We start from the raw sequence: 85,386 nt of genomic DNA on the forward strand, positions 1-85,386 counted from the left end.
ATTTTCGCCGACCGTATCCGCGACAACGCGCGAGCAATCGTCACTCAATGCGCCAAACACGGCGTTCAGGTCGCAGCAGTCACCAAGGTGTTACATGCCCACCCAGTGCTCCTCCAGGCTCTGGAGGACACCGGCATCACGATGCTTGCTGATTCTCGACTTCAAAACCTGCGTCAGATCGCCGAATGTGGCACCTCGCTGCCAACCATGCTGTTGCGAGCCCCCGGGCGTCACGACATTGACGACACTGTTCAGCTCGCCGACATTTCTCTCAACTCCTCCCTCACGACGATGACCGCCTTATCGGAGGCTGCTGTTCGGGCCGGAACCCGCCACGGAGTCATCGTCATGGTCGATGTCGGCGATCTGCGTGAGGGAGTGTGGCCCGACCATCTCGTCGATGTTGTCTCCTCGGCAGCCGCCCTGCCCGGCATCGACGTTAAGGGGGTCGGTACCAACCTGGCCTGCTACGGTGGAGTCCAACCGAGCGTCGAAAATATGACTCGCCTAGTCCAGCTACGCGACATGGCGCGCGCGGCCACCGGCCTTGAGCTGGGTCTTATCTCAGGCGGGAACTCGGCAAATCTTCCGCTCATGATGAGTGGTGCCATGCCGTCCGAAATCAACAATCTGCGCATTGGTGAAGCCATCATTCTGGGGCGCAACACCTTGGATCGGTCACCATGGCCGCAAACTCGTCAAGACACCGTCGAGGTCGTCGCCGAGATCATCGAACTCGAGCGCAAGCCGTCAATTCCGCTGGGACGCACCGGCGAGGACGCGTTCGGTCAACATGTCACCTTCACTGATCGCGGCATTCGACTGCGTGCCATCTGTAATCTCGGTCGTCAGGACGTCAATCCGTCCGATCTGGCGCCCGTCGACCCCGGCAACATCGTGCTGGGAGCCAGTTCGGATCACCTCATCGTTGATATGACTGATTCTTCCGAGTCCGTCGAGATCGGCACCGAAGTGAGATTCTGGCCTACCTATGCCGGTTTACTCGCCACCGCCACCTCCTCTGCTGTGTGGAAGGCAGCGGCCACTCCCCATCGCCTATGAGGCGACCATCATCACCTTCACCGAACAAAGGAGTTCTTGTGAGTGCACGAGAAACGCAATCCGTCGACACACCGCGCCGCAGCGCCTTGGCCAGACCCGTGAAGAAACCGCCAGCCACTCTCGACCTGGAAAGCCCCACAGAGGAGCGCGAGCTACAACGCGGGCTGACCAACCGTCACCTACAGCTCATTGCTTTGGGCGGTGCCATCGGCACCGGAATGTTCATGGGATCCAGCAGCACCATCCACCTTGCTGGCCCATCTAGTGCTCTCGTCTACGCTCTCATTGGGTTTTTCCTCTATTTCATGATGCGAGCCCTCGGTGAGATGCTGCTGTCCAATCTCAACTACAAGTCTTTCCGAGATATCGCTGAGGACCTACTTGGCCCAGCTGGTGGTTTTATCGCCGGCTGGACGTATTGGTTCTCGTGGATCGTGGCCGCCATGGGCGACATGGCCGCTATTACCGCCTACTTCCAATATTGGTGGCCGAATATCCCAAAGTGGCTACCCGCAACCGCCCTGGCCGCTGTCCTCCCCGCCCTCAACATCATTGCCGTGCAGTTCTTTGGTGAAGCCGAATTCTGGTTCGCCCTCATCAAGCTCATCGCGGTCGGCGCGCTGGTCATTGTCGCCATCGCGCTGTTGGCAAGCCGCTTCGTCTCCCCTGACGGTGACCCCGCTACTATCGCCAACCTGTGGAATGATGGCGGTTTCTTCCCCAACGGCCTGATGGGCTTCCTTGGTGGCTTCCAAATCGCGTTCTTCGCCTTCGTCGGCATCGAACTCGTTGGTACTGCTGCCGCTGAAACTAAGGATCCTTGCACCACTCTCCCAAAGGCGATCAATGCCATCCCGGTGCGGCTTGCCCTGTTCTACGTGTTCGCCCTGCTTGCTATTACCGCTGTCATTCCGTGGCGCAAAGTCGTGCCCGGGGTAAGCCCCTTCGTGTCGCTGTTCGGCTTGGCGGGCTTCGGCGCAGCTGCCAGTGTGATGAACTTCGTCCTGCTTACCGCTGCGGCGTCCTCGGATAACTCTGGTCTGTATTCGACCTCACGAATGATGTACGGCTTAGCTCTCGACGGTCAGGCTCCCTCGCGGTTCCGAAAACTGTCGAGTAACAACGTGCCACGCAACGCACTCGTCGCTTCGTGCCTGCTGCTGCTAAGCGGCATCACTTTCCTCTACACCTCGGATTCGATCATGCAGGCCTTCGCCCTGGTGACGACAGTTGCCGCCCTGCTGTTCCTTTTCACCTGGTCACTCATCGTTGTGTGCTACATCGTGTACCGCCGCAAGCGCCCACAGCTCCACGAAGAGTCCATCTACAAGATGCCTGGTGGCGTCCCCATGTGCTGGGTTGTGCTGGCCTTCTTCACCATCAGCCTGGTCATTCTTACCTTGGACCCAACCACTCGGATCGCAGTGCTCATCACCCCGATCTGGTTCGCGTTCATCGGATCGATGTACTTCGTGCACCACCGCCACGAACAGCGTAAAGAGGCGCTGCGCTAATTTTTACCGTCACCCCAGCGCCGCAGGCACGCCACATGCTCGCCAGGCCGGGGCTCGGGGATTTTTACGTGAACCGAGGTGACGCGGTTGACTGCGCACTGCAACATGCTGGCTCGACCACCTCAGTGCCCCGTTACACATCGGCCAACACCTGCGCGAAAATTTCATGGGCATGTTCGCACAGACAGCCGTGAATCCTCCTTGGATTACCATTATCCTGCCCTGACCATATATCAAATCCGTCGCACGTAAACCCACCGGTGTTACACTGCAATAAATCGCGTCGCGGCAAGTTGAGTCATCGTCGATTCAGCCTCATCGCGCGCCCCTGATCTTGGTGATCGTTTTTAGGAGACGATTGATATGACTGGTTTTAACCAGATTCCAGATAGGGAGCGGTACCCGCACGCATTGGCGTCAAACGAGCACCGCGGCTTGACTGCACAGGAACCTGAATCGTCGCCATCCAGCCCCCACCCAGAGGCCCATCTGCATCGCAACCTGAACAACCGTCACATTCAGCTCATCGCCATCGGTGGGGCTATCGGAACCGGACTGTTCCTAGGCTCTGGCAAAGCCATCCGCGCCGCCGGCCCTAGCATCATCGTGTCGTACCTCATCATCGGTACCATGCTTTATTTCGTCGTCAGGGCTATGGGCGAGTTGCTCATGTATAACCTCGACTACAAGAGTTTCCAAGACTTCGCAGCTGACCTGATCGGCCCTTGGGCTGGATTCTTTCTGGGGTGGACGTATTGGCTTTGTTGGATCGTCACCGGTATGGCTGAGCTCATTGGAATTACAACCTATTGGGACTTCTGGGTTAAGAATAGAGGGACTGCAGCTCTGCTCGCAGCCGCCACATTGTTTCTCCTACTCTGTTTAAATCTGCTCACCGTAAGGATGTTTGGAGAGTTAGAATTCTGGTTTGCGCTCATCAAGATCATCGCGATTATTTCCCTCATCGTCCTCGCCATCGTGCTGGCGGTCATGAAGTTCCAGTTTCCGTCGGGAAGCATGGCATCCGTGGCCAACCTGTGGAACCGTGGCGGCTTCATGCCCAACGGCTGGAGTGGGTTCTTCGCTGGTTTTCAGATGGCAGCATTCGCGTTTGTGGGAATCGAGCTCATCGGGACCACCGCCGCCGAGACACGGGATCCCGAGAAGACCCTGCCTCGGGCTATCAGCGCCGTCCCCGCTCGAATCCTCATCTTTTATGTCGGTGCCCTGCTCGCGATCATGACTGCCGTTCCGTGGGACGAGGTCCGGGCAGATTCCTCCCCGTTCGTGCAGGTTCTCGGGCTAGTTGGATTCGCTGGTGCAGCTAGCGTGATGAATTTCGTCGTCCTGACATCGGCAGCCTCGTCGTCTAACTCTGGGATTTACTCCATCTCAAGAATGCTTTTCGGACTCGCTCACAAGCGCATGGCGCCGAAGGTGTTCGGCGGACTCAGTAAGAACGGCGTCCCCCGCTGGGGCCTCGTCATCACTGTCCTGGTCCTGAGCACGGCACTACTCCTAGCCGCATCAGAGTCGTTTGTCGAGGCATTCACCCTCGTGACGACAATTTCGTCGGTACTATTCATCTTCGTCTGGAGCATGATCGTCATCAGCTACATGAAATACCGCAGGGTTGCTCCCGCAGCCCATGCTGCATCGAAGTACCCCATGCCTGGAGGTCGCGGCATGTGCTGGGCCGTGTTGGTGTTCTTCGTGTTCGTCCTCGTGTTGCTGGCCCAGGAAGCCGACACTGCGCGAGCTCTGGCCCTCACACCAATATGGTTTGTCATCCTCGGCGTCGGCTGGTTCTTCGACCGCCACCACGCTACCCATGACGACGTAGGCACCGACGAGGCCCATCCGAAGGGAGATAGCTAAGTGACGATAATCGTCAGGCACGGTTCCACCTGAACGCCGTGCCTGCGCCGCAGTTCTCTACTACCGACCCTCAATCCTCAGGTTTTACTTTTCTATCCCCTACTCGCCGCTTCTCAGCCAATGTCCCCAGCCTTTCTCCGAAGCGACCCGACCCTACTCAACCCGGCCCCGCACCGGGCCAACCCGGTGCTTCGCTATTTCTGACAGTTCACAGGAGTTATGACACATGCCACGTTGTCCATCGCCTTCTCACGCCATTATTGATCTGTCTGCCATCGCTGCGAACCTCGCCGTCGTGAGGAAACGCGCAGGCGACCGAAAGGTCCTCTTTGCCGTCAAGGCCGACGCCTATGGGCATGGGGCAGTGGAAGTCTCGCGCTATGTCGAAAAACACCGGTATGCCGACTGGCTCGCCGTCGCCACGGTCGCTGAAGGCCAAGAGCTGGTTGAAGCCGGCATCACCCTGCCCATACTCAAACTCTCCCCCGCCGATCCTTGGGACATGGATGCAGCCATTACGTCCGGGATTCGTCTCACCGTGGTGGATTTCGACACCCTGGAGGCGGTAAGCAAAGCCGCTGTACGACTAGGAATCACTGCCAAGATTCATATCGCTGTTGATAGCGGCATGGGACGCATCGGGCTGCGTCCTGAATGCCTTGCTGAACTCACTGCTGCCGCTGACCGCGCCAAAGGCGTCGAAGTCGAAGGCGTCTTCACTCACCTGCCCATTAGCGATGTGCCGGAGGGGGCGGAGTTCACCCGCCGCGAGATCGACACTTTCATGACTGCTGTCTCGCTGATAGAAACACATCGTGGGCCGTTCCCCCTTGTGCACCTGGCCAATTCCGGCGCCATCCTCGGGCACGATCTGGGGAAAACCTCCATGGTGCGCGCCGGCATCGTTGGGTACGGATACGATCCCAACCCTCACGCCGACCGTGCCGACCTACACCCTGCCCTGTCCTGGATCAGCCACGTCACCTTCGTTAAAACTGTCAGTGTGGGGGATACCATCGGCTACGGCAGAACATGGACAGCCAGCGAAACGACAAAAATCGCCACCGTCCCAGTCGGTTACGCCGACGGACTGTCCCGAGGACTGTCAAATAAAGGACACGTTCTCATTAGAGGGTCCGTTCATCCCATCGTCGGTCGGATCTGCATGGACCAATTCATGGTCGATCTTGGCCCCGATTCGAACGTCACGGTGGGAGATGAGGTGGTGCTCATTGGAACCCAGGAGGACGAAACTCTGACCGCTGATGACATGGCCGAACTCCTCGGAACCATTAGCTACGAGATCACTTGCGCCATTTCCAAACGCGTGGATCGGTACTGGGTCGGGCAGTGACGAGCCCAAGCTCGTCATCGCGCAATGGCTGGAAGAGAGTATTGCCCAACCTCGTATTACTAAATTCCCCGATTCGGTTGGGAACCGATCACGTGAGGGCCCGGACCATGCTCCGATCGGGAGAAATCGTCACCGGGTTGCTGCTCTCCCGAACCGGACAGGACGTGTGAGGAGAGCAGCGCTGGTTACTCACTCGAAGTGGTAGTGCTTCACGACCTTGTCGATGCATTCGCGAGCCATCTGCGCGACAGGCATCTCGCAAAAGACCCGCAGGAGAGGCTCGGTGCCAGAAAACCGAACAATGATCCACCCACCGTTGGCGAAATAGACCTTCACCCCGTCCATGTCGCTGATGTGATCGACCTCTAGGCCGAAGTCGGGCAGATCCTTGTCCTGGTAGATACGCCTCTTGAGGTACTCCTTGTCCTCAGGGGCGAAGGAGAAGTCGTCCTCCACCATCTCTAGCCGACCGTAACGCTCCTCGATGTCGGCGTAGATCTGCGAAAGCTTCTTACCCCGCTTGGCGATCATTTCCACCAGCAGGGTGCCAGCATAGACACCATCCTTGCCTGCAATATGCCCCTGGACGGTCAAACCACCGGAGGACTCACCACCGATGACGGCGTTGGTCTCGGCCATCTTGGACGACACCCACTTAAATCCGACCGGTACCTCGTAACAGGTCTGCCCGTGGGCCTCGGCGACACGGTCAAGCAGGTGGGTCGTCGCGAGGTTACGCACGCAGGGCCCCTGCCATCCCTTGTCCTCCAGAAGGTAGGTGTACAGCAATACGAGGATCTGGTTGGGATGCAAGAAATGCCCCTGGTCATCAATGATACCGAGGCGGTCTGCGTCACCATCAGTGGCAATGCCGATATCGGCTCCACGCTCGACAACCTCCTGGGCCAGAGTCTGGAGGGTTCGCGAATTCGGAGAAGGAAGGCGCCCACCAAAGAGGGTGTCGCGACGCTCGTGAATGGTATCGACGTCGCAACGGGCCGTCATAAGGATGGTCTGGAGGCAGGTGCGGGAAACGCCAAACATGGGGTCGAGGACGACCTTGAGGTGGGCGTGGCGGATGGCCTCCAGATCGACATGATCAAGGATCGCGTCGATGTACCAGTTCATTGATGTCTGCACCTCAATTACACCGTCACGAAGGGCATCAGTGCGGTGCACGCGCCTAATGTCCTTTGGGCTGATGGAATTGGCGCGGTGCTGAATGGGTTCAGTGATCTCGACCTTGGCATCACGGCCACCCTCCGTGAACACCTTGAGACCGTTATAAGTGGCAGGGTTGTGGGAGGCGGTCACCGCCATACCGTAGGCACAGCCGAGGTCCCGAACGGTCCACATGATCATCGGGGTCGGAGCAGGCCGGTCGATGATTCTCACGACGATGTCGTTACCGGCGAGTACCTCCGCTGCCCACCAAGCGAATTCCGGGGAAAGGAAGCGCTGGTCGTATCCGATGACGACAGGGCGATGTTCCTGATTTTCGTCGTGTATACGGTCGGCAAGCGCCTGAGCGACCCGCTCAACATTTAAGCGAGTAAACGTGTCCGCGATGATGGCTCGCCAGCCGCCGGTGCCAAATTCAATTTCGTCCGCCATGGCTCACAGGTTAGGTCGAAAAAGCCTTCATGGTTCGTAAAACCCAGCCCCATGGCAACTGCGCTCATCGCTCCTGCGCGATAGCAGGAATACGATGAGCGGGCTGCCGAACGGAATCAGTCCAGGCGCCGGGCGGAGGGCCCCGGACGTGTGACCACGGTAACGGCCTGTCCAGCCTCCTCCGAGTACTCGTCGCGGTACTTACCGAGCCACGTACTAGCGAACTCCGGAGCCTCGGCATTAGGCACGAGAGCCCACACCGAGCCACCGAAACCTGCCCCGAACGAGGTGGCCCCAGTCGCTCCAAGTTCGCGAGCGATGCGCGCGAGAGCCGATGTCTGTGGCACTTGATTGCCAAGAAGGTCCTCGGCCGCGCGTTGCGACTCGTCAGCCATTCGACCGAATCTTTCAAGGTCACCACACGCCAGTGCTTTCGACGCCTCAGGAATGATGCTTTCAGACTCGGTAAGGAAGTGATCGAGGCGCCGAGTGAGATCGGCGCGATCGCTCACCACCTCGTGCAACTTCTCAGCATTAGGGTCGGCCACTAGGGCATCCCCGAGGACAGCGTCCTCACGACCTGTGGTCGAATTCCACCGTTCGATGATCTCGCGCGTCGCCAACGATGCCGCGTTGTAAAGATCACGAGCAGCTCCGGTCTTCTCGGCCGCGACCCCGGAAACGATGACGACAAAGGACATGTCTTCAGGGAATGGGACCCGTTGCTGCAATCGAATCGGGCAGAAGCGAAATTGACCGAGCTGCCCGTCCTTACTGCACACCATTGCGGTGTGGTCCTCTGAACCGCCAAAAGTGCCCACACCTGCGGCCCCTACCAGGTTCTTGAAAGTCATACCGTTCTCATGACAGGCCAGATACCCAGCCAGATCGGCATCGTCGGTGATGTTGTCCTGCCAGGTGCGGGTATCAGGCAGCCCATTGAAATCAGCCAGGCCCAACACGATCGCGCTGACGAGGGCAGAGGAAGAACTCATCCCACTGGCTAACGGCAGGTCAGAAGTGAGCCGAATCCTGGCGGGGGCCAAATCACCGAAATTTGCCGCCAAACGGTCAACAACGGCTTGTGCGTACCTACCCCAGTGACCAGCCGGCAATTTTGGATCATGACCCGCGGCTAAGGACAGCTCACCGGGAGCGGCGTCCGTCGACACCGTTATCCCACTGTCACCCGGCTCGATTGAAATCGTCACCCCGCGATCCACGGCGGCCACCAGTGTGGACCCGCCAGCGTAGTCAGTGTGCTTGCCGAGAACCTCTATCCGTCCCGGAACGAACCAGCGTGTCACAGTTTCACCTCACGGCTGCTGAGAGCCTCCACTACAGACGTAATGTCGCCGCGGTTCGACATGTCGAGAACTCCCGACTCGACCGGAACGACATCAAAATGCTCGCCATGCTCCACCATCCAGCGCACTGCATCGACAATCTCGTATTCCCCGCGCTCCGACTTGTCGATCGAGCGGCACGCCTCGAAGATTCTCGGGGTAAGAAGGAAACAGTTCATCGATACCAGCGCAGTCTCTCCGGCAGCATCAACGATGTGGGGGTCCGGCTTCTCGATGATATCCGTAAGTTGACCTGAATCATCAGAATCCAGCAGGGCGAAGGCACGAATGCGCTCAGGATCGATGTTGGACTGCGCGATCATGGCGCGCTTCGTGAAACCTAGGGTTCCTGAGGCGGGAACCTCGCGAAGTCTGGCGACCGCGTCCTCCGGGTAAAAATTGTCAGAGTTCACAACCAGCACACGGTCATCACCGGCAAATTCCTCGGCGGCTGCGACGGCGTCCGCAGTACCCAGAGGATGCTCCTGGACCGCATAGACAATCGATAACCGCGATTTTTCGCATGCGTCGTAGTAGTCCCGGATTACGTTGTGTTCAGGGCCGATCACCAGACAAAATTCGTCAAAGCCAGCGTCGGCTAGCGCTGAGATGACGTAGTCGAGAAATGGACGATCATCAAGACTGATCATTGCCTTGACGCCGGCTGAAGCAGCAGCTGCTTGGTCTGCTGTAAGGGAGACTCCCTCGACAGATTTGCGCATCCGCGTTCCCAAACCACGCGCCATGATGACGACCTTGTGAGGAGCCGTTTGTGCCACGGGATCGTGTGTCATGTGGGTAATCCTAGGAATCAGTTCGAGTCCGCGCGCAGATAGGGCAACATCCGGTCACCTAAGATGATCCTTTTCCATTTCTACCCGTCCGTCAGGGGACACATCAATCACGTATCCTAGCGACATGGTCACCGGTAGTAACGGCACCTCAGGCAAGAAATCGCAAGCTAGCACGCACACCTGGGCAATCCTCTTCTTCCTCGCCCTCATCGTCGTTATGCGGCATAGCGCCTTGGGTGCGCTCCTCAGCTTGGTGGTGGTCATGACGATCATCATGTGGGTCGTTCAAAGACAGAAGGCTCAGGCCAAACGAGTCAAAAACGGTGGGCACCACGAGTCCACCTCGGACAAGCAAAATCTGGGGAACCTGAACCCCAACCCCACAGACGACAAGAAGGTCATTGAACGCAGACCTCGATCATCAGCAAACAGGGCCGACAGCTTCTCCGCCTCTCCGGACAAGGGCCTGTTCGGTGGCTCCTTCGCTGCTCTGACCGATGCGTTGCCCGGCAACGTTGATGAGCCCGGTAAGCACATTGAACCCGCGCAACCTCAGCAACATCACCCAGCCCCGGAACGAGGGTCTTCGCAGCATCATGCTTATGCACCGCGCCCCTCCCATCAGCCTCCGGATTCCGTGAGTTTTCACGACCCCGAATCCCTTCGGCCTGAGATCTCTCGGCCCGGAGTCGAGCCAGCGACCAAGCCTGCCTCCCGTGTTCTGGCACCCGCCCCACCGATAAAAACCACAGCCCCGGCTCCTGCTGTCACTCAGAAAGCCGCCTCAACCGCTGCCCCGGCAAAAATCGCCCGCGGCAGCCGATTCGACGACAACCGAGGCGGATCGGCAGCTATTTCCATGACCCGTGAATCAGCTACGACAAGCCTGCACGAGGTCCCCGAATACAACGGTTCGTGCCTATCCACGTCTTCCCTCTTCGCGCAGCAATGACTGAATTAGCACAGCGGTAATCGGAAAACCCGCTCATTCGCGGTCCCGTCACGAGGAACAGCAAAATAAGTCTGACCTCCGGCGGACCGGGCATGATCCAGCCCCAACCCCCAGCGTGCTGACATTTTTCGCACTCGTGCAACGACCGGATCCGACAAGAAGACGGACCCCAACACAAGCAGCATGCACCTGGTCACAGACCCGACTTGCCGCTTCGTGCCGCTGCAACCACACCCCTATGGCGGCCCCAGAGCGCTGACCTGACGGTGTCGAGTACCAGCTCCGGGTTATCCCGAATCATATTCGGCGTGACCCGAATGACACGCAATCCAGCTCCAACCAACAGCGCATGGCGCCTGGCCGTCGCCTCGTAATCTGCCGGTCTCCCGTGAAAGGCGTAGCTATCGATCTCGACGACCACGTTCTCCTTCTTAAACCAGAGGTCCGGGAAGACGGCGTTCCCGTCAATCCACAACCTCTCGTTTGCCTTCCATCCACTGACCCGGTGGCGGCGGAACAACGCATGAATCTCCCGTTCAGCAACAGACCATGGACGGTCTAACAACTGCCGCAACACTCTTCTGACAACGCTGGATGGGGCCTTCCTTGCCAACTTAGGGCGAACTCCGCGAAGGTCTTCGGTAGCCACGTAGCCTTTCCGAAGGCATTCCGTGGCGGCCTCCCAGTCCCCACGCAACGCCAACCAAAAGCACGTGTAGGCACAGGTAGTACGCACACCGTACCGGTCCTCAATGACGGGCTCGCTCCCAGCGCGATGGAACCTTAACCATGGCCGACGCGAGCACCGGGGCATCGAATGTGGAACGATGACGTCAATCTCGGTCATCTTGAGGTCTCTCATCCCCGCCAGGTACAAAGCAGCTCTGCCAGTGAAGATCGCGCTCGGGCGCCACAACCTGACGGCTCGCATCCACGCCTCTGGGTGCCTAGCGGCCATAGCAGTCATGACGATTCTGGGCAGAGGTCTAATAACGTAACCTTCCCGTGCTGCCCGCCGCGCCTGCCGAGCGACTCGTCCCACTGAACTGATTTTGGCCACACCACCGTTGGCCTCCAGAATGTCAACTAACTCCATATCTTCAGTTGTCGTTTGAAGCCGGGTATTTTCGTCACCCAATTCGACATCTGTGGATAACTACCGCGGAAAATATTGGAGTTGTCCACAGGTTCCTTGAGGCGCCGCCCGCATCTCGCAAGCCCAAGCTCCCAGCCTCATAGACCGAATCCCTGGCCGCACCCTCCCCCTATGTGTCCGCGACCTCCCTGACCAAAAATCCCACCACCCCGCCACCTGTGACATCCCCGTGCAAAGTAGGCTTGCGACATGGCAGAGATGCGCATTGAGAAAGACAGCATGGGCGAGGTCGAAGTACCCGCCGAGCATTACTGGGGAGCCCAGACACAGCGTTCCCTCCACAACTTCGAGATCGGCCGTGACACCTTCGTTTGGGGCCGAGACATGATCCGTGCTCTCGGAACTCTCAAGAAGTCCGCGGCACTAGCCAACAAGGAACTGGGTGAGTTGCCGGGCGACGTTGCCGACCTCATCGTCCAGGCCGCCGACGAGGTCATCGCCGGAAAACTCGATGACGAGTTCCCGCTGGTGGTCTTCCAGACCGGTTCGGGCACCCAGTCCAACATGAACACCAACGAGGTCATCAGCAACCGTGCGATTGAGTTGGCCGGTGGCGAACGCGGGTCGAAGAAACCCGTCCACCCCAACGACCACGTCAACCGTGGCCAATCTTCCAACGATACCTTCCCGACGGCCATGCACATCGCCGTTGTGTGTGCCCTCAATAAGCGCCTCTACCCCGCCGTCCAGCAGCTTCGCGACACTCTCGACGAGAAGGCCAAAAAGTACGACGACGTCGTGATGGTCGGCCGCACCCACCTGCAGGACGCAACGCCGATCCGCCTCGGCCAGGTCATTAGTAGCTGGGTCGCCCAAATCGATTTCGCCCTCGACGGCATCCGCTACGCCGATTCACGCGCCCGTGAACTAGCCATCGGCGGCACCGCCGTCGGCACCGGCCTCAACGCCCACCCTGATTTCGGCCCGACCGTCGCTAAGCACGCGACCGAGGAGACTGGCATTGAGTTCAAGCAGGCCGACAACCTTTTCGCCGCGCTGAGCGCCCACGACGCCCTAGTACAAGTTTCGGGGTCGCTGCGTGTCCTCGCCGACGCCCTCATGAAGATTGCCAATGACGTCCGCTGGTACGCGTCTGGCCCCCGCAACGGTATCGGCGAACTCCTGATCCCCGAAAACGAGCCCGGCTCTTCGATCATGCCTGGCAAAGTCAATCCGACCCAGTGCGAGGCCATGACGATGGTCGCCACCCGCGTGTTCGGTAACGACGCGACAGTCGGCTTTGCCGGTTCTCAAGGCAACTTCCAGCTCAACGTGTTCAAGCCCGTCATGGCCCATGCCTGCCTGGAGTCGATCCGCCTTATCGCCGATTCGTGCATCAGCTTCGACAAACATTGCGCCTACGGCATCGAGCCAAACCCCGACAAAATCAAGGAGAACCTCGACAAGAACCTCATGCAGGTCACGGCTCTCAACCGTCACATCGGTTACGACCTGGCTTCGAAGATCGCTAAGAACGCTCACCATAAGGGCATCAGCCTGCGGGAGTCCGCTCTGACGGTCGGCGGCATGAGCGAGGAGGATTTCGACAAGTGGGTCGTCCCCGCCGACATGACTCACCCCAGCGCCGCTGAATGATTTTCATCGCCACGACGACACGTCGGGCCGGTCACTGCATCGACAGTGACCGGCCCGACGTTTTTGTGCACAGAGAGGAGGAAAACCCGGGACACGGACCGTTTCGAGGGCACGATGTTCCGTCGGAATTGCACACCGAGCGCGACCACCGAAAATGGGGAAACCCGCCCCGACAAGGACCTACGTAGCGTGAGTCCATGCACACCTGATGTGTGGGGCATCACCCCTTGACAGCTCCAGCAGCAAGTCCGGACTGCCAGTAACGCTGGAGGACGAGGAACAAAATCACCAATGGGACCACTCCGATGACGGAAGCGAGCATCACGGCGCCCTTGTCCGGAGCGAAATAGGCCATCATGCCGTACAGTCCCTGAGTCACCGGCTGCAAGTTCTCATCAGTGATCATCATCAGCGGTAGCAAGAAGTTGTTCCACGTCGCAACAAAAATGAACAGAAAGATCGTCACCATGGCCGGGGCCAGCAGACGCAGCACCATAGTGGAGAAGATCCGGAGCTCTCCCGCCCCGTCAATACGGGCGGCTTCGAGGAGCTCCATTGGCACCGACGAATCGGCGTAGACATTGCCGAGGAACACCCCAAACGGGCTGACCATCGATGGGATGATCATTGCCCACATGGTGTTGACCAGGTGCATCTTGATAAATAGCAAGTACAACGGAACGGTAAGCAACGCCACCGGCATGAGCAGGCCAACCATGATGACGACGAGCAGCACTCGGCGCCCCGGGAACCGGAATTTTGATATCACATATCCACAGGAGACAGAAATAAGCGTCCCAACGACTCCAGACACCGTTGAGTACAGCAATGAGTTGAGCACCCATCTCGGAAACATCCCCTTGGTCCAGGCCATGAGAGAGTGCCAGTTGGCGGCCCAGTTGAACTCGCCGAAGGCGAACCCAGAAGTGCTCACCAGATCGGTGTTGTTCTTGGTAGACGCGATGACCAGCCAGATGATAGGCAGCAAAAAGTAGCAAGCTACAACGGCCAAGATCACCCATGTGATTGTCCGGGCCGCCTTGGAGGGGGCAATCGATCGAGGCGGGAGACCATCCAATGAGGGGCGGTAAGGGATGCCATCCTTGGTGACGGCGGTCTTGCCGTGTGCCATGTCAGTCCGCCTTCCTCTGGACCAGGGCGTAGATCATTGCGAGCACCCCGGCGACCAAAGCCATCATGATGGACACCGCCGAGGCCGGACCGGCCCCGCTCGGGCTAATATTTCCGTTCATAGTGTTGTAAGCCATCATCATGGGCGTGTAATCACGCGGCATCCAAGTCGCAACGGTGGCCAAAACGGTCGGCTCGTTGAACAATTGCACAGTACCGATGATGGACAGCAGGACTGCCAACATAGCCGCGCCTCGAACCATTGGGATCTTAATTTTCGTCATGATCTCCCAACCGGAGGCGCCGTCGATACGTGCGGCCTCGTAGAGATCCGAGGGAATCGCCTGTAGGGCAGCTAAGAAGATCAACATGTTGTAGCCGGTAAAGGTCCACGTCGTCATATTGGCCATTGATGCGAGGATGACGTGAGAACTTAAGAGACTGAAGTTCAAATGTCCCGCGAAAGGGGAAATCTCGGGCACGTAGAGGTAGGCCCACATAATCGCGGCCACAAGCCCTGGGATCGCGTAGGGCAAGAAGTACGAAAGGCGCCAGAACCCGAGATGGCGCACCAAGTACGAGTCGATAACTAGAGCGAGGAACAGTGCAGCAAGGATCATGATCGGGATTTGGAAGACACCAAATAGCATGACGCGACCGATGCCGTGCCAGAAGGCTGGATTCGTGCATACGTCCTGGAAGTTCTCTAGACCGACAAATTTCTCCACTGTCCGGCCTCCGCCATAAAGGCCGCCTCCCTCGGCAACCTGCTTGTGGAACCCAGCCCGGATGCTCTCAATGATGGGAGCAACGAACACGATGATGAAGACGATGGTGAATGGCAGTGCGAATAACCAGCCAGTTAGCGCCTCGTGTCTGGCCTTGCGACTAGCCATCGTGGATGAGGACATGCCGACTCCTGTGAAGAATTGTCACGGTGCGGATCTTCCCGCACCGTTCGGCGACCATGGCGATCGCCGCGGACTGCGTCAATGACAGATCAAAACTGTCAGTCGAGGTGGGGTTTGGGGCCTCCTGAGCCATAGGAGACCCCAAACCGGCAAAAATGATCGGTCCGGACTGCGCACGCCGCTACCCTCGCCCAACCCGGAGCCGACCACCTTGCGTGAAAATCACCCGTTCACGGGGAGTCCAGCGTCCTTAAGCGCCTGGACCGAGGTGTCTTGCGCAGTCTGGAAGATGTCACCGACCTTGGCCTTGCCGGCAGCGGCACCAGCACCTTTCTCGTTCATCTTCGTGCCCACGACAGTGAAGCCAGGGATATACCCGAACTTCGGGGCGAGCCTCTCATTTGCCTTAGCAAGCTCGGCCATGACGTCTTGGCCACCAAACTGCTTCTTCATCTTCTCAGGAGTAGTCACCTGCCCCTTAGCGGCGGGGACCAAACCTTGGGTAGCGAGGTCGTTGACTTGAGTGTTGAACCAGTCGTTGAACTGCATCGCCTGAGCGGGGTACTTGCAGCCCTTGACGACGGCGACACCGGAGCCGCCGTCAGGTCCAGTCATGTCTGATCCTCCGAAAGATGGCAGCTGGACGACGCGCCACTGACCGTTGTAGCTGGTCTTATCGAGGGCGTCCAGCATGAAGCCAGTCTCCCAAGCAGCAACGATATTGCCGATGAGTTTCCCGCTGACAAGGTCTTTCGTGTACGCGTCGCTCCAACGGGCGTCAGTGACAGCGCTCTTGTCGTCGAGGGCTTTCTGCCAGAAATCGGCAACAACTTTGCTCTTGTCACCGTTGGTATCGACCTTCCACTTATCGCCTTCGGCGGAGTACCACACGGCGCCCGCAGCAGCAGCCTGAGCGGATAGCCAATTCTGGGCTTCATCGGGCTCAAATCCGAGGATGTACTTGCCCTTGGCGGCAGCCTTCTTGGCGGAGGAAAGCAACTCAGAAGAGGTCTTCGGAACCCCAATGCCAAGCTTCTTGAACTCGGCCTCGTTGTATACGTACACCAGTGGGCCAGTGTCTTGGGGCAGACCAACGACCTTGCCGCCAACAGACATCTGCCCGTAGGCACCCGAGAAATGGCCTTTATATTTCTCAGCCTCGTTGGTGACGTCCTGCACCAAGCCCTTGACGTACATGTCTGGGACCTCGGAATATCCCGACTGGACCAGACAGGGGGCAGTCCCAGCCTTCACGTCAGCCTCCAGCTTGGGCATGAGCTCATTGGCCTTGCCCGGGAATTTCGTGGCTTCAACCTTGATGTCAGGATGCTCCGAGTTCCACTTTTTGACGATGCCAGCGACCTTCGTCATCCCCTCCCCGTCGGGCAAACGGTGCAGGTACTTGATGGTGACCGGGCCGGAAGCTGCCGCGGACTGCGACGCAGCCTTACCGGGCGACCCGGATCCCCCCGAGGAACTGCCACAGGCGCCGAGCACGAGTGTTCCGGCGACGATCGCAGCAACAGAGGCCATCCGACGAGTACGGCGTGTGATCATGTCAACCCTCTTCCTTGAGTAAATGGGCCACGAGTGGACCCGTAGCCTGCCGACCGGCGTGTATTGGATACCGCCCTAGAATCCACCACATCGCTGTGTACACGTGTACATTACGACTCGTGGCCCACCTCCGACAAGTGGGGTCGCACAACCGAGCGTCACCGATGGTGGACCGGAATAATGAGGAGGATTGTCGATGAGTGCGGAAACAGGCCGACCCACTATGCACGAGGTAGCTCGGGTCGCCGGTGTCTCCCATGCCACAGTGTCACGGGTCCTCAACGGCCACACCAACGTTGCCCCCGCAACCGCACGAGCTGTCGCCGACGCGATCATTACCACCGGTTATGTACCCAATCGAGCAGCACGGTCGCTACGAGTCCAGTCCACCGACACTGTGGTCCTCGTAGCCCGCGAAAAAGCCGACGTTTTCTACAGTGAGCCAACTCTGTCGCCGATGGCATCGGGAGCGAATCTTCGCCTCTCTGAGCACGGGTACCAGATGCTGCTAGCCCTCGTCGATTCTTCCCGATCCGCTGAGCGGGTCGGGTCATTGATTGCCGGGGGATCTTTCGACGCGGCAATTTTGGTAGCGATGAGCAACGACGACCCGCTGATCGCGCGTCTTATGGCCACAAATACTCCCCTCGTAACCTCATCCACGCCGTTTCCGGGCTTTGACATCCCTTCAGCTGACACCGACAACGTCGGAGGTTCCCGGGCTATCACCGCGCGACTCGTAGCCACTGGTCGGTCAAAATTAGTCGCTATCGGAGGGCCATCGTGGGCCCCGGTCACCCAGCTGCGTCTCGACGGGTTCCACCAAGGTGCGAAAAATGCCGCCTTAGGGCACACCACAGTCAATGAATGGACCCTCACCGCCGGCAAGCGGGCAATGAGGGAACTCCTTGAGCTTCACCCGGACCTCGACGGTGTTGTCGCGGCCTCAGATCTGCTGGCGGCGGGAGCAACCCGAGCCCTCAACGAGGTCGGTCGGCGGGTCCCACAGGACGTCGGCGTCGTCGGGTTCGACGATGCACCAATCGCGGCTCTCAACGATCCTCCGCTGTCGACGGTGCGCAGCGATGCCAGGGCAACGGGAATTGCCTTAGCCGACATGGCTATCGCGCAGATTCGCGGCCAGGAGCTCCCCCAACCCCACCTCCTACTACCCAACGAAGTAGTTTGGCGAGAGTCGGCCTGACCGGTCCGTCAGACCACCGACGGGCGTTGCAGGTCGGTGTAGTTAACGGCCTTGGCATCAAGAAGTTCGACAAAAGCGTCGAACCCGTTGGCCTCCAGCCACTGACGCTCGGCCTCGGTGATCGGTACGCCAAGTAACCAGTGGACCTTCATGTCGCCAATGTCCACCTGGTCTAGCTGGGGGGTGGTGAAGGGATGGCACCACATGAGATGCGGGGTAGTGGAATTCGGCGCGTACATCGACACAACATCGCCGAAGACGATCCCGGGAGCCATCGACCAGTGATCACGGAGCACCGCGAAGGCGCACGATCCCAGGACCTTGCCCATGACGTCAGAACCGGGAGCGCCCACCACCATAAGCTCCGCGCGAATATCGCTGCTGGTGCCGTCAACGAGGGCGACGGCATTGGGTTCAGCGTGCAGACTCACCGTCGACCAGGTCGACCAACCCGGCGCGGGCGCATCAGCAAAAGCCAGAACATCGATGCGCACCTCTTCGGCGGCGTCTACCATGCCATCCGCACGGGGTGTACCACCGACCGCCTCGACTACGGCCTGAGCAACCTGAGGGCCGGTTGAAGGCATCTGCGTTGGCTCGGCCAGATGCTCAGGCAGGTCTTGTGGGTCCAGCGGTCGCTCAGCCGTTAGCTCATCACCGTCAGGAAGGCGTGCTGCTGGGGAGACGTTTTCGTCGCTCATACATCGATCCTGTCACGTTGATGGCTCTAGCGTGTCCGGGGCGGGGGTTTTCTTGCCCGACGTGGGAAGGTGGAAGTGTTACTGAGAGCACATCCACCGCCTGAACCCGACCGCGAAGGGAGACCATGCCTCCGCTGAAATCCGACGTGTGGACATGGGACACACTCATCCACATCGCCATCATCATCGCTGTAGCGATCATCGCCCGTTGGCTGCTCCGCAAGGGCGTTGATTGGACGATTCATCTCATGGTGTCGCGCTCCGAGAAACGCGAAGCGACGATGCCAGGCCGCACGCGTCGTATCCTCGCAGAGGCGACCGGCGCGAGCATCGATCGACAAAATCAGCGCACCGCAACCGTTGGCGGGCTTCTTTCGAATGTCGGTGTGACGATCATCATCATCGTCGCCCTGCTTTCGGGATTCAGCACCATCGGCTTCAAGATCACCCCCATCCTCACCTCCGCCGGAATTGTTGGCGTGGCGCTAGCCTTTGGCGCACAGACGCTCGTCAAAGACGTCCTGGCGGGACTTTTCATCATCTTCGAGGACCAGTACGGCGTCGGTGACGCGGTGAAAATCAATGAAGTGGAGGGGCTCGTTGAAGATGTCGGCCTACGTGTGACGCGGATCCGGGATTGGAATGGCGCAGCCTGGTATCTACGCAACGGTGAGATCACCAAGGTGGGCAATGTCACTCAGGGCTGGACGACCTCGTTTACTGACATCAACGTGCACGCCTTGGAAGATCCCAACCAGGTGATCCGCGTCATCCGTAAGGTTCTCGACAACCTCGAAGTCGAATTTGAAGGAACCCTACTCGACAAGCCGCTGGTGCTGGGCGTCGGCGACATCACCGGCGACACGATGACCTTCCAGGTCATGACGAAATGCATCGCCAACCAGCACAATAATGTTCTGCGCGCCCTGCGCCGCGAGTGTAAGGACGCCTTCGACGCGGCTCGGATCCGCAGGGTTTTCTGATCGACAGTCCGGTCTTCCTTTTCACCACGATCCCAAGTTTCCTCGGCCCCGGCCATCGCCAGATACCACGTGGTACACCTTTCGTGGGCAGAGAACTCGCCTCTCCCCCCACGACGTGACAGTTTTCGACGTCGCAGACGTCGGACGCTTTTCCGGCAGGTTCACCGGGTCAGCGACCGAGCTCCTCCCGCACTGCCTGCTCCACCGCCCGACTCAACAGCGGCCCAGCTTGGGCCATCGATGCCTCAACATCGGGCTCAATGTCGGACAAGCAGATGATGCGCTCGAAGACACGACGCTTCTCCTCAGGCAGGTCGCACCTCCCGCACACCGCCCATACCGGCACTCCTGCGTCGAGAGCAATCTTGCGGATCGTGTCAGGAAGCTTGCCTAGCAAGGTTTGCCTGTCAAGTCGACCCTCGCCAGTGACAACAAGTCCAGCCCCAGAGATTTTTGACACTGCTTTGGCCCATCCGAGCATTGCAGCTGCCCCCGGGCGGTATTTTGCTCCCAGACAGCGAAGCGCCCAACCAACTCCGCCGGCGGCACCGGATCCCGGATCGTCCCGGTAAGTACTACCGATGGCTGGTTCCATCAGGTCGGCAAGCCTGGTCAGACCGGCCTCAGCAATCGCGATGCCTTCGTGGTCCAAACCCTTCTGAGGACCAAACACGGCAGCCGCACCTTCTGGTCCGAGCAACGGCGAAGTGACGTCACACGCGACTGTCAGCTCTACCCCCGACAATTTTCGATTGAGTCCGGACAGGTCGAGGCGTGTGAGTTCCGTCAACCCTGCTGCCCCGGGAGAAATTGGCGCGAGATTTTTGTCGAGCAGACGCACACCTAAGGCTTCCAACATTCCTGCGCCGCCATCAGTGGATGCTGACCCACCGACCCCAACGGTGATGTCGGTCGCTCCTTTACGCAGGGCAGCTGCGATAACCTCACCAAGACCGCGGCTGGATGCCACGAGGCCACGCCGGGGCGTCGGCCGCCCGGATACCCGGTCGGCCCTCTCTAGACCACAACAGGTAGCCATTTCAATGACAGCATGGCGGTCACGCATTGCGTAGTCGACTTCCGCGAGGTCTCCTGTGGCGCCGTGACACTTGACGGTGACAGCATGACAACCGGCCGCTAGAACTGCCTCAACAGTCCCCTCCCCGCCATCAGCAACCGGGATCGTGATGACCTCACGATCCGGATCAGCCGCAGAAAACCCCCGCCGGACTGCTCGACAAGCCTTCCCAGAGCTCAGTGAGCCTTTAAACGAGTCAACGGCTACGACGACCGGCGCATTCGGATCGGGACGCATGGTCTCAGCATGGCACGCCACCATGTCGTGGCTCGAGACCGGCTCTCCCATCTTGATGACCATTTCTCCCGCCTCGAGTCCTGTATCCTCACTCCTTCGCCCCGACATGCATAATGTCGGCACTTTTCGTCACAACCCGTAAACTCGGGGTCATGGTAAATCGCGCCTACCTGTCCCTGAGCGTTCTTGCCCTCGTGCTGTGGGTGGCCGCGTACCGTCATTTACCCGGCTGGGCAGCTGGGATAACGCTGGCGTGCATCGTGCTGTTCTCACTGTTCTGCGAGTGGTCGCGGGTGCGTACCCTGGCACGCATCGGCAAATCTCGCGGTACCGCTGCCCAGAGCTCGCGCGGTCGTAAGCTGTCCTGATCAGGCCCTCAGCAGCCTTCATGACACGACCGATCCGAACAAGCCCTGTAGTGTTCCTACCGCCCACCAGCCTCGACGCCAATGTCGCGTAGGCTATTTGCCGCCATGCCTGAGAAAAACATCAACAGCACCACCATGCTGCCCGCCGCCCTGCGTCCTACCCCCGACGAATCCGGGATGACCGTGCCGCAGTTGCTCGAGCATCGCATCAATGCGCTCTTCGAGCAGATCCCGTTGGTGGCCGAACTAGGTGAGGCCTTCGCACAGGCTAGTCACGATTTGTATCTCGTTGGTGGATCTGTTCGCGACGCCCTTATGGGCCGACTGGGTCACGACCTCGACTTCACGACCGATGCCCGCCCTGACGACACTGAAGCGATCCTGCGCCAACACACCCACGCGACCTGGGATATCGGCCGAGCTTTCGGAACGATCGGCGCCCAGATTGACGATTGGGTGGTTGAGGTCACAACCTACCGCGCGGATGCTTACCATCCGGACTCACGCAAGCCCGAGATCGTCTACGGCGAGACCCTCAAGGACGACCTTATTCGCCGCGACTTCACTGTCAATGCGATGGCCCTTCATGCCGCTACCCGAACCTTCTCGGATCCTTACGCAGGCCTGACCGACATCGTGTCGGGAATTTTGCGCACCCCCTTCCCTCCGGAGCGGTCTTTCAGTGACGATCCTCTCCGGATGATGCGAGCGGCACGTTTCACCTCTCAGCTGGGTTTTACCGTCACGAACGAGGTACGTGCCGCCATGACCGACATGGCCTCTCGCATCGAGATCATCTCAGCCGAGCGTGTTCGCGATGAGCTCTCCAAGACTCTCCTCACTGACCACCCCCGTGAGGGACTGGACCTCCTCGTGACTACGAGGATTGCCGACTATGTACTTCCCGAACTCCCCGCACTGCGTCTCGAGCGCGACGAGCACCATCGTCACAAGGATGTCTATGAACACTCCTTAACGGTTTTGGACCAGTCGATCGACCTAGAGAAACGTCGCGGCCACGACCCGGACCTCACGGGTCGTCTGGCGGCCCTGCTGCACGACATCGGCAAGCCCTCGACGCGCAAGTTCGAGCCCGGCGGCAAGGTGAGCTTCCATCACCACGACATCGTCGGGGCGAAGATGGCACGCAAACGCCTTAAAGCCCTCACCTACCCCAGCCAGGTCGTCAAGGAGGTATCCAAGCTCGTCGAATTACACCTGCGCTTCCACGGCTACGGTGATCAAGGTTGGACTGACTCGGCGGTTCGTCGTTATGTTCGAGACGCCGGCGACCAACTGGAGCGCCTCCATATCCTCACCCGATCTGACTGCACGACTCGCAATCGGCGCAAAGCCGAGCGGCTGGAATTCGCCTATGACGATCTTGAGGCGCGCATCGCCAATTTGACCGCTAAGGAGGAGCTCGCCGCCATTCGACCCGACCTCGACGGCCAGCAAATTATGGCGATCTTAGGTATCAAGCCGGGACCGGAGGTTGGCAAGGCGTACAAATTCCTGCTCAACCTTCGCCTGGATGAAGGCCCGCATACTCCCGACGAGGCGAAAAACGCACTGCTGGCCTGGTGGGCCACGCAGGATCGCTAAACCTTTCTGATGGTCACAGCTGAAGCAGGTCGGCCAACTACCATGACAGACGTGCCTTCTCCTTCCCGCCTTCGCCCAGCCGCCTGGCTACTAGGCCTGTTGATGGTTTTGGCGACCGTTGTGACGGGATCATCCCCTGCCCAGGCGCGCACCGCTTCCGGGTTAGTCAAGGTGGCGATTACCTCCGTCACGCCACCGACGGGTGATCCCAAAACTCCCATCACAATTAAAGGGACGGTCACGAACACCTCCTCGGTGTCCATGACGTGGGTACAGGCGTCTTTTTGGCGTTCCCAGGACGAGATCAACGACACTCGGGACCTCTCTGACCTCCTCGCTTCCCCGGCTACCGTGCCAGTGGGGATGCGCTGGTTCCGCGAGCCGAAAGAGGCGTCAATTTTTAACATCACGGACCCCGAGGCCAACCAGACCTTTAAGCCAGGAGACACCGGGTCGTTCACCGTCACCGGTACACCCGCTCAGATGGGTCTGACGACGCCAAATGCTGTCTATGCAGTCGGGGTTCATGTACAGGCATCCCCGGGAAATCAACCGCGGAGAACCGTCGGACGAGCACGGGTACTCACGGTGCTCTCGGACGCTCACACCAGCGCGAATCTGGCCCCCGTTATCGTGCTGTCTGCCCCACCGTCGCGACGCATTGACGGTACCTTCACCGACGAATCCCTATCCGATGACATCACCCGCCGGTTGAAACCCCTCGCCGAGGCAGCACATACCCGCAATGCCACCGTGCTCGTTGATCCGAGTCTTATCGACGAAGTTCGTGCCATGGCGTCGGGTTATCTGGTAGCTGGCAAGGGCTCACACACTGTCGCCGGAACTGGCCAAGAGCAAGCCAAGGAGTGGCTCAATCTCGTCGAGCCTCTCTTATCGTCAGGCCGGGCGTATCGCCTGCCCTACGGAAATGCTGACGTCATCGGGACCGCCCGGCAGGGACGCTCCAGTCTTTTACTGACGGTCAAGCACGCCGTCGACCCTTCCAACCCCGCGGCGCATTTGCCCTTGGCTATCATCGATCCCGCCGCTGAACTCGACAATTCGTCGTTCAAAACCTTGGCTAAAGAGCTCTCCCCCTCCGTCATACTGACTTGCGCAGCATCAGTTCGTAAGGGGGTTCGCGAGGACTTTGGGGTGAAGATCGTCGGGTTGGCCGACACGGTCCGGACCAGCGGCCATCCCCAATCAAACAGTGATTCTCAGCGACGCGGAATGCTGCTGTCCCAAGCCCTCCTCATGACTCGTGAGTCGATCCCTGCTGTCACCCTCGTGACCACCGTGAACGACGTCCAGGCCACTGCTCCCGTCAGCTGGCTCCATCTGCAGAACCTGTCGACAATTCTCAACGGGGCTAAACCGGGGCTACACCTGCCGGAAAGTCATGCCGGAAACACGATCCTCAAAGATTCGTGGTGGCAAATCCAGCACGACGTGGGCGTTGATGCTGACGGCTGGTCAGATTTGGTCGGGGCCTCGCCAGAGACGGCTTCTTTGACCTCGGCGAAATTTGTCAGCCGGACGCTGTCGGCGTCACTCAAGGATCGGGAGGCGTGGGCTACCGACGTTATGCGCCCGGCGTCGGAGGTCATTGCCGGTAACGGCTTGGTCCTGCACTCGGCTTCCCATTTTGTGATGTCGTCGTCACGTAACGAGTTCCCGCTCACGATCACGAACTCGCTAGCGCAGACGGTTCGTGTCAAGGTCGTAGTCACTTCAGAAAACCCGCAACGCATTGACATCCCGGACACCCAGGTTGTTGCGATACAGCCCAAAGAGACGCAAACCATCAAGTTTGCTCCGAAAGCGAGTTCAAACGGCGTCGTTGAGATGCAGGCTCACCTGTCGACTCCGTCGGGACGGCTCCTGGGTTCTCAGTCAACTTTCGTCGTCAAAGCTACCCAAATGGATGATGTGGGCTGGATCATCATCGTCGTGTCGGCATTGGTGCTCATCATCGCGACGGTGCTGAGAATCCGACAAGTGACGGCAAATTCCCAGCGCGACACCGAGACCGCAGCCCGAGATGCTAAGCAACCTGCAACGAAGCTTGATGACATTTCTGACAGCACGCCAGCCACCCCAGCACAACAGGATCAGGAAGCAGCCTCGAGTGACGATTCTGCACGGAGCTCTCACACCGACACTGGCGACCTCACCGCGTGACAATCCCAGAGTTCCGGGCCCGGATCGGTATCGTTGAGGATGCACAGTCGGATCGATCGGGTAGGAGGTGGCAGTGTCTTTCGAAGACCCCGCCGACCGCTACCGCGATCCATATGACTCGGGCTCCTATGAGATGGACAATCTTCCTCACCTCTCCGCGGGGTCCTTTTTGGGCGGGCGTTACCGTCTCGACCAAGAGATTTCACGTCCGGAGCCTTCGCTTGCGTGGCGGGCCTTCGACACTAAGCTGCACCGCCCGGTTCTTATCTACGCCCTGGCCCCACATGGTCGTCGCACCCCTGCTGTCCTTGACGCTGCTAGGCGCGCCGCTGTCGCTACCGATTCGCGCTTCTTACGGGTCCTTGACGCTGTCGTCGCCGGGCCGGGAGAACCAGCTTCGTGGGTCGTCAGTGAATACGCACCTGGCAAGTCGATCGAAGAGCTGCTAGAAACCGGCCCGCTGTCAGCGCTGGAAGCGGCGTGGATCGCCCATGAGATCGCTGATGCTATGGCCCCGTTACACGCCCAGGGGGTCTTCCATGAACGCATCAGCCCCGGGACCGTCCTGGTCACCTCAACAGGGAATCTCAAGATCAGTGGTCTCCTCATTGAGGCCGCATTGCATCCCCGGCCGGGGGATATTTCTCGCTCTTGGCCGGACCGCGAAGTCGTTGACGTGACGGATATTGGTCGCGTTCTCTACGCCTGCCTAGTATCTCGATGGCCCAACGGACAGGGGCACCGACCTTTCGTGGAACCGGCGACGGCCATGTCGTGGGGGCTGCCACCGGCACCTACAGATGCTCATGGCTGGCTCACCCCGCGTGAGGTGCGGGCCGGGGTCTCCCCCACCCTCGACGTCCTTTGCGACCAAATCCTCTCGCGAGTTCCTCACTATGACGAGGTCCCATTGCGCACAGCCAACGAGATCGCACAGTCTCTGGGACGGACCCTAGGATCCGCCGATGCCGCCGCTGACTTGGAGCGCCGCATCCGTTTCCCCGTAGATCAAACGTCTCAGGCCGAAAAAGACCCGTGGTGGTCAGACGAATCCTCGGCGTCGGTGGCACCGCAGGACCCCGATGAACCTGAGCGAGCTAAAGAATACGGTCCCGATGAAGAAGGTTACTGGTCTCCGGAAGCTGCTGCCGGCGAATGGGGTCGTCGCTCAGGACCCTTACCATGGTCAGGTCGTAACGACCCTCACATCACTCAGCTACCCCCTCAGGACTGGCCCAACGACGCTGAAGACGAGCCGGTATTCACGAAGGCCCGTCCACATAACCGGCGCTGGCCACCGATCCTCGTGGCTGTAACGGCCGTGGTCATGGTTGTATGTCTTATCGCTGTCGGGATGCGCCACTCCGACAGTGGCGCCTCACAAACGTCCAGTAATCCGACAACTGTCAAGCTGACGCATGTCCAGGAGTTTGATCCTTCCGAGGACGGTGGCGACGCCAAGGAGAACCATAACCAGGTGAAGTTCGCTATCGACGGTAACCCATCGACAGCGTGGCACACCGTCGTTTATCGCAACTCGGCGAAGCTCGGGAATCTTAAACCCGGGGTCGGACTCGTCGTCGACTTGGGCCGGGTCACGAAGGTCACCTCAGTCAAGGTACGGCTGGTGGATTCCGGTACGGACATCTCGCTATGGGAGCCGACGCATGACGTGTCCTCGGATCAGCCGCCGATGAAGACGATCAAGGAGTGGACGCGCGTCGCGGCGGTGACGGGGGCTGGGAAGATCGTGACGTTGAAACCGTCGGAGAATACAAAGACCAGGCACCTTTTGGTGTACCTGACCGAGCTTCCTGCGAAATCAGCTACCCGGTTCCAGGGCGGGATCGCTGATATTACGGTCGTCGGCTCCTCATGAGGTAAGGCGTCCCGCCCCGGCTGACGCATCACGACGCGGCCACGTAGCCACAGCCGCGCCGGCCCATGCACTGGTCTGCAACACTGACTGCCTGTCGCCGCGTGCAAAAATTCCCACCTCACGAATACGTCCGGCTCAGGATTTCCCGACTCCTACCCGAATCGGCATTTTTCGTCACAGGTAGCTGCCATGCTCGACTCATGACACAACGGGGCTCATGACGCAACCGATCGACACAGCGGGGCGGCCCAAGCGCCCGGCAATGGCACGAGGAACTGGACGCAGTGGTGCCCCGCGCTGGAAGGCACGGGGCACCACCTGTCAACAGTTCATCAGGATCAGAGCAAGATCACTCCTTGACGTCGTCGTCCACCCAGTCGAAGGTCTTAGTGACAGCCTTCTTCCAGTTGCGGAACAGACGTTCGCGCTCATTCTTGTCCATCTTGGGTTCCCAGCGCTTGTCCTCGGCCTGGTTGTCGGTGACGTCATTCTCGCCTTCCCAGAAACCGACAGCGATGCCAGCGGCGTAGGCGGCGCCCAGAGCGGTGGTTTCGGCGACCACGGGGCGAACCACCGGCACATTGACCTGGTCGGCCTGGAACTGCATGAGGGTTTCGTTGGCGGTCATGCCACCGTCGACGCGCAGCTCCGTCAGCGGCACACCGGAGTCGGCGTTCATAGCCTCAAGAACCTCGCGAGTCTGGAAGGCGGTTGACTCGAGCACGGCGCGGGCAATGTGGCCACGGTTGACGTAGCGGGTCAAGCCCACGAGGGCACCACGGGCGTCTGGACGCCAGTACGGCGCGAACAGGCCAGAGAAGGCCGGCACAAAGTAGGCGCCACCATTGTCCTCGACGGTGTTAGCGAGAGCTTCGATTTGCGGGGCGGTCTCGAACATCTTGAGGTTGTCGCGCAGCCACTGTACCAGCGATCCAGCGACGGCAATCGAACCTTCCAGGGCATAGACGGTGGGCTGGTCACCGATCTTGTAGCAGACGGTGGTCAGCAGACCGTTCTCGGAGAAGATGGCCTCCTCACCTGTGTTCATGAGCATGAAGCAGCCGGTGCCGTACGTGTTCTTCGCCATGCCCTTTTGGAAGCAAGCCTGGCCAAAAGTGGCGGCCTGCTGATCGCCAAGAATGCCGGAGATCGGGGTATCGATCAGCAGGCCGTTCTTGCGACCATAGCCGTAGATCTCGGAGGAGGACTTGATCTCAGGAAGCATGGACTTCGGAATCCCCATGACCTCGCACATCGAGTCGTCCCACTGCAGCTTTCGGACGTCCATGAGCATGGTTCGGGACGCGTTGGTCGGATCGGTGATGTGCACGCCACCGTTAGTACCGCCAGTCAGGTTCCACAGCACCCAAGTGTCCATGTTACCGAAGAGCAGATCGCCGGCCTCGGCCCTCGCACGGGCTCCCTCAACGTTGTCGAGAATCCATTTGACCTTCGGGCCAGAGAAATAGGTCGACAGGCCCAGACCACAGATCTCCTTGTAGCGGTCGGCGCCCTTGTCACCAGCTAGTTCGTTACAGATCTTTTGAGTGCGCGTGTCCTGCCACACGATGGCGTTATAAACCGGCTCACCGGTGTTCTTGTCCCACACCACTGCGGTCTCGCGCTGGTTGGTGATACCAGCAGCAGCCAGCTGGTGGCGGTTGATGTTGGCCTTGGTCAGGGCGAGCCCAACGACGTCGCGAACGGCCTCCCAGATCTCGATCGGGTCATGCTCAACCCATCCAGCACGCGGGAAGATCTGCTCGAACTCCTGCTGGCCAACGGCCATGATCTGGCCGGCGTGGTTAAAGATGATGGCACGGGCGGAAGTAGTGCCCTCGTCAATGGCGAGTACAAACTTCTCATCGCTCATGTTGGTTGCCTTTCTTATCTGCATTGACGTGTCTGACACATTACGGCTGACGCGCAATCAGTGTGTCACGAGAGGTATTCCCACTCACCAGAAAATGGAGTAGGTGAGAGCGGCCAGGACAGCACCGATCATCGGCCAACGACCGGGACCCAGGCATATCCCCAATCGCTGTCACCCTTGCCCTTGATTGGCAAAACGGCGTGGGCGATACGGGGAGAGAGGTCACGGGCCGGGTTGATGGCATATCCGGTGGGGCCACCGAGGGAGGCACCGATGGAGACAATGAGCAAACCGACAGCCAGGGGGCCAATTTTCACTCCCTGGGTGAAGCCGGAGAGGATGACCCACAGCACAAGGACCCAGGTGCCGATGGCCTCAGTTATGGTGTTCCACAGCGGATTGCGAACCTCAGGACCGGTAGCGAAAGTGCCGAGCTTGAGGGCGGGGTCGCAATCCTCGTCATAGTGCTGTTTGTACGCCAGCCAGCACAGCACCGCACCGACAAAGGCACCGGCGAACTGGGCGAGGATGTAGATCGTGATGTTGCCAGCCGTAGCAGGGATACCAGGGGCCAGATCCTTGCCGGCGATGGCCAGACCGACGGTCACAGCCGGATTCAGATGCCCACCGGTCTTGTAAGCGGCGTAAACCCCGAACATCACGCCGAAGCCCCATCCCCAGTTAATCTGGAGGGAACCGGGGGCGTTAGCGTGGCCCTTGCTCTTGGGAAGGAGGTTATTGGCGACGACGCCACAACCCAGGAGAATGAGGATCAAGGTGCCCAAGAACTCCGACCCGAAGATCGTTGCACCGGGCACCGCGGTTTCGAGAAGCATGAAGACTCCTTCGTCGTGGTGTCATCCGTTGACACCGGTTTACTCGCCGGTGGCAGTCGATCCCGTAGAATTTAGGAACGGGGACCGTCGTCCCGCCCCCCATCGGGGTCGGACGTAGCTCACAGTCAAACATCAAGGGCCCCACGGATTCGCGATTCTGCACTCATGTGCATGGCAAGGGGGGAGGCATGAACGAATTGTCCAATGATGTATGGACAGCTGCGTCCATGTATTACATGCAGGGCGAGACAATGGATGCCATCGCCAGCCATCTCGGTACATCTCGCTCGACCGTATCTCGACTTCTCAAGCAGGCACGTCTGTCCGGAGTTGTGCGCATCACTTTGTCCGAGCCAACGGGGCTACGAAGTGGACTGGATTCCACCCTGACGAGGATGTTCGGGGTAAATACCACGGTTGTGCCCGTGAAATCAGGAACCACCGAGATCCACCGCCTCGATCAAGTCGCCAGGATCGCGGGACAGATGGTGACAGATATGGTCGAGGACAATTCCGCCGTCGGTATCGCCTGGGGCACAACCCTTGATGCCATCACCCACTACGTAGTGCCTAAAGACGTCAAAGGGGTCAGCGTCGTCCAGATGAATGGGTCGGCAAACCCCGCTAGTTCGGGAATCCCCTACGTCGGATCGATCCTGTCAAGAATGGCTGCTGCATTTGGTGGCGAGGTTATCCATTTCCCGGTCCCAACCTTCTTCGACAGTGCGTCAACAAAGGCCGCAATGTGGCAAGAACGTTCCGTTCAGGCCGTCCTTAAAGCACATCGAGAGCTCGATCTTGCTGTTTTTAGCGTCGGAGCCCTTGACAGCCCGGTCCCCTCCCACGTCTATTCAGCGGGTTACATGACCGATGAGGAAAAGGCGAATTTGGTACATGCTGGAGTCGTCGGTGACGTCAACACCGTCTTCCTCAAGGCTGACGGTGCTTACGACGTCGAGTTCAACAAGAGAGCAACCGGATTAGCCCCCTTCCAATTACAGCGCATACCGCGTCGGCTCTGCGTCGTCGCTGGGCGCGCCAAGGCCGTCGGACTGCTGGCTGCCCTGCGCGCCAGAGTTGCAACTGACCTCGTCGTTGATGACGCCACTGCCCGAGCGGTCCTCGACCTCATGTGAGAGCGCAGGTAGAAATTCGAACTCTCCGCAGCACATCGGCTGCGGAGAGTTGGCTGTGTTACTGCCAAAATCAAGCCTTCGCCGTGCCCATTGTCACGTCAACCGTCCCCTCCTGGGAACCACGGATATAACTGATTTTCGCCTTCTGCCCAGCTTTGAACGAACGAATAAGACCTACTAAAGACTCCCCCGAGGCGATATCAGTGTCGTCAATCCTGGTGATGACGTCGCCTCGGCGCAAACCGGCCTTGCCGGCAGCCGAACTCGGAATGACCGTCGCGATTCCGGCACCCCGAACCTTGACACCAGCCTTAACTGCAGCCGCGTCACGAACCGAGATGCCTAGGAAAGCGTGAGTGACCTTGCCGGTCCGGATGATCTGGTCGGCAACCGACTTGGCCAAATTCGATGGGATGGCGAACCCGATGCCGATATTGCCCGACTGGGAGCGGTCCGCCGACGGCAAACTGGCGATTGAGGAGTTGATGCCGACGAGTTCACCATTGGCATTGACCAGCGCACCCCCGGAATTGCCTGGGTTAATCGCGGCGCTGGTCTGGATGGCATTGGTGACGACGACCCCCGACGAGGAATCATATGACCCCAACACGTCATCTGACTCATCGCGGCTCATGGTCGTGACCGGGCGGTTAAGAGCGCTAATGATGCCGGTCGTCACCGATCCGGACAGTCCTAGCGGGTTACCAACAGCCATGACCGGGGCACCGACGGTCAGCTTGCTGGAATTGGCGAACCTCATCGGCTTCATGGATTCGGGCGGATTCGTTACCCGGATGACAGCCAGGTCAGTTGATGGATCACTACCCACCACCTTGGCGTCATACGTCTTGTTGCCCATAGATACCGTCAGTTGACCGCCGGATGCGGCGTCAGAGACGACGTGATTGTTGGTGACGATGTCGCCGTTGGAATCGACGACGACACCGGACCCCTCGCCGCCCCCATTGCCGGTCGTCACGGTGATAGAGACCACCGAGTTCGAGATGGCGGAGGCAGTGGCCGTCCAGTCCGGAGCAGATGACGATCCCTGAACAACCTTGGTAACGGTATTCGGGGCGGCAGACTTTGTGGCCACGGCAGGAGTGTCATTTTTTGTCAAGGAACGATCGACAAGACCACCTGAGACTCCACCCACGGCCGCGGCTAGCAGCGCAGCAAGGACAATAGTCCCGCCTCGGAAACCCTTGCGGCCCGATCGAGACGAGGGCTGCGGCGAGCCGGCATTTTTGTTACCAAGGTTCGGATCAATAGCAGTGGGCTGTTCAGATGATTCCCACGGCTGCCGTTGGGTAGTCGGCGAATCTCCCGAACTAGACCGGGTATCGTCACTGTGCGACCAATATGACTCCTGTGCCCAGCCCTGACGGGCATCCTCAGAGTGCGAGGAATATCCGCCCTCGGCGCTAGCACGCGGGAAAGAATTAGGTTCACGAGGCTCTTGGGGACCATTCGTCGACTCACTCATGACTTCCAGTGTCCACGATCCCATCAAGTGTTCACCCGATCGCCGAGGGAAACATGCTGTCGGCGGAGAGGGAACGACGCTGTAGTGGCACGCGACCGGCCAACCCCATCCGACCATGGTCAGGTAACTAACAGGAGAGATTAGTCCGGGGGTCCGAATCCCGGTGCACGACGATGCGGGTCCTGCCGACAGCAACCACGCCGAGACGGATGAAATCATCGTCGATCGGATTCGTAGTGGGCGTGGCCGACACCAGGTCCAGGCTGTCGAATGCGGCATCGGCGACGACGCGCTCCCGGCGCCCGAAGATGGGCATGGAGCGTCCCGAGGAACCACAGGTAGCCACAATGGGATTGTCGTCGAAGCGGTGGAAGGTGTTGGCCACCTCGGTCACGGCCCGGGCGTATTCCTCAGGTGTCTTGTGGCCCATCTGCCACGGCCCGTCCATCTCATTGCCGAGGCCCCATTGCTGACGCGCCAGGGATCCTCCCAACCGTAGCTTCTTGCAACGTTGCCATAGGTTATAACAACGATATAAAGAGAGGTGCAAAGCCCTCACAAGTCGTTCCCCTGACATTGCTGAACCCCCGTTGGAGATCATAAGATCCTGGCCATGACAGCGCGCCTTGTGGATGTTGCCAAAGCAGCCGGGGTGCCCGTCAACACTGTTTCTAACGTTGTACATGAGAGTCCCCACGTACACCCTGACACTCGTGCACGGGTAGAGCACCTCATCAAGATCGGCTGCCATCGAATTGCGGCAATCGGGGGCGGACCAACCAGGAATCGACGTCCCCATACCGTGGCACCTCGTCATGGGGGGAGAGCACTGGAAGCCCCACGCCGGGCGTAAAACCCTCCGGGAATGCCGTAACAGCTTCATGCGCTAAATAGGTTGATCCCCGAACCAGTCACTAACCAGGAGACGCCATGACCACTCAGGCCCTTACACCCAACACCATCCTCGGCAACATTTCGCTGTCCGATCCCTCGGAAATCGACACCACCCAGCCCTTCCCTGAGACCGTCGGCGCCGACGTCCACGGTAATGACGAGCCGCGCGACGTCATCATCGTAGGGTCTGGGCCAGCCGGATACACCGCCGCTGTCTACACCGCCCGCGCCGGACTGAAGCCGCTGGTATTTGAAGGGTCAATGGATGCCGGCGGCGCCCTCATGCAGACCACCGAGGTCGAAAACTACCCGGGCTTCTCCGAAGGGATCATGGGCCCCGACCTCATGGCGCAGATGCGTGCCCAGGCCGAACGGTTCGGAGCCGAGCTCATCGCCGACGACGTCACCGATATCGACCTCACCGGTGAGATCAAGAAGCTCGTCGACACCGACGGAAACACCTACAAGGCGCACGTTGTTATCCTCGCCATGGGATCGGCCTACCGCAAACTCGGGCTTGAGGATGAGCCGCGGTTGTCCGGGCGCGGCGTGTCGTGGTGCGCCACCTGTGACGGGTTCTTCTTCACCGGCAAAGACATCGCCGTCGTTGGTGGCGGTGACTCCGCGGTTGAGGAAGCCACTTTCCTTACCCGGTTCGCCAACTCGGTGACCCTCGTGCATCGCCGCGACCAATTGCGCGCCTCTCAGATCATGGCCGACCGTGCCGCAGCCGACCCCAAGATCACCTTCGCGTGGAATAGTGAGGTCGTCGCCATGCAGGGCGAGTCGAAGCTCGAGTCGATCACCCTGCGGGACACCAAAACCGGCGAGGAGCGTCAACTCGAAGTTGCCGGCGTTTTTGAGGCCATCGGCCATGACCCGCGCTCCGAGCTGGTGCGCGGCCAGGTCGATCTGGACGATGCTGGCTACGTCGTGTGCGCCGAGCCATCCACCCGCACCAACGTGCCGGGAGTTTTCGCCTGCGGCGACCTGGTCGACTCCCACTACCAACAAGCCGTCACCGCGGCCGGGTCCGGGTGCCGTGCTGCCCTAGATGCCGAAAGGTTCCTCACTGAACTAGGTCGCTGAGGTACTCGACAGTTTTCGCCGCACCACCCGCGCGCAAGGTGGTGCGGCGAAATGCTGTGCGGGCGCCATGGACGCGACGTGGTATAGGTAAGCGGCATGCGGCGCAGGTTTTTCTCGCTGTCTCTTCCCCCCTGACATTTTTCGTCAGCTCGCGACGGATCGGGGCATCGCTGAGCCCTCGACGATATTGAGCCATCCCTGAATCAACCCCATATCTTCACGTGACGATTTCTGTCAGCCCCCGAAGGTCTCAAGCACCCCAATGGCACCGCTCCCCACGTATCGGGAAAAATAACCACGGGTTGGCAGTTCACCCACGCTGAGCGAGACCCACTGCGGGGAGAATGGGTACAGTCGGCGGGAAATCAGGGCAGGCACATAGGCGGTGACAAGCCCGGTATGCGGGGCGGCGCTCCAAAACGGCCAAGACACAGGCAGACCCCATGTCCGGTTGGCATCACGTCAGGGGCATGACCTTGCCCTCACTGCCAAGCGGCCAACCGCAATCTCGAGGTGAAGGCTCTCGGGTCGCCGGTGACGGGGTCGGTGAATCCCATCCGCCACGCCTGCAGCTGCAAGGGATGGGTGAAATCATCGACTGGGGTGTCGAGAACTACCGGGTAAAAGGGGTCATTCACAATTGGAGCGCCCAAACGTTGCATGTGGAGACGAATTTGGTGGGTGCGACCAGTCCGAGGGCTCGCCTCGTACAGCCCCCACCCGCCGTGTTCACCGATCAGCGCAATATCGGTGACAGCATTCGGTACGCCGGGAACTTCACGGGCCTGCAAAATCCCCCGCTCCTTAATAATCCGGGACCTCACCTGCCAGCCGCTTTTTGTCGCGGTAACCCCCTCCCCAGCTGGATCGTGCACCACGGGTGCCACCAACCGATACTTTTTGACGACCTCACGACGCTCGAATATCTCTTGGTACGGGCGACGCCATTTTCGCTCCCGGGTCAGCAGTAACACTCCAGCGGTAACACGATCGAGGCGGTGAGCGACCGTTAGTTCTGGCAGCCCCAATTGGGTGCGCAGTCGAACAACAACCGATTCGAGGACATGGCGGCCCCGCGGGATCGAGGACAGGAAATGCGGCTTGTCGACCACAAGAATGCGTTCATCGGAATAGAGAATGCCGATCCCGGCCGGAACGGGAGTCTCTGTAGGCAGGTCTCGGTGGAAGAAAACGAAGGTCTGCGGAGTGAAAGGGGAATCCCGCCGGAAAGTACGCCCTGACTCGTCGACGAACCTCCCCTCATCAAGCATCTCGTCAACACGCTGCCCACCCATTCTCGGGAGCTTCTCGACCAGGTAGTCCCGCATCGTCGGCCAGGGCCAGCCATCGACTCCGCGCTCTGTTGCCAACCGACGACACGCCCCATGATCGGGGGTGTGAACCCACGCTGACTCCAGACCGTGACGTTGGCGTAGCGGAGACCTGGGCACCTTATTAGCTTACGGACAACGACGCTTCCCTCCCCGGCGTCCTCACCCAGTGAACAAAAATCCCGCCTCGCAGAGAGTCAGGTCAAAGGGATGCTTGGCCCCTTCCGGAACGGGGTTCTTGGGCCCCGCAGCGTCCGATCGGCCCTATCGACCACCCCAGAGGGTCGTGTTCTACAATACCTAGTGCTACTAGGGTTTTGTTAAGGGCGGTCCGACCCGCACCCCACCGCAAAGGAGCAGACCCCATGACGATAACCCCACGAGAGGGTGCTCAGCCCCAGCACAGGCAGTGCGCTAGTACCGGTCGTCTCAGCGCAGTGATGTTCATCGGACAATTGGGATGGGCGGCGGTCGGAGCTGCCTGCGGCACGCTGCTGGCAGCACTTGCCGCTGAGGTCAAGCCCGAAGACAAGGTCGACTTACTCGCCCTACTCACGACCACCGGCGCCATTGCTGCTGTTAGCTGCATGATCCTGGCCGGGACGCTGTCGGACCGCACTCGGTCCAAGCTCGGCCCGCGCAATCCCTGGATTATCGGAGGTGCCATCGTCGGCACTCTGGCCTTCGCCTGCATCGGCTTAACCCGTAACCCCGCCCTCCTCGTCGTCGCACACATGGTGTACCAGGGCGGGCTCAACTGCATGCTTGGCGCTTTCAACGCCATCCCACCGGACTACGTCCCCAACTCCGTTCTCGGTAAGGTCTCAGCATTCGGTGGCGCGGGCTATCTCCTCGCCCAGATCATCGGGGCAGTTATCGCCGGGACCTTGGTAACCCACCCATCGCAAGGGTTCCTCATGGCGGCATGGATAATGCTGGTATCGAGCATCATCGTGGTGATCCTGCTTCCACCCCACCCATTGCGCAATCGGTCACCCCGTCCACCAGTCACCTGGCGCCAGTTCGGTGCTCAGATGAGGCCGCCCTCTGACGGCCAGTTTTGGTGGATCCTGGTAGGCCGATTTCTCTTTGTCATCTCTTTGTTCATGGTGATGCAATTCCAGCTGTACATCGCCACCGATGAGATGGGCATGACACGAGCAACTGCCGGAAGACTCATCGCGATGAATTCCGCAGTCCTCGCCGTCACGGCAGTCGTCCTTGACGTCATCACGGGTCCGTGGTCCGACAAGATCAAGCGCCGCAAGCCCTTCACAATGATTGCCCCGCTCGTGGCCGGGGTTGGAGTCATTCCCCTCTTCCTTGTCAACGAGCCGTGGACGCTCACCATTTTCGCCGCGATAGGCGGGGCCGCGTTCGGCACCTATATGGCTGTCGACGGGGCTCTCATGGTCGAGGTACTGCCCGACCGCGACGATGCTGCCCGTGACCTAGGCTTCCTCAACGCCGCCAATTCTCTGCCGATCGTCTTCGCACCGGGCATTGGTGCGACCCTCGTAAAGACGGTGGGCTATCCCGGACTGTTCACTGCAGCGATCATCCTAGCCATCCTGGGGTCGTTGTGTATCACACGAGTGAGGAGGGTGAAGTGACATGAAACTGGATCCACGACTGGCAGAAATCCTGGGTCGTCAACCGAAGGAAGAACAAACGCTCGCCGAGAAGCGGGCGCGTCAGAATGACGTGGCCGCCCGCCTGCGGGGAAAAATAACGCCTGCGGTCCCTGATTCGGTGATTCTCGAGGACCGCACGGTCCCCGGACGGACTCACCCGATCCCGGTACTCATTCAGCGGCCGAAGGGGCTCCCAAACCCCGCTCCAGTACTGGTATGGGCCCACGGCGGGGCTTTTGTTCACGGTTCCCCACGCACCGTGCTCTCCCGCACAGCCAGCATCGCCCAGCGAGCGGGGGTATGTGTCGTCAGTGTCGATTACCGATTGCTGCCCGAGCACAACTACCCCGAGAACCTACATGATGTCGTTGACGTCGTGCGGTGGGTAGCCAAAACCGGACTTGACAAGGGGTTTGACACTTCACGCATCCTCGTAGGGGGCGATTCCGCGGGTGGAAACCTCGCCGCTGCGACGGGGATCATGTGCCGCGACGAGGGCAACCCCGCAATTCTTGGGCAAATCCTGGAGGTGCCGATTCTCGACCTTTCTGACACCTCCGAAGCAATGGCCGAGGCTCGTCGTGACGCCCCTGACCTAGCGGCCGCGCTGCACCACAGCCACGTGCGTTATCTGTCTCACGGAGCAAGTCTCGACAACCCGCTGACTAACCCTGCCTGCCTGGAGAACGCGCACGGCCTTCCGCCGACATTTTTGCTCAACTGTGAGGTGGATCCGCTGCGTGACGACTCGATCGCGTGGCAGCACAAGCTCCAGGACGCCGGGGTGCCGGTAGAACTGACAACAGTCCGTGGCATGGCTCATGGCACCCAAAGTTTCACCCTCGCCTTCCCCCAGGCCCGCGACGCCGAAGACAAAATCATCACCTGGCTGCGAGATCTCATCTCCTGATGCCGTAAAACGGCCGGGCCCGGGATTTTTCGTCACCGGGTCCGGCCGCCTCGGTTCCTGTGGAAGACCTTTCGTGAACACGCTCCGCGTAAAAACGCGGCGAGAACGACCCGCCAGGAAACCTCAGTCCAACGGCTCGCCGGCGATACTGAAAGCCACCGGAGTCTGGGCCTCGACGGTGCGCGAGACGGTGCAGTTTTTGTCGCGTGACATCGTGACGACCCGGTTCACCAGCCCGGCAGCCTCGCGTCCTTCCTCAGTGTCGGGGAAGCTCAACTGGAAGTCGACGGCGACGTCACCCAGGGATGCCCGTCCTTCCTCGTCGCTGCGTTTGGTGCCCGAGACGGAAACGGTGAACTGGGTAGGCTCGCCGCGACGGCTTGTCACGGTGTCGACATCAATGGATGAGCACCCGCCGATAGCGGCTAGCAGCAGCTCCACAGGGGTGAACTCGGCGTCCTTCCCTGCCCCAAACCGAATTTGCCCACCACGAGCATTGGTGGCGGTGTAGTGGCCTTCACTACGACGGACCAGGGAAACCTTCTTAGTGGCAGACGGCATGATCCCTCCTTAGGCGACAAACTCTTCGATGATTTTGACCAGCGCCTTCTTCGTCTTGCCGCCTTGCAGCGACTTGACGAGCTGGCCACCCTGCCAGACCTGGATGGTGGGCAGTGACATGATCCCCTGCTCCGCGGCAACCCGGGTGTTGGCGTTGGTGTCGACCTTAGCGAAGACCATCCGGTCGCCGTAGGTCCCAGCAAGCTCCTCGATGATCGGGGAGAGCTGTTTGCATGGGGCACACCAGTCGGCCCAGTAGTCGACGAGGACCGGCTTGGAGGCACCGAGAACCTCGGAAGCGAAGGTCGCATCAGTGACCTCGATGACGTTGTTCATGACAGCCTTTCTAAGACGACCAGACGAGTCTAAGTCGTGGCGGTTCGAACGGCACCTCTCGTTCACGAAAGCCAAGCGGACTCTCGGAGTGCTGCATGAGGCAGCCATCACCCGGTGCGAAAAATCCCGGTCGAAGGATGCATCACGCACCACAGTACCCGGACCCCACCTAGGCCGGTATTTTTCGCACACACGCCGCTGAGGACATCTGAGTACCTCGACACGGTGTTCCGACTCCGGTCACCCAACGTCACTTTTCTCCGCCGAAGAACTTCTCCCAGGGCAAATCGAGGGGAGCATCGTGAGCAACGATGTCGTAGAGGGCGCGCACCATGGGTAATCGGTCTCAGCGATCACTCCGCGCCGAGTCAACTTCTCGATCGCCTCACCAACCACACCGATGGCGGCGACCCCCTCCAGGGTGATGCCTTTCATCTTGACATTACGGATCTGCGAGAACGGCACTCCGGCACCGACGTAGGTTCTGGCACGCACATTGCGTCCGCCCATCGTGGTAACGAACATATCGCCGACACCGCCCAAGCCGGTCGCCACCTCCGGGTCACCACCCATGAAGGCAACCATCTGTTTGAGCTCGCGGGCACCCTCGCCAAACAGCGCCGCGGTGTAGTCGTACATGACGTACTTAGCGTCGGTCTGCCCGGCCTTGTCCAGCATGCCAGCAGCGAAGCCCCCACCAAAGGCAAAGATGTTTTTCATGCACGCGCCGACCTCATGACCGACGAAGTCGGTAGACGTCCAGACGTGGTAGTAGTCGGTGCGGTATGCCGCAACCAAGCGGTCGCGGACCTCCTGCTCCTCGCCGCAGAATACGACGCGGGTGTCACGATGCACCGCCAGTTCACCGGCATTGGACGGTCCAACAATGGCCGCCCAGTGGGCCTCGTCGGCAAGGTTCCCCATGTGCTTCTTCAATACCTCGGGCAGGATGTGAAGGGTGCCGTCCTCATCGGCCTGCATGCCCTTTGTTACGCACAGGATGATCTGCCCGGGTTTGGCTAGCTTGGCCAGCTGTCTACCCGCCCAGTCGACTCCGAACGAGTTGACGCCACTCATGATGACGTCAGCCCCCTCGATAGCCTCGGCGGCGTTAGCAAAATGGTACGCCTTGGCGCGCTCGTCAACCTTAAGTTCAAGAACCGGGTGCTGCCGGGTGGCCTGAATGGAATCGATGATGTCGTCATCGAGGTGGGTGCCAATGAAGCGGACTTCGTTGCCGTTTTCGACAGCGGGGAAGGTCAATGCGGTGGCCATGACACCCGCACCGAGCACTGCAATCCTGAGCATCTTCGTACCTCCGAAGATGGGTTGAGGCCCGGCTGTGGGCCCGACGCAATTCACGCTAGCCCTGGGCCGCGCGCGATTCCCACCTTCGTCGAGAGCCTGCACTTGCGTGCATGACGGCTGCGGCTCCTCCTTCACCCAAGGGCGAGCTCCGCAACGCTGGCATCGACAACCAGGTCAGTACACAAACCACCGCGCAGGGCTACCCCCAGAGCCTCTGCTTTTTCGGCTCCGGATGCGACGACCAGTACGCTCCGAGCCCAGGGGCGACCGTGGCCCCGTCATCCCTGACCTTCACACCGTCCAGGTCTACCGAGATCGTGCGAGCATCCAATTCTTCATCGACAACGCGGCCATGGGCGTCAACATAGTGACTCATGATGTCTGCGCTAGCCCCTTTGCTTCGCAGCTGGTCAATACCGTTGGTTGTCACATGACCAGCCGTCACCAAAATCGAGTCGGCGCTCACCGTTCCTGGCGAATACACCACGAGATCCGCGTTTTGGGCAGCCTCCAGGGGACGCGAAACGGACACGTCCTAACGCAGCATCTCCCCGAAATCTGCTGATCCCACGACGGTCGGGGCTTGCAAGGTGAGGATTCCAACCCGACCCCAAGTGTTGGGCCACATGGGCCGTCGTTCGACCCCAGCTCACCGCGACCACCCGCGGTCGTGGCCGCCACTCGGATAACCGCTGCGCTGCCATCCGAGTGACGAACTCCATCGTCAGTTCGTCATTGGCTTGAACGGGCACGACGACGGCCGACTGCAACCCGAAGGTGTCAACTAACTCGGTTTCGAACCGGTGATACCGGGCGAGGGGATGATCAATTGTGATCTTGACCATCCCCGTACGGCGAGCCTCCTCGAGGATCCTGCCGACGGTCCAACGACTTATTGAGAGTCGCTGGGCGATGGCGGCATGGGTCATCTGCTCGAAGTAGTACATCTCCGCGACGTGGAGCATCTCCTTGTCTTGATTTGCCCGGCGTCGGTTCGACATCGGTATGCCTCACTCCATGAACACGGTGTGAGCGACCTCCGCGACGTGGTCAGCGGTGAATCCGAACTTCTCGAACAGCAGCGCCCCAGAGGCCGAGGCGCCGAAGTGCTCGAGGGACACCGAGGCGCCCTTGCAGCCGACATACTTTGCCCAGCCCATGGCGATGCCGGCCTCGACGCTCACTCGGGCAGTCACTGAGCTGGGTAGCACCGACTCGCGGTACTCCTCGTCCTGCTCGTCGAACCACTCTTGGCACGGCATCGAGACGACGCGGGTCGCGATCCCGTCGGCCTCAAGCTTCTCGCGTGCTTCGAGGGCCACCGACAGCTCGGACCCAGTACCGATGAGGATGACTTTGGGCTCGGCGCTAGCCTCGCAAACCACGTAGGCACCCCTGGCGACGCCTCCGGCAGAGGCGTATTTGCTGCGGTCAATCGTCGGCAGGTCCTGACGCGACAGCACTAGGCCGGCGGGACGGTCGGTGTGCTCCACGATGGTGCGCCATGCCACGGCGGTCTCGTTGGCGTCGGCGGGACGGACGATGTCGAGTCCCGGGATGGCTCGGTAGGAGGCTAGGTGCTCGACTGGCTGGTGGGTGGGTCCATCTTCACCAACGCCGATAGAATCGTGGGTCCACACGAAGATCGACGGGATCTTCATGAGGGCCGCAAGACGCACCGACGGACGCATGTAATCGGAGAAGACAAAGAAGGTTCCGCCGTAGCAGCGGGTCAGGCCCGCCAAGGTGATGCCGTTGAGGATGCCACCCATGGCGTGCTCGCGAACACCGAAGTGGATAGTACGCCCGTAAGGACCACCTGGATCTTTCTCGGAGCAGCGATCTTCAGGCAGGAAGGAGTCGGCCCCCTTCATGGTCGTGTTGTTCGACCCGGCGAGGTCGGCCGATCCGCCCCACAGCTCGGGAAGCTGCGGACCCAGAGCGCTCAGGACCGCTCCCGAAGCCTTACGGGTGCTCATCTTGCCCGGCTCAAAAGTGGGAATGTCGAGGTCGTCAGGCAGCTTGTGGGCGAGCATCCGCTCGAGCAGGGCAGCGCCGTCTGGGTTGGCGTCATGCCAGGCGGCGAACTTCTCGTCCCAGACCTCGCGCAGACCCTTGCCGCGCTCAGCGAAAGCAGCGCGGACCTGTTGCACCATCTCAAGGTCGATGGCAAACGGCTTGTCTTCAAAGCCAAGCTTCTCCTTGAGGGCACTGACCCCCTCAGCGCCAATCTTCGCACCGTGTACCTGGGCCAGACCGGCGAGCTTCGGAATCGGCCAACCAATGACGGTGGTGAGACGGATGAAAGACGGCTTGTCGGTAACAGTCTTGGCGTTGTCGATGGCCTCCATGAGGGCTTCGACATTCTCCTCGTAGGTCGTTCCGCCGTTGGTGAAATCGACGTGCTGGACATGCCAACCGTAGGCCTCATAGCGGGCCTCGACGTTCTCAGAGAAGGCGATGGCGGTATCACCTTCGATGGTGATCCGGTTGTCGTCGTAGAACATGATGAGGTTGCCCAGCTCCTGGGTCCCCGCCAGAGACGAAGCCTCAGATGCAATGCCTTCCTGCATACAGCCGTCACCGGCAATGGCGTAAATGTAGTGGTCGAAGAGGCTCGTACCGGGAGCGGCGTCCGGGTCGAGCAGGCCGCGTTCACGACGAGCTGCCATGGCCATGCCGACGGCGTTGGCAACACCGGCGCCGAGCGGGCCGGTGGTGGTCTCGACGAACTTCGTCAAGCCATATTCGGGGTGGCCGGGGGTCAGGGATCCCCAGGTACGCAGGGACTCCAGGTCGGACAGCTCGAGTCCCAGCCCTGCTAGGTATAACTGGGTGTACTGGGTCAGCGAGGAATGTCCTGCCGACATGATGAAGCGATCGCGTCCGAGCCAATTCGGGTCCGACGGATCGATAGACATGACCTTGTGGTAAAGCAGGTAGCCCAGCGGCGCTAGGGAAATAGCGGTGCCGGGGTGACCGTTACCAGTCTTCTCGACGGCATCGGCCGCCAGCACTCGAGCGGTGTCGACAGCGAGCCTATCGGTGTCGGTCCACGTCAGTTCGGTTGCCACGATATTCCTCTCGTATTGGCTTATAGGCCTGATGTGTGTGATGTGTTTTCGCTCGTCAGGGCGGTGGGTGGGGGTCAGGTCATCATCACAACCCTATTCGTACCCCGGAGGTCATGTACGTGTGGCGTTATAGCTGTCACAAATGTGCACCGTTGCCGCCATTCGACGTTTCCGTCGATTCCCGCGCCCGCAAATGGGCCTGACGTCGAATCTCCTTAAGACGGTGCATCACTTGGTTGCCACCGCGGCCGAAGTAATCGTGGAGCCGAGCGTACTCGACGTACAGGGCGTCGTACTGCTCGGCGCGTTGCTCGTCGATCTGGTAGACCCCCGCCTTCTTCGCCCCCATCGCAGCAGAGGCAGCCTTAACGTCGGGGTACAGATCGGCGGCGACGGCCGCGAACACCGCAGATCCGTGCGCGCCTGGCTGTTTGATAGTCCCAACGCTCAGAGGAACTCGGCAGATATCGCAGAACAACTGCATAAGGAATGTGTTCTTCGTCAGTCCGCCGGCCACCACCAACTCGTTGATCTCAACCCCGGAATCCCGGAACGACTCGATGATGGTGCGCGCCCCGAAAGCTGTCGACTCCAGCAGGGCCCGGTACTGGTCCTCGGGGGTAGTCGTGAGAGTCTGACCCAAGATCATTCCCGACAAGTTGGCATCCGCGAGCACCGACCGGTTGCCGTTGTGCCAGTCCAGGGCAATGAGACCATGGGCACCGACCTCCTGCCTCGCACATTTTTCGGTAAGCAGGTCATAGACACCGATGCCCCTGTGGTCAGCCTCGTCGAAATACGAGCCCGGGACGCAGTTGTCGATAAACCAGGCGAAGATGTCGCCCACCGCCGTCTGCCCAGCCTCGAATCCCCACGAACCATCGACGATCCCACCGTCGACGACGCCAAACATTCCGGGGACTTCCTTGAGCTGGGGCCCGGGAACGACGTAGCACGCCGAAGTACCCATGATCGCAGTCATCTGGCCGTTCTCCACTGCTTGCACGGCGGCCGCAGTGACGTGGGCGTCAATGTTGCCGCTGGCCACCGTGGTGCCGACTGGTAATCCCAGACGCTCGGAGAACTCCGGCGTCAGGCCACCAACCCGGGCTCCCAGGGGAAGTACCGGGGCGTTCATCTTCTCGGCGAAAACGTCGGCGAACTCTGGGTTGAGGTTCATCAAGTAGTCGCGGGACGGATACTTCCCGTCCTGGTACATACGTTTGTACCCCGAATCGCCCGTCGAGAACGCCAGCACCCCGGTCAGCCTCCACGTCAGCCAATCCAATACGTTGCAGAACACATCGGTAGCCCGGTACACCTGCGGGGCTCGTTCCAGGGTCTCCAATACCTTGGGCATGAGCATCTCGGAGGACAGGATTCCTCCATACCGTGTCAGCCACGGTTCCCGACGCACCTGGGCCAACTTGACGATGCGGTCAGCCTGGTCCTGAGCACCGTGGTGCTTCCAGAGCTTGACCCAGGCGTGAGGCTCGTTTCGGAACTCGGGTAGTTGACACAGTGGAGTGCCGTCCTTCGTCGCAGCGACGACGGTGGCAGAGGTGACGTCTAACCCGATACCGACGATGTGGTCGGGATCAACCCCGGCGTCCTTCACGGCCCCGCGGACGATCGTCTCGAGGGTCTCCAGATAATCGACAGGATCCTGGAGGGCGAAGTCCGGCGGAAGTTTACGGCCGTCGGCAGCGCTCAAGGTGCGGTCCATGACCCCATGGGGATACTCATGGACGGCGGCCCCCATCTCGGCGCCATCGTTGGCCCGTACGACGACAGCGCGTCCGGACAGCGTGCCGAAATCCAGTCCCACCACATAGTTATTGTTCATGGTGTCCTCCTCGCGAGGAAGTCGGGTGGCGCCGGGGCGAGTGGTCGGCCCCACCCGACGTCGTCCTGGTACTCAGTCCTGCGGCCAGGGGCGCCGGCCCCAGAATCCGTCAGGCTCAAACAGCGACTCGACGAGATCGCCGATGGTTCCGGTCTCGACGAGCAGGTCAAGAAGGGTGTAGCGCGACCGAATCATCTGGCACCGGTAGTAGGTGTCGTGGAAGCGCTCCCGAGTCAGGCCGATCTGCGCCGGGTGGTAAATGCCACCAACAGTCTTGATGATCTCCTCGACCTTGGCAGCCGGCATGACCTGGGAGCGGCAGCGTTCTCGGACGGTCGGCCACGTTGACTTGACGAGTTCCAGACGCTCTCGCAGCGCATCGGCGTCGAGGTACTTGTCCATGGTCTGCCTGACAGCAGGCTCGAGCATGTCGCCCGTGAAGTTGGCGCGAACCTTGGCCTCCATTTCCTCGGCCGACGGCCACTTGGCGACAGCGGCGTCGACGTCGAGGGTGCTGAAATCGTGGTTGAGCGTTCTCTCCCACAGAGCGAGCACTGAGATCGTGCCGAGTCCCACCTTGAACCCGTGGGTCAGTGGCGGGTCTTGGTCCATACCGACATGCTCCATCTCCCACAGGTGGGAGAATTGGTGACCGGCGCCCGAGGCCGGGCGCGACGAGATGCGGTACTTCTGCATCGCTAGACCGGACATCACGAGGCCTTCGATGAGGCCATCAAATGCCTCCGGTTTACCGTTGGCCAGCCCCTCTGGATCGCTGATGGCACTGGTGAGCGGGCCCTGGACGAGATCCCACACCTCGTCGTCGATCGGCTCGATGCCCAGTTCGTCGGCGACGATCCAATCGGCACCGGCCGGGACCTTTTCAATGAGATCGCCCAGGCCGGTAGCGGTGCAGCGTTGCGGAGCCCCGGCCATCGTCGGCAGGTCGGCGATGAGGGCTTGCGGGGCGCGGCAGCTCATGGTGTGCTTGAAACCGTTTTCGGTAATCGAGGCACCGAAGGCGGCGTAGCCGTCCATTGAGGCGGCGGTACATACGTTCATGTAGCGCCGACCCAGTTCGTCGCTGGCTCGTTTGGTGATGTCGTTGAGGGTGCCCGAGCCGATTGAGCAAGCGATCACCCCGTCAAGGTCGCGCATGTGATCACGGATCTTCTCAACGTTCGCGTAGCAGGCGTAAACGGCTGGACGCCCCGGGAAGATCATCGGTTCGACAGTCTCGACTCCGGCGCCCTCGAGGGATGCCTTGGTCTGTTCACCAGCGACGGCCCAGGTGTTCTCGTCGGCGATAATGATGACCTTCGCATCACCGAAGAGTTCCTTGAAGACGCGCCCGGTTTCCTCGAGCACGTTGCGGCCCATGACCACGACGTCCGTGTCGCCGCAATCGGCCAACGCTTTGTCAATCAATTCGGACATTGCTTCTCCTCTGATCAGTGTGATCGTCAGTTTTGTCGGCCTCGTGATCGACCATGTCATGAATCATGGGGCACAGTTGCGGGTAGGTGTCGCAGTACTTGTCTACGTAATATTGATATTCCTCGTGACGCTCCTGGTCCGGCTCAATGAAGTCAATCTCGTGGACCATCTGTGTGGCCGCCTCGGGGAGATCCTTGAACAAGCCAGCGCCGACAGCAGCTACCATGCAGGTACCGAGCACCACAGCGTCCCCGACCTCAGTGAGCACGATCGGCACACCAGGTACATCGGCGTGCATCTGTATCCAATCACGGCTCTTCGTGGCGCCACCACAGGCGACCATGCGGTCTACCTCAAATCCAGCGGCCTTCATGGCGCGCAGGTTGTGGGCCGTGCCATAGCAGACCGATTCCTGAATAGCGTGGTAGAAATGCGCCGGAGTGTGCATAAGGGATAGACCCCAGATAATGCCGCGAGCTTTCGAGTCAGTGTACGGAGTGCGGTTGCCCTGAAAATACTCATTAATAATAAGGCCGTCGGAACCCGGTCTGATGTTTCGCGACTGCTCGTTAAGGACGTCGTACGGATTGAGGCCGATTTTCTCGGCAGCAGCGGTGTAGTCAGCTGCAAAATTGTCCTTGAACCACTTGAGCACTGAACCGGTCGAGACCTGGCTGCCTTCGACGGTGTACTGGCCGGGCATGACGGCGTCGGAGTAGGCACCGAAGAATCCCTCACCGTGGATCTCGGTGTCGGACTGGCCGGTGAGCACGTGCGAGGAGCCGGTGATGAGAGCCATCGAACCGGGCGCGAGCACGCCGAGACCGATCTGACCGGCCCAGGCATCACCAAGTCCTTGGGCAACCGGGATGCCGGGACGTAGACCCAATAACTGGGCCGGGATAGTACCGAGGGTACCGACCGGTGTGCCCAGGTCGAGGACTCTTCCCGGGATCTTGTCGAAGACGTCGTCGCAGCCGATGGTCTCATAGAAATCCTCCGGCCAACCGCCCTTGTCTCGGTTGTAGTACATCCGGATGGCGGCCGAGTTGATGTTGGTAGTCCATTCTCCGGTGAGCTTGAACGTCACCCAGTCAGGGGCATCGACGAGGTGGGCGGCTCTGCGATAAGTTTCCGGCTCGTGGTCTCGTAACCACGCGGCCTTGAAGGGGTATCACTCGGCGGTAGCCGGAGAAACGCCAGCACCGTTGTAGAGGCGGGCGACCGAATCCGAGTTCTCAGCGCGTGCAGCCTGCTCGGTGGCACGGACATCCATCCACATCATGGCGGGACGTAACTCGTTGCCGCGCTCGTCCATGGCAACCATCGTTAACGTCGTAGCGTCATACGAGATACCGGCGATAGCTGCCGGGGAAATTCCAGCAGCCGCAATGGCGCGATGGCAGGACGCCTGCAGCGCCTTCCACCACTCTTCGGGGTCCTGCTCGGCCCAACCGGGACGAGGGTGAGTGGTCTTGTACGGGGTTGCCGCGAAAGTAAGCGGACGTCCCGCAAGGTCAAAGATCGCGACTCGGCACGACTCGGTGCCATAGTCGATGCCTAAGAGGTAGGGGCCGTTGTTCAACATCGTTGTCTCCTGCGAAGTGTCTCTGCGGCAGCGGTGCACGCAGCTCGGTCGTCTTGTCAGTCATCGTTGTCTTCGGTCCAGCCGAGTTCGCGCCATGCCGAGGCTGGGATAAGTCGGTCGATGCGATCCAGAGTCCAGGTGGGACGATGCTCAACGTCGAGAGCTGCAACGTCGTCAGCAGTGGCCTCGCCAGTCAACACACAGGCCGACTTCATTCCGGTATCGAGGGCCATCTGGATGTCGGTTTGCAGCCGGTCACCGACCATAACGCAGTCTGTCGGGTCAACGTCGAGGCCGGACAGGGCTTCGGTAAGCATCACCGGCGACGGCTTGCCCAAGCTGACCTTGCACTGCTGTCCCGTGCATGCCTCGATAGCTGCGGTTACGGCAGCGCAGTCGGGCTCGCCACGGCCGCCAGGGAAGGGGCAGAACCGATCTGGGTTGGTCTGGATGAGGAATGCCCGCTTATGGAACCAGATGGCGTCGAAGGCGATCTGAAGCTTGCGGTAGTCGAAGGTGCGGTCATACGAAGCGATGACGATGTCTATCTTCTCGGGGTCCTCACACAGCTCGATCCCGGCCTCACGTAGGCTCCGCTTGAGGGGCTCCTCAGCGATCGCGAAAACTTTAGCGTCGGGGTGGTTGTTGACCAGCCAGCGCGTTGTCGTCACGACCGTGTTGGAGATGTCCTCGATGGTCGTGGGCAGACCCAATCTCGTGAGCTTGTCGACGTACTGGTCCGGGTCCTTGGTCGGGTTGTTCGACAAAAACCTCACTGGGATCTCACGACGGCGCAATTCCTCGATCATGCGGCGAGCACCCGGCAGTAGGTGCTCACCGAGGTAGATAGTGCCGTCCATGTCGAACACGTAGGCCCGGGCGAAATCAGTAGGTATGTCGATGACGTCATGCATGGTTGCTACTCCTGAAGCGAGATCACGAGAACAGGGTGGCGAGCGAGACGACCACGGTGTTACCGAGCCAGATGGCAGCGGCGGGCGGATCGATATGGCTGGTGCCGCGGTTGTACCAAAGGCGGGCACAGAACTCGCCGAGGCCAGCGGTGAAGACACCGAAGAATGCGGCAATGACCAGGGCAACCGTGGCCATACCCCACGTGTGGGAATCCCACGAGGACGTGTACGTCCAGTGGTAAGTGGTGAGGGTCTTGCCCATAAGCAGCGGGAAGAACTGCACCGCAGCCAAGCCGGCGATGTTCGTCACGTGATGCTGGACCGGCATGTTCCGATTAGTGATGAGGAACAGGATAATGACAGCTGAAATGCCGAAGCAAAAGCTGTTGGCGTTGGCAGCAGCCAGATTGTTGGCGAGTCCCCGTGTGGTCAGGTAGGCGCCAACGTTGGCGGCCAGGAAAAGAGAAGCGCCACCGGCGAAGATGCCGAACAGTGAACCGATGGTAAGGAGCTGACTGGGTTTTTCCTGCCATTCCAACCACCGTCCGTTGGGGCCCGGTTTGATCTTGGCCGGGAAACTGGTGGCGTTCTCGTGGAAAAGCTCTGGGTTGTGCAGGGAGCCGTGGAACAGTCCTTTGCCGGGTACTCCACCAAAGATGAGACGGGCCAACAGTCCGGACAGCAGCACCGTCAGGGCGACTGGGTCGGTGTGCTTGCCGAACCACGGAATGTTTGAGATGCCGATCTGGCACAAGTAGCCGAAAATACCGAAGGCGGCACCGACGCAGAGGATGTCGGGGTGACCGATGCCGGCAAGCGGGGTGTTGACGTCTTTGCCGTCACCCAGATGCCCTCGGTACCGAGCATAGATGGCGGCCGCAACGCCACCAGCAAAGGCGATGTGCGGGCCCATGAAGGGACCAAAGGCCAGATAGTCCAAGCCGAAGGTGTTTCCGGTTGCGGCAAACACTCCCCAGGAGGCCAGCACACAGAAGCCGGTGAGGACGAAGGCGTAGTTGCCGCCGATGGCAGCTCCGACAGCACCGCCGGCGATGGTGGCAAGGAGTCCGAAGACGAAGACTCCGACAGAGGTGGTGAACATCGATGTTCCTTTGTGAGGGCGGGTGTCCCGCGATCTGTCATCCGCACGCAGCGACGGGTGCGGCATTTCTGGGCAACCCTAGGCGTTGGCCCAGGGGTGGGGTGGTTCAAGCGTGCGCCGGTGCACGTCTGAACCACCCGGTATCAGCAGTTGCCAGGGGCGGATTCCCCAGCACCTGACTCATATGCGTCGATGAGATCGATGTTGGCCTTGGAGTGGGAACTCGGGTCGAAGGTGTACCCGATGAACTCGTGGGCTAAGCGACGGGCAAGTTCGCGACCGATGACGCGTTGGCCGAGGCATAGCACGTGGGCGTCGTTGGACATGATGAGCCGCTCTACGGAGAAGGAGTCGTGGGCGGTACAGGCGCGAATGCCTGGCACCTTGTTGGCCGTGATGGCCATGCCCATCCCGGTGCCGCAGAAGAAGATTCCTCGATCGGCCTTTCCATCTTTGATGACGTGAGCTCCTTTGATGCCGATGTGCGGGTAGAGGGTGTCGTCACCAGCCTGAACACCGACGTCGATAACGTCATCGACTCGCGAATCCGCTTCCAGGTCAGCCTTGACGACATCCTTGTACTCGACTGCCGCCGGATCAGCGGCGACAACGATCCTTAGTCCCATGGTTCCTCCATGTCTCGCTGCCGTGTAGTGGGGAGTCCCACTCGCAACTGCGAGCAACAACGACTCATGACGTTCATATTAACATCGGTTATGTGAAAAGTGATGGATTTAAATGTGAATTGTGCCACCTTGCACCTATCCGTGACGCGCGAAGGATCCTCCTCGCAACCCTTGGCGCTGTGACACTTCGACCATAAGGAATCGCGACTGAGGCGATCAGGAGGTCACCCCGGTGGACGCAGTCGCTGTGCCGTAACGGTTGATGTAGCGATCATGGTTGGCGTCGATCTCAGACTGCGGCAGCGACGAAATGTCACCGATCATCGTCGCGTAGGCCAGAGTTCGTGCGACGTCCTCCACCATGACGGCCGCCTTGAGGGCTTTCTCGATGGAGGCCCCGACGGTAAAGACACCGTGCTTCCTCAAAAGCACTGCCGGGCACTGGTCGATGAACCTCATGACCTGCTCCCCGATCTGCTCGGTGCCAATGTGGGCATAACCAGCACAAGGTACGGGCCCACCGAACTCGTCAGCAACGGCCGCCAGGGAATACGGGATGTCCTGACCGGTGGCGGCCCACGCGGTAGCAAAGGTGGAGTGAGTGTGGACGATGCTGCGAATGTCATCACGCCGGCGATACACATAAAGGTGAGAGGCCGTGTCCGAGGCCGGTCCCCGGTCCCCTTCGATGATCTTGCCCTCACTGTCGACGACGACCATGTCATCGGGAGTCATACCATCCAGACGTCAGATCAAGGGCCTAAACCGATCTTGCGTCCGTTCGGGTCAGGATCTCGATGCAGACGTCTCGACCACCATGAGGTGGACACCCAGATCGCTAAGCTGACTGAGGATCCCGCGCGGAGTGTGTGCGTCGACGACGACATGGTCGAACTCAGTGAGATCTGCGAACTTGAACAGAGCACGGCGTCCAAACTTGGTGTGGTCGAGCAGCAGGACGCGTGTCTCGGCTGATTCCAGCATGGCCCGTTTCACCTCGACAACCTCTTGGTACGGGTGATAGCAACCTGCCTCGAAGATCCCCGACGCCGACAGGAAGCACAGGTCAGCGTGCATGCTGCGGATCATGCGCACGGCGGCGGGTCCCATGAGGGACTGCGCCCAAGACTGATACTCGCTTCCGGTGACGACGAGCTTGTCAGAGCTGGTCGTGATGACCTCCTTGGCAACTAGCAGGGAGTTCGTCACCACCGTCAAAGGGGTGTGCTCAGGTAGGGAACGCAAGACCCACACCCCGGAAGTGGAGTCATCGAGCATGATCGAGCTGCCTGGAGCGATGAGGTCGCTCGCCAGCTCGGCGACGGCCTGCTTATCGGAAGAGCTCTGCTCCAGACGGAAAGCAGCATCGGCCTCGTGCAGACCGTTAGCCACGGCCACAACTCGCCCCCGGTGACGTTGCAGCACGCCGCTGCTTTCGAGGATTGCCAGGTCACGGTAGATCGTCATAGCGGAGACGCCGGTTGACTCGACGAGGTCCTCGACGCTCACCGACCCGGCCCGGACGACCGCTTCCGCGATGGCGAACTGACGCGCCCGAGGCCCACCTCGGGGGGCACCTTCCTTCTTGCTCACCCACTTCTCCCGTCGTCACGGCGGCCGGTAATAGCCCGCCATCCCGGAACCGATCCTAGTGACAGGGATCCGAACGTGGAGGCCGCAGGGTTTTAGATGCCCAGACGAGAGGAAACCCGACGGCTAGGACTCAACCCGCGACCAGCGCCACAGCACCCAACGACATAGCCTCACCGTCAGCAGGCGACCGAACTTGCCCTCGTCAACGGCCTTCATCCCACAAATGCGGCACGACCGCGGAGGACATCCGGTCATCTCCCGTGGTGCTCAGGCTCAATACGCGGAAGCTTTCTCGATAGCCTCCCACAGGCCATTGAGATAGGTGATTCCCAAAGCACGGTCATATAGCGGGTAACCAGGACGACCCGTTTCACCCCAGATCATCCGACCGTGGTCGGGACGAATATAAGAATTCGAGCAATGATCGTGAATAGACTTCATGATCGCATACATATCGAGGGACCCGTCGCTGGAAAGATGCGAGGCCTCCTTGAATTTTTTCGACCCCAGAAACTTCACATTTCTGACATGAGCGGCAGCAACCCGTCCCATATCTCCATATTTCGCGAGGATGGCCGGCACGTCATTGTCGGGATTCGAACCTAGCGATCCAGCGCACACGCACAGTGAGTTGGCCGGGGAATTCACCAGATCAACGATCCTCTGCAGGTCAGAATCACTGTGCACGATACGCGGAATTCCGAAAATGCCCCAGGCAGGATCATCAGGGTGGACGGCCATCCGAATACCGACCTTCTCACAGGTCGGCACGATTCCCTCAAGGAAGTAGCGGTAGTTATTGCGCAGCTGATCCCGGGGCATGTCGGTGTACTGGGCCATAACCTCATCGAGATCGGCCAGCCGCTCGGGCTCCCATCCGGGTAGTGGGAAGGCCGACGAATCCAGAGTGGCCTTGACGATGTCTTGCGGAGTTAGACCCACAAGCTCCTCGTGGTCGTAGTACAAGCAGGTTGAGCCGTCCTCGTTACGATGGAAGAGTTCGGTGCGTAGCCAGTCAAATACCGGCATGAAATTGTAGACAACGACCTTAATACCATGGGCGGCAAGATTCTCTAGGGTCTTGCAATAGTTGGCGATGTAAATGTCACGAGACGGCTTACCAAGCTTGATGTCTTCGTGGACGTTCACCGATTCAATGACTTCACATTCCAAACCAGCGTCATTGACTTTCCGGACGTAAGAAGAAATCTCCTCATCAGACCACATCTCACCGACCGGAATCCAGTCCATCGCGCCCATGATTCCGCTGACTCCTGGAATCTGACGGATATTCTCCAACGTGATGGGGTCGGTTTCTGCACCATACCATCGAAACGTCATCTTCATGATTACGCAAACTCCTCATCCAGAACCGACCTTACGGCACCTGGACCGGCTGTTAGGCGGATAAAAAATCGTTCAACGACGTCAGATAAAGGTGTCATCGTCAGGTCTACGCCGAAGATATCTCCACGACTAAGGATGGGGGAGATGACCTTGGAATCATCATCGCCAAAACGAACACCTGACACAACAGATTCCAGCTGCCCAAGCAGCGGATCGGAGGACAGCTCTACCGGTTCTCCATCGTCAGCAATGCCCATAAGGTACCGACACCAGGCGGCGAAAACGAACGGGATCGCCCGCAATGACGCAACCTTAAGGGAGTCATCAGCGAGATACGACTTCACGGTCTCACCAAATCGGATCGGAATCTTCTGCGAGGTGTCGGTGGCAATACGACTCGGGGTATCACCAAGGAATGGGTTCGGGAAACGCTCTTCTTCGACTTCGCGCAAGAATTCCTTGGGGTCAATAATCCCCGGATCGCTGACGACGGGGAGCCCTTCCTGCCACCCCAAACAGTGTACTAAACCCGCTAAACCCGGGTCTTTCATCGCCTCGTCAATAGTGGGCTTGCGTAGCAGCACCCCGGTAATGGCTAGAGCAGTGTGGAGCGGGTTAAGGCAGGTCGTCACCTTCATTCGCTCGAACCGGTAGCAGGTATCGCGATCCGTGAAGTAAACCCCGGCTTTCTCTAATTCCGGACGCCCATTCGGGAAACGATCTTCAATAACGAGGTACTCAGCCGGCTCGGTGTTGACAAACCCCGCCACCTCGACGTCGGGGTCGATCCCCATGTCCTCAAGCCCCATTGCCGCTAACTGCTCGGCAACCTTCTGGGACGGGGCCGGGGTGATTTTGTCGATCACGGAGATCGGGAACTCAACCTTTTCTGCAATCCACTCGACAACCCTGTGGTCGATGACGCCTCGTTTCTCCCACTCCGCAGCGATCGTCAGCACCGAGGTGCGCAACATGTCACCGTTGTGGGAGAAATTGTCACAGGACACCACGGCCACCGGCGTCGCCCCAGCGTGGAAACGTCGCACCAGCAGAGCGGTGACAAGACCCATTGCCGTCGACATACGATCAGACTCGGGGTCGCGCCCCAGATCCTCAACAACAGCGTCTTGGTAGGAACCGTCGTAGCCGTTGAGCTGATACCCCTTCTCGGTGATCGTCAGGGTGATTAACTGCAGGGACTCGGCGCAGGCAATCTCGGTGATGCGACGAAAATCGTCATCTCGTCGGTAGGCCAGCCCCTCGCTGATCGACGCTATGACCCCGAAGTCGGTGTGACCATCGGCGTGGGAGGTCACACCAAGGGTCAGCAAATCGTGGTCCGTGAGGCCGCGATCGAGGCGCTGTGGATTGCGGGGCGCGATAGCGGCAATGCCGCACTGCTCAGCCCCGGAGTTCATAATGTCCTGGGCTAACCGAGCGATGTGGACACGGAACAGATTTCCTGGCCCAATATGCATCCATCGCGGCCGATCATGGGCCTGGCTACGCATCTCCCCCACGTCAAAGAGGGGTAAGGCGAGCCCAGCGTCCGCCAACGCGGGCCCATGAAGTGCATCGAGATCAAGCTTCATGACATCCTCTTCGGATCACAGACCAAACACCTGAGTGGGCTGCTCCACAATAAGCCGATGAGCTATCTCAACCGCCTCATCCAGGTCAAGCCTGCCCAAAACCACCAGCTCGGCGAGGTGAGCGGCATCAAGGCGCCGACTCATATCGTGACGCGCCGGAATTGAGCAAAAAGCACGAGTGTCGTCAATCATGCCGCTCACCCGACTGAACCCAGCCATCTCAGTAACGGCGTGTTTGAACCTCATCACCGACTCGGGTGCGTCGATGAACCACCAGGGCACACCGATATAGAGGCTGCGATACCACCCGGACAAGGGAGCGATTTCGCGTGAATAAAGGGTCTCATCGATCGTGAAAACGACCAGCTTGAGGTCCGTGTTGCCAAATTTGTCGAGTAAGGGGTGAAGGGAGTCGACAACTTCCAGCGTCACCGGAACGTCGGAACCAATATCGGCGCCAAATCGATGGAACGCGGCGGTGTCGTGATTGCGGTGCACCGCTGGATGGACGGTCATCGTCAAGCCGTCCTCGCTGGCCATCCTCGCCTGATCGGTGAAAAGATGCCGACGAAGGAGGGCCATCTCCTCGACAGTGGCCCGACCTGCCACCGAGGCGTCAAAAATCGACGCCGCACGATCGTGGTCAAGGATGATGGTGCCTAAGTCGCGGTGGCTGTGGTCACTGGACACCGCGCCGTGCTGTCTAAAGTAAGCGCGCCGGTCCTCCATTGCCTCGGTAAACCCGTCCAGCGTCGTCGCATCGCAACCACTTACCTCAGACAACCTCGCAAGCAAGCCCGTCCAGCCTCCGGCAGCCGGTTCCAGGTACTTATCTGGGCGGAAGGTGGGGGCAACGCGACGGGTGAATGTCTCGTCGGCAGCCAGTCGAGCGTGCCCGTCGAGATCGTCGCAAGGATCATCGGTGGTTGCGATGAAGGCAATGTCGAAGGAGTCCATGAGAGCGCGGGGCAGGAAATCCGGCTGGGCGATTCTTTCAGCGATGGTGTCGTAGATGCGATCAGCGTTCTCAGGGCTGGGTCGTTCGGTGATGCCAAAAATGCCGACAAGCTGGTCAACGAGCCAATAACGCATCGCTGTTCCAGCAAAATCACGCCAGTGCTCGCATAGGATCCGGAAGGCCCTTCGGTTGTCCTCCTCGCTCATCGTCTTGCGCCCAACACCCAGGTCCTCAAGATCGACGCCATTAGCATGCAGCAGCCGATTCACGTAGTGGTCGGGGGTAATGAGCAGGCTCGTCGGGTCAGAGAAAGCCATGTCGTCGGCGATCCATGACACCGGAACGTGTCCATGAGGAGAAATAATGGGCAGACCCTTCGTGGATCGGTAAATTTCGCGCGCAGCAGCCAAAGCGGAGGACTCGCGGGGCAGCAGACGATCCTCGGAGAGGGTGAGAGTCGGCGTTGACATGACGTTCACTGTGCCCCTTTGCAGGGTTTACCCGGAACGAGTTGCCGTCACTTGCCCCGCTTAGCTATCCAGATTCCCGCACCATAAAGGACACCGGGACAACGTCCTCGCTGGGTGCCTGGCGCTCATGATGACTCGGCTTCTCAACCATGTCGAGAAGCCGATTGACGGCCACAACCCCCATTTGGAACTGATTGACGCGAACCGTTGACAACGCCGGCGAAACCAAGGCTGAGAACGGGATGTCGTCGAACCCAATGACGGCGACGCCGTTAGGAATTCTGAGGCCACAGGCCATTGCTCGACGCATGAATCCGATCGCGATGAGATCGTTGTAGGCGATGACAGCGGAGGTCGGATGGGCCCGCCACATATCGAACGCTTCTATGCCGCCCCTGATAGTGGGTGTCGGGCAGGCAAGCTGATGCACTGTGACTTTGCCGTCGCGGCGAGCCCGCTCAAGCAAACTGCGCCACCTCACCCCCGATTGCCAAGACGCTGTCGGCCCGGCGAGATACGTCACTGTGGACCGTCCTTCGCTTACTAAATGGGTGAGAGCATCCCCGAGTCCTTCATCGGATGCTGGTGTCACCGATGACACACCTGGAACCTTACGGTTGACCGTCATGACCGGCTTGATCCCGGCCAGGTGCCGCAAACCGGCGTCCGACATGCGCGAACCGACAAAAATGAAACCGTCGACAGTAGCCAAGGATCGTTTCGTGGTTTCAGACTCAATCTCGGATGACTCGTTGGAGTCAATGAGGACGACCATGTAACCGCGTTTGCGGGCACCTGCGAAAATCCCTTTGACGGTAGCCCCGAACACCGGATTCATGACGTCGGCAACGCACACTGCGACGAGGTGATACGTCCTACTCGTCGAAACTCTCGGCACCTCATCCTGACGGTAACCAAGCTTCCGAGCGGCCTGAAAGATCCGTTCTGACGTCTTGACACTCACCCGCCCCGGACGAGAAAAGGCCCGAGAGACAGTTGACGGAGCAACACCGGCAGCCCGCGCGACGTCGCTAATGGTAACCGGTGCGGTGGACTCCTCGCCTACACCCATGGTCTGATTCTATCGCCAACCTACCTGATCCAGGCCCGTAATACACAGGGTGCAAACCATGGCAAAACATCGCAATCCTTGACACTCCGGTGCGAATCTCTAGACAAGGCGATGCTGCCTGTCCACAATGCTGTGACGATAATCGTCGCAGCCTTGAATAGCATAGAGGGTTGTCAATGTCGACCATCACAACGAAAGGCCAGAAGGCTAAGGCGGTGAATGCTCGCGATTTCGATATTCGCGACATGATTGGCTACGCGCTTGGCGATGTGGGCAACAATTTCACCTTCAACTTGGTGAATTCGTTCCTCATGATTTTCTACACCAATGTTTTCGGTCTTGCCGCGGCGCTGGTGGGAGCATTGTTTATGGCTGCCCGTCTCGTTGACGCCTTCGTCGACATCATGGTCGGCCGCCTTATCGACAACTCGAAGATGACCAAACGCGGACGCTTCACCCCGTGGGTCATGCGCATGAAGTTTCCGCTTGCTGCCTCCGCCATTCTCCTCTTTCTGCCAGCTGCCGGCCACCTTCCCATGACGACACGTGTGGTCTACGCCTTCGTCACCTACCTGGCCTGGGGCATCTTCTACTCCTTTGTCAATATCCCCTATGGATCCATGGCGTCAGCCATCTCCGGGAAGCCGCGCGACAAGACCTCGCTATCCACCGCACGGAGCATTGGCTCGGCTTCAGGCGCCGCCATCGTTAGCTATGTCGTGCCGCTTATTATGTACGGCAGCAACTCTCATCAGATCAACCCGCATCGATTCTTTACGGGAGCGGCTATTTTCGCCGTCCTTGGCTTGTTCTGCTACATCGGTCTGACGATGCTGACCGTCGAGCGTATTCGAATTGACAAGACGGAGCGCGTCCCACTGGGCAAGATGTTCTCTGAAATGGCACACAATAAAGCCCTCGTCATGCTGGTCCTTATTGATATCGTTGTCGTCATCAACCAGAATCTTTCTGGTATCACGCTGACCTATCTTTTCAATGATTATTTCCAGAATAAGACTGCGATGTCTATTGCCCTAGTATTCAATTTCACAACTGTTATTCTAGTAGTTCCTTTCGCGCAGACCCTGGTTCGGAATTTCGGTCGAAAAGAATCGGCAGCAGTGGCATTATTCTTCGGCGCCGCCATGTACGGTCTGATGCTCATCATCCACACCCACAGCCCCTGGATTTTCCTTGTTGACCTCTTCTTCGGCTCACTTGGCGCCGGCGTGTTCAACCTCATGGTGTGGGCCTTCATTACCGACGTCATCGATGCCCAGGAGGTCATGTCCGGGGAGCGTGAAGACGGTGTCATCTATGGCGTGAACTCCTTCGCCCGCAAGCTTGCCCAGGCCATTGCCGGTGGAATCGGCGGAGCCATGCTGACGATGATCGGCTACCAGTCCTCCTCCCAAGGTGGTGCCGTTCAGTCGGAGTCCGTCGTCAATCACCTGTACACGCTCGCCACCGCCATCCCGACGATCTGCTGCCTCGGCGCTGCCCTGCTCATGCTGGGCTACCCGCTCACCCGCGACAAGGTGGTCGCCAACGCCGACGAGTTGGCTCGTCGCCACGCAGTACAGGCCGAGCAAAACTCCTGACCCATAACGGAGGCACATCATGGACACGCTCATGCGGATCACCGACCACTTGACAACCTCGCCGGGTATCCAATTGAAAATTGACAAGCGATGGGGTGCCTCCGTCACATTTGTGACGCGTTCCATCGCCCACGTGCGAATTTTCGACGCCGCCGATCCGCAGCTCGACCGGACCTGGAGCATCAGCCTCGGTTCCAACGCCACCCCGCGGACCGGACTGGGGCCCCGTGACCTCCTCGACCATTCCCCTGCCCCGGCATGGGCGGGCAATTCTCGCGATGTCGCGCCCGTCGAGGACATGGAGGTGACGACAACTGTCACCGCCAGCGCCGAAGACACTGCTAGTCACCCGGAGTTTTCCGGGGTTTACGCTGACGAACCGGTCGATTCCCCTGACCCAGACGAGAAGTCCTTCATCGTTGGCACCGATTCGCTGCGAGTCATCATCCGCGACTGCCCATTACGGATGACCTGGCAGCGCCGGGCTGACGACTGGGTCACCGTCAGCGAAGATCGCCCCACCGGGGCCTAGGCCTATGAAATCGGGACTCACACCGGGCGGGTCGCCCACCACAGAGTCCGCAACATCGACGACCGTTACTACGGCCTCGGTGAGAAATCGGGCGACCTGGAGCGCACCGGACGTATCTTCGACATGAGGTGCCTGGACGCCCTGGGATATGACGCCGGCAGCACCGACCCCCTGTACAAACACGTGCCTTTCCTCATGACCCGCACCGCCAACGGTGCCTTCGGGATCTTCTATGACAACCTGTCGGCATCGCGATTCAATCTGGGAGCCGAAGTCGACAACTACCACCGTCCTTTCACCTCGTGGCAAGCCGACCACGGCGACATCGACTATTGGGTCATGACAGCCGACCACCTCTGCGACCTCACCCCGCAGATCTTGCGTCTCACCGGCAACCCGGCCTTTCTACCGCGCTGGGCGCTGGGCTACTCGGGCTCGACAATGCACTACACCGACGCCCCCGACGCCTCCTGCCAGTTGCTGAAGTTCATCGACCTGTTGCGCGAGCATGCGATCCCGTGCGACTCCTTTCAACTCTCGTCGGGCTACACCACCATCGGCTCGCGCCGTTACGTCTTTACCTGGGACCGTGACAAATTTTCCCAGCCCACCGACACTACGAGGCACTTTCGTGACGCCGGCCTCCACCTGGCGGCAAATATCAAACCAGCCCTACTGACGACGCACCCCTATTACCGCGATGTGGCAGAGGCGGGGATTTTTGTCACCAACTCCCGGACTGGGGAACCGGCGACGTCGATGTTCTGGGGCGGTCACGGCGGCAACGTCGACTTCACCAACCCGCGCGGAGTGCAGTGGTGGAAAGGCAACGTCCGCCACCAGCTCATCGACATGGGCATCGAATCCACCTGGAACGACAACAACGAGTACGAATTGTGGTCAGAGGACGCCATTTGTGACGGTTTTGGTCACCCTGTCGAGCTGGACCGCATTCGCCCAGTGCAGGCCCTTCTCACGAGCCGCGCCTCCTTTGAAGCCCAACGCGAGGCTGCCCCTGTCGAACGCCCCTTCCTTATTTCTCGGTCTGGGCCGCTAGGTCTGCAGCGCTACGTCCAGACCTGGAGTGGTGACAATTCCACCTCTTGGCGCACCCTGAAGTACAACACCCGGATGGGTGTAGGGATGAGCATGTCTGGGCTAGTGAATTTCGGCCACGACGTCGGCGGATTCGCCGGTACCGCCCGACCCGGCCCGGAGCTTTTTGCCCGCTGGGTGGCCAACGGCGTAATGCATCCGCGCTTCACGATCCATTCCTGGCACAACGATGGTTCGGTCAATGAACCCTGGATGTACCCCGAGATCACCGACATCGTCCGAGAGATGATCCGGCTGCGCTACCGCCTCATCCCATTCCTGTACACCCTGTCATATCTGGCGGCGGAGCGACGCGAACCCATCGTCAACCCGGTGTTCAGCCTCGACGACACGCTTCATGAGGAGTCCGATGATTTCCTACTCGGCCACGACCTGTTGGTGGCATCCGTCGTCGAAAAGGGCCAAACCACTCGAACCGTCACCCTCCCTCACGTCTCCGACGGCTGGTTTGAGTTCGACACCGGCGTCCATCATGACCCAGGCACCGTCACCCTCGAGGCCCCACTAGACCGCCTGCCACTGCTGGTGTGCGCTGGGGCAGGGATCCCACAGTGTGAGTTGCCCGCGCCTTCGGGGGAAATCATCACCACGCGGACGGTCGAAAACTCCCCACACAGGATCGTTCTCTACCTTCCTGACGGTAACGGCCATTCGCAGGGATTTTTCTTCGACGACGATGGCCATACCAATGGTTACCACCAGGGCCATGGGTACTGGCTCACCTGGTCCGCCGATCACACCGACACCACGGTGATAGTTCATACTCATGTCGAAGGTGACTACCAACCGTCATGGGGAACTATGGCTTTCGCTCTTCGCCCAGGAGATGACCGCGCCATCAAGGTCGTAGCCGACGCCGCCCAGGACTAGAAACCAAACGCCACAACCGGAAGGAGATCATGATGCTGCGACCACAGGACACCGCCACCCGGGACACGAAGTGTCTGTCGGGGATGTGGGACTTTGCCTTCGACGCCGAGGACCGCGGCCAGACAGAGAAATGGTTCACTCGACCGTTGCCCACGTGCACCGAGATGGCAGTTCCGGCGTCGTACCAGGATCTCTCCACTGATCCCGCCGCCCGCGATCACGTTGGCCCAGTCTGGTACCAACGTGAGGTTCGCATTCCGCGCGGTTGGACCGATGATCGCGTCGTCGTCCATTTCGAGTCTGCGACTCATGCCGCCACCGTCTGGGTCAACGACGTCGAGGTCGTCAGACATGTTGGCGGGTACCTCCCTTTCGAAGCCGATATCACCGATCATGTCTGCGCGGGCAAAAAATGTCGGCTCACGGTTCGTGTCGATAATCGGTTGTCCTTCCAGACCATTCCGCCGGGGATTATCGTCGACTCTCCCGAGGGCCCGAAGCAGAAGTACTGGCACGACTTCTTCAATTACGCCGGCATCCACCGCGACGTGTGGCTGTGTCGCCGCCCCCAGGCCCACATTGAGGACGTCACCATCACCACTGACATTGACGGAAATGACGGAATCGTCACCTGGTCGGTTCTTTTGCACGATGCTGAACCTTTAACGACTCGGGTGACAATTTTCGACACCGAGGGCAACGTGGTCGCTGGGGGAACCAGTGCGAACGCCCATGCGCGCATCCCGTCGGTCCATCTCTGGCAGCCAGGCCACGGGTATCTTTACGAGGCCGAAATCTCCCTAGTCGACGGTGATCAGGTAATCGATACTTACCAGCAGGTCTTCGGCGTCCGAACTATCCGTGTCGACGGCGCCCGCCTCCTCGTCAACGGCGAGCCCGTGCACTTGACCGGATTCGGCATGCACGAGGATCACCAGACCATCGGCAAGGCCCACAACGATGCCCTCATGCTGCGCGACGCCGCCTGTCTAGAGTGGATCGGGGCGAATTCGCTGCGCACGTCCCATTACCCCTACTCCGAGCGTATCCTCGACTACGCCGACCGTCATGGTCTGCTCGTTATCGACGAAACCCCTGCTGTCGGCATAAACATGGGTCTGGGTGGCGGCATTTTTGGCGCCCAGGGCTACCCGACTTTCTCCGCGGAGACCATCAATGACAAGACCCAAAAGGTTCATGCCCAGGTCATCCGAGACCTTATCGCTCGAGATAAAAACCACCCCAGCGTCATCATCTGGTCCATCGCCAATGAGCCAGAGTCTGAGACTGAAGCCGCCGAAAACTACTTCCTCCCCCTCTTCGACGTGGCACGCGCAGCCGACCCCACCCGTCCGGTGAGTTTCGTCAACGTCATGCTCGCTCCGTTCGGAAAGTGTCGCGTATCGCAGTACTCCGACGTTTTGCTGCTCAACCGCTATTATGGCTGGTACGTCGACACTGGCGACCTGGCCGCCGCTGAGCGTCACTGGCGAGAAGAGATGGCAGGTTGGGCCAGCGAGAACAAGCCGATCATCATCACCGAATACGGCGCCGACACCATGCCCGGTCTGCACCAAATCCCCGCCCAGCCATGGAGCGAGGAGTACCAGGTCGAAGTGCTCAAGATGAACGAGCGGGTCTTCGACTCTTTCGACGCCATCGTCGGTGAGCACATCTGGAACTTCGCGGACTTCGCGACCACCAGTGGCACGATGCGCGTCGGAGGCAACCGAAAGGGCATCTTCACCCGGGATCGCCAGCCCAAGTCGGCCGCCTTCCACCTGCGCAAGAGGTGGCGTGGCGTCGCGCAGTAACGTCCGCACAAGTAGACCCGGTGGGCGTGAGAGCGAGCGCCCTTACGCCCACCCCCGCCCGGACCGCTTGCCCGTCTGGCCACTCCTCCATGGGAACCACTCGATGGCAGGCACAATTGGTTCTATGGTCACTCAAGCTCACATGGATTCCGTGAATCTAAGACTGGCGCTCAACGGTCTGCCACTGCCGACGGCTGCGCGCGCTTCCTACATTGACGTTGTCGCCCCAGTCTTGGCCCGGCAGCGTGAGCTGAGGAGGGAACTCCCCGAGCTCCTCTGCCCGGCCGACCGCCGTATTCAGGCATTCATCGACCGCTACCTGGGCGAGGACTCTTCCGTCCACCCCCGACTGCCCGACACCACCTTGACCCTTGACGAGCCCGGCCTCGCACGGGCCCTCTCGCTACCCGTCGACGGCGACGATTTCAGTTCCGACCTTGTCTCGAGTTACCGAGTGGCCAACGGCGTCCTACACAATCCCCGCAATGACCGTCGCACCACTGCTGGTGTATTCCACGTCGCCGAGGGCGGACTGGCAATCCCCGACGACAAGAAGGCCGTGCCGATCGACGTCTTCGCCCGTCTGCTCGACCTTGCCTTCCAGGCCCCACCCGAGCACACCCTGCTGCCTTACACTTCTACCCAACCGGTCGACCGCCAGGCCCACACCTGGGTTTCCTTGTTGCTGAGGCCCCTGGTGGTGCCCGAAGTGCCCGGTTTCGTCTCCGAGCGCCGCATGGAGATTCGGTTCTTCGCCCCCGGCGGGCTGGTCTCCAACCTGGACTTCGTGGAGGGGATCTTTGGTAACAGTGGCGATCCCCTTCTGCCCGTGAACGACTCGGCCCTCGCCCCGTCGGGTTGGACTGGCCACAGCGGCTGCATCATCCTCGCCCCGCATCTCAACCTCATCCGTAAGGTAGACCTCGGTCTGCCCCATGTCGACCAGGCAACCGACCGTCAGCGTCGCGACGGGATGTGCTGGTCTGACGAGTCTGAGCTCTACAACGAGGGCAAGCCATTCAAGCTGTGTGCCCGTGACGAGTCCGGGGTCATCCTCACTATCGTCGCCGACAACTACTTCGGCTATTGCAAGAAGGAGGTTAAGACCCAGATCTCCTACTCAGCTAACTTGTTCGGGCTGGCCGAGGAGGAGCATTCCGGCGGCGCCCGCGCCTACATCTCCCACAACGAGGGCCAGGAATACGCCACCCCAGTCTGCGACCAGACGGTTTCCGACGTCGTTATGGCCAATCCGGACCACTTCGAGATGCTTAGCGACGGCCAGGCCCGGGTACTCGATATCGACGACGTCGTCCTGGTGCCGGGTGGGACCAAGTTCAGCCTGCGTGACGGCACTGTCAGCTGGGATAACGGTGACCACTCGATCCGAATGCGCGCTGACACCGAGTACATCTCCCCCGCCGGCTACCGGATTCACATGGTCCACAACGATGCTGACGACCAGTGGTACCTCGAGGGCACTTACGGCGATTCGACGACTCTACATAAGTGCTGCACGGTATCCGGTGGTGGGAAGTCGGAGATTTCCAAGGCCATATCGGACACCTTCCTGTGGGGCAATGCCTACTCTCCGGATTTCGAGGCCGACATGGATGCCGTCGATGACATCTTGCATCGGGACTACTCGACGCGGTTCGCCGATCCCAAGCTTAACGGCATCGACCATCGTCCGGTCCTCTCGACGGAGCGTTCGGTGGGTTCGGTCATCAAGCTCCTCACCCCATCCTCGGACTTCACCGACTGGTACAACGATTGGATCAACTCGATTCCGGCCTTCCGCAAGGAGCTGGTCTTCACCATCAAGCGCTACTACAAGCCGGAATGGGGTGATGACTGGCGCTCCCACTTCAGCGTCGCCCCCACAAATGGTCGCCACGGCAACATGGTCCGTCTCGACGGCCAGAAGGTGCTGGTGAGTATGGCGCGCGTGGGATTCCAGCCCGACGGCTCGTGGCGGCTGTTCACCCTGCGCCACGATTACGCTCCGGCCGTTAAGGTGCAAACCGAGGATGACATGACAGCGTCAATCGTCACATCTCCGGGCGTAGTTACCGGCCCTGAAGGTCTGTCGCGCAAAGTCGTCGCCAACTGCGAAGCGTTGCTCTTCCAGCGCCCTGACGACGCCATTTACCGTGGGTACGACACCCAAACCGAGCGTGATATGAGCGGGACGGACTTGTTCATCTCGAACTACCAGCCGCTGACCCGCGAGGACGTCAGGGCAATGCGTGACGACGTGGTGGCCTTCTCGAAGTTCACCCCACCGATGCGCACCTTCCTGTCGAACTTCGCTGATTCCGACCCTTCGGAGCAGCCAAAATTCGTCGTCTCCAGCGCCGATCCTCGTCTTATCGACGGGGTGCGTTCGCGCAACCCACGCTACTTGCAGGTGCGTCCAGACATTGCCAAGCCGCGCGAAACCGCAATCGCCAATCTTGCCAGCCACCTGTATCACGGACTGCCGATCGACGAACCGCTGCCCCTGCCGGTCGACGTGGTCGCCGCCGGGCGTCGCAACAACCCGCCCGAGGGCAAAATCCCGGCCTTGTGTGCGTACAACCCACTGCACTACATGGAGCTGCCGGAATTATTCATGGAGTTCATCTCCTCGATGACTGGTAAGAGTCCTTCGACGACGGGAGCCGGTTCGGAGGGAGCCCTGACGAAGGCACCGTTCAATGCCTTGCCAGCGGTCTTCGACCTCAACTCGTCCTTCCTGTCCTTCGTGCTATCGGGGTATGATGGTTGGTTATCTTCGGCCGGATTCATCGGCCCGAAGGTTGAGGTCGCCCACGACATTTCCCTGCTCGTCCCGGAAATCTTCTGCCGGATGTCCCCAGCCGAGAGGGATGCCAAGACCCTTATCGAGGGTGGCTATCTGGAGAAGCTGGAAGATTACGATAAAGATGGCGAACTCATTCTCGCCTCCCGTCTGGGCTACCGCATGACGGAAAAGTTCATGCGCGCCTATTTCGGGCGTATCTTCTTGCACCCCGACACCGTCTTCACCCCTGAGATGCTGCGTCCGGAACTTCAGGACGCCGACATCTTCGCTGACTCGGTGCGAACGATCTCGACTACTCACGCTCGAGTAGCTAAGGCCTATTTCGACGACGGGACGGTCTCGCTGGCGGTACCGCCCATCCGGGCTCTGCTGGAAATCATGGTCAATGGAGTTTGCTCGGAGGGTTGGACTCTTGACGATCCCGAGTTGCGGGAGATGTTCACCCGCGAGTCAGTACTTGCCTCCGACTGGTACGCCGAGCGTATCGACGCCAAGCAGGCCGAAGCCGTGCGGCGCGCCGAGCGAGGAATCGCCCACCTTGAGCAGTTCATGGCTGATCCGCGTAACGCGTCCGCCTGCGAGGAAATTGACGTCCAGGCCCGTCTGGATCAAGTCCGCAAGTTCCACGATCGCGCCGTGACGGCTGAGTACCGCCAACAGTTGGTGGGCACTCTTGGTCGGCAGGTCAACTTCCGCTGAGGTTGGTCGGCCCCGCGTGTCATCACCTGGGGCCGATCGTCTGTTACCCAGGTCCCTGGTTCCCGGTATCCCGGGCCGTTCGTGACGTATCCGGGATCTCTAAACCCTGAACACAATCTGGGCGCCGGATCCTTGTGACGGAAAATCCCGCCTCGGGTGGGGTCACAACACTTGAGTGCCTCGCCCCTCACCGTGGCGGGATTTTTCGCACCTCATCCCTTGTCACTGGACTCGCGAAGCAGCATGAGAGGCAGCACTATGGGGGTGTGGACGTCATTGATCTCACTACAGCCGGTTTCGACGAGTGGGTCTGTGTCGAAAATCACCGGCCGAGCGATCTCCCCGCTGGTTCCTGGCTTCCGGCGATTCAGCTCATCGCTCCCGAAACCCTCATCCGCCGTGTCAACCATACCCACGAGGCTCTCCTGACCCAGCGCCATGAGGGAAAGGCGGGCCATGGTCACGAGGTCCCTGCCGCAGATGGCCCGGTTGCCTATCGTGTCGCACTGTCGGCAACCCAACTGGGAATTGTCGCCAGGTTGGTGGTTCCGGTCGTCGCAGCCCGGACCCTCGGCAACGATGTTGATTTCCCCAGGCTCGCGGACCTCTGGTTCCGTGATGTGCCTCTTGCTCCGGTTCCCGTGTCGGTAGCTTGGCAACCGGGACCAGCGAAAATCACCGGTTCAGCGGTTGAAGAGATCACTCGTGCCTTCATCGCCGCCGGGTTGAGCAAAATTGTCGCCTGGGACAACCTAGCCTCAGCAGTGAGCACTTCGGTCATCATGGTGACTCGCTGTCGCCCAGATTTACGCCAGGCAGCCATCGACGTCGCCACAGAGATATTGGCTATGGTCGACCCACGCCCCGGTATCACTGCCGGACCGGGCTTTCACCGCCGCAGCTGTTGCCTCTATTACCAGGTCAGTGGCTCTCGCATAGCTTGCTGTGGGGACTGCGTGCTGGTCTGAACCACGGTCGCCGGGGCATCGTAATCATGGCGGGCCAAACTCATCGGCCATCGCAATCGTCCAACATCAGCTGGAACTAACCCGTTGCCGCGCAACCACCCAAACCAGCGCTCTATCCAGCTCTCTTCCGTTTTAACTGACCGCCGCAGGTCTAACCTCATGCGACGAATCGCTCCGGCGCTCATAGGGTCAACCTCCTGGAATCCCCACGATTCCAACCAGGTGACGGGTGCGATACGAGGATCGGTGCATGGTCCAATAACGCCACCAGCCTCAATGACCGGCACGGATCCGTGTAGGCGAGCTGCCAGGAAGGATGTCCGCACTCTCCCCCAAGAAGCGTCACTCCGATGAGGAAGAAAGCCCACTAGAACCGCTGCCCCAGGTGTGCGGGGAATTTTCGACATCGGATGGTCTGGCGGAAGACAGGTTTCAGTAGCGACGAGCAGGATGCCCTCGATCTCGTCCCCGTGACGACTTGCGACCCCAAAGAATCCCCACCGCTGACAAGCTTCATCAGCCCACTCTGGCAAAGCCTTGTCAGGGTCAATTTTCCATTGCCGCAGTCGGGGGGCGGGTCCCAGAATTCGGGTGTCCTCCCGCTTCAGCGTTGTCAAATGCCTGACTCGCACAATGTCTCCTCCCGATGCGCCCTGCAGCGGATCGACGACGGCTCCTCACCGCGCCCCGCTGTGACGTCCGATGGGTGAAATAGACCACACCTGGGTGAGTGTCATTCTAGATTTCCGGGTCTGCGGTGGGGCACAGTGGGAGGGTGAGCAGCACAAACCACATCACCAGGCAACCTGTTCCTCCGACCGATAGCGTGCGCGTCAAAGCCGCCGTTGCTGCTCACGAGGCCGCTGACGCTGCTACCGACCGCCGAGTCGACACCACCTTTGACAAGTTCCACGATCGGTATTCCACCCGCTCCCTGGGATTGAAAACCTCTCCCGTCCGTGCCCTGTTCGCGGTAGCGAATCGCCCCGAGGTCGTTTCCTTAGCCGGTGGTATGCCTAACATTGCCGACCTCCCTCTTGACGTCGTCAGTGAGTCGTTGAAGGAGCTCGTTGATACTCGCGGCACTGTCGTTATGCAATACGGGTCGGGGCAGGGTGAACCTGAGATGCGCAAGCACATCTGCGAGGTGATGGCCGTTGAGGGGCTCGTCGCAGACCCTGATGACGTCACTGTCACGTGTGGTTCTCAGCAGGGCCTGGATCTCGTCACGCGCATTTTTTGCAACCCAAGCGACGTCATTATGGCCGAGTCGCCGGCTTATGTCGGGGCGCTCAATACCTTCGCCTCGTACCAAACTGAGGTCATTCACGTCGACATGGACGACAGCGGGTTGGTTCCGGAATCCCTGCGTGAGAAAGTGACTGCAGCGCGTCAAGACGGCAAGTCGGTGAAGTTCCTTTACACGGTTCCTAACTACTCGAACCCGTCGGGAATCTCGCAATCCACCGAGCGTCGCCGGGAGATCCTAGCGGTGGCTGACGAGCTGGATCTGTTGGTGGTTGAGGACAACCCGTACGGGTTACTCAACCTCGATGGTGATCCACTGCCGACGTTGAAGTCGATGGATCCCGACAACGTCGTGTACTTGGGGTCCTTCTCCAAGACATTCGCGCCAGGCTTCCGCATCGGTTGGGTTCTGTCGCCGTCGTTCGTACGCGACAAACTGGTTCTTGCCCAGGAGTCGGCGACCTTGTGCCCGCCGGTCTTTTCCCAGTTTGCTGTCTCGAGCTACCTGGCCCATTGGGATTGGCGTGCCCAGGTGGATAGCTTCATCAATATGTACCGCATCCGTCGTGACACTATGCTGGCCTCGTTGGCTGAGACTATGCCTGAGGGGACGACGTGGTCTCACCCATCTGGCGGGTTCTTTGTCTGGTTGACGATGCCGGGAGCGATCGATTCTGCCGCCATGCTTCCTCGAGCTGTGACGAAGTTTGTCGCTTATACGCCGGGGACGGCGTTCTACGCGGATGGTCGTGGTCAGCGCAATATTCGCCTGTCGTTCTGTTACCCGACTCCTGAGCGCATCAAAGTCGGTGTCGAGAGACTGGCTGGTGTGATGCGTGAAGAGCTGGAAATCGCCGAGACGTTCGGGCTGGCTGACGAGCGGCGTCATTCCCGCGATTTGGGGCCTGGTCCGAACTTGGCGTGATTCTGACAGGGATCAAACCCTGCAGCGATGCGACTCCAATTCGCGTTCTATAGATATAACGTTATGTCGACTTAGCTATATATGGAAGAAGGAGCTGCCGGGAGCGACTTTGAGCTCGCCCCGTAGCGGGTTTGTTTCAAACAATTGTCGTTTATTGCTCACTTCTATGGCGGGCGCAGTTTGATAACTATGTGAGCATCGGCCCGGCGTGCTTCAACCACGCCTCAGGCGGACGCTTTCCCAAGCTGCTCCCACGTTGCTGCCATTGTCTTATAGATACGGGGAGGGTCGGTTATGCCATCATTGTCTTGGCACTGGTTGAATGGGGGCATGTTGCAACCAGTCGTCGTCCTTGCCGGAGGACTCAGCCACCAGCGCGATATCTCTCTGAAGTCGGGTCGCACCGTTGCACAAGCGCTGCGGCGGGTCGGACACGAAGTCGTGGAAGCCGATATTGACTCCGCACTCATTGAGACCTTGCGTGCCAACGACGGTGCCGTCGTGTTTCCCATGTTGCACGGTGGTCTTGGCGAAAATGGTGCCCTTCTTGAAGTACTTCAGCTCATGGGCATCCCCTATGTGGGCTCCAGTCCAGCAACCTGCCGTATCTCTTTCGATAAGTCCATCGCATCTCGCGCCGTGGCCGCAGCCGGGATCGTCACACCACAGCAGGTCGCGTTACCCCATGACGTCTTCCGTGAGCTTGGCGCTCAGACGGTCATGCGTTCGATCGCCGAAAAGTTTGGCCTTCCGGTCATCGTTAAGCCGGCACGTGGGGGCTCAAGCCTCGGCGTCACAAAAGTCGATGGCGTCGACGATCTTCCTCAGGCCGTCGCGAACGCCTATGCCTATGACGACATGGTTGTAGTCGAGGAATTCATTGTGGGCACTGAGCTCGCAATAGGCATGATCACGACGTCTGAAGGCACGCGTGTGCTGCCAGCCGTCGAGATTCGCCCTGTCGGTGGTGTTTATGATTATTCAGCGATGTACACCGGTGGTGAGACACGACTAACAGCTCCTGCAGACATTAGCGATACAGCGGCCCAAACCGCGACGGCGATGGCCCGAGTCGTGCAAAAGGAGCTCGATTTCTCCGGGATATCTCGTGTCGATGCGATCGTGGACGAGTCCGGTCGCCCAGTTTTCTTGGAGGCCGGTGCTGCTCCCGGGATGACAGCTACTTCGCTCGTACCCGTGGCTATGAAAGCCGCCGGTCTAGACCTTGGCGAGGTGTGCTCTCGACTCGTCGATGACGTCGCTCGCAACCATGGCTGACAGTGTGCACATGAAGGGCTCCCGCCACGCCGTGCGCGTCAAGCAGGCATCTGTCGTCTTGCTCGGCGTCGTCCTTGCCAGTGTGATGGTCTTCCTCGGACTGTGGCAGATGAACGTTTTTGAGTCCCAACGTGACGACTCGACGCAGGCGCGTATCAACGGTCCAGTAATCACCTGGAATGAGGCTCCTAAGAAGGCCGATGTCATGGCCCAGTACGGACGCCGGGTGACGGTGACGGGCACGTTCCAACGGTCGACCACAACCTTGATAGGCACATCGTGGCCAGTACGCGTCGTAACGGGAATCAAATTGACCTCCGGGGAAACGATGGCCATAGTTCGCGGCAAGCTCTCGAAGGGCGAGAGAGTCCCTGCTGCGCCCACGGGCGTTATAACAGTGACGGGTGTGCTCGCGGCATCTGAAGCCGATGACGGTCGCCGAAATTCACAGATGCCGGCTGCCGTGCTCCCCTCCTTGCGGCTGGAAGTGTTGACCCAGACGTGGCCCCAACCCTTGGTACCAGCAACCCTGACCCTCGATAAGAAAAATGCGCTCGCTCAGGGGCTCGCCCCAGCACAACCAGTACTCCCGAAGGGTGACGGTAGCGAACGTAATCGCGGCTACGCATTGCAATGGTGGGTTTTTGCGATCTTTACTGTTGCCATGTCTCTCGCCTTCGCCCGCGCAGCGGGCAAGCATAAGGAATGACGGCCTGCTCGATGCAGCGTCAGTTGACGTGCTTCAGTACTCTGTTTCACGTGAAACACAGCGACGACGTGACCAGTGACGACTTTTATATGACACCTGACAACATCTCTGACGACACTCGCGCTGGCGATGCGGCCCACGACCACTCGACGGACTCCCGTCACTCTGAGACTACCGCCGAGACTGAAACAGAGCCATGGATCGAGCCTGATGACATCTCAGGGGTTCGCAAAGCCCTGCTCTGCTACCGCGTTATGGCGTACATTGTGGGAACACTCTTGATTGTTCTCGTGTGTGTAGCGATGCCACTCAAGTACGCGGCGGGCAGGCCGACGATGGTCAACGTGGTTGGAATCTCCCACGGATGGCTCTACCCCGTACTACTCATCACCGCCTATTTGTTGGGACGCAAGGCAGGCTGGCCACTAACCCGCCTGCTCATCATCGCTTTGGCCGGAACGATTCCGTTCCTGTCCTTCGTCGCGGAGTATTTCGCTCGTAAGGATGTCAACTGTCGTATTGATGACGCGAAAGACTATTGGGCTCATCATGGCGCACCAACTGAGTGACGGGTTGTATGTACTCTCCCGCTACCTACTCCGGTACTGTGCTCCAGGCATCACCTCATTGCAGCAAACCTTTGACGTGTAGCAGCGTGCTCACACAACGCACTGTTTTTCGCAAACTAGCGACCGCTGCGAGCTACTCCCGTCCTTAACGCACGTATCCATTGCGAGCAACATCGGTCCGACCGCGACCAGGGTTCGGCGTGACGCCTTTGGCCACGCTCTCTTCCGTGGCCGAACGCGTTCAGTGTCTTACCTCATCAGTCAGAAAATATGTCGATAAGTCGCTCTAGCTCTTCATTATCATTGAATGGGAAGGTTATGGTGCCTCTCCCATTACGGCGCCGCACTTTGACTGCGGTACGGAACCGCTGAGATAGCTGTTCTCCCAGCTTCACGGCCTCAGTATCCCGACCGGGTTTTTTCCGCTGATGCGGCTTAACCTCTGTCGTATCGTCCAAAGTCTGACGAACCAGCTCTTCAGTCGCGCGTACAGATAAACCTTCGTCTACGACGCGATTCGCTGTGCCGACTTGTACCTCAGGATTATCAATCGCCAAAAGGCATCTAGCGTGACCAGCGGTGATCTCACCATCAAGAAGTCGTTTCTGCACGTCCGCGCTAAGTTTGAGCAACCGGATGGTGTTCGCAATCTGTGACCGGGAACGCTGGATCTTCTCAGAGAGCTCATCCTGAGTGCATCCAAAATCGTTGAGCATCTGCTCATAAGCGGCTGCTTCTTCAAGAGGATTTAACTGCACGCGATGGAGGTTCTCAAGTAACGCATCTCGCAGCATGTCCTCGCTCGCCGTGGTGCGCACGATCGCAGGAACCGTTGCGAGGCCGGCCTTGCGAGCAGCACGCCACCGACGCTCACCCATAACGAGTTCGTAGCCGTTGTCGGCTGGGGTCACAACTACAGGCTGCAGAACTCCGACCGCCCGGATAGACTCAGAGAGTTCGGTCAGTTCTTCCTCGTTAAACATTTTACGCGGTTGGCGCGCGTTCGGAGAGATCTCATCCACGGAGATGAGCTCGAGCCGAGAGCCTCCAACACGTTCGTTTATCGCGTCGCCGTCAGTACTAGCGTCATCAACGCGCTCTTCGTCATCATCATCGAGATCCGTGCGTTGAAACAACTCTCCGAAACCCCGCCCTAAACCGCTGTGCTTGGCTGCCACTGTCATCCCTTCTTAGTGTCAGAAGCATCGGGGTGCTTCACACCGCTGGTGTTTGTACTGTGCTCATCGCACGCGTGCCGCTTTGCAAACTCAGCAGCAGCTTCGCGATACGCAACTGCCCCCGCTGATGTCGGCTCGTAAGTCAAAACGCTACGGCTATAGCTCGGTGCTTCCGAAACTCGGACAGACCGCGGTATGCGCGTTGACATCGTTTCACGTGCGAAGTGGGTACGAACCTCTTCATCCACTTGGGTAGAGAGGCGTGTTCGACCATCGAACATTGTCATGAGGATCGATCCCAGACGGAGCTCTTTATTCATCGCATGCCGAACCGCTTCGATCGTTCGCATCAGCTGCGTGACGCCTTCAAGGGCATAGTACTCACATTGAATTGGCAACAACACTTCGTCGGCAGCCACCAGCGCGTTGAGGGTCAAAAGCCCAAGTGATGGGGGACAGTCGAGAATCACGTAGTCCACGTCATGATTCTTCAAATACTTCCGCAACGCCTTCCGCAGGCGGCGTTCACGCCCCTTCACGTCTACAAGTTGAAGCTCAGCGCCGGAAAGGTCGATCGTGGCTGGGACCACTTCAAGACCCGGAGCTTCCGGGCTTGGCTTCGCGACAAGACCAATGTCCTCCTCATCTAGGAGAACTTCGTACGTTCCTGGCGTTCCCGCTTCGTGGTCGATCCCAAGCGCCGTCGAAGCATTACCCTGTGGATCGGTATCAATTACGAGCACCTTGAGTCCACTCATAGCCAGCGCAACCGCGAAGTTAATTGCAGTAGTCGTCTTGCCAACGCCGCCCTTCTGATTGGCCACCACAACAGTTCTCGGCGACGCTGGACGTGGGAGAGTCAAGGGCACGGTTGGTGCCGCCGGGCCATCGATACTATCGGCAGAAGATTCCGCGACCTCGAGCACATCGGGACTATCGAATGCCGCGCGCTTGGGCGCTCCGTCATAGATGGGGACCTCGTTGGTCATGCGCATCCTTTCAGTCGCGAGCGGAGTGACGTTTCACGTGAAACACTGACACTCGGTCACTTTACCGGCCACATCCTTCAGCGCCAGAGTCATCCGGCAGCTGTGGATAACTACCTATGTTGATAGCAGTAGCCTGTGGATAACCGCTTCCCACCGGTGGACAGCCCAGATTTCCATACCTCGCGCTGATCCTCCGTTCATCGACACAACGTTGCAGCCATCAACGTCACGTTCATAGAACCGCCACGCCATTATCCACGTGCCTGAGTCAAAACGAAACACAGCCGCCCCGTTAAACCCCAGTCCTACGGTTACCTGCAGCCAACATACCGGCCGGGCTGGCCCGCTGAAATAGCTCGTGGGCAGGCAGCAGCATCAAGCGCGCGTGACCGCTTCATGCGACTGGTCCCACACCAATCCCACACGAGTCTTTAGTCTGGAGCTCACGTCAGTCACCAAGCGTGTTCACGGCGTCGCCAACCGCACGCACCCACAAAGGGGAAACGGGTCACATCTTGGCCTCGTCTGTCCAACCAGTTCAGTAGAAGCATGTTACGGCTCCTGGTATCCACCTACGCGCCTAGCTCCTCCACGAGCTCTGTCACCAGGCCGCTAACGCGTTGACCGAACGTGTTGGACACAATTCTTGGACGATATTTCGGTGAATTCACCTCAACTCGACCGACCATACCGCCGATTTGATCATGATAGTATGACATTCGGCCCCTGCTTCAACCAAGGCTGCTGCACCGAGCCGTCGACATCCTACGACCGTATAACTGAACGCATGACCGGGTGAAGCCCCATTGCCTCGGGGTCGGGTTGAACACCATTGGAGGCGGGGTCGTGTCTTGCTCTTGACCGGGGTTCGTCGTCAGCTCAGACATGCTAAGCCTCCCATGATCAGCTCACTCCGCGCATCATGCCAATTGCACGTCCTTACCTAGTTGCAGATCGTTACCCCCTGTCCTGCGACCGGACGAGCACAGACGTTCGAACTCGGATGCTTCACTTAAAACCGCGACGCCGCCAGTCGGGCCACCAGTTCAGGTCAATTGCTAGCTTGAGCACGCCAACCGACGGGCTGCTATATACGTAACCGGCAACCTATCAGCACACCTTCGCCTGGATGTAATGGCCAGATCACTCCGTATGTCTGCTCGAAGGTACACACGGCGGTGTGTCGTCCCACGCTAGGAACTGATGTCTCGCTGTTCTTTCGCTCAGGCTTCCACTGATGACGCGTCTGTTGCCTGTCATCCCGCGCAGTTCTTGGACATCGTAAAACTCTTATCCCGCAGTGCTGAACTGGCGAGACGTACCACGCTGTTTCACGTGAAACACCACATTCTCCTACGCGCGGTCTGTCATCCAAGTGCCATGCCTTCGACGAGCGTCCGTACCCATATGATCGGTACGGACGAGCGTCCTAGCTCACCCAAGCTCACGCACACCGCTGGTGTCGCTACGATCACCTGCCGCCATCCTTGCTGGTGCCCTGCCCGCGTGTTGATGGTAGCCGCACCACTCGCCGGGACCTCAACTCACAAGCAACGATTACAGCATTGACATCATCTATCACAAACGCCGGGGCCAATATCCGACTTATCGATCGATATCACCAGCGGGTTCACCAAGTTTCGGCCTTACAGACGTCGATGCACCTCGCCTTGGACACCACGCCCGGCCGATATTCATGTTCAACATGCGTTGATGCCGCCTCGGTCACTTACTTCGACGACATGCTGCAAGCTCCGTCCGGAACCATCACCGAGACCATGATGCAAGCGATTTGACCTAGCGCCTACAGCAACATCTCACATTTTTACTTACCCGCACGACGTACTCGAACTGCGCGCGTCACGTCGGCGGCCGGATCAGCTCGGATCAGCAGTACTTCAGCAGACAGACGTCGCTTTGAAAGCTCTTTCTTCGCCTTGACGACCTCGTCATCAGCCGATTGCCCCTTCAGAGCCAGAAGACTGCCCGACTCCACGATCAGATCTGCCGTCCAGTTAATCAACGTAGCTAACTTTGCCACGGCACGTGATACAACGACATCAACGTGCAGATCAGCATCCTCGGCTCGGCCACGGACGACGGTCACCCTATCGTCCAAGCCCAACTCGTCAAGTGCTTCAGTCAGAAAATTCGAACGGCGCAGCATCGGCTCAATGAGGGTCATCTCGAGGTCAGGTCGCAGGATAGCTAAAGGAATACCCGGCAATCCGGCTCCGCTTCCAACGTCGGCTACGCGGCAACCCTCAGGTATCAAACTCTCAAGAGCAATACTGTTCAGGATGTGACGCTCCCACAGTCGGCCAATCTCCCGAGGGCCAATTAGACCCCAATCGACCCCGCGTGATACCAATATATCGACATATTGCCGAATCGTTTTATAATTATCCCGATACAGCCTGTCGGCAATAGCATCGTCACTCACCAAGGTCATACCGAACATCCTGCCATGCTTGGCGCCTCACTCCGCCTTTCCTACGTGTATTCACCAGAACTACAGCAGCTAGTCAGCCCCACACACGTCTTCCGAACCATACAGCAGACAGGCCATATCGGGGCACAGGCGCGTGAAATTAAGGGGCGTCTCCCGGCTTACACAGCGGATAGGCTCGAACCACTAGCTTGAGCTCAACTCGAAACAGCCCGGCATTCATCTCAACAGTCCCTTACCACGAGCACCTGGGCGGCACGCTCGCGCCTTCTCGACGCACCAACCATCACAGCCTGACCATGCTCACTTTCCCACGACCGACCAATGCAGGCATTGCCTTACCAACGCACCAGTCGATTCACAACAACCAGAACGCCGAGAGATCTTTTCCCGAACTCAGCACCGTGATCACAACAGCGTCCATCTGGAAGTTCAAGTCAGCTGAACATCAACCGCACGAGTCCAGCGCCGAACATCGGCGCCCGTCCAACATGTCCGTCATCTTGAGGTAGGCGTGCAACAAGACGTCACTATCGACGACGAACGACAGAAGACCGTTAGCGTGATCCGTAGAAGTCTGGTCAGGAGTCGCACCAGGCGTCACCTGGTTGGCAATTTCCCGATAGCCCCGCCAGCCCTGACTTGCCACGGCTGTTGCCTAGCTCCAGTTTGAACCATGCGAACCCCAAGAACATACGAACTCAAGACACAGAATGCGGATCCACGGGAGGAGACATGACCCTCGACAAGAGAGGTCAAACGCAGTCCATAGATTTAGGGATTATCGCCTCATCCAGGAAGTACCGTCCACCATCGAGATACCACCGGTATTCAACTAGTTGTACACACGGGAATTTCAGCAACGTAGTTCTGCGGCGAGACTCCATCGATCTCGCGACATGGCTGAGAACTGGGTTCGCTTTCTCGCGCTCTCAGCAACGCTGCCCGTCTAATATGAGTGAAGAAGACTCAACTTCCTCGCTAGCTCAACTCGACCATGACGACATTCTTCGCATCGCGTTGGGGGACTACCTTCACTGACCTAACCCCCTTCACTGACCTAATCCGATTAACTGATCGCTGACCAGGTTCCATACAAGAGCACCACTACTCCAGCCCGATCCTCAGCCACGGCGCACCAGTTCACAGGATGACTCCTCATGAGAAGCGTTCTTGGTAACCATGAGCTGTCCACCACCGACCACTGGAGTGCTTTCACTGTGGCGGCTCAGTAGGGTCGGTGGGTAAAGCTGGCGGAGGTTCAACGAGTTAGCTCACACGAATCAACGGGTCTAAGGGCAGTCTCTACTGGGATTTGCTGATGATTCTCAACGGCACACCGTCATATGCCTTGACATCACACACGTCCTTTGACGTCACAGGAATACAACAGCTCCCGCGCCACGAGCAATCATTATCACGTCGCCGTTATCACGTCCGATATCACGTCGCCGCACTCACACAACGTGCGAGCTCAACAATCTCAAACGTTAACAGTACTTGCGTACACACAGGATTTCGCCAACTCTACCCGCCTCCGCCAGCACAGAAATTCACAGCGACGGACATCCCTAGTCTACGAAACAACCTCATTACCGACCCTTCACACCATGTACCCACATGCTTCAGGCCTAGTCAGACCGAACTTTCACATGACCCGGTCAGCCCCAACTTCACGTTCCACGTGAAACACATCTTCATCGATTTCTCGTTTTGTCGACATATAGTCCAATATCTATATCCTCCCGTTCAACCGTGACACAGCTCCGAAACCACACTTGCCCAACACATCTCATCCTCGAGGCAACTCACCCAACAGCGGGAGAAGGCAAACATAGGGGTAGGAGACACACAGTCACAGGCTTACACTCCTGCCCGCCAGCCCTACTGACAGACAAACACAGGGATAAGACACACAATCACGGGGAAGAAACATATCGGGCCCTCGAAACCGTCACAAGGCTCGACAGCCACCTCATTTTCCAACTTCACACCAGCGAAATCTCGTCAAAGGTCGCCGTTGTCATGCGTACATTCACCGGCACTTCGTCGCCAACGTGAGTTGGTTCCCCAGGTCCACCCACGAAAACCAAAGACGAATGCATATGCGGTGGTTCAGCGAATACTGCCTTCTTCCCCGCGATAGTAAACGGGCTAATAACCCGTCCCACCATTTGCTGCAGGGCCTCGGCCCCAGGAATCAACCACTGGCGTAGGGACCGAGCTGAGATCGGTGCAGATAACGCGACCCCGTGCGCAGTTCCTCCAGACACTACAACGATGTATCCGTCCGCATGAGTCTTGACACGGTGATAACCCACTGGAGTCCGCTTCGGTAGCCAGCGGACGTCAAGGACAGTCCCTGTTACACGGTAAGCATTGGCATCCCCCAACCACAGGCGAGTACCGACCCTCATCCGCACTGGAACATCCAGTTTTTTCGATAACGCGATGTAATCGTCACAGCTGAGATGGGAAAACCAGATACCTCGTGAAGCCAGCGGATGTTGCTTAACAATCCGAGCCATCTCACGGCCCTCGTCCAGAGATGCCCCCGACGGCAAGTGGATAGTCCAGCCTCGCAGGTCAAAACCGTCGAGATCTAAAGCCGCCACCTCGTCGGCCGGAACACCATGTCGATGCATCGACGTCTCGACTTCGACCAAAATCGACGCGCTCGGCGCGAGGTCACGCAACGCAGCAATGTCCTCACGCCGCGAAATCGTCGTAATGACCTTGGGATCATTCAACAGGCCGGCGGCTACTTCGTCGCCAGGGCGCCACGGATTAAGGACGATGACATCTTTGTCCCAACCGTACTGACGGACCGACGCCACCTCTTGGGCTACCCCGACGGCAAGAATGTCGATTCCTAGTCGTTGGGACTCCTGAACCAGCAACTCATGCCCGAAGCCGTATCCGTTCCCCTTCGTAACTGGCACGATTCCGGGGCAGGACTTCGCAAAGGCCGTCAGGTGGTTGCGCCACCGTTGAGCGTCGATAATGAGTTTAAGCATGTCAGCGTCGTTTCATGTAGAGGTCAAAAGCCTTATAGAGGATCGGGTTGATGGGCTTATCCCACTCACCCGGGAAGGCCACTGCCTGGCCACCGCTACCAACCTTAAACTGGATGAGGCCAATCTCGGGGTCGTTAGCACCCACGCCAGCGACGATGCCACGCATGTCGTAAACCGCACATCTAGCCTCATTGGCGGTGCGAATCATGGCCCACTGGATGGCGTTTGAGCCACGCACTTCCCGCTTGGCCGTGGTCGATGCGCCATAGGAATACCAGGCGTGCTCACCGACGGTAACAAAGGTAGTTGCAGCAACAACGTCGCCTTCGTGTTCAGCGAGAAAGACCTTCATACGGCCTTCTTCCTCAGCATTGAGAACATCCCACATATGCTCGAAATATTCCAGCGGGCGACCGGTAAATCCGTCGCGCTCAGCAGTCTCCAGGTAGACCTTATGGAAACGCGCCAGGTCGTCACGGGTGCCAAGTTTCACTTCAACGCCAAATTTGGCAGCTTTTTTGATATTGCGCCGCCACAGCTGATTCATGCCCTTGAGGAGCTCGTCCTCGGATTTCTGAGTGCCGTCCTCGTGGCGCAACGAAAGCTGAAAGTTGAACTGCGGCTGACCAGCAGCAAACCCGTGACCGGTTTCGTCAGTGATCCATCCGCCCTGCTTGAGTACCGACACGACGTGTTCCCCTTCGGGAGTTACGATGTCCGGCTCAACCTCGGTTAACGAGGTGATGTTGTCGTCAGCAATAGCGGTTTTGATGGTTTTGGTTCCCCATATACGGTGCACGACGGCCGGTCCGATACGTACCGCGAAAGCTTGACGCTTCTTGACGTGGGTCACCAGCGCGTCGAAGTGCTCGGCTATATCGTCGCGAGACCAGTCGAGAACCGGCCCCTCCGGCAGATAAGCCAAGTAACGGGGCAGTTTGGGAAGCTTTCGGTAGAGGATCAGTCCAACGCCGGTGAGCTCGTCACCGTCATAGAAACCTACTCGTTCACCCCGCCATTCTGACTTCACCCGTGCCCATGCGGGGGTCTGCAGGAAGGAGGCTGACCCTCGAGCCGCAATGAACTCAAGCATCGTGGAGACGGAAATAGAGCGAGCAGAGATCGGCACTCTTCAAACTATAACGCCGTGATTATCTCGTCTCCAACGAAAACCGCCTCACGTCTAACGACGTTGTCAGCCCAACTTTGCCACTTCTCAACACACCTTGCGGTCGCCATCCGTTGGGCATACGGACGGGGACAGCTAACACCAGACGCGAAGAAGACTGGCACAAAGAGGAGGGCCCGGTTACTCACCGGGCCCTCCTCAATCACTCATCACTGCTCCTGGGTGATAACCACATGGCGCTTAGGCTCGACACCCTCAGATTCACTGACGAGCCCAGCTGCGGCGACCGCATCATGGACGATCTTGCGTTCGAAGGGATTCATCGGGGCAAGATGAGCCGGTTCGCCGGTCTCTTTAACCGATTGAATCGCCTCGGTCGCCAAGACCACGAGATCCTTGCGACGTGACTCCCGATACCCGGCGATGTCAAGCATGAGGCGGGAACGGTGCCCGACCTCAGTCATAACGGCCAGCCGCGACAACTCTTGCAAAGCCTCCAGAACCTTGCCATCTTTGCCAACTAGGGTCTGCGAATCCGTGACGATGGAAACGTGGGCTCGGCCACTTTCCACATAGGTATCGATGTCGCCGTCTAGGTCTGCGATGTCGAGGAGTTCCTCAAGGTAATCGGCTGCGATGTCACCCTCCTCATCTAGAGGGTCGCCGGTCTCCTCGTCATCGTTTTCAGCGCCGTCGCTGTCATTGTCATCGGAATCTTCTGACTCGACGTCGTCAGCCTCAATCTCCTCAGGATCGAGGTTGCAGCAATCCTCGACTCGATCGACGTCGAGCTCCTCACTGCGCTCGCTGCTTTCGCTCATCTGTTACCTCTCAAAAGATCAACTCATGGTTCGGGACAGGCCCCAGGGGTCTTTACTTCTTACGTTGGGCTCGCGTCTGTTTAGCAGGCTGCTGGCGACGGACCACCTGACGACCACCACTGGCATCCTTGCGGACCGTTTGACGGGTCACTCCTTGGCGGGCCACCATCGGCTTCTCACTATCTTCGATAGTGGCTACCGGGGTGGGGGCAACAACTTTGCGACGCCGCTTCTCGCGACGAGCACGCTCGATTTCGTCGGGATCCTTGCCTTTGGCGATCATGCGCTCGCGCCAATCGATGTAGGCCGGGGTATTTGGTGTCGGGTTGTTACGGATAAGGATTTCCTGCTGGCCTAGCGTCCATAGGTTCGAGGTACACCAGTAGAGCATGACGCCGATCGGGAAGCTCACACCACTGAACAGGTACATCAGTGGGAAGAGGTAGATCATCATCTTTTGCTGCTGGGCCATGGGGCCGGTTAGCGATTCCGGAGGCATGTTCTTCCGCATCAGCTGAAGCTGGGTGTAGAACAGCGTCGCCACCATGATGATGATGAGAACAAGAGCGACGACCTGGGTGCCACCGAATCCGTTGTTCATGGGGAGGAACCGACCAGCCAACTCAGCGCCAAAGAACTTGGCATGTTGCAGGGATTCCATCAGGCCAGGGTTTTTAGCGAAGAAGTGACCTCGGGGGATACCACGGGAAACGCCGTCCAGCACACGAAACAACGCTAGAAAGATTGGCATCTGCAACAACACAGGCAGACAGGACGCCGCCGGGTTGACCCCTTCCTCGCGGTAGAGGTTCATCATCTCCTGGCCGGCACGTTCCCTGTCGTCGCCGTACTTTTCCTGGATGGCTTTCATCTTCGGCTGGATAAGCTGCATCGATCGCGCAGAGTTGATCTGCTTAACGAACAACGGCACCAGCAGCAAACGAATGAAAATCGTCAGACAGACGATGGCTAACGTCCACGAGATACCGGAGTCGCGGCCGAACAGCGGCGACCACAGGTAATGGAAGAGGACGAGCAGGCCGGACACTGCCCAGTACAACGGCACCATGATGGCGTGACCCATCGTGTGCAGGGCGCCGCCCAGGCTAAGTATGACCAGCGGGTTGAGCATCAGTTCTCACCTCGGGTGTGGGAAGGGGTACCCGTGTGGGTACTCCCCGGATCGGTGTATCCGGGGATGGATTTTCGTAGGGCCGGTTCGTGATCCCTGGGATTATCGTCCGTCAGATCGTGAATCGGTTCATTCTTTGAGCGCGCAGTTTCCGGATGGAGTTCACGCCATTGCCTTGCCTCGGGGGTGCCCGGCACTGGGTCGTACCCACCGTGGGACCATGGATTACATCGCAGAATCCGCCAGATGATCATCGGCGTCGCGCGAAAGACCCCGTGCACCTGTAACGCCCGCAGGCCGTACGTCGAACAACTGGGTTGGTACTTACAGACATCCCCGTAGAGCGGCGAGATGAGGGCTCGCCACCCTTTGACAAATCCAATAGCTAGCCAGGTAAGGGGACGAAAACGCCGCATCGTTGCCCATACGCCACCGTCGTCGTTCGGGTGCCGTGAGGGAATCGCCGCAGCTATCATCGCAGTTTCCGCAATGCCTGGTGCCATGCCCCGTCGAGATCCTTGGCAACCCGATCAGGTTGGGTCGCTGCAGCCGGTAGAGCTCGCACGACGACCACGGTGCCATCCTCGAGCTCATCCACGAGAGGACGGCAGAGGTGACGCAGTCGACGTTTGACCCGATTACGTGTCACGGCATTGCCCACGGCCTTGGACACGACAAAACCGACCCGCGGCGTAACGTCAAGGTCAGATCGGGAAGTCGTCGTTGACACTAATGGTTCACCAGAACCACAGTTACCCACAGGTGCTGTGGGTAACTCGGTCTTATCAGCTGAGTCGAACCTGAATTGCGCGTGTCGTCCGGCGTGAACGACAAGAGTAGGACGACCCGACCTGACGCCTCCGCGGACCGCGGCACGATAGTCACCGGGACGGTGCATCCGCGACCGGGCAGGCAGCATAAAAACTCAGGCCGACAGGTTGACGCGACCCTTGCGGCGGCGAGCAGCGAGGATGCTGCGACCAGCGCGAGTGCTCATGCGGGAACGGAAGCCGTGGTTACGGGCACGACGACGATTGCTGGGCTGGAAAGTGCGCTTCACGGGGATGTTCTCCCTTGTGTCTTGGGGATCACCCGGGGGATCGACGCGAGCCGGTCCCTCCGGGGCGCCCGGATGGGCGCAGGGGAAGTAGACGCTGAAGACAGCGACTTAACAACTCTACGTTGTCGGAGTCGCTATCGGCAAACTGATGACCCTGCGCCGCCAGACCATCAAGTGACACCCATGAAACCACATTTGTGTAGTCATTTGACCCGCTTGGCAAGCCACTCAAACCGGTTGCGGATGAGCCAAGGACTCACTAGCGTTCAGGGGAGTGGTACATCGTGGGTAGCTTGTCACACCGACTGTGGAAAACTGTGTGGACAACTCTCGACAACTTCTAGAGAACAGGTGGTGGA

Annotated in this window: 79 protein-coding genes and 3 pseudogenes (1 of these 82 only partly in view); 32 read left to right on the forward strand and 50 right to left on the reverse strand. The window is 59.3% G+C overall.

The annotated features are described in order from the left end of the window. The 4 genes from CPA42_RS12140 to alr all read left to right on the forward strand — a co-directional run. On the forward strand, positions 1 to 1,062 hold the 3' portion of the coding sequence (locus CPA42_RS12140) for an alanine/ornithine racemase family PLP-dependent enzyme (protein WP_002515856.1). The gene continues 27 nt to the left of window position 1, outside the view; only the last 1,062 of its 1,089 coding nucleotides appear in the window; its start codon lies off the left edge, out of view; it ends in the stop codon at positions 1,060 to 1,062. Positions 1,063 to 1,160: 98 nt separating this feature from the next. Then, positions 1,161 to 2,576, forward strand: a complete 1,416-nt coding sequence (locus CPA42_RS12145; protein WP_002515817.1) for an amino acid permease — start codon at positions 1,161 to 1,163, stop codon at positions 2,574 to 2,576. A gap of 363 nt (positions 2,577 to 2,939) precedes the next feature. Beyond that, a complete protein-coding gene (locus tag CPA42_RS12150) occupies positions 2,940 to 4,454 on the forward strand; it encodes an amino acid permease (RefSeq protein ID WP_002515758.1) in 1,515 nt (504 codons plus the stop codon). Positions 4,455 to 4,680: 226 nt separating this feature from the next. Then, positions 4,681 to 5,808, forward strand: coding sequence for an alanine racemase (alr, locus tag CPA42_RS12155; RefSeq protein ID WP_002515851.1), 1,128 nt, complete (start codon positions 4,681 to 4,683; stop codon positions 5,806 to 5,808). A 189-nt stretch (positions 5,809 to 5,997) separates the two neighbouring features. Here alr and CPA42_RS12160 read toward each other — a convergent pair whose 3' ends face one another. The 3 genes from CPA42_RS12160 to CPA42_RS12170 all read right to left on the reverse strand — a co-directional run bounded on the left by CPA42_RS12160 (position 5,998) and on the right by CPA42_RS12170 (position 9,562). Then, positions 5,998 to 7,422, reverse strand: a complete 1,425-nt coding sequence (locus CPA42_RS12160) for a phosphoglucomutase/phosphomannomutase family protein (protein WP_002515771.1) — start codon at positions 7,420 to 7,422, stop codon at positions 5,998 to 6,000. Between the two features lie 116 nt (positions 7,423 to 7,538). Then, complete coding sequence (locus CPA42_RS12165; RefSeq protein WP_002515823.1) at positions 7,539 to 8,729, reverse strand: galactokinase family protein; 1,191 nt, start codon at positions 8,727 to 8,729, stop codon at positions 7,539 to 7,541. Beyond that, positions 8,726 to 9,562 (reverse strand): nucleotidyltransferase family protein, encoded by an 837-nt coding sequence (locus tag CPA42_RS12170; protein WP_002515732.1) that lies wholly within the window; start codon positions 9,560 to 9,562, stop codon positions 8,726 to 8,728. Before CPA42_RS12170 ends, CPA42_RS12165 begins: the two co-directional genes overlap by 4 nt. 124 nt (positions 9,563 to 9,686) lie before the next feature. Here CPA42_RS12170 and CPA42_RS12175 point away from each other — a divergent pair, with 124 nt between their 5' ends. After that, positions 9,687 to 10,514 carry a hypothetical protein gene (locus CPA42_RS12175; RefSeq protein WP_002515877.1) on the forward strand — a complete coding sequence of 276 codons (828 nt, stop codon included), beginning with the start codon at positions 9,687 to 9,689 and terminating at the stop codon, positions 10,512 to 10,514. Positions 10,515 to 10,707: 193 nt separating this feature from the next. On the opposite strand, the gene CPA42_RS12185 is transcribed toward CPA42_RS12175, so the two are convergent. Further along, positions 10,708 to 11,610: an endonuclease domain-containing protein gene (locus tag CPA42_RS12185; protein WP_002515848.1), complete on the reverse strand. Its 903-nt coding sequence runs from the start codon at positions 11,608 to 11,610 to the stop codon at positions 10,708 to 10,710. A 249-nt stretch (positions 11,611 to 11,859) separates the two neighbouring features. On the opposite strand from CPA42_RS12185, the gene fumC reads away from it, so the two are divergent. Beyond that, on the forward strand, positions 11,860 to 13,266 hold the full coding sequence (gene fumC / locus CPA42_RS12190; RefSeq protein WP_002515745.1) for a class II fumarate hydratase: 1,407 nt from the start codon (positions 11,860 to 11,862) through the stop codon (positions 13,264 to 13,266). Between the two features lie 220 nt (positions 13,267 to 13,486). Here the strand turns inward: fumC and CPA42_RS12195 are convergent, their stop codons facing one another. The 3 genes from CPA42_RS12195 to CPA42_RS12205 form a co-directional block, all read right to left on the reverse strand. Further along, on the reverse strand, positions 13,487 to 14,398 hold the full coding sequence (locus CPA42_RS12195) for a carbohydrate ABC transporter permease (RefSeq protein ID WP_002515927.1): 912 nt from the start codon (positions 14,396 to 14,398) through the stop codon (positions 13,487 to 13,489). A gap of 1 nt (position 14,399) precedes the next feature. Then, on the reverse strand, positions 14,400 to 15,293 hold the full coding sequence (locus tag CPA42_RS12200; protein ID WP_002518516.1) for a carbohydrate ABC transporter permease: 894 nt from the start codon (positions 15,291 to 15,293) through the stop codon (positions 14,400 to 14,402). Positions 15,294 to 15,530: 237 nt separating this feature from the next. After that, entirely contained in the window at positions 15,531 to 16,841 is a 1,311-nt protein-coding gene (locus CPA42_RS12205; protein WP_002518517.1) for an ABC transporter substrate-binding protein, read from the reverse strand. A gap of 247 nt (positions 16,842 to 17,088) precedes the next feature. Between CPA42_RS12205 and CPA42_RS12210 the strand changes: the two genes are divergently transcribed. After that, a complete protein-coding gene (locus tag CPA42_RS12210) occupies positions 17,089 to 18,069 on the forward strand; it encodes a LacI family DNA-binding transcriptional regulator (protein ID WP_002518518.1) in 981 nt (326 codons plus the stop codon). 8 nt (positions 18,070 to 18,077) lie between these two features. On the opposite strand, the gene CPA42_RS12215 is transcribed toward CPA42_RS12210, so the two are convergent. Then, on the reverse strand, positions 18,078 to 18,770 hold the full coding sequence (locus CPA42_RS12215) for a suppressor of fused domain protein (RefSeq protein ID WP_002515825.1): 693 nt from the start codon (positions 18,768 to 18,770) through the stop codon (positions 18,078 to 18,080). A 125-nt stretch (positions 18,771 to 18,895) separates the two neighbouring features. Between CPA42_RS12215 and CPA42_RS12220 the strand changes: the two genes are divergently transcribed. Beyond that, positions 18,896 to 19,753: a mechanosensitive ion channel family protein gene (locus CPA42_RS12220; protein ID WP_002515857.1), complete on the forward strand. Its 858-nt coding sequence runs from the start codon at positions 18,896 to 18,898 to the stop codon at positions 19,751 to 19,753. A 169-nt stretch (positions 19,754 to 19,922) separates the two neighbouring features. Here the strand turns inward: CPA42_RS12220 and CPA42_RS12225 are convergent, their stop codons facing one another. Next, positions 19,923 to 21,176: a glycerate kinase gene (locus tag CPA42_RS12225; RefSeq protein WP_002518519.1), complete on the reverse strand. Its 1,254-nt coding sequence runs from the start codon at positions 21,174 to 21,176 to the stop codon at positions 19,923 to 19,925. A 5-nt stretch (positions 21,177 to 21,181) separates the two neighbouring features. Between CPA42_RS12225 and CPA42_RS12230 the strand changes: the two genes are divergently transcribed. After that, a complete protein-coding gene (locus CPA42_RS12230) occupies positions 21,182 to 21,436 on the forward strand; it encodes a hypothetical protein (protein WP_002512648.1) in 255 nt (84 codons plus the stop codon). A gap of 105 nt (positions 21,437 to 21,541) precedes the next feature. Further along, the gene (locus CPA42_RS12235) at positions 21,542 to 23,041 is read left to right on the forward strand and encodes a CCA tRNA nucleotidyltransferase (protein WP_002515701.1); all 1,500 of its coding nucleotides are present in this window, start codon (positions 21,542 to 21,544) and stop codon (positions 23,039 to 23,041) included. Here the strand turns inward: CPA42_RS12235 and CPA42_RS12985 are convergent. Beyond that, positions 23,038 to 23,304, reverse strand: coding sequence for a hypothetical protein (locus CPA42_RS12985; protein ID WP_002518521.1), 267 nt, complete (start codon positions 23,302 to 23,304; stop codon positions 23,038 to 23,040). The two genes, CPA42_RS12235 and CPA42_RS12985, sit on opposite strands and share 4 nt — an antisense overlap. Between CPA42_RS12985 and CPA42_RS12240 the strand changes: the two genes are divergently transcribed. Both CPA42_RS12240 and CPA42_RS12245 read left to right on the forward strand, forming a co-directional pair. Then, on the forward strand, positions 23,303 to 25,225 hold the full coding sequence (locus tag CPA42_RS12240) for a DUF6049 family protein (RefSeq protein ID WP_002518522.1): 1,923 nt from the start codon (positions 23,303 to 23,305) through the stop codon (positions 25,223 to 25,225). The genes CPA42_RS12985 and CPA42_RS12240 overlap by 2 nt on opposite strands. Positions 25,226 to 25,358: 133 nt before the next feature. Next, positions 25,359 to 27,104: a protein kinase family protein gene (locus tag CPA42_RS12245; RefSeq protein WP_002518523.1), complete on the forward strand. Its 1,746-nt coding sequence runs from the start codon at positions 25,359 to 25,361 to the stop codon at positions 27,102 to 27,104. On the opposite strand, the gene CPA42_RS13340 is transcribed toward CPA42_RS12245, so the two are convergent. The 3 genes and pseudogenes from CPA42_RS13340 to CPA42_RS12260 all read right to left on the reverse strand — a co-directional run bounded on the left by CPA42_RS13340 (position 27,099) and on the right by CPA42_RS12260 (position 29,813). Then, positions 27,099 to 27,221 carry a Tat pathway signal sequence gene (locus tag CPA42_RS13340; protein WP_073868108.1) on the reverse strand — a complete coding sequence of 41 codons (123 nt, stop codon included), beginning with the start codon at positions 27,219 to 27,221 and terminating at the stop codon, positions 27,099 to 27,101. The genes CPA42_RS12245 and CPA42_RS13340 overlap by 6 nt on opposite strands. A 232-nt stretch (positions 27,222 to 27,453) precedes the next feature. Continuing rightward, on the reverse strand, positions 27,454 to 29,001 hold the full coding sequence (glpK, locus tag CPA42_RS12255; protein ID WP_024513524.1) for a glycerol kinase GlpK: 1,548 nt from the start codon (positions 28,999 to 29,001) through the stop codon (positions 27,454 to 27,456). 60 nt (positions 29,002 to 29,061) lie between these two features. Continuing rightward, positions 29,062 to 29,813: pseudogene (locus tag CPA42_RS12260) on the reverse strand (MIP/aquaporin family protein). A 188-nt stretch (positions 29,814 to 30,001) separates the two neighbouring features. Here CPA42_RS12260 and CPA42_RS12265 point away from each other — a divergent pair. After that, on the forward strand, positions 30,002 to 30,949 hold the full coding sequence (locus tag CPA42_RS12265) for a sugar-binding transcriptional regulator (RefSeq protein ID WP_002515820.1): 948 nt from the start codon (positions 30,002 to 30,004) through the stop codon (positions 30,947 to 30,949). 70 nt (positions 30,950 to 31,019) lie between these two features. Here the strand turns inward: CPA42_RS12265 and CPA42_RS12270 are convergent, their stop codons facing one another. Both CPA42_RS12270 and CPA42_RS13345 read right to left on the reverse strand, forming a co-directional pair. Then, complete coding sequence (locus CPA42_RS12270) at positions 31,020 to 32,459, reverse strand: S1C family serine protease (protein ID WP_002515870.1); 1,440 nt, start codon at positions 32,457 to 32,459, stop codon at positions 31,020 to 31,022. 103 nt (positions 32,460 to 32,562) lie between these two features. Next, positions 32,563 to 33,165, reverse strand: a complete 603-nt coding sequence (locus CPA42_RS13345; protein ID WP_225070328.1) for an alpha-L-arabinofuranosidase — start codon at positions 33,163 to 33,165, stop codon at positions 32,563 to 32,565. Between CPA42_RS13345 and CPA42_RS12280 the strand changes: the two genes are divergently transcribed. Both CPA42_RS12280 and trxB read left to right on the forward strand, forming a co-directional pair. Continuing rightward, complete coding sequence (locus tag CPA42_RS12280; protein ID WP_002539650.1) at positions 33,049 to 33,288, forward strand: LacI family DNA-binding transcriptional regulator; 240 nt, start codon at positions 33,049 to 33,051, stop codon at positions 33,286 to 33,288. The two genes, CPA42_RS13345 and CPA42_RS12280, sit on opposite strands and share 117 nt — an antisense overlap. Before the next feature lie 77 nt (positions 33,289 to 33,365). Next, on the forward strand, positions 33,366 to 34,418 hold the full coding sequence (trxB, locus tag CPA42_RS12285; RefSeq protein WP_002515813.1) for a thioredoxin-disulfide reductase: 1,053 nt from the start codon (positions 33,366 to 33,368) through the stop codon (positions 34,416 to 34,418). Positions 34,419 to 34,652: 234 nt separating this feature from the next. Here the strand turns inward: trxB and CPA42_RS12295 are convergent, their stop codons facing one another. Further along, on the reverse strand, positions 34,653 to 34,850 hold the full coding sequence (locus tag CPA42_RS12295) for a hypothetical protein (RefSeq protein WP_002518527.1): 198 nt from the start codon (positions 34,848 to 34,850) through the stop codon (positions 34,653 to 34,655). Between the two features lie 50 nt (positions 34,851 to 34,900). Next, positions 34,901 to 35,746 carry an RluA family pseudouridine synthase gene (locus CPA42_RS12300; RefSeq protein WP_002518528.1) on the reverse strand — a complete coding sequence of 282 codons (846 nt, stop codon included), beginning with the start codon at positions 35,744 to 35,746 and terminating at the stop codon, positions 34,901 to 34,903. A gap of 443 nt (positions 35,747 to 36,189) precedes the next feature. Here CPA42_RS12300 and CPA42_RS12305 point away from each other — a divergent pair, with 443 nt between their 5' ends. Next, positions 36,190 to 37,362 (forward strand): MFS transporter, encoded by a 1,173-nt coding sequence (locus CPA42_RS12305; RefSeq protein ID WP_002518529.1) that lies wholly within the window; start codon positions 36,190 to 36,192, stop codon positions 37,360 to 37,362. 1 nt (position 37,363) lies between these two features. Further along, the gene (locus CPA42_RS12310; protein ID WP_002515878.1) at positions 37,364 to 38,293 is read left to right on the forward strand and encodes an alpha/beta hydrolase; all 930 of its coding nucleotides are present in this window, start codon (positions 37,364 to 37,366) and stop codon (positions 38,291 to 38,293) included. A 123-nt stretch (positions 38,294 to 38,416) separates the two neighbouring features. On the opposite strand, the gene CPA42_RS12315 is transcribed toward CPA42_RS12310, so the two are convergent. The 19 genes and pseudogenes from CPA42_RS12315 to CPA42_RS12395 all read right to left on the reverse strand — a co-directional run bounded on the left by CPA42_RS12315 (position 38,417) and on the right by CPA42_RS12395 (position 58,117). Beyond that, positions 38,417 to 38,854, reverse strand: coding sequence for an OsmC family protein (locus CPA42_RS12315; RefSeq protein ID WP_002515818.1), 438 nt, complete (start codon positions 38,852 to 38,854; stop codon positions 38,417 to 38,419). Between the two features lie 9 nt (positions 38,855 to 38,863). After that, entirely contained in the window at positions 38,864 to 39,190 is a 327-nt protein-coding gene (gene trxA, locus CPA42_RS12320) for a thioredoxin (protein WP_002515759.1), read from the reverse strand. 240 nt (positions 39,191 to 39,430) lie between these two features. Then, positions 39,431 to 40,498, reverse strand: a complete 1,068-nt coding sequence (locus CPA42_RS12325) for a glycerol-3-phosphate dehydrogenase (protein WP_002515885.1) — start codon at positions 40,496 to 40,498, stop codon at positions 39,431 to 39,433. 131 nt (positions 40,499 to 40,629) lie between these two features. After that, positions 40,630 to 40,743, reverse strand: a complete 114-nt coding sequence (locus tag CPA42_RS13720; RefSeq protein WP_110463727.1) for a sugar-binding domain-containing protein — start codon at positions 40,741 to 40,743, stop codon at positions 40,630 to 40,632. Further along, the gene (locus tag CPA42_RS12805) at positions 40,698 to 40,985 is read right to left on the reverse strand and encodes a sugar-binding domain-containing protein (protein ID WP_306400437.1); all 288 of its coding nucleotides are present in this window, start codon (positions 40,983 to 40,985) and stop codon (positions 40,698 to 40,700) included. The genes CPA42_RS13720 and CPA42_RS12805 overlap by 46 nt, the downstream gene beginning before the upstream one ends. Further along, positions 40,909 to 41,499, reverse strand: a complete 591-nt coding sequence (locus CPA42_RS12810) for a sugar-binding domain-containing protein (RefSeq protein WP_002515724.1) — start codon at positions 41,497 to 41,499, stop codon at positions 40,909 to 40,911. The genes CPA42_RS12805 and CPA42_RS12810 overlap by 77 nt, the downstream gene beginning before the upstream one ends. Positions 41,500 to 41,508: 9 nt before the next feature. After that, entirely contained in the window at positions 41,509 to 43,572 is a 2,064-nt protein-coding gene (gene tkt / locus CPA42_RS12335) for a transketolase (RefSeq protein WP_002515762.1), read from the reverse strand. Positions 43,573 to 43,708: 136 nt separating this feature from the next. Further along, a complete protein-coding gene (locus CPA42_RS12340) occupies positions 43,709 to 45,418 on the reverse strand; it encodes a ribulokinase (protein ID WP_002525255.1) in 1,710 nt (569 codons plus the stop codon). A 72-nt stretch (positions 45,419 to 45,490) separates the two neighbouring features. After that, complete coding sequence (locus tag CPA42_RS12345; protein ID WP_002515707.1) at positions 45,491 to 46,855, reverse strand: sn-glycerol-1-phosphate dehydrogenase; 1,365 nt, start codon at positions 46,853 to 46,855, stop codon at positions 45,491 to 45,493. Continuing rightward, positions 46,839 to 48,443, reverse strand: a pseudogene (locus CPA42_RS12350) (FGGY-family carbohydrate kinase). Before CPA42_RS12350 ends, CPA42_RS12345 begins: the two are co-directional and overlap by 17 nt. Positions 48,444 to 48,499: 56 nt before the next feature. Further along, the gene (locus tag CPA42_RS12355) at positions 48,500 to 49,357 is read right to left on the reverse strand and encodes an HAD-IIA family hydrolase (RefSeq protein WP_002515925.1); all 858 of its coding nucleotides are present in this window, start codon (positions 49,355 to 49,357) and stop codon (positions 48,500 to 48,502) included. A 22-nt stretch (positions 49,358 to 49,379) separates the two neighbouring features. Beyond that, complete coding sequence (locus CPA42_RS12360; protein WP_002515729.1) at positions 49,380 to 50,459, reverse strand: hypothetical protein; 1,080 nt, start codon at positions 50,457 to 50,459, stop codon at positions 49,380 to 49,382. 143 nt (positions 50,460 to 50,602) lie between these two features. Continuing rightward, a complete protein-coding gene (locus tag CPA42_RS12365; RefSeq protein WP_002515805.1) occupies positions 50,603 to 51,085 on the reverse strand; it encodes an RpiB/LacA/LacB family sugar-phosphate isomerase in 483 nt (160 codons plus the stop codon). A gap of 216 nt (positions 51,086 to 51,301) precedes the next feature. Beyond that, a complete protein-coding gene (locus CPA42_RS12370) occupies positions 51,302 to 51,820 on the reverse strand; it encodes a class II aldolase/adducin family protein (RefSeq protein WP_024513526.1) in 519 nt (172 codons plus the stop codon). Positions 51,821 to 51,871: 51 nt separating this feature from the next. Next, a complete protein-coding gene (locus tag CPA42_RS12375; RefSeq protein ID WP_024513527.1) occupies positions 51,872 to 52,678 on the reverse strand; it encodes a DeoR/GlpR family DNA-binding transcription regulator in 807 nt (268 codons plus the stop codon). A 273-nt stretch (positions 52,679 to 52,951) separates the two neighbouring features. After that, positions 52,952 to 54,025, reverse strand: coding sequence for a mannonate dehydratase (gene uxuA / locus CPA42_RS12380; protein ID WP_002515832.1), 1,074 nt, complete (start codon positions 54,023 to 54,025; stop codon positions 52,952 to 52,954). A 2-nt stretch (positions 54,026 to 54,027) separates the two neighbouring features. Next, the gene (locus CPA42_RS12385; protein ID WP_002518532.1) at positions 54,028 to 55,617 is read right to left on the reverse strand and encodes a mannitol dehydrogenase family protein; all 1,590 of its coding nucleotides are present in this window, start codon (positions 55,615 to 55,617) and stop codon (positions 54,028 to 54,030) included. 15 nt (positions 55,618 to 55,632) lie between these two features. Next, the gene (uxaC, locus tag CPA42_RS12390; protein ID WP_002518533.1) at positions 55,633 to 57,045 is read right to left on the reverse strand and encodes a glucuronate isomerase; all 1,413 of its coding nucleotides are present in this window, start codon (positions 57,043 to 57,045) and stop codon (positions 55,633 to 55,635) included. Between the two features lie 64 nt (positions 57,046 to 57,109). Continuing rightward, positions 57,110 to 58,117, reverse strand: a complete 1,008-nt coding sequence (locus CPA42_RS12395) for a LacI family DNA-binding transcriptional regulator (protein ID WP_002515939.1) — start codon at positions 58,115 to 58,117, stop codon at positions 57,110 to 57,112. Between the two features lie 176 nt (positions 58,118 to 58,293). On the opposite strand from CPA42_RS12395, the gene CPA42_RS12400 reads away from it, so the two are divergent. The 6 genes from CPA42_RS12400 to CPA42_RS12425 all read left to right on the forward strand — a co-directional run bounded on the left by CPA42_RS12400 (position 58,294) and on the right by CPA42_RS12425 (position 68,523). Next, entirely contained in the window at positions 58,294 to 59,718 is a 1,425-nt protein-coding gene (locus CPA42_RS12400; RefSeq protein WP_002515886.1) for an MFS transporter, read from the forward strand. 19 nt (positions 59,719 to 59,737) lie between these two features. Beyond that, on the forward strand, positions 59,738 to 60,250 hold the full coding sequence (locus CPA42_RS13655; protein WP_002515766.1) for a hypothetical protein: 513 nt from the start codon (positions 59,738 to 59,740) through the stop codon (positions 60,248 to 60,250). Positions 60,251 to 60,304: 54 nt separating this feature from the next. Next, entirely contained in the window at positions 60,305 to 62,236 is a 1,932-nt protein-coding gene (locus tag CPA42_RS12405) for a glycoside hydrolase family 31 protein (RefSeq protein ID WP_326998591.1), read from the forward strand. Between the two features lie 29 nt (positions 62,237 to 62,265). Beyond that, a complete protein-coding gene (uidA, locus tag CPA42_RS12410) occupies positions 62,266 to 64,050 on the forward strand; it encodes a beta-glucuronidase (RefSeq protein ID WP_002518535.1) in 1,785 nt (594 codons plus the stop codon). A gap of 124 nt (positions 64,051 to 64,174) precedes the next feature. Then, complete coding sequence (locus tag CPA42_RS12415; protein WP_002517309.1) at positions 64,175 to 67,555, forward strand: hypothetical protein; 3,381 nt, start codon at positions 64,175 to 64,177, stop codon at positions 67,553 to 67,555. Positions 67,556 to 67,821: 266 nt separating this feature from the next. Then, positions 67,822 to 68,523 (forward strand): (2Fe-2S)-binding protein, encoded by a 702-nt coding sequence (locus CPA42_RS12425; protein ID WP_002515714.1) that lies wholly within the window; start codon positions 67,822 to 67,824, stop codon positions 68,521 to 68,523. On the opposite strand, the gene CPA42_RS12430 is transcribed toward CPA42_RS12425, so the two are convergent. After that, on the reverse strand, positions 68,469 to 69,155 hold the full coding sequence (locus tag CPA42_RS12430) for a hypothetical protein (protein ID WP_002518536.1): 687 nt from the start codon (positions 69,153 to 69,155) through the stop codon (positions 68,469 to 68,471). The genes CPA42_RS12425 and CPA42_RS12430 overlap by 55 nt on opposite strands. Positions 69,156 to 69,349: 194 nt before the next feature. Here CPA42_RS12430 and CPA42_RS12435 point away from each other — a divergent pair, with 194 nt between their 5' ends. The 4 genes from CPA42_RS12435 to CPA42_RS12450 all read left to right on the forward strand — a co-directional run bounded on the left by CPA42_RS12435 (position 69,350) and on the right by CPA42_RS12450 (position 73,252). Further along, the gene (locus tag CPA42_RS12435) at positions 69,350 to 70,696 is read left to right on the forward strand and encodes an aminotransferase-like domain-containing protein (RefSeq protein WP_002515879.1); all 1,347 of its coding nucleotides are present in this window, start codon (positions 69,350 to 69,352) and stop codon (positions 70,694 to 70,696) included. A 330-nt stretch (positions 70,697 to 71,026) separates the two neighbouring features. After that, positions 71,027 to 71,974 carry a D-alanine--D-alanine ligase family protein gene (locus CPA42_RS12440; protein WP_002515704.1) on the forward strand — a complete coding sequence of 316 codons (948 nt, stop codon included), beginning with the start codon at positions 71,027 to 71,029 and terminating at the stop codon, positions 71,972 to 71,974. Then, the gene (locus tag CPA42_RS12445; RefSeq protein WP_002518538.1) at positions 71,967 to 72,683 is read left to right on the forward strand and encodes an SURF1 family protein; all 717 of its coding nucleotides are present in this window, start codon (positions 71,967 to 71,969) and stop codon (positions 72,681 to 72,683) included. The genes CPA42_RS12440 and CPA42_RS12445 overlap by 8 nt, the downstream gene beginning before the upstream one ends. Beyond that, positions 72,680 to 73,252, forward strand: coding sequence for a DUF3817 domain-containing protein (locus tag CPA42_RS12450; protein ID WP_002518539.1), 573 nt, complete (start codon positions 72,680 to 72,682; stop codon positions 73,250 to 73,252). The genes CPA42_RS12445 and CPA42_RS12450 overlap by 4 nt, the downstream gene beginning before the upstream one ends. Positions 73,253 to 73,509: 257 nt before the next feature. Here CPA42_RS12450 and CPA42_RS12455 read toward each other — a convergent pair whose 3' ends face one another. From CPA42_RS12455 to CPA42_RS12465, 3 genes and pseudogenes are all read right to left on the reverse strand, one after another. Next, complete coding sequence (locus tag CPA42_RS12455) at positions 73,510 to 74,436, reverse strand: ParB/RepB/Spo0J family partition protein (protein WP_002518540.1); 927 nt, start codon at positions 74,434 to 74,436, stop codon at positions 73,510 to 73,512. After that, entirely contained in the window at positions 74,433 to 75,425 is a 993-nt protein-coding gene (locus CPA42_RS12460; RefSeq protein ID WP_002518541.1) for a ParA family protein, read from the reverse strand. The genes CPA42_RS12455 and CPA42_RS12460 overlap by 4 nt, the downstream gene beginning before the upstream one ends. A 55-nt stretch (positions 75,426 to 75,480) precedes the next feature. After that, positions 75,481 to 75,701: pseudogene (locus CPA42_RS12465) on the reverse strand (hypothetical protein). 103 nt (positions 75,702 to 75,804) lie between these two features. On the opposite strand from CPA42_RS12465, the gene CPA42_RS12470 reads away from it, so the two are divergent. The 3 genes from CPA42_RS12470 to CPA42_RS12480 all read left to right on the forward strand — a co-directional run bounded on the left by CPA42_RS12470 (position 75,805) and on the right by CPA42_RS12480 (position 77,215). Continuing rightward, on the forward strand, positions 75,805 to 76,035 hold the full coding sequence (locus tag CPA42_RS12470; protein ID WP_002518543.1) for a hypothetical protein: 231 nt from the start codon (positions 75,805 to 75,807) through the stop codon (positions 76,033 to 76,035). A gap of 587 nt (positions 76,036 to 76,622) precedes the next feature. Then, a complete protein-coding gene (locus CPA42_RS12475) occupies positions 76,623 to 76,988 on the forward strand; it encodes a hypothetical protein (RefSeq protein WP_002518544.1) in 366 nt (121 codons plus the stop codon). Next, entirely contained in the window at positions 76,985 to 77,215 is a 231-nt protein-coding gene (locus CPA42_RS12480; RefSeq protein WP_002515810.1) for a hypothetical protein, read from the forward strand. Before CPA42_RS12475 ends, CPA42_RS12480 begins: the two co-directional genes overlap by 4 nt. A gap of 29 nt (positions 77,216 to 77,244) precedes the next feature. Here CPA42_RS12480 and rsmG read toward each other — a convergent pair whose 3' ends face one another. Both rsmG and CPA42_RS12495 read right to left on the reverse strand, forming a co-directional pair. Then, a complete protein-coding gene (rsmG, locus tag CPA42_RS12485; protein ID WP_002518545.1) occupies positions 77,245 to 77,880 on the reverse strand; it encodes a 16S rRNA (guanine(527)-N(7))-methyltransferase RsmG in 636 nt (211 codons plus the stop codon). Between the two features lie 436 nt (positions 77,881 to 78,316). Then, entirely contained in the window at positions 78,317 to 78,517 is a 201-nt protein-coding gene (locus CPA42_RS12495) for a hypothetical protein (protein ID WP_002515808.1), read from the reverse strand. 20 nt (positions 78,518 to 78,537) lie between these two features. On the opposite strand from CPA42_RS12495, the gene CPA42_RS12500 reads away from it, so the two are divergent. Then, positions 78,538 to 78,909 carry a hypothetical protein gene (locus tag CPA42_RS12500; protein WP_002518547.1) on the forward strand — a complete coding sequence of 124 codons (372 nt, stop codon included), beginning with the start codon at positions 78,538 to 78,540 and terminating at the stop codon, positions 78,907 to 78,909. Positions 78,910 to 79,183: 274 nt separating this feature from the next. Continuing rightward, a complete protein-coding gene (locus CPA42_RS12505) occupies positions 79,184 to 79,627 on the forward strand; it encodes a hypothetical protein (RefSeq protein ID WP_002518548.1) in 444 nt (147 codons plus the stop codon). 229 nt (positions 79,628 to 79,856) lie between these two features. Here CPA42_RS12505 and CPA42_RS12510 read toward each other — a convergent pair whose 3' ends face one another. The 8 genes from CPA42_RS12510 to rpmH are packed head-to-tail and all read right to left on the reverse strand — an operon-like array spanning position 79,857 to position 85,027. Beyond that, complete coding sequence (locus CPA42_RS12510) at positions 79,857 to 80,885, reverse strand: alanine racemase (RefSeq protein ID WP_002515862.1); 1,029 nt, start codon at positions 80,883 to 80,885, stop codon at positions 79,857 to 79,859. Between the two features lies 1 nt (position 80,886). Continuing rightward, positions 80,887 to 82,014: a lipid II:glycine glycyltransferase FemX gene (locus CPA42_RS12515; protein WP_002515788.1), complete on the reverse strand. Its 1,128-nt coding sequence runs from the start codon at positions 82,012 to 82,014 to the stop codon at positions 80,887 to 80,889. An 8-nt stretch (positions 82,015 to 82,022) separates the two neighbouring features. Further along, entirely contained in the window at positions 82,023 to 82,220 is a 198-nt protein-coding gene (locus CPA42_RS12520; protein ID WP_002515712.1) for a hypothetical protein, read from the reverse strand. A gap of 3 nt (positions 82,221 to 82,223) precedes the next feature. Then, positions 82,224 to 82,835, reverse strand: a complete 612-nt coding sequence (locus CPA42_RS12525; protein WP_002518550.1) for a Jag family protein — start codon at positions 82,833 to 82,835, stop codon at positions 82,224 to 82,226. Positions 82,836 to 82,887: 52 nt separating this feature from the next. Then, positions 82,888 to 83,967, reverse strand: a complete 1,080-nt coding sequence (gene yidC / locus CPA42_RS12530; RefSeq protein ID WP_002515853.1) for a membrane protein insertase YidC — start codon at positions 83,965 to 83,967, stop codon at positions 82,888 to 82,890. Continuing rightward, positions 83,967 to 84,443: a membrane protein insertion efficiency factor YidD gene (gene yidD, locus CPA42_RS12535; RefSeq protein ID WP_073868042.1), complete on the reverse strand. Its 477-nt coding sequence runs from the start codon at positions 84,441 to 84,443 to the stop codon at positions 83,967 to 83,969. The genes yidC and yidD overlap by 1 nt, the downstream gene beginning before the upstream one ends. Then, complete coding sequence (gene rnpA / locus CPA42_RS12540; RefSeq protein ID WP_002515858.1) at positions 84,440 to 84,886, reverse strand: ribonuclease P protein component; 447 nt, start codon at positions 84,884 to 84,886, stop codon at positions 84,440 to 84,442. The genes yidD and rnpA overlap by 4 nt, the downstream gene beginning before the upstream one ends. A 6-nt stretch (positions 84,887 to 84,892) precedes the next feature. Then, positions 84,893 to 85,027 carry a 50S ribosomal protein L34 gene (gene rpmH, locus CPA42_RS12545; protein WP_002512704.1) on the reverse strand — a complete coding sequence of 45 codons (135 nt, stop codon included), beginning with the start codon at positions 85,025 to 85,027 and terminating at the stop codon, positions 84,893 to 84,895. Positions 85,028 to 85,386: the final 359 nt, after the last annotated feature.

Source organism: Cutibacterium acnes, from assembly GCF_003030305.1.
GTDB classification, from domain to species: Bacteria; Actinomycetota; Actinomycetes; order Propionibacteriales; family Propionibacteriaceae; genus Cutibacterium; species Cutibacterium acnes.

Bases quoted from the DNA above. Each gene is read 5' to 3' on its own strand.
- CPA42_RS12475 (WP_002518544.1), top strand. From the start codon at position 76,623: ATGTCTCGCTGTTCTTTCGCTCAGGCTTCCACTGATGACGCGTCTGTT.
- yidD (WP_073868042.1), bottom strand. From the start codon at position 84,443: ATGATAGCTGCGGCGATTCCCTCACGGCACCCGAACGACGACGGTGGC.
- CPA42_RS12370 (WP_024513526.1), bottom strand. From the start codon at position 51,820: ATGACTCCCGATGACATGGTCGTCGTCGACAGTGAGGGCAAGATCATC.
- rsmG (WP_002518545.1), bottom strand. From the start codon at position 77,880: ATGTTCGGTATGACCTTGGTGAGTGACGATGCTATTGCCGACAGGCTG.
- CPA42_RS12360 (WP_002515729.1), bottom strand. From the start codon at position 50,459: ATGTTCACCACCTCTGTCGGAGTCTTCGTCTTCGGACTCCTTGCCACC.
- CPA42_RS12345 (WP_002515707.1), bottom strand. From the start codon at position 46,855: ATGTCCGAATTGATTGACAAAGCGTTGGCCGATTGCGGCGACACGGAC.
- CPA42_RS12310 (WP_002515878.1), top strand. From the start codon at position 37,364: ATGAAACTGGATCCACGACTGGCAGAAATCCTGGGTCGTCAACCGAAG.
- CPA42_RS12280 (WP_002539650.1), top strand. From the start codon at position 33,049: ATGACAGCGCGCCTTGTGGATGTTGCCAAAGCAGCCGGGGTGCCCGTC.
- CPA42_RS12525 (WP_002518550.1), bottom strand. From the start codon at position 82,835: ATGAGCGAAAGCAGCGAGCGCAGTGAGGAGCTCGACGTCGATCGAGTC.
- CPA42_RS12305 (WP_002518529.1), top strand. From the start codon at position 36,190: ATGTTCATCGGACAATTGGGATGGGCGGCGGTCGGAGCTGCCTGCGGC.
- yidC (WP_002515853.1), bottom strand. From the start codon at position 83,967: ATGCTCAACCCGCTGGTCATACTTAGCCTGGGCGGCGCCCTGCACACG.
- CPA42_RS12230 (WP_002512648.1), top strand. From the start codon at position 21,182: ATGTCGGCACTTTTCGTCACAACCCGTAAACTCGGGGTCATGGTAAAT.
- CPA42_RS12240 (WP_002518522.1), top strand. From the start codon at position 23,303: ATGACGTGGGTACAGGCGTCTTTTTGGCGTTCCCAGGACGAGATCAAC.
- trxB (WP_002515813.1), top strand. From the start codon at position 33,366: ATGACCACTCAGGCCCTTACACCCAACACCATCCTCGGCAACATTTCG.
- CPA42_RS12270 (WP_002515870.1), bottom strand. From the start codon at position 32,459: ATGGGATCGTGGACACTGGAAGTCATGAGTGAGTCGACGAATGGTCCC.
- alr (WP_002515851.1), top strand. From the start codon at position 4,681: ATGCCACGTTGTCCATCGCCTTCTCACGCCATTATTGATCTGTCTGCC.
- CPA42_RS12450 (WP_002518539.1), top strand. From the start codon at position 72,680: ATGACGGCCTGCTCGATGCAGCGTCAGTTGACGTGCTTCAGTACTCTG.
- CPA42_RS12160 (WP_002515771.1), bottom strand. From the start codon at position 7,422: ATGGCGGACGAAATTGAATTTGGCACCGGCGGCTGGCGAGCCATCATC.
- CPA42_RS12455 (WP_002518540.1), bottom strand. From the start codon at position 74,436: ATGACAGTGGCAGCCAAGCACAGCGGTTTAGGGCGGGGTTTCGGAGAG.
- uidA (WP_002518535.1), top strand. From the start codon at position 62,266: ATGATGCTGCGACCACAGGACACCGCCACCCGGGACACGAAGTGTCTG.
- CPA42_RS12445 (WP_002518538.1), top strand. From the start codon at position 71,967: ATGGCTGACAGTGTGCACATGAAGGGCTCCCGCCACGCCGTGCGCGTC.
- CPA42_RS12810 (WP_002515724.1), bottom strand. From the start codon at position 41,499: ATGTCGAACCGACGCCGGGCAAATCAAGACAAGGAGATGCTCCACGTC.
- CPA42_RS12185 (WP_002515848.1), bottom strand. From the start codon at position 11,610: ATGGAGTTAGTTGACATTCTGGAGGCCAACGGTGGTGTGGCCAAAATC.
- CPA42_RS12340 (WP_002525255.1), bottom strand. From the start codon at position 45,418: ATGAACAATAACTATGTGGTGGGACTGGATTTCGGCACGCTGTCCGGA.
- CPA42_RS12205 (WP_002518517.1), bottom strand. From the start codon at position 16,841: ATGGCCTCTGTTGCTGCGATCGTCGCCGGAACACTCGTGCTCGGCGCC.
- CPA42_RS12210 (WP_002518518.1), top strand. From the start codon at position 17,089: ATGCACGAGGTAGCTCGGGTCGCCGGTGTCTCCCATGCCACAGTGTCA.
- CPA42_RS12170 (WP_002515732.1), bottom strand. From the start codon at position 9,562: ATGACACACGATCCCGTGGCACAAACGGCTCCTCACAAGGTCGTCATC.
- CPA42_RS12385 (WP_002518532.1), bottom strand. From the start codon at position 55,617: ATGAAGCTTGATCTCGATGCACTTCATGGGCCCGCGTTGGCGGACGCT.
- fumC (WP_002515745.1), top strand. From the start codon at position 11,860: ATGGCAGAGATGCGCATTGAGAAAGACAGCATGGGCGAGGTCGAAGTA.
- CPA42_RS12985 (WP_002518521.1), bottom strand. From the start codon at position 23,304: ATGGACACCGAGGAGGTGTTCGTGACCGTCCCTTTAATTGTGATGGGA.
- CPA42_RS13655 (WP_002515766.1), top strand. From the start codon at position 59,738: ATGGACACGCTCATGCGGATCACCGACCACTTGACAACCTCGCCGGGT.
- CPA42_RS12150 (WP_002515758.1), top strand. From the start codon at position 2,940: ATGACTGGTTTTAACCAGATTCCAGATAGGGAGCGGTACCCGCACGCA.
- CPA42_RS12415 (WP_002517309.1), top strand. From the start codon at position 64,175: ATGGTCACTCAAGCTCACATGGATTCCGTGAATCTAAGACTGGCGCTC.
- CPA42_RS12225 (WP_002518519.1), bottom strand. From the start codon at position 21,176: ATGTCGGGGCGAAGGAGTGAGGATACAGGACTCGAGGCGGGAGAAATG.
- CPA42_RS12325 (WP_002515885.1), bottom strand. From the start codon at position 40,498: ATGCTCAGGATTGCAGTGCTCGGTGCGGGTGTCATGGCCACCGCATTG.
- CPA42_RS12440 (WP_002515704.1), top strand. From the start codon at position 71,027: ATGTTGCAACCAGTCGTCGTCCTTGCCGGAGGACTCAGCCACCAGCGC.
- CPA42_RS12460 (WP_002518541.1), bottom strand. From the start codon at position 75,425: ATGCGCATGACCAACGAGGTCCCCATCTATGACGGAGCGCCCAAGCGC.
- CPA42_RS12175 (WP_002515877.1), top strand. From the start codon at position 9,687: ATGGTCACCGGTAGTAACGGCACCTCAGGCAAGAAATCGCAAGCTAGC.
- uxaC (WP_002518533.1), bottom strand. From the start codon at position 57,045: ATGTCAACGCCGACTCTCACCCTCTCCGAGGATCGTCTGCTGCCCCGC.
- rnpA (WP_002515858.1), bottom strand. From the start codon at position 84,886: ATGCTGCCTGCCCGGTCGCGGATGCACCGTCCCGGTGACTATCGTGCC.
- glpK (WP_024513524.1), bottom strand. From the start codon at position 29,001: ATGCAGATAAGAAAGGCAACCAACATGAGCGATGAGAAGTTTGTACTC.
- CPA42_RS12200 (WP_002518516.1), bottom strand. From the start codon at position 15,293: ATGGCTAGTCGCAAGGCCAGACACGAGGCGCTAACTGGCTGGTTATTC.
- CPA42_RS12215 (WP_002515825.1), bottom strand. From the start codon at position 18,770: ATGAGCGACGAAAACGTCTCCCCAGCAGCACGCCTTCCTGACGGTGAT.
- CPA42_RS12245 (WP_002518523.1), top strand. From the start codon at position 25,359: ATGGACAATCTTCCTCACCTCTCCGCGGGGTCCTTTTTGGGCGGGCGT.
- CPA42_RS12220 (WP_002515857.1), top strand. From the start codon at position 18,896: ATGCCTCCGCTGAAATCCGACGTGTGGACATGGGACACACTCATCCAC.
- CPA42_RS12365 (WP_002515805.1), bottom strand. From the start codon at position 51,085: ATGGGACTAAGGATCGTTGTCGCCGCTGATCCGGCGGCAGTCGAGTAC.
- CPA42_RS12195 (WP_002515927.1), bottom strand. From the start codon at position 14,398: ATGGCACACGGCAAGACCGCCGTCACCAAGGATGGCATCCCTTACCGC.
- CPA42_RS12265 (WP_002515820.1), top strand. From the start codon at position 30,002: ATGAACGAATTGTCCAATGATGTATGGACAGCTGCGTCCATGTATTAC.
- CPA42_RS12315 (WP_002515818.1), bottom strand. From the start codon at position 38,854: ATGCCGTCTGCCACTAAGAAGGTTTCCCTGGTCCGTCGTAGTGAAGGC.
- CPA42_RS12300 (WP_002518528.1), bottom strand. From the start codon at position 35,746: ATGCGGGACTACCTGGTCGAGAAGCTCCCGAGAATGGGTGGGCAGCGT.
- CPA42_RS12355 (WP_002515925.1), bottom strand. From the start codon at position 49,357: ATGCATGACGTCATCGACATACCTACTGATTTCGCCCGGGCCTACGTG.
- CPA42_RS12510 (WP_002515862.1), bottom strand. From the start codon at position 80,885: ATGCTTAAACTCATTATCGACGCTCAACGGTGGCGCAACCACCTGACG.
- CPA42_RS12395 (WP_002515939.1), bottom strand. From the start codon at position 58,117: ATGGGTGTAGGCGAGGAGTCCACCGCACCGGTTACCATTAGCGACGTC.
- uxuA (WP_002515832.1), bottom strand. From the start codon at position 54,025: ATGAAGATGACGTTTCGATGGTATGGTGCAGAAACCGACCCCATCACG.
- CPA42_RS12400 (WP_002515886.1), top strand. From the start codon at position 58,294: ATGTCGACCATCACAACGAAAGGCCAGAAGGCTAAGGCGGTGAATGCT.
- trxA (WP_002515759.1), bottom strand. From the start codon at position 39,190: ATGAACAACGTCATCGAGGTCACTGATGCGACCTTCGCTTCCGAGGTT.
- CPA42_RS12235 (WP_002515701.1), top strand. From the start codon at position 21,542: ATGCCTGAGAAAAACATCAACAGCACCACCATGCTGCCCGCCGCCCTG.